98 protein-coding genes, 1 pseudogene and 1 riboswitch (2 of these 100 running past the window's edge) are annotated in these 115,343 nt (G+C 69.6%); of the genes and pseudogenes, 33 read left to right on the plus strand and 66 right to left on the minus strand.

Features of this window, described 5'->3' with window-relative positions; translation table 11 throughout:
• The 4 genes from OHA03_RS04330 to OHA03_RS04345 form a co-directional block, all read right to left on the minus strand.
• On the minus strand, positions 1–824 hold the 5' portion of the coding sequence (locus tag OHA03_RS04330) for a hypothetical protein (protein WP_267000903.1). Its footprint begins 172 nt before the window's first position; the window shows 824 of its 996 coding nt (coding positions 1–824); it begins with the start codon at positions 822–824; the stop codon falls past the left edge of the window.
• Positions 825–836: 12 nt separating this feature from the next.
• Positions 837–1,133, minus strand: coding sequence for a DUF4193 domain-containing protein (locus tag OHA03_RS04335; protein ID WP_003965732.1), 297 nt, complete (start codon positions 1,131–1,133; stop codon positions 837–839).
• Between the two features lie 406 nt (positions 1,134–1,539).
• Positions 1,540–2,775, minus strand: coding sequence for a HAMP domain-containing sensor histidine kinase (locus OHA03_RS04340; protein WP_267000905.1), 1,236 nt, complete (start codon positions 2,773–2,775; stop codon positions 1,540–1,542).
• A gap of 6 nt (positions 2,776–2,781) precedes the next feature.
• Entirely contained in the window at positions 2,782–3,435 is a 654-nt protein-coding gene (locus OHA03_RS04345; protein ID WP_030927249.1) for a response regulator transcription factor, read from the minus strand.
• A gap of 358 nt (positions 3,436–3,793) precedes the next feature.
• Between OHA03_RS04345 and OHA03_RS04350 the strand changes: the two genes are divergently transcribed.
• Positions 3,794–3,967: a hypothetical protein gene (locus tag OHA03_RS04350; protein ID WP_267000908.1), complete on the plus strand. Its 174-nt coding sequence runs from the start codon at positions 3,794–3,796 to the stop codon at positions 3,965–3,967.
• Between the two features lie 101 nt (positions 3,968–4,068).
• On the opposite strand, the gene OHA03_RS04355 is transcribed toward OHA03_RS04350, so the two are convergent.
• On the minus strand, positions 4,069–4,887 hold the full coding sequence (locus OHA03_RS04355) for an inositol monophosphatase family protein (RefSeq protein ID WP_267000910.1): 819 nt from the start codon (positions 4,885–4,887) through the stop codon (positions 4,069–4,071).
• A 33-nt stretch (positions 4,888–4,920) separates the two neighbouring features.
• A complete protein-coding gene (locus OHA03_RS04360) occupies positions 4,921–6,048 on the minus strand; it encodes a ferrochelatase (RefSeq protein ID WP_267000912.1) in 1,128 nt (375 codons plus the stop codon).
• A 164-nt stretch (positions 6,049–6,212) separates the two neighbouring features.
• Between OHA03_RS04360 and OHA03_RS04365 the strand changes: the two genes are divergently transcribed.
• Together OHA03_RS04365 and OHA03_RS04370 are read left to right on the plus strand one after the other, a co-directional pair.
• Positions 6,213–7,460 (plus strand): MFS transporter, encoded by a 1,248-nt coding sequence (locus OHA03_RS04365; protein ID WP_267000914.1) that lies wholly within the window; start codon positions 6,213–6,215, stop codon positions 7,458–7,460.
• Positions 7,417–8,739 carry a D-arabinono-1,4-lactone oxidase gene (locus tag OHA03_RS04370; RefSeq protein WP_267000916.1) on the plus strand — a complete coding sequence of 441 codons (1,323 nt, stop codon included), beginning with the start codon at positions 7,417–7,419 and terminating at the stop codon, positions 8,737–8,739. The genes OHA03_RS04365 and OHA03_RS04370 overlap by 44 nt, the downstream gene beginning before the upstream one ends.
• 16 nt (positions 8,740–8,755) lie before the next feature.
• Here the strand turns inward: OHA03_RS04370 and OHA03_RS04375 are convergent, their stop codons facing one another.
• Positions 8,756–9,709: a hypothetical protein gene (locus tag OHA03_RS04375; RefSeq protein ID WP_267000918.1), complete on the minus strand. Its 954-nt coding sequence runs from the start codon at positions 9,707–9,709 to the stop codon at positions 8,756–8,758.
• 496 nt (positions 9,710–10,205) lie between these two features.
• On the opposite strand from OHA03_RS04375, the gene sepH reads away from it, so the two are divergent.
• Positions 10,206–11,270 carry a septation protein SepH gene (gene sepH, locus OHA03_RS04380; RefSeq protein WP_267000920.1) on the plus strand — a complete coding sequence of 355 codons (1,065 nt, stop codon included), beginning with the start codon at positions 10,206–10,208 and terminating at the stop codon, positions 11,268–11,270.
• A gap of 118 nt (positions 11,271–11,388) precedes the next feature.
• Here sepH and OHA03_RS04385 read toward each other — a convergent pair whose 3' ends face one another.
• A complete protein-coding gene (locus OHA03_RS04385; protein WP_267000923.1) occupies positions 11,389–12,216 on the minus strand; it encodes a sulfurtransferase in 828 nt (275 codons plus the stop codon).
• Positions 12,217–12,449: 233 nt separating this feature from the next.
• Between OHA03_RS04385 and OHA03_RS04390 the strand changes: the two genes are divergently transcribed.
• The gene (locus OHA03_RS04390; RefSeq protein ID WP_267000925.1) at positions 12,450–13,226 is read left to right on the plus strand and encodes a VOC family protein; all 777 of its coding nucleotides are present in this window, start codon (positions 12,450–12,452) and stop codon (positions 13,224–13,226) included.
• A gap of 57 nt (positions 13,227–13,283) precedes the next feature.
• Here the strand turns inward: OHA03_RS04390 and OHA03_RS04395 are convergent, their stop codons facing one another.
• From OHA03_RS04395 to OHA03_RS04420, 6 genes are all read right to left on the minus strand, one after another.
• Positions 13,284–13,703 carry an SRPBCC domain-containing protein gene (locus OHA03_RS04395; protein ID WP_267000927.1) on the minus strand — a complete coding sequence of 140 codons (420 nt, stop codon included), beginning with the start codon at positions 13,701–13,703 and terminating at the stop codon, positions 13,284–13,286.
• Positions 13,700–14,023 carry a helix-turn-helix transcriptional regulator gene (locus tag OHA03_RS04400; RefSeq protein WP_199919233.1) on the minus strand — a complete coding sequence of 108 codons (324 nt, stop codon included), beginning with the start codon at positions 14,021–14,023 and terminating at the stop codon, positions 13,700–13,702. Before OHA03_RS04400 ends, OHA03_RS04395 begins: the two co-directional genes overlap by 4 nt.
• Positions 14,024–14,107: 84 nt before the next feature.
• A complete protein-coding gene (locus OHA03_RS04405) occupies positions 14,108–14,758 on the minus strand; it encodes a thymidine kinase (protein ID WP_267000932.1) in 651 nt (216 codons plus the stop codon).
• A gap of 56 nt (positions 14,759–14,814) precedes the next feature.
• Positions 14,815–16,002: an alkaline phosphatase family protein gene (locus tag OHA03_RS04410; RefSeq protein ID WP_267000934.1), complete on the minus strand. Its 1,188-nt coding sequence runs from the start codon at positions 16,000–16,002 to the stop codon at positions 14,815–14,817.
• On the minus strand, positions 16,002–16,610 hold the full coding sequence (locus tag OHA03_RS04415; RefSeq protein ID WP_030927223.1) for a DUF5998 family protein: 609 nt from the start codon (positions 16,608–16,610) through the stop codon (positions 16,002–16,004). The genes OHA03_RS04410 and OHA03_RS04415 overlap by 1 nt, the downstream gene beginning before the upstream one ends.
• Positions 16,611–16,686: 76 nt before the next feature.
• Positions 16,687–19,602, minus strand: coding sequence for a bifunctional GNAT family N-acetyltransferase/acetate--CoA ligase family protein (locus OHA03_RS04420; RefSeq protein WP_267000936.1), 2,916 nt, complete (start codon positions 19,600–19,602; stop codon positions 16,687–16,689).
• Between the two features lie 174 nt (positions 19,603–19,776).
• Between OHA03_RS04420 and OHA03_RS04425 the strand changes: the two genes are divergently transcribed.
• On the plus strand, positions 19,777–20,058 hold the full coding sequence (locus tag OHA03_RS04425; RefSeq protein ID WP_267000938.1) for an HPr family phosphocarrier protein: 282 nt from the start codon (positions 19,777–19,779) through the stop codon (positions 20,056–20,058).
• Positions 20,059–20,260: 202 nt separating this feature from the next.
• Here the strand turns inward: OHA03_RS04425 and OHA03_RS04430 are convergent, their stop codons facing one another.
• The 4 genes from OHA03_RS04430 to OHA03_RS04445 form a co-directional block, all read right to left on the minus strand.
• Positions 20,261–20,977, minus strand: coding sequence for a GntR family transcriptional regulator (locus OHA03_RS04430; protein WP_267000940.1), 717 nt, complete (start codon positions 20,975–20,977; stop codon positions 20,261–20,263).
• A 211-nt stretch (positions 20,978–21,188) separates the two neighbouring features.
• Entirely contained in the window at positions 21,189–22,007 is an 819-nt protein-coding gene (locus OHA03_RS04435) for a M23 family metallopeptidase (RefSeq protein ID WP_267000942.1), read from the minus strand.
• A 12-nt stretch (positions 22,008–22,019) separates the two neighbouring features.
• A riboswitch (cyclic di-AMP (ydaO/yuaA leader) is annotated at positions 22,020–22,190 on the minus strand.
• 207 nt (positions 22,191–22,397) lie between these two features.
• Positions 22,398–23,780: a pitrilysin family protein gene (locus tag OHA03_RS04440; RefSeq protein ID WP_267007926.1), complete on the minus strand. Its 1,383-nt coding sequence runs from the start codon at positions 23,778–23,780 to the stop codon at positions 22,398–22,400.
• Between the two features lie 26 nt (positions 23,781–23,806).
• Positions 23,807–25,186: a pitrilysin family protein gene (locus OHA03_RS04445; RefSeq protein ID WP_267000944.1), complete on the minus strand. Its 1,380-nt coding sequence runs from the start codon at positions 25,184–25,186 to the stop codon at positions 23,807–23,809.
• Between the two features lie 388 nt (positions 25,187–25,574).
• On the opposite strand from OHA03_RS04445, the gene OHA03_RS04450 reads away from it, so the two are divergent.
• Positions 25,575–28,025: a DNA topoisomerase (ATP-hydrolyzing) subunit A gene (locus OHA03_RS04450; protein ID WP_267000947.1), complete on the plus strand. Its 2,451-nt coding sequence runs from the start codon at positions 25,575–25,577 to the stop codon at positions 28,023–28,025.
• Positions 28,026–28,069: 44 nt separating this feature from the next.
• Here OHA03_RS04450 and OHA03_RS04455 read toward each other — a convergent pair whose 3' ends face one another.
• Both OHA03_RS04455 and OHA03_RS04460 read right to left on the minus strand, forming a co-directional pair.
• Positions 28,070–29,203 (minus strand): GTP-binding protein, encoded by a 1,134-nt coding sequence (locus OHA03_RS04455; protein ID WP_267000949.1) that lies wholly within the window; start codon positions 29,201–29,203, stop codon positions 28,070–28,072.
• Positions 29,204–29,226: 23 nt separating this feature from the next.
• A complete protein-coding gene (locus OHA03_RS04460; protein WP_267000951.1) occupies positions 29,227–30,378 on the minus strand; it encodes a citrate synthase/methylcitrate synthase in 1,152 nt (383 codons plus the stop codon).
• A 120-nt stretch (positions 30,379–30,498) separates the two neighbouring features.
• On the opposite strand from OHA03_RS04460, the gene OHA03_RS04465 reads away from it, so the two are divergent.
• Positions 30,499–31,818 carry a citrate synthase gene (locus OHA03_RS04465; protein ID WP_267000953.1) on the plus strand — a complete coding sequence of 440 codons (1,320 nt, stop codon included), beginning with the start codon at positions 30,499–30,501 and terminating at the stop codon, positions 31,816–31,818.
• A gap of 29 nt (positions 31,819–31,847) precedes the next feature.
• Here OHA03_RS04465 and OHA03_RS04470 read toward each other — a convergent pair whose 3' ends face one another.
• On the minus strand, positions 31,848–32,867 hold the full coding sequence (locus OHA03_RS04470) for a LacI family DNA-binding transcriptional regulator (RefSeq protein WP_267000955.1): 1,020 nt from the start codon (positions 32,865–32,867) through the stop codon (positions 31,848–31,850).
• A gap of 96 nt (positions 32,868–32,963) precedes the next feature.
• Here OHA03_RS04470 and OHA03_RS04475 point away from each other — a divergent pair, with 96 nt between their 5' ends.
• Both OHA03_RS04475 and OHA03_RS04480 read left to right on the plus strand, forming a co-directional pair.
• Positions 32,964–34,634: a sensor histidine kinase gene (locus tag OHA03_RS04475; RefSeq protein ID WP_267000957.1), complete on the plus strand. Its 1,671-nt coding sequence runs from the start codon at positions 32,964–32,966 to the stop codon at positions 34,632–34,634.
• Positions 34,631–35,308 (plus strand): response regulator, encoded by a 678-nt coding sequence (locus OHA03_RS04480; RefSeq protein ID WP_267000959.1) that lies wholly within the window; start codon positions 34,631–34,633, stop codon positions 35,306–35,308. Before OHA03_RS04475 ends, OHA03_RS04480 begins: the two co-directional genes overlap by 4 nt.
• A gap of 63 nt (positions 35,309–35,371) precedes the next feature.
• On the opposite strand, the gene OHA03_RS04485 is transcribed toward OHA03_RS04480, so the two are convergent.
• The 6 genes and pseudogenes from OHA03_RS04485 to OHA03_RS04510 all read right to left on the minus strand — a co-directional run bounded on the left by OHA03_RS04485 (position 35,372) and on the right by OHA03_RS04510 (position 42,820).
• The gene (locus tag OHA03_RS04485) at positions 35,372–36,964 is read right to left on the minus strand and encodes a cation acetate symporter (RefSeq protein ID WP_267000961.1); all 1,593 of its coding nucleotides are present in this window, start codon (positions 36,962–36,964) and stop codon (positions 35,372–35,374) included.
• The gene (locus OHA03_RS04490) at positions 36,961–37,404 is read right to left on the minus strand and encodes a DUF485 domain-containing protein (RefSeq protein WP_267007927.1); all 444 of its coding nucleotides are present in this window, start codon (positions 37,402–37,404) and stop codon (positions 36,961–36,963) included. The genes OHA03_RS04485 and OHA03_RS04490 overlap by 4 nt, the downstream gene beginning before the upstream one ends.
• Positions 37,405–37,535: 131 nt before the next feature.
• A complete protein-coding gene (locus OHA03_RS04495) occupies positions 37,536–38,177 on the minus strand; it encodes a response regulator transcription factor (protein WP_267000963.1) in 642 nt (213 codons plus the stop codon).
• Between the two features lie 43 nt (positions 38,178–38,220).
• Positions 38,221–39,849, minus strand: coding sequence for a transposase (locus OHA03_RS04500; RefSeq protein ID WP_267007928.1), 1,629 nt, complete (start codon positions 39,847–39,849; stop codon positions 38,221–38,223).
• Positions 39,850–40,059: 210 nt separating this feature from the next.
• A pseudogene (locus OHA03_RS04505) lies at positions 40,060–40,536 on the minus strand (histidine kinase); the annotation flags it as partial.
• 163 nt (positions 40,537–40,699) lie between these two features.
• On the minus strand, positions 40,700–42,820 hold the full coding sequence (locus OHA03_RS04510) for a type IIA DNA topoisomerase subunit B (RefSeq protein WP_267000965.1): 2,121 nt from the start codon (positions 42,818–42,820) through the stop codon (positions 40,700–40,702).
• Between the two features lie 439 nt (positions 42,821–43,259).
• Between OHA03_RS04510 and OHA03_RS04515 the strand changes: the two genes are divergently transcribed.
• Positions 43,260–43,493 carry a hypothetical protein gene (locus tag OHA03_RS04515; RefSeq protein ID WP_030927184.1) on the plus strand — a complete coding sequence of 78 codons (234 nt, stop codon included), beginning with the start codon at positions 43,260–43,262 and terminating at the stop codon, positions 43,491–43,493.
• Positions 43,494–43,599: 106 nt separating this feature from the next.
• On the opposite strand, the gene OHA03_RS04520 is transcribed toward OHA03_RS04515, so the two are convergent.
• The 6 genes from OHA03_RS04520 to OHA03_RS04545 form a co-directional block, all read right to left on the minus strand.
• Entirely contained in the window at positions 43,600–44,430 is an 831-nt protein-coding gene (locus OHA03_RS04520) for a trypsin-like serine protease (protein ID WP_267000968.1), read from the minus strand.
• A gap of 130 nt (positions 44,431–44,560) precedes the next feature.
• Entirely contained in the window at positions 44,561–46,111 is a 1,551-nt protein-coding gene (locus tag OHA03_RS04525; RefSeq protein WP_267000969.1) for an RNA polymerase sigma factor, read from the minus strand.
• A gap of 324 nt (positions 46,112–46,435) precedes the next feature.
• Positions 46,436–47,302, minus strand: coding sequence for a FadR/GntR family transcriptional regulator (locus OHA03_RS04530; RefSeq protein ID WP_323181325.1), 867 nt, complete (start codon positions 47,300–47,302; stop codon positions 46,436–46,438).
• A 181-nt stretch (positions 47,303–47,483) separates the two neighbouring features.
• Positions 47,484–49,253 (minus strand): ATP-binding cassette domain-containing protein, encoded by a 1,770-nt coding sequence (locus tag OHA03_RS04535; RefSeq protein WP_267000971.1) that lies wholly within the window; start codon positions 49,251–49,253, stop codon positions 47,484–47,486.
• 111 nt (positions 49,254–49,364) lie between these two features.
• A complete protein-coding gene (locus OHA03_RS04540) occupies positions 49,365–50,129 on the minus strand; it encodes an NUDIX domain-containing protein (protein ID WP_093777299.1) in 765 nt (254 codons plus the stop codon).
• Between the two features lie 138 nt (positions 50,130–50,267).
• Positions 50,268–51,575, minus strand: coding sequence for a DUF4192 domain-containing protein (locus OHA03_RS04545; RefSeq protein ID WP_267000972.1), 1,308 nt, complete (start codon positions 51,573–51,575; stop codon positions 50,268–50,270).
• Between the two features lie 110 nt (positions 51,576–51,685).
• Here OHA03_RS04545 and OHA03_RS04550 point away from each other — a divergent pair, with 110 nt between their 5' ends.
• Positions 51,686–53,857 (plus strand): RecQ family ATP-dependent DNA helicase, encoded by a 2,172-nt coding sequence (locus tag OHA03_RS04550; protein WP_267000973.1) that lies wholly within the window; start codon positions 51,686–51,688, stop codon positions 53,855–53,857.
• A 217-nt stretch (positions 53,858–54,074) separates the two neighbouring features.
• Positions 54,075–54,698 carry a hypothetical protein gene (locus OHA03_RS04555; protein WP_267000974.1) on the plus strand — a complete coding sequence of 208 codons (624 nt, stop codon included), beginning with the start codon at positions 54,075–54,077 and terminating at the stop codon, positions 54,696–54,698.
• Positions 54,699–54,764: 66 nt separating this feature from the next.
• Here the strand turns inward: OHA03_RS04555 and OHA03_RS04560 are convergent, their stop codons facing one another.
• The 3 genes from OHA03_RS04560 to OHA03_RS04570 all read right to left on the minus strand — a co-directional run bounded on the left by OHA03_RS04560 (position 54,765) and on the right by OHA03_RS04570 (position 56,899).
• Complete coding sequence (locus tag OHA03_RS04560; RefSeq protein WP_267000975.1) at positions 54,765–55,385, minus strand: hypothetical protein; 621 nt, start codon at positions 55,383–55,385, stop codon at positions 54,765–54,767.
• Between the two features lie 60 nt (positions 55,386–55,445).
• On the minus strand, positions 55,446–56,156 hold the full coding sequence (locus OHA03_RS04565) for a ribonuclease HII (RefSeq protein WP_267000976.1): 711 nt from the start codon (positions 56,154–56,156) through the stop codon (positions 55,446–55,448).
• A gap of 116 nt (positions 56,157–56,272) precedes the next feature.
• Positions 56,273–56,899: a TetR/AcrR family transcriptional regulator gene (locus tag OHA03_RS04570; protein WP_267000977.1), complete on the minus strand. Its 627-nt coding sequence runs from the start codon at positions 56,897–56,899 to the stop codon at positions 56,273–56,275.
• A 189-nt stretch (positions 56,900–57,088) separates the two neighbouring features.
• Between OHA03_RS04570 and OHA03_RS04575 the strand changes: the two genes are divergently transcribed.
• The gene (locus OHA03_RS04575; RefSeq protein WP_267000978.1) at positions 57,089–58,642 is read left to right on the plus strand and encodes an MFS transporter; all 1,554 of its coding nucleotides are present in this window, start codon (positions 57,089–57,091) and stop codon (positions 58,640–58,642) included.
• 177 nt (positions 58,643–58,819) lie between these two features.
• On the opposite strand, the gene OHA03_RS04580 is transcribed toward OHA03_RS04575, so the two are convergent.
• The 4 genes from OHA03_RS04580 to OHA03_RS04595 form a co-directional block, all read right to left on the minus strand.
• Positions 58,820–60,592: a DUF4153 domain-containing protein gene (locus OHA03_RS04580; protein WP_267000979.1), complete on the minus strand. Its 1,773-nt coding sequence runs from the start codon at positions 60,590–60,592 to the stop codon at positions 58,820–58,822.
• 183 nt (positions 60,593–60,775) lie between these two features.
• Positions 60,776–61,687: an ADP-ribosylglycohydrolase family protein gene (locus OHA03_RS04585; RefSeq protein ID WP_267000980.1), complete on the minus strand. Its 912-nt coding sequence runs from the start codon at positions 61,685–61,687 to the stop codon at positions 60,776–60,778.
• A 12-nt stretch (positions 61,688–61,699) separates the two neighbouring features.
• Positions 61,700–62,359 carry a histidine phosphatase family protein gene (locus OHA03_RS04590; protein WP_267000982.1) on the minus strand — a complete coding sequence of 220 codons (660 nt, stop codon included), beginning with the start codon at positions 62,357–62,359 and terminating at the stop codon, positions 61,700–61,702.
• 123 nt (positions 62,360–62,482) lie between these two features.
• Positions 62,483–63,088 carry a YdbC family protein gene (locus OHA03_RS04595; protein ID WP_267000984.1) on the minus strand — a complete coding sequence of 202 codons (606 nt, stop codon included), beginning with the start codon at positions 63,086–63,088 and terminating at the stop codon, positions 62,483–62,485.
• A gap of 89 nt (positions 63,089–63,177) precedes the next feature.
• On the opposite strand from OHA03_RS04595, the gene OHA03_RS04600 reads away from it, so the two are divergent.
• Both OHA03_RS04600 and OHA03_RS04605 read left to right on the plus strand, forming a co-directional pair.
• Positions 63,178–64,134 carry a DUF1152 domain-containing protein gene (locus tag OHA03_RS04600; protein ID WP_267000986.1) on the plus strand — a complete coding sequence of 319 codons (957 nt, stop codon included), beginning with the start codon at positions 63,178–63,180 and terminating at the stop codon, positions 64,132–64,134.
• Between the two features lie 128 nt (positions 64,135–64,262).
• The gene (locus OHA03_RS04605) at positions 64,263–64,799 is read left to right on the plus strand and encodes a TerD family protein (protein WP_267000988.1); all 537 of its coding nucleotides are present in this window, start codon (positions 64,263–64,265) and stop codon (positions 64,797–64,799) included.
• Positions 64,800–64,956: 157 nt separating this feature from the next.
• On the opposite strand, the gene OHA03_RS04610 is transcribed toward OHA03_RS04605, so the two are convergent.
• A complete protein-coding gene (locus tag OHA03_RS04610; protein ID WP_267000990.1) occupies positions 64,957–67,860 on the minus strand; it encodes a vitamin B12-dependent ribonucleotide reductase in 2,904 nt (967 codons plus the stop codon).
• A gap of 160 nt (positions 67,861–68,020) precedes the next feature.
• Positions 68,021–68,530, minus strand: coding sequence for a transcriptional regulator NrdR (gene nrdR / locus OHA03_RS04615; RefSeq protein ID WP_267000992.1), 510 nt, complete (start codon positions 68,528–68,530; stop codon positions 68,021–68,023).
• A 544-nt stretch (positions 68,531–69,074) separates the two neighbouring features.
• On the opposite strand from nrdR, the gene lexA reads away from it, so the two are divergent.
• Positions 69,075–69,869 carry a transcriptional repressor LexA gene (gene lexA / locus OHA03_RS04620; RefSeq protein ID WP_030927140.1) on the plus strand — a complete coding sequence of 265 codons (795 nt, stop codon included), beginning with the start codon at positions 69,075–69,077 and terminating at the stop codon, positions 69,867–69,869.
• A gap of 137 nt (positions 69,870–70,006) precedes the next feature.
• Here lexA and OHA03_RS04625 read toward each other — a convergent pair whose 3' ends face one another.
• From OHA03_RS04625 to OHA03_RS04645, 5 genes are read right to left on the minus strand one after another with little or no spacing between them, the layout of a single operon-like run.
• A complete protein-coding gene (locus tag OHA03_RS04625) occupies positions 70,007–71,977 on the minus strand; it encodes an ATP-dependent DNA helicase (RefSeq protein ID WP_267000995.1) in 1,971 nt (656 codons plus the stop codon).
• Between the two features lie 50 nt (positions 71,978–72,027).
• Complete coding sequence (locus OHA03_RS04630) at positions 72,028–73,887, minus strand: IucA/IucC family siderophore biosynthesis protein (RefSeq protein WP_267000997.1); 1,860 nt, start codon at positions 73,885–73,887, stop codon at positions 72,028–72,030.
• A 60-nt stretch (positions 73,888–73,947) separates the two neighbouring features.
• Complete coding sequence (locus tag OHA03_RS04635; protein ID WP_267000999.1) at positions 73,948–74,796, minus strand: GNAT family N-acetyltransferase; 849 nt, start codon at positions 74,794–74,796, stop codon at positions 73,948–73,950.
• Positions 74,797–74,841: 45 nt separating this feature from the next.
• Positions 74,842–76,737: an IucA/IucC family siderophore biosynthesis protein gene (locus tag OHA03_RS04640; protein WP_267001001.1), complete on the minus strand. Its 1,896-nt coding sequence runs from the start codon at positions 76,735–76,737 to the stop codon at positions 74,842–74,844.
• Positions 76,738–76,766: 29 nt separating this feature from the next.
• Positions 76,767–78,155: a diaminobutyrate--2-oxoglutarate transaminase family protein gene (locus OHA03_RS04645; RefSeq protein WP_267001003.1), complete on the minus strand. Its 1,389-nt coding sequence runs from the start codon at positions 78,153–78,155 to the stop codon at positions 76,767–76,769.
• 363 nt (positions 78,156–78,518) lie between these two features.
• Here OHA03_RS04645 and OHA03_RS04650 point away from each other — a divergent pair, with 363 nt between their 5' ends.
• Complete coding sequence (locus OHA03_RS04650; RefSeq protein ID WP_267001005.1) at positions 78,519–79,742, plus strand: serine protease; 1,224 nt, start codon at positions 78,519–78,521, stop codon at positions 79,740–79,742.
• Positions 79,743–80,002: 260 nt separating this feature from the next.
• Positions 80,003–81,166 (plus strand): serine protease, encoded by a 1,164-nt coding sequence (locus OHA03_RS04655; RefSeq protein WP_267001007.1) that lies wholly within the window; start codon positions 80,003–80,005, stop codon positions 81,164–81,166.
• A gap of 78 nt (positions 81,167–81,244) precedes the next feature.
• Here OHA03_RS04655 and hflX read toward each other — a convergent pair whose 3' ends face one another.
• From hflX to miaA, 6 genes are all read right to left on the minus strand, one after another.
• Positions 81,245–82,765 (minus strand): GTPase HflX, encoded by a 1,521-nt coding sequence (gene hflX, locus OHA03_RS04660; protein ID WP_267001009.1) that lies wholly within the window; start codon positions 82,763–82,765, stop codon positions 81,245–81,247.
• 144 nt (positions 82,766–82,909) lie between these two features.
• A complete protein-coding gene (locus OHA03_RS04665; RefSeq protein ID WP_267001011.1) occupies positions 82,910–84,361 on the minus strand; it encodes a M1 family metallopeptidase in 1,452 nt (483 codons plus the stop codon).
• A 102-nt stretch (positions 84,362–84,463) separates the two neighbouring features.
• Positions 84,464–86,629: a bifunctional (p)ppGpp synthetase/guanosine-3',5'-bis(diphosphate) 3'-pyrophosphohydrolase gene (locus OHA03_RS04670; RefSeq protein WP_267001013.1), complete on the minus strand. Its 2,166-nt coding sequence runs from the start codon at positions 86,627–86,629 to the stop codon at positions 84,464–84,466.
• A 142-nt stretch (positions 86,630–86,771) separates the two neighbouring features.
• Positions 86,772–87,644: a diaminopimelate epimerase gene (gene dapF, locus OHA03_RS04675; RefSeq protein ID WP_267001015.1), complete on the minus strand. Its 873-nt coding sequence runs from the start codon at positions 87,642–87,644 to the stop codon at positions 86,772–86,774.
• 125 nt (positions 87,645–87,769) lie between these two features.
• Positions 87,770–88,207, minus strand: a complete 438-nt coding sequence (locus tag OHA03_RS04680) for a hypothetical protein (protein WP_093777337.1) — start codon at positions 88,205–88,207, stop codon at positions 87,770–87,772.
• 107 nt (positions 88,208–88,314) lie between these two features.
• Positions 88,315–89,253, minus strand: coding sequence for a tRNA (adenosine(37)-N6)-dimethylallyltransferase MiaA (gene miaA / locus OHA03_RS04685; RefSeq protein ID WP_267001017.1), 939 nt, complete (start codon positions 89,251–89,253; stop codon positions 88,315–88,317).
• A gap of 278 nt (positions 89,254–89,531) precedes the next feature.
• Between miaA and OHA03_RS04690 the strand changes: the two genes are divergently transcribed.
• Positions 89,532–89,768, plus strand: coding sequence for an antitoxin (locus tag OHA03_RS04690; protein ID WP_323181149.1), 237 nt, complete (start codon positions 89,532–89,534; stop codon positions 89,766–89,768).
• Positions 89,769–89,854: 86 nt separating this feature from the next.
• Here OHA03_RS04690 and OHA03_RS04695 read toward each other — a convergent pair whose 3' ends face one another.
• Positions 89,855–90,574, minus strand: coding sequence for a class III extradiol dioxygenase subunit B-like domain-containing protein (locus tag OHA03_RS04695; RefSeq protein ID WP_267001021.1), 720 nt, complete (start codon positions 90,572–90,574; stop codon positions 89,855–89,857).
• Between the two features lie 123 nt (positions 90,575–90,697).
• Positions 90,698–92,200: a tRNA (N6-isopentenyl adenosine(37)-C2)-methylthiotransferase MiaB gene (miaB, locus tag OHA03_RS04700; protein ID WP_267001023.1), complete on the minus strand. Its 1,503-nt coding sequence runs from the start codon at positions 92,198–92,200 to the stop codon at positions 90,698–90,700.
• 98 nt (positions 92,201–92,298) lie between these two features.
• On the opposite strand from miaB, the gene OHA03_RS04705 reads away from it, so the two are divergent.
• Positions 92,299–93,297: a TAXI family TRAP transporter solute-binding subunit gene (locus OHA03_RS04705; RefSeq protein WP_267001025.1), complete on the plus strand. Its 999-nt coding sequence runs from the start codon at positions 92,299–92,301 to the stop codon at positions 93,295–93,297.
• Between the two features lie 136 nt (positions 93,298–93,433).
• Here the strand turns inward: OHA03_RS04705 and OHA03_RS04710 are convergent, their stop codons facing one another.
• Entirely contained in the window at positions 93,434–94,828 is a 1,395-nt protein-coding gene (locus OHA03_RS04710) for a HAMP domain-containing sensor histidine kinase (protein ID WP_267001027.1), read from the minus strand.
• A 15-nt stretch (positions 94,829–94,843) separates the two neighbouring features.
• Complete coding sequence (locus OHA03_RS04715) at positions 94,844–95,536, minus strand: response regulator transcription factor (RefSeq protein ID WP_267001029.1); 693 nt, start codon at positions 95,534–95,536, stop codon at positions 94,844–94,846.
• Positions 95,537–95,885: 349 nt separating this feature from the next.
• Between OHA03_RS04715 and OHA03_RS04720 the strand changes: the two genes are divergently transcribed.
• The 8 genes from OHA03_RS04720 (at position 95,886) to OHA03_RS04750 (ending at position 102,153) form a co-directional block, all read left to right on the plus strand.
• On the plus strand, positions 95,886–96,671 hold the full coding sequence (locus OHA03_RS04720) for an amino acid ABC transporter ATP-binding protein (protein ID WP_267001031.1): 786 nt from the start codon (positions 95,886–95,888) through the stop codon (positions 96,669–96,671).
• Between the two features lie 51 nt (positions 96,672–96,722).
• Positions 96,723–97,562 (plus strand): glutamate ABC transporter substrate-binding protein, encoded by an 840-nt coding sequence (locus OHA03_RS04725; RefSeq protein ID WP_267001033.1) that lies wholly within the window; start codon positions 96,723–96,725, stop codon positions 97,560–97,562.
• A gap of 75 nt (positions 97,563–97,637) precedes the next feature.
• Entirely contained in the window at positions 97,638–98,303 is a 666-nt protein-coding gene (locus tag OHA03_RS04730; RefSeq protein ID WP_267001035.1) for an amino acid ABC transporter permease, read from the plus strand.
• Positions 98,300–99,211 (plus strand): amino acid ABC transporter permease, encoded by a 912-nt coding sequence (locus OHA03_RS04735; protein WP_267001037.1) that lies wholly within the window; start codon positions 98,300–98,302, stop codon positions 99,209–99,211. The genes OHA03_RS04730 and OHA03_RS04735 overlap by 4 nt, the downstream gene beginning before the upstream one ends.
• 182 nt (positions 99,212–99,393) lie before the next feature.
• Positions 99,394–101,010, plus strand: coding sequence for an FAD-dependent monooxygenase (locus OHA03_RS04740; RefSeq protein ID WP_267001039.1), 1,617 nt, complete (start codon positions 99,394–99,396; stop codon positions 101,008–101,010).
• A gap of 72 nt (positions 101,011–101,082) precedes the next feature.
• Positions 101,083–101,130, plus strand: a complete 48-nt coding sequence (locus tag OHA03_RS47780) for a hypothetical protein (protein WP_309506048.1) — start codon at positions 101,083–101,085, stop codon at positions 101,128–101,130.
• Positions 101,131–101,203: 73 nt separating this feature from the next.
• A complete protein-coding gene (locus OHA03_RS04745; RefSeq protein WP_267001041.1) occupies positions 101,204–101,749 on the plus strand; it encodes a cysteine dioxygenase in 546 nt (181 codons plus the stop codon).
• On the plus strand, positions 101,746–102,153 hold the full coding sequence (locus OHA03_RS04750) for a rhodanese-like domain-containing protein (RefSeq protein WP_267001043.1): 408 nt from the start codon (positions 101,746–101,748) through the stop codon (positions 102,151–102,153). The genes OHA03_RS04745 and OHA03_RS04750 overlap by 4 nt, the downstream gene beginning before the upstream one ends.
• An 81-nt stretch (positions 102,154–102,234) precedes the next feature.
• Here OHA03_RS04750 and OHA03_RS04755 read toward each other — a convergent pair whose 3' ends face one another.
• Positions 102,235–104,760 carry an FtsX-like permease family protein gene (locus OHA03_RS04755; RefSeq protein WP_267001045.1) on the minus strand — a complete coding sequence of 842 codons (2,526 nt, stop codon included), beginning with the start codon at positions 104,758–104,760 and terminating at the stop codon, positions 102,235–102,237.
• A complete protein-coding gene (locus OHA03_RS04760; RefSeq protein WP_267001047.1) occupies positions 104,757–105,395 on the minus strand; it encodes a helix-turn-helix domain-containing protein in 639 nt (212 codons plus the stop codon). Before OHA03_RS04760 ends, OHA03_RS04755 begins: the two co-directional genes overlap by 4 nt.
• A 205-nt stretch (positions 105,396–105,600) precedes the next feature.
• Here OHA03_RS04760 and OHA03_RS04765 point away from each other — a divergent pair, with 205 nt between their 5' ends.
• The gene (locus tag OHA03_RS04765; protein ID WP_267001049.1) at positions 105,601–106,239 is read left to right on the plus strand and encodes a hypothetical protein; all 639 of its coding nucleotides are present in this window, start codon (positions 105,601–105,603) and stop codon (positions 106,237–106,239) included.
• Positions 106,240–106,326: 87 nt separating this feature from the next.
• Here OHA03_RS04765 and recX read toward each other — a convergent pair whose 3' ends face one another.
• Positions 106,327–107,004, minus strand: coding sequence for a recombination regulator RecX (gene recX, locus OHA03_RS04770; RefSeq protein ID WP_267001051.1), 678 nt, complete (start codon positions 107,002–107,004; stop codon positions 106,327–106,329).
• Positions 107,005–107,007: 3 nt separating this feature from the next.
• Entirely contained in the window at positions 107,008–108,141 is a 1,134-nt protein-coding gene (gene recA / locus OHA03_RS04775; protein WP_267001053.1) for a recombinase RecA, read from the minus strand.
• Positions 108,142–108,408: 267 nt separating this feature from the next.
• Between recA and OHA03_RS04780 the strand changes: the two genes are divergently transcribed.
• Positions 108,409–109,317 (plus strand): SDR family oxidoreductase, encoded by a 909-nt coding sequence (locus OHA03_RS04780; protein WP_267001055.1) that lies wholly within the window; start codon positions 108,409–108,411, stop codon positions 109,315–109,317.
• A 100-nt stretch (positions 109,318–109,417) separates the two neighbouring features.
• On the opposite strand, the gene OHA03_RS04785 is transcribed toward OHA03_RS04780, so the two are convergent.
• Together OHA03_RS04785 and OHA03_RS04790 are read right to left on the minus strand one after the other, a co-directional pair.
• Positions 109,418–110,590: an AI-2E family transporter gene (locus OHA03_RS04785; RefSeq protein ID WP_267007929.1), complete on the minus strand. Its 1,173-nt coding sequence runs from the start codon at positions 110,588–110,590 to the stop codon at positions 109,418–109,420.
• 183 nt (positions 110,591–110,773) lie between these two features.
• Entirely contained in the window at positions 110,774–110,968 is a 195-nt protein-coding gene (locus OHA03_RS04790; RefSeq protein ID WP_267001057.1) for a DUF3046 domain-containing protein, read from the minus strand.
• A 79-nt stretch (positions 110,969–111,047) separates the two neighbouring features.
• Here OHA03_RS04790 and OHA03_RS04795 point away from each other — a divergent pair, with 79 nt between their 5' ends.
• Complete coding sequence (locus tag OHA03_RS04795) at positions 111,048–111,962, plus strand: hypothetical protein (protein ID WP_267001059.1); 915 nt, start codon at positions 111,048–111,050, stop codon at positions 111,960–111,962.
• A 349-nt stretch (positions 111,963–112,311) separates the two neighbouring features.
• Here the strand turns inward: OHA03_RS04795 and OHA03_RS04800 are convergent, their stop codons facing one another.
• From OHA03_RS04800 to OHA03_RS04810, 3 genes are read right to left on the minus strand one after another with little or no spacing between them, the layout of a single operon-like run.
• Complete coding sequence (locus tag OHA03_RS04800) at positions 112,312–112,617, minus strand: AzlD domain-containing protein (RefSeq protein WP_267001061.1); 306 nt, start codon at positions 112,615–112,617, stop codon at positions 112,312–112,314.
• Positions 112,614–113,396: an AzlC family ABC transporter permease gene (locus tag OHA03_RS04805; protein WP_267001063.1), complete on the minus strand. Its 783-nt coding sequence runs from the start codon at positions 113,394–113,396 to the stop codon at positions 112,614–112,616. The genes OHA03_RS04800 and OHA03_RS04805 overlap by 4 nt, the downstream gene beginning before the upstream one ends.
• A 10-nt stretch (positions 113,397–113,406) precedes the next feature.
• Complete coding sequence (locus OHA03_RS04810) at positions 113,407–114,306, minus strand: AraC family transcriptional regulator (RefSeq protein WP_267001065.1); 900 nt, start codon at positions 114,304–114,306, stop codon at positions 113,407–113,409.
• 69 nt (positions 114,307–114,375) lie between these two features.
• On the opposite strand from OHA03_RS04810, the gene OHA03_RS04815 reads away from it, so the two are divergent.
• Positions 114,376–115,343, plus strand: the 5' portion of a protein-coding gene (locus OHA03_RS04815) for a DEAD/DEAH box helicase (RefSeq protein WP_267001067.1). Its footprint extends 3,724 nt past the window's final position; 968 of the gene's 4,692 nt are visible here — the first part of the coding sequence; its start codon is at positions 114,376–114,378; its stop codon lies beyond the right edge, outside the window.

A 115,343-nucleotide genomic window follows, 5' to 3' on the forward strand; every position in this document is an offset into this window, starting at 1 on the left:
ACCATGAACGGAATCAGGTTCGGCAGGTCGCGCGCCATGCGCTTCATGATCTGCTGGCGCAGCTCCCGCTTCATCTGGCCGCCCAGCGCCGCATTGATCGTCGTGGGGTGGCCGGCGTCGATGCCTCGCTCCTCCGTCCAGGAGGTGAGGTACGCGGTGCTGCGCTGGGCGAGGCCGCCCGGCGGCCGCTGACCGTAGACCTCGTGCAGTTCGGCCACGAGTTTCATCTCGATCGCGGCCACACCGGTGATCTCCGCGGCCAGCTCGGCGAGCATGGCCGGCGGTACGGGCATCATGGCCGCCGCGCCGATACCGGCGCCCACGGTGGCCGTGCCCTTGCTCGCGCCCGCGACGAGTTTGTCGGCGAGCTCCTCGGGACCGAGTCCCGGGAACTGCCTGCGCAGGGTCGCAAGGTCGCGCACAGGGACGCGGGGAGCCGTTTCGATGATCCGGTCGGCGATATGACCGATCGCCGCCCTGGCGCTCTCCCCGCTCTTGCGGACGCCCCGTTTCACTGATTGCAGACGGCCTGCCCCGGTCACGGGCTCCGTCCTGTCGACCTGCTGCTCGGCCCCATCGGCCGCGTCGACTGCTGGTGCTGCTACTCGTCCTGCTTGTGCCACCTCTGCCGCGATGGCGGCTTCAACTGCTTCGAGCGAGGCCCAGCGGCCCCGCTCGTCGTCAGACTCGCCCGGAGAGGGTGGCAGGGCGGACCGCTCGGCAGGCGCTGCTACGCCTTCCACCGGGCCTGTACCGCCCTGATACGCCTCCGACGACCTCTTACGCCACAAGCGCCGTTTCCGGAACGGTGTGTCGCCTGCCACGGCCGACCGAACCTAGTCGCAGTCGCGGCAGATCGGCTGGCCGTTCTTCTCGCGAGCCAGCTGACTCCGGTGGTGCACGAGGAAGCAGCTCATGCACGTGAACTCGTCGGCCTGCTTGGGCAGAACCCTTACAGCGAGCTCCTCATTGGACAGGTCTGCGCCGGGCAGCTCCAGTCCTTCGGCCGCGTCGAACTCGTCGACGTCGACGGCGGACGCCGTCTTGTCGCTCCGGCGTGCCTTGAGCTCTTCAAGACTGTCCTGGTCGACGTCGTCGTCGGTCTTGCGTGGGGTGTCGTAATCCGTTGCCATTTGTCGCACTCCCCCTCTGGGTGTCTGCGGTGTCTCAGCGCACGTAACGCGTGAGAGGCCGGACTTGTGCCCGACCCGAGGCGGAGATTTTGCCTCACATCAAGGTCTGTTACTCAATCGACACCCGAGCGGACCTCTCGAGAGCGATCGGCTTGGGTGGCGAAGGGGACCGTACACGGTCCGAACGCCGTGCTTCACGAGCGCCACCCCGTGTACTTCCCGTGATATCGACCCCCGAAAACCCCGACTTTTGCCGGATTTTTGGTGGGAGGCCTGATCACGGAGCGTGGATGGCCCGAAATTCGCTCCTGTGATCGATCACACACAGCCTTTCCGGGCACGGGTCCCGAAAATTCCGCTCAAAGCGAACAGGTCGATCTGGGTACGAATCGCTCGGACCAGCCTCTCAGACAGGCAGGGTGACGCGCATCACGAGACCACCACCCTCACGGGGCTCCGCGATGATACGGCCGCCATGAGCGCGCGCCACGGACCGCGCGATCGACAGGCCGAGCCCGACCCCCTTGTCGCTGCCCGTTCGCTCTGTACGGAGCCGTCTGAAGGGCTCGAAGAGGTTGTCGATCTCGTATGCCGGTACCACCGGGCCGGTGTTCGAGACCACCAGCACCGCCTGGCCCGGCTGCAGCTCGGTGGTGACCTCCACCCAGCCCTCCTCCGGGACGTTGTAGCGCACGGCGTTCTGCACGAGGTTCAGCGCGATCCGCTCCAGCAGCACACCGTTGCCCTGGACGACGGCGGGCACGATCTCGCCGCGGAACTCCACGCCCTTCTCCTCGGCCTCGCCGCGCGTCTGATCGAGCGCCCGGGAGGCGACCTCGGCCAGGTCGACCGGTTTGCGCTCGATGATCTGGTTGTCGCTCCGGGCGAGCAGCAGCAGGCCCTCGACCAGCTGCTCGCTGCGCTCGTTGGTGGCCAGCAGGGTCTTGCCCAGCTGCTGGAGCTCCGGCGGTGCCTGCGGGTCGGAGAGATGGACCTCCAGCAGCGTGCGATTGATCGCGAGCGGGGTGCGCAGCTCGTGCGAGGCGTTCCCGACGAACCGCTGCTGTGCGGTGAAGGCCCGTTCCAGCCGGTCGAGCATGTCGTCGAAGGTGTCGGCGAGCTCCTTGAGCTCGTCGTCCGGACCGTCCAGCTCGATCCGCCGGGACAGGTCCGTACCGGCGACCTGGCGGGCGGTCCTGGTGATCCGGCCCAGCGGGGAGAGCACCCGCCCCGCCATCGCGTAACCGAAGGCGAAGGCGATGACGCTCAGGCCGACGAGGGCCAGCAGCGAGCGGTTCAGGAGCGTGTCGAGCGCCTGCTGCCGCTGATGGTTGACGCACGAGTTCATGGCCGCGTTGACAGCGCTCGGCGACGATCCCTCACCGGACAGGTTGCACACGTCGCTGGACACCTGGCCGCTCACGATCTTGAACGGCAGCTCGCTGCCCACGTGCAGGGCCTGTGCGGCCAGCATGTAGATGATCGAGAGCAGCAGGATGCCGGCGATCAGGAACATCCCGCCATACAGGAGGGTGAGCCGTATCCGGATGGTCGGGCGCAGCCAGGGGTACGGGGGCTCCAGCTGTTTGGGGTCCCAGGTGGGCTTCGGGGGCGCCGTGGGTGGCGCCGGGGCGGCGGACACCGGCGGTCAGATCCGGTAGCCGGAGCCGGGCACGGTGACGATCACCGGCGGCTCCCCGAGTTTGCGGCGCAGCGTCATGACCGTCACCCGCACGACATTGGTGAACGGGTCGGTGTTCTCGTCCCAGGCCTTCTCCAGCAGCTGCTCCGCCGAGACGACCGCTCCCTCGCTGCGCATGAGCACCTCCAGCACGGCGAACTCCTTCGGCGCGAGCTGGATCTCGTGCTCGTCGCGGAAGACCTCGCGGCGGTTGGGGTCCAGCTTGATGCCGGCGCGCTCCAGGACGGGCGGCAGCGCGACCGTCGTACGGCGTCCGAGGGCCCGTACCCGCGCGGTCAGCTCGCTGAAGGCGAACGGCTTGGGCAGATAGTCGTCGGCGCCGAGCTCCAGTCCCTCCACACGGTCGCTGACGTCCCCGGATGCGGTGAGCATGAGCACCCGGGTCGGCATGCCGAGCTCGACGATGCGACGGCAGACGTCGTCGCCGTGCACCAGGGGGAGGTCCCGGTCCAGCACCACCACGTCGTAGTCGTTGACCTCGATGCGCTCCAGGGCGGCCGCACCGTCGTACACGACGTCGACGGCCATGGCCTCCCGGCGCAGTCCGGTGGCCACCGCATCGGCGAGCAGCTGCTCGTCCTCCACGACGAGTACGCGCACGGCGCTGTCCTTCCTTTGAAACTTCAGAACGTCCGAATGAGCGCACGGACCGTGATCCGGGCCGCTCAGCAGCACTGTCTGTGCGGCACCATCCTGCCCGCAACGCGTATAAACCGGCGGTAAGGCGGCACGGCACGACCTGCGGCTTCCGGGAATTCACCGGATTTCCGGGCCAGTTGAGGTTTCTCTGAGCCCGGGGCTGGGGAGGACGAATTCACACCCGCGATCACGCCATGTATGTGGCACTCCACGGCCGCTCCGTCCCCCGGAGAGTGCGTGATCACCCGCCCTACCGCCCTCGGCGGAGGGAAACCCGGGCACACCCCCGTGCCACCGACCCACGACGAGGGGGCGCACTATGGACGCTTTCACCGCCGGTCTGCTGCAACGAATCAGGACCACCGAGTCCGACCTCACCCGTGCTCGTGAGACGGGCGACGACTTCCTCGCGGACGTCGAGCAGGGAGAACTGGACGACCTGCATCGCCTGGCCGCCGAGCACGGCGTCGAAATCGGCGCCACGGCCGTCTGAGTCGACGGCACAGGGCCCCGGCGTCGCCAGCGACGCCGGGGCCCTGTGCCGTCCGTGAACGTCCGCCGCAGCCCCTACCAGGGGCTTTACCGGCGGTGCCGTCAGTCGTGCCAGGCGCCCAGCTCCTCCAGCAGTACCTGCAAGGGCTCGAAAACGCCCGGGGTGGCGGCCAGTGTCAGCTCGCCGTCGGCGGCCAGCCCTGGCCGCCCGCCGGTGCGAGCGCCCGCCTCCCGGGCGATCAGGTCACCGGCCGCGAGGTCCCAGGGGTGGAGCCCGCGCTCGTAGTAGCCGTCCAGCCGGCCGGCGGCGACGTCGCAGAGATCGATGGCGGCCGAGCCTCCGCGCCGGATGTCGCGCAGCTTCGGGATCAGCTGCTGGACGACATCCGCCTGGTGCCTACGGACGTCGGTGACGTAGTTGAAGCCGGTGGAGACCAGCGCCTGATCGAGCGGCGGCGCGGGCCGGCTGCGCAGCGCGGCACCCTCGCCGTACGCCCCGCCGTTTGCGTACGCACCGCCGCCGAGGACCGCGAAGTACGTCTCGCCGCGCATCGGGGCCTCCACCACGCCCACGACCCGCTCACCGTCCCGCTCGGCGGCGATCGAGACGGCCCATGTCGGCAGTCCGTAGAGGTAGTTCACCGTGCCGTCGAGCGGGTCGATGACCCAGCGGACGCCGCTGCTGCCCACGGAGCTGGCGCCCTCCTCACCGAGGAAGCCGTCCTGGGGACGGTGCTCCGCGAGGAAACCGGTGATCAGCTTCTCGGCGGCGATGTCCATCTCGGTGACGACATCGATGGGGCTGGACTTCGTCGCAGCCACGCCCAGATCGGCGGGGCGGCCGTCGCGCAGCAGCGCACCGGCGCGCCTGGCGGCCTCCTGTGCGAGGTCGAGCAGTTCGGACAGGACGGGGTCGGTCACAGAAGACACAGAGGTCACAGCGGTACAGCGCTCCTAGGCGTAGGGACTGTCGGCACCCGCGGCAGCGGGCTTCGGGGCACGGGCCGGGCAGCAGCCGACGGGACAGAGGTCGTGGCTCGGGCCGAGCGCCCCGAGCGCGCACCGCTCCACCGGGCGTCCCTGCTCGGTGGCGGCGCGCTCCAGCACCAGCTCGCGTACGGCCGCGGCGAACCGCGGGTCGGCGCCGACCGTCGCGGACCGGCGGACCGGCAGGCCGAGCTCGGCGGCCTTCGCGGTGGCCTCGGTGTCGAGGTCGTACAGGACTTCCATGTGGTCCGAGACGAAGCCGATGGGGGCCATCACCACGGCGGGCACGCCCTCCCCGTGGAGCGTCTCCAGGTGGTCGCAGATGTCGGGCTCCAGCCACGGGATGTGCGGGGCACCGCTGCGCGACTGGTAGACGAGCTGCCACGGGTGGTCGGTACCGGACTCCTCGCGGACCGCGTCGACGATCAGCCGTGCGACGTCGAGATGCTCGGCCACATAGGCGCCACCGTCACCGTGCGTCTCCTCGGGGCCGGAGGTGTCGGCGGCGGAGGTGGGGATGGAGTGCGTGGTGAAGGCGAGGTGGGCCCCGGTCCTGACGTCCTCGGGGAGATCGGCCAGCGACTTCAGGACGCCGTCCACCATGGGCCGTACGAAGCCGGGGTGGTTGAAGTAGTGCCGGAGCTTGTCGACGCGTGGCACCGGCAGCCCTTCGGCATCCAGGGCGGCGAGCGACTCGGCGAGGTTCTCGCGGTACTGACGGCACCCGGAGTACGAGGCGTAGGCACTGGTGGCGAGGACGGCAATGCGGCGGTGCCCGTCGGCGACCATCTCGCGCAGGGTGTCGGTGAGGTACGGGGCCCAGTTGCGGTTGCCCCAGTACACCGGCATATCGAGTCCGTGTTCCGCGAAGTCCTTGCGCAGGGCGTCCAGCAGGGCCCTGTTCTGGGCGTTGATCGGGCTGACGCCGCCGAACAGGAAGTAGTGCTTGCCGACCTCCTTGAGCCGCTCCTCGGGGATGCCGCGGCCGCGCGTCACGTTCGCCAGGAACGGGACCACGTCGTCCGGACCTTCGGGTCCGCCGAAGGAGAGCAGCAGCAGGGCGTCGTAGGGAGCGGGAGCGCACAGATCGGACATGGGAATGATCCTGCCACCCGCCTGTGACAGCGCGTCGACCGACGTCCACCGGCGCGCCCGTGGGGCACCCGTCGCGGTGTCCTGCACAGTTGGCCGCCCGTAAGCTGTAGCGGCCACCTTCACGCATTACACCCGCGCATGACCTCGCTGTACCGGAGCCCCGCTTGCCCAGTCCCTACCGCGCGATATTCGCCGCCCCCGGCACCAAGGGGTTCTCGGCGGCCGGCTTCTTCGGCCGGATGCCGCTGTCCATGATGGGCATCGGCGTGGTCACCATGGTGTCCCAGATCACCGGCCGATACGGGCTCGCGGGCGCGCTCTCCGCGACGCTGGCGATGTCGGCCGCGGTGCTCGGCCCGCAGGTCTCCCGGCTCGTCGACCGGCACGGGCAGCGGCGCGTCCTGCGCCCCGTCACCCTGGTCGCGATAGCGGCGGTGGCCGGTCTGCTCATCTGCGCACAGCAGCGGTTGCCGGACTGGACGCTCTTCGTCTTCGCGGCGGGCGCCGGCTGCGTCCCCAGTGTGGGTGCGATGACCCGGGCCCGCTGGGCGGAGATCTACCACGGTTCGCCGCAGCAGCTGCACACCGCGTACTCGTGGGAGTCGATCGTCGACGAGGTGTGCTTCATCTTCGGGCCGATCGTCTCGATCGGCCTGTCCACCGCCTGGTTCCCCGAGGCGGGTCCACTGCTGGCCGCCGGTTTCCTGCTCGTCGGTGTCTTCTGGCTGACTGCCCAGCGTGCCACGGAGCCGGTGCCGCACCCTCGCGAGCAGCACAGCAGCGGCTCGGCGCTGCGCTCCCCCGGTCTTCAGGTGCTCGTGGCCACCTTCGTGGCGATTGGCGCCATCTTCGGAGCGGTCGATGTGGTGACGGTGGCCTTCGCCGAGGACCACGGCCACAAGGCCGCGGCGAGCCTGGTGCTGGCCGTGTACGCGCTGGGGTCCTGCCTCGCCGGAGCCGTCTTCGGGCTGCTGAGCCTCAAGGGAGAGCCGGCCACCAGGTGGCTGGTGGGGGTGTGCGCGATGGCCGTGAGTATGATCCCCCTCCAACTGGCCGGGAACCTGCCGTTTCTGGCCGTGGCGCTCTTTGTCGCGGGCCTCGCCATCGCACCGACGATGGTGACCACCATGGCCCTCGTCGAGCAGCACGTACCACGCGCCAAGCTGACCGAGGGCATGACCTGGACCGGTACCGGGCTCGCCGTCGGTGTGGCGCTCGGCTCCTCGGCCGCAGGCTGGGTGGTCGACGCGTCCGGGGCTGCGGCGGGGTACACGGTGCCCGTCGTGGCGGGAGCGCTCGCGGCCGCGGTGGCGTTCCTGGGGTATCGCCGGCTGGCCGAGCCGGTTCCTACGGGGAGGCGCGGGGAAGATGACCGACACCTACGCACGGACGACGACGAGCGCGTGGCGTAACTGGGCAGGCAATGTCACCGCCCGTCCGGCACGGACCGCTTCCCCCGCATCCGTCGACGAGCTGGTTCAGGCACTGCGAAGGGCCTCCGAGGACGGTCTGAAGGTGAAGCCGGTCGGCACCGGCCACTCGTTCACCGCGACCGCGGCCACCGACGGCCTCCTGATCCGCCCCGATCTGCTCACCGGCATCCGGGAGATCGACCGCAAGGCGATGACGGTGACCGTCGAGGCAGGCACCCCGCTGAAGCGGCTGAACGCCGCGCTCGCCCGGGAGGGCCTGTCGCTCACCAACATGGGCGACATCATGGAGCAGACGGTCGCCGGGGCCACCTCGACCGGCACCCATGGCACCGGCCGCGACTCGGCGTCCATATCGGCCCAGATCCGCGCCCTGGAACTGGTCACGGCGGACGGCACGGTGCTGACCTGCTCCGAGAAGGAGAACGCCGACATCTTCGCCGTCGCCCGGATCGGGCTCGGCGCCCTCGGTGTCATCACGGCGATCACGTTCGGCGTGGAGCCGGTCTTCCTGCTGACGGCCCGTGAGGAGCCGATGGCCTTCGACCGGGCCACGACCGACTTCGATCAGCTGGTCGCCGAGAACGAGCACTTCGAGTTCTACTGGTTCCCGCACACCGGCAACTGCAACACCAAGCGCAACAACCGCAGCGCGGGCCCCGCCGCTCCGCCCGGCAAGGTCAGCGGCTGGATGGAGGACGAGCTCCTCTCCAACGGGATCTTCCAGGTGGCCTGTTCGCTCGGCCGGGCGGTCCCCGCAGCCATCCCGTCGATCGCCAAGCTCTCCAGCCGCGCCCTGTCGGCCCGTACGTACACCGACATCCCGTACAAGGTCTTCACCAGCCCGCGCCGGGTCCGCTTCGTGGAGATGGAGTACGCCCTTCCGCGCGAGGCCGCCGTCGAGGCGCTGCGCGAGCTGAAGGCGATGGTCGACCGTTCACCGCTGCGGATCAGCTTCCCGGTGGAGGTCCGCACGGCCCCCGCGGACGACATCGCGCTCTCCACGGCCTCGGGCCGGGAGACCGCGTACATCGCCGTCCATCTCTACAAGGGCACGCCCTACCAGGCGTACTTCACCGCGGTCGAGCGCATCATGACCGCCCATGGCGGCCGCCCGCACTGGGGCAAGGTCAACACCCGCGATGCCGAGTACCTGGCCGGGGTGTATCCGCGGTTCGGCGAGTTCACCGCTGTACGCGACCGGCTCGACCCGGACCGGCTGTTCGGCAACGACTATCTGCGCCGGGTGCTGGGCGACTGACCACGACAGCAGCCGGTCACCGACCGGTGTCCGTGCCGGTCGTGGCGGGGGCCTCCTGCCCCGGGGCGATGCCCGCGCCGGTGGGGTCCGGGGCAGCGCCGCTGCCGTCACCGCTCGCCGTCGGGGTGGGCGTGGGGGCCGGAGTCGTCCCGTCGCCACCACCTGGGCTGGACGGTGTGGGGGTGGGCGTCGGTTCAGCCGTGGGACTGTCCCCCTGTCCCGTGCCCGGGCTCCCGCTCTGCCCGTCCTGCGAGTCCGTGCCCGGCGTCCCACCGCGCTCCTGACCCGGCGTCCGCCCCTGACCCGGATCGCCGCTGACCGAAGGCGCCGGGTCGTCGTGCCCCGGGCCTTGGGGCCCACCGCGCACGACGGAGCCGACGGTCGTTCCCTGACCACCGCTCAGATCGTTGCCGGAGATCAGCTCGTACGTGGTGATGCCGGCCATCGAGACGGCGAAGACCGCCACCGCGCCGAGCGCGGGCCGCTTCCAGCCGCGGATCCGGGTGCCATGGGTGGTGGACGCGGTGAACTCCTCGTCCAGGGCTGCCGGACACGACGCGAGCGGCCGGATCCCGTTGTCGGTGAGCGGCTCCAGCAGTTGCGTACGGTCCGGGTCGGCCGTCACTGTACGGAGCACCGTCGTAACGTTCACGGATCCGTCGGACAACCGTGGCCCGCTCCCCGATCCATACGCCTCGCGCGCCCCACGGGTGTCCCGCGTCTCCCGCGTATATACCGTGACTTCGCGGATCTGCTCGCCCGTGCGGCGGAAGAAGTGCTGGAAGACGGAGCCGCCGCAGGTGGCGACGACGCTCATCACTCCGGCTCCGAGAATCGTTCCGTACACGCCCAGTTGCGAGGCTGCCACGGCTGCCGCGATCGCTGCCACGGCGCTCCCCGCCACCTGCGGCACGTTCAGATCTATACGCCTTTCCTTGGGTTCTATGTCAGTTTCCGGCTTCTGCACCATTCCCAGCCCTTGATTGACATCTCTCCCACCATGCAACAGGAAGGGACAATTGGGCGAAGTAAATGGTTCCACTTCAGGCGATTCTGTGAAGCAGGACACGCATCATGGGCATATCGCGGCCAAGTGGGTAGCTGAACTCCCGTGCTTGACGAGAACTTCGGCGGCGCGCCGGTCCACCCACATGGCCCGAATGGAGTACTGTGGCGAGCCCTGGGGCCGGACTCCCACGTGGTGTCCGGGATCTTCGGGAGGGGGCCGAAGGAGGCACTCGATCCGGCGGCGCCACGGCATCGCACGGAGGCCAGCTACGCAGGGTGACAAGTAGTCACTCAGCGTCGCACAAGAGGTCACCGTGTCATACCGGCGATCAAGGGCTCACGCCCGACACGCCGGGCAACACGGCAATGTTGTGGCAGGCTGCACCCGGGCAGGCCACACTCGACTAGCGGAAGCAGCGACGCACGTGACGTCGGCAGGCACCACCCGGGAGGTCCCCATGCCCGAACTGCGTGTCGTGGCCGTCTCCAACGACGGCACACGACTGGTGCTCAAGGCTGCGGACAGCACGGAGTACACGCTTCCGATCGACGAGCGGCTGCGCGCCGCCGTGCGCAACGACCGCGCGCGGCTCGGCCAGATCGAGATCGAGGTGGAGAGCCACCTCCGCCCCCGCGACATCCAGGCCCGCATACGAGCCGGTGCCTCCGCGGAGGAGGTCGCTCAGTTCGCCGGAATTCCGGTCGACCGTGTCCGACGCTTCGAGGGCCCCGTGCTCGCCGAACGCGCCTTCATGGCCGAGCGGGCCCGGAAGACTCCCGTGCGCCGTCCCGGCGAGAACACCGGCCCCCAGCTCGGCGAGGCGGTGCAGGAACGACTCCTGCTGCGCGGCGCCGACAAGGAAACCGTCCAGTGGGACTCGTGGCGTCGTGACGACGGCACCTGGGAAGTCCTGCTCGTGTACCGGGTCGCGGGCGAGCCGCACTCGGCGAGCTGGACGTACGACCCGCCGCGCCGGCTGGTGCAGGCCGTGGACGACGAGGCGCGTTCGCTGATCGGCGAGACCGACGATGTCGCCGCGCCGGAGCCGAGCTTCCCGTTCGTTCCGCGGATCGCCCGGCTGCCCCGCGACCGGCCGCTGGACCGTGCCCTCGACCGCCAGATGGAACGGCCCGCTCCGCCACCCCCGCCCGAGCCGGACGAGCGCATCGTCACCGCCTCGGCCAGTGAGCGTGACTCGCTGACCAGCCTGCTGGAGGCGGTACCGAGCTTCCGCGGCGACATGGTGGTGCCGGAGCGTCCCGCGCCGCCCGAGCCGCCGCCGACCACTTCTGCCGCGCAGGAGCCGGAGGCCGACGAGCCGCCGGCCGCGGCGGCCTCCGCCGGCGCCGGTTCCGCCTATGCGGATGTGCTGATGCCGCGAGCGGTGGCCGGCCACCGCGACCGGCTGACCGGCACGACGGACCGCCAGGCCGAGGCGGACGGCGTCCGTCCGGGCCGCCGGGCCGCGGTGCCGAGCTGGGACGAGATCGTCTTCGGCACCCGCCGCAAGAAGCAGGACTGACCGGGGTGACCGTGGCATGACGAGGGCCCGTACGCCGCTGCGTACGGGCCCTCGTGCTGTCCGCTCATCCGACCGGAACCTATTAGCGCAGTTCCGGTTACGGACAGGGCCGACGCCGCTACTGCGGATCGGGACCCTTGGCGACCGGCCGGGACTCATCGGCGGACCACTCGGACCAGGAGCCCGCATACAGCGCAGCGGGGATGCCGGCGACGGCCAGGGCCAGCACCTCGTGTGCGCCGGAGACGCCGGAGCCGCAGTAGACAGCGACCTCCGGCGCGCCGTCCGTGCCGAGATCCTTGAACCGGGCCGCCAGCACCTCTGCAGGCAGGAACCGCCCGTCGGCGCCGGTGTTCTCGGAGGTCGGGGCCGAGACCGCGCCCGGGATATGACCACCGACCCGGTCGATCGGCTCCACATCGCCCCGGTAGCGCTCCGCGGCCCGGGCGTCGAGCAGCAGGCCGGAGCGGGCCGTTGCCGCGGCGCCGTCGGCGTCGAGCAGGGGCAGTGCACCCGGTACGGGCCTGAAGTCGCCCTCGGCAGGGGTAGGCGTCTCGGTGGAGAGCTCGCCCTCCCATGCGGCGAGACCGCCGTCCAGCACGCGGACATCCGGGTGCCCCGTCCAGCGCAGCAACCACCAGGCGCGCGCGGCGGCCCAGCCCTGGCCGCCGTCGTAGACCACTACGGGAGTGTCCCGGCAGACGCCGGCGCGACGCATCGCTGCGCCGAATTTCTCCGGGTCCGGCAGCGGATGACGGCCGGCGCTGCCTGCAGGTCCGGCAAGTTCCGTGTCCAGATCGACAAAGACCGCGCCCGGGATGTGCCCGGCCTCGTAGTCGGGGAGGCCGTGCGGACCGCCGAGTTGCCAACGTACGTCCAGGAGCACCGGCGGACGCGGCCCCGCCGATTCGCTCACGCATTCGGATGCGGAGATGATGGGCTTCATGGGTGCCATCCTCGCGCAGGAGGCGGCCCACCCGTAACAGCATCGAATCGGACACATCGCAATAAACCGGGCTTCCTCTGTCGACATACCGGAAAATGCGGCGCGGCCGGGACGCTTCGTGCGCCGGGTGGTGCAAGCATCTGCACGGGGCGCACACCTCTCGCACCGCCGGTCGGCGCGTCGGCCCCGTTCCCCCCGTACGGCCACCACGATGGTCCGAGAAGAGAGTGACGATGACCGAGGCTGCCGCCCGGCGCACACCCGGAACACCTTGCTGGGTGAGCCTGATCGTGCACGGTCTGTGTACGACGCAGGAGTTCTACGCCGACCTGTTCGGCTGGGAGTTCGCGCCCGGCCCGGACCAGCTGGGCCCCTACGTCCGCGCGCTGATCGACGGGAAAGAGGTCGCGGGCATCGGGCAGCTGCCGCCCGACCGGCACCTGCCGGTCGCCTGGACGACATACCTGGCCACCGACGACGCCGACGTGACGGCGGAGACGATCCGCTCCTGCGGGGGGACGGTCGGCGTCGGGCCGCTCGACGCGGCCGAAGCAGGCCGGATGGCCATCGTCTCCGACCCGAGCGGGGCCGTCTTCGGGATCTGGCAGGCCGCAGCGCACATCGGTACGGCGCTCGCGGGGGCTCCCGGAACCCCGGTCTGGAACGAGCTGGTGACCAGCGAGACCTCGACGGTCGCCAAGTTCTACCAGGCGGTCTTCGGATTCGAGCCGGAAGCGGTCGTCTCGGCCGACTTCGACTACCAGACGCTTCATCTGGACGGCCGCCCGGTGGCCTCGCTGCACGGCGTCGGCCGCGCGCTGCCGCGCGACCGCGGTCCGCACTGGATGACGTACTTCGAGGTCGCCGACACCGACGAGGCCGCCGCGCGGGTGGTGGACCTCGGCGGGCATGTGCTGCAGCCACCGCGGGAGGGATCGAGCGGCCGCGTGGCGACGGTCGCGGACCCGGAGGGCGCGGTCTTCACGATCGTGCGGTCGGCGGATCGCTGATCCCCCAGCGCCGGTCGCCGCGCCACCCGAACCCCTTCCGTTCGTTCGTGCGGACCCTTACCGGTCCCCGGCGGCGAGCGCCGGTTCGATGCGCAGCAGGAGGCCCGGCCACCCCTCGCCCATGCCGTGGAACGCCGCTTTGCCCATAGGTGAGTCGAGGTCGAACCCGGCGTGTTCCAGGAACAGCCGGGTGCCCGTCCCCTCGGCCTGAAGCCGCCAGGTGATCGTGGTGTCCAGCGAATCGGGGGCAAAGCTGTAGCGCAGGAGGCGCTCGGGCTCGACAGCGAGCACCTCGCACGCCTGCTGCCCCCAGGGGCCCATGTCCAAGGTGAAGCGGTGCCCCACGACGGGCCGCACGTCACCGGCGGCCCACCACCGCGCGTGCAGTTCGGGTTCGGTCAGTGCCCGCCAGACCGCCGCCGGCGGATGGGCGATGAACTGGTCGCAATGAATGACGGACGGCTCTGCACCGGTCATCGGTTCTCCTCGTCGATCAGGTCGCTCAGCGCGCCCATCCGGGCCCGCCAGTAGCGTTCGAAGGGATGCAGCCACTCGACCGCCTCGGCCAGTGGGGCTGCTTCCAGGTGGTAGTAGCGGTACCGCCCCCGCGGTTCCTCACGCACCAGCCCCGCCCCTCTGAGCACCGCCAGGTGCTCGGAGACCGCGGGCCTGCTCAGCTCGAACGCGCCGGCGAGATCCCCCGCCGCGCGTGGGCCGTCGCGGAGAGCTTCCAGGAGCGTGCGCCGCACCGGGTTGGCCAGAGCGCTGAACACATCTGCTGCCGCCATGCCCACCATGATGCGTCGGAAAACTCCGACACGTCAAACGCGCGCAGACGAGGCAGGCAGCGGGTGGCGGCTCTGCGGTCGGCAGGAGGCGGATCAGCCCGGCGTGACCGGCAGAACGTCCGGCGACAGTGCGCCCGCGCGGGCCGTCGCGCTGGTCATCCTGCGCTGGTGGTGGCGCCTGCACAGCACCTCGTAACCCACCTCGCCCGCCAGCTGGTTGACATCCCCCACCACAACCTGGGCGCCTTCGACGACCATCTCGCCGCCCACCGTGCGAGCGTTGTGCGTGGCCCGTGCACCGCACCAGCAGAGCGCCTCGACCTGGAGGGTCTCGACCCGGTCGGCCAGCTCGATGAGGCGCTGGGACCCCGGGAACAACTTGGTCCGGAAGTCGGTGGTGATCCCGAACGCGAAAACGTCCAGGCCGAGGTCGTCGACGACCCGGGCGAGCTGGTCGATCTGTACAGGGGCGAGGAACTGGGCCTCGTCCACGATCACGTAGTCCGCCCGGCCGCCGCGGGTGACGTGGTCGACGAGGTGTGCGTACACATCCATGTCCTCATCGGCCTCGACGGCCTCCGTGACCAGCCCCAGCCGCGACGAGAGCTTGCCCTCCCCCGCCCGGTCGTCACGGGTGAAGATCACACCTTGCAGACCGCGGGCCGACCGGTTGTGGCCGATCTGCAGCGCCAGCGTGCTCTTTCCGCAGTCCATCGTTCCGGAGAAGAACACAAGCTCGGGCATGAGGGGTTGAGCACCTTTCGATTCGAATGGGGGGTGGGGCGAGCAGGAAGAGCAGGTCAGGAACGCACTTCGAGGAGCGGGACGAGCTGTTCGACGGGGGTCATCGAGCCGTGCATGCCGACCATCGCGGACTCGTGCGGCTCCTGGACGGAGGCGGTGACCACGACGTCGTCGTGGGCGGCCGCGACCACATCGCCGATCCGGCCGTACACCCGCTCGTCGACCTGCGGGCCGAACCAGCCGGCCGCGATCGCCTCGTCCCGGCTCGCCACCCAGAACTGTTCGCCGAGCACCTCCTGCCAGACGGTCAGCACGTCGGCCTCGGCGCCCGGGACGGCGTACACATGACGGGCCCGGCCCTCACCGCCGAGCAGGGCGACGCCCGCGCGCAGCTCCCAGTCCTCGTCGAAGTCGATCCGGGACTGTTCGTCGAACGGAATGTCGATCATGCCGTGGTCCGCGGTGATGTACAGGGCGGAGCGGGGCGGCAGTTGTTCGGCGAGGCGCTGCACCAGACCGTCCACATACATCAGCTGGCCGCGCCAGGCATCGGAGTCGATGCCGAAGCGGTGCCCCTTGCCGTCGATCTCGCTGTAGTACGTGTAGACGAGCGACCGGTCACCGGCGGCGAGCCGGTCCGCGGCCAGGTCCATCCGCTCCTCGCCGGTGAGCCTGCCGTGGAACGTGCCGCCGCTGAGCGCGATCTTGGTGAGCGGGGTGTGCTGGAAGGTCGGGGCGGAGACCTGCGCGGTCTGCACGCCCGCCTCGTCCGCGAGCCGGAAGACGGTGGGATACGGCTGCCAGACCTCCGGCGGGGTCCAGGGCTTCCAGCGGAGCTGGTTCATCAGCTCGCCGGTCTCCGGATTGCGGGCGGTGTAGCCGGGAAGACCGTGTGCGCCGGGCGGCAGCCCCGTACCGACCGAGGCGAGCGAGGTCGCCGTGGTCGCCGGGAAGCCCGCCGTGATCGGACGGCCGGTGCCGCCGCGCGAGGTGGGGAGCAGCGAGTGCAGATACGGGGCCTCGTCCGGGTGGGACTTGATCTGCTCCCAGCCGAGACCGTCTATCAGGAAGACGCAGTTCCGGTCGGCGGGGGTGAGCTCGGGGATCGCCGCCGTGAAACCGGGCACGCCCTGGCCGGCGACCAGCGTCGGCAGCAGATCGGCGAGCGAGCCACTGCCGTACTCGGGGACGGGCGCCGTGTCGAGGGGGAGCAGAACGGGGTCCTGCCAGGCCGGCTGGGCCATCAGCGGCCGGTCGCTGCGGTCGCGGTCGCAGCCGCGGCCGTCGCCTCGGAGAGCGACTGGGCGAAGGCGAGGGTCTGGCGCACCGTGTCGGGGCCGTCGCCGGCCTCGCTGACACGCAGGCTCAGATCGTCGGCGGTGGAGCTGCCGGTGTAGCCGTGGTCCGCCTCGCAGTTGGGGTCACCGCAGGCGGCGGGCTCCAGGTCGATCCGGGAGACCGCACCCCAGCCGATGGTGAGGACGACCTCGCGGGGCAGCGTCCCCGGCACATACTTCTCGGGGTTGGCCACGACACGGCTGACCACGACCGACGAGATCCGGTCGAGCTTGACCGACTCGGTGGAGGTGGTGGCGTACGGCGACGGGGAGCTGGTGTCGGCGTTCTGCTCGTCGGTGTGGCTGACGATGAAACGGTTGTCGGTCAGAACCAGGACCGTGACGTGCCTGCGCACCTCGTTGGAGTCGAAAGTGGTCTCCTGGTGCACCAGGTACGACGCGACCGGCTCACCGCCCACGGCGGCCTCCACCGCCTCGGCCACAAGGGCCGGGTAGTAGCCGCTGCGCTCGATCGCCGCGCGCAGCCCCTGGGTCGTCGTACCGGTCTTCGCCATACGCACCATCCTACGGGGGGTGGATGGCTGCCGGGGACGCTGCGCGAAAGGGCCAGGGGCGGGCCGGCCAGTGTCTTCAGTAGTTGGGGAGGCGGCGAGGGCCCAGGTCGGTGCGGGCGGGGGGCGGCGCCAGCCGGACGCTCGCACCGAGCACGGTCAGGCCCTGGGTGGCGACCACGACCGGTTCCAGTGCGACGGAGACCACCTCGGGGTGGTCGTCGACGAGCCGGGACACCCGCAGCAGCAGCTCTTCGAGCGCCGCCGTGTCGACCGGCGCCGAGCCGCGCCAGCCGAAGAGGACCGGGGCTGCCCGAATGGACCGGATGAGCTCGGCGGCGTCGCGGTCGGTGGCCGGTACGAGGCGGTGGGCGGTGTCGCCGAGGAGCTCGGAGGGCGCGCCGGCCAGCCCGAAGGAGAGGACGGCACCCGCGGCCGGGTCGATCGTGGCCCGTACGACGGTGTCCACGCCGCGCGGTGCCATGGACTGGACGACGGGCTGGAGCTCGGTGGGCTTGCCGAGCAGGTCGGTCAGCTCGCCGTAGGCCCGGCGCAGCGCGGTCTCGTTGGCAACGTCCAGCCGGACGCCGCCGAGGTCGGCGCGGTGACGCAGATGCGGTGCGGTGGTCTTGAGCGCGACCGGATAGCCGAGCCGAGCCGCCGCGGCGACGGCGGCGTCCGGGTCGGGGGCCGGGAGCGTCGGTCGTACGGTGATGCCGTAGCGGCCCAGCAGTTCGCACGCCTCGTCGTGACTGAGGGGGCGGCCGCGCGGGTCGGGGTCGGGCCCGAGGAGCGCGTCGATGCGCGCGGCGGCGCCGGCCTCGTCGATGGTGTCGTCGAGGAACTCGGGCACCTTCCCCGGCACGGCGGCCTGCCGCCGCCACTGGGCGTACTTCACGGCCTCGGCCAGAGCCCGCACGGCACGCTCGGCGGCGGGGTATGCGGGGATGCGGCCGAGGGTGGGGACGGCGGGGGTGTCGCCCGGGCCCGTGTCGGACCGCTGCTGCGTGAGCTGGTCGCCGGGCGCGGCCTGGGCGGTGGGCGGGACGGCTCGATCGGCCGGCGCAGCCGAAGCGTCCGGGGCAGCCGGCGCGGATACACGCACCACCCGTGGCACCGCGGCCGTGCTCGTGGCGGCGGCGAGCGCCTCGGCCAGGCCGCCGATCTCCACATGGACGACGGCCACCGGCTTGGCCGGGCCCGTGGCCGCGGCGGTGCGCAGGGCGGCTGCCAGGACCTCACCGTCACCCGATTCCGCTTCGCCGTTCTCCCCCACCCAGGGGATCGCCGTCACGACCACCGCGTCGCAGTTCCTGTCGGCGAGGGCCTCGGCCAGCGCGTCCCGGAAGTCCTGCGGGGTGGCCGCCGTGGTGAGGTCGCGGGGCGGGCGCGGGCGCAGCCCCTCGGCGAGGCAGGCGTCGTACGTGAGGAGGCCGAGGGACTCGGAGTTGCCGAGGATCGCGACCCGCGGGCCTTCCGGGAGGGGCTGGTCGGCGAGGAGCAGGCCCGCGTCGACCATCTCCGTCACCGTGTCGACGCGGATCACGCCCGCCTGCCGCATGAGTGCGGAGACCGTCGCGTCCGGGATCCGGCTGACCGGTACCGCATGGCCCGGTGGGGTGCTGCCGCTGTGCCGGGCGCCCTTCACCACGACCACAGGCTTCACCGCCGCGGTGCGTCGGGCGAGGCGGGTGAACTTGCGCGGGTTGCCGAGCGATTCGAGGTACAGCAGGGCGACGTCCGTGTCCGGGTCCTCGTACCAGTACTGGAGGAAGTCGTTGCCCGAGATGTCGGCGCGGTTGCCCGCGGAGATGAACGTGGACAGACCCGCGCCGCGCCGGTAGAGCCCGGAGAGCAGCGCGATGCCGATGGCGCCGGACTGCGTGAACAGGCCGATGCGTCCGGGCGCCGGCGATTCGGGGGCGAGGGAGGCGTTCAGCCGTACGGCGTCGGAGTTGTTGATGAGGCCGAAGGCGTTCGGGCCGATGATGCGCATGCCGTACGAGCGGGCCTGGCGCACCAGTTCGCGCTGTCGTTCCCTGCCCTCGGCCCCCCACTCGGCGTATCCGGCGGAGAGGACGACGAGGCCCTGGACGCCGTGCTCGCCGCAGTCGGTGACGGCCTCCGGGACCCGGTCGGCGGGCACGGCGACGACCGCGAGGTCGACCGGTTCGCTGATCTCGCCGATGGAGCGGTGGGCGGGGACACCGTCGATCGTGGCCTGGTCCGCGGCGAACGCGCTGTTCACCGCGTACGTGCGGCCGGTGAATCCGGCGGCGAGGAGGTTACGCAGGACCGTGCGGCCCACCCCGCCGGGGTTGCGGCCGGTGCCGACGACGGCGACGGAACCCGGCGCGATCAGCCGCTGCACCGACCGCGCCTCGGCCCGCTGCTCACGGGCGCGCTGGACGGCGAGGGACTCGGCGGTCGGTTCGAGGTCGAGGGTGAGGTGGACGGCGCCGTCCTCGAAGCTGCGCTGCTGGGTGTATCCGGCGTCCCGGAACACCTTGATCATCTTGTTGTTGGCGGGCAGCACCTCGGCGGCGAAGCGCCGGATGCCGCGCTCGCGGGCCACTGCGGCGATGTGTTCCAGCAGCGCCGACGCCACGCCGCGGCCCTGGTGGGCGTCCTGGACGAGGAAGGCGACCTCGGCCTCGTCGGCGGGGGCGGAGGCGGGCCGGCCGGTCGCGTCGATCCGGTCGTAGCGGACGGTGGCGATGAACTCGCCGCCGATCGTGACGGCGAGACCCACCCGGTCGACGTAGTCGTGATGGGTGAAGCGGTGCACGTCCTTGGCGGAGAGCCGCGGATAAGGGGCGAAGAACCGGTAGTACTTCGACTCGTCAGAAACCTGCTCGTAGAAGCTGACCAGTCGCTCGGCGTCGTCCGTGGTGATGGGCCTGATCCGGGCCGTCCCACCGTCGCGGAGCACCACGTCCGCTTCCCAGTGGTCGGGGTACGCGTGATGCGGACTCTGCTCCGGCGTGGGCTGCATGGGCAAAGCCTACGGCTCGGTCAGCGGTCGCGTACGGCTCGGGGCCGGGGCAGTCTGAGAGGGCCGATCGGCCTTGCGGCACGGGCTGCGGCACCGGGTCGCTGGTCGGCCGGAACATCGCGCACCACATGAGAGACTGGTCTAGACAACCATTGATTCGTGAAGGGCAGAACCATGGCTGAGCGCCGCGTCAATGTCGGTTGGACCGAGGGCCTGCACGCCCGCCCCGCTTCCATCTTCGTCCGTGCCGCCACGGCGTCGGGCGTCCCCGTGACGATCTCCAAGGCCGACGGCAGCCCGGTGAACGCCGCTTCCATGCTCGCGGTGCTCGGCCTCGGCGCGCAGGGCGGCGAGGAGATCGTGCTCTCGTCCGCGGCGGACGACTCCGAGGCGGCGCTCGACCGACTGGCGAGGCTGGTCGAGGAGGGGCTCGACGAGCTCCCGGAGACCGTCTGATTCCGGATTTCCCCGGCCCGTTCCAGCCGGACGTATTTCTGCGGCAGAGCCGCGGCGCCTTTGACCGGGGCCGCGGCTCTTTCGTTTTCGCGAACCATACCGATTCCAGGCCCACCCCAGTCAGCTTCCGCAGTTTCCGGAGTTATCGGGCAGCCGAAACAAAGCCCCTCCGAATTACATCTCTTTGTATACGGCGCATGTGTTAATGACGGCCGCTCGCGGTGTTTACGGCATGTTGCGAAGTTCTCACCCGGCCGGGCCGCGGCGGGGCGGACTCACGGCCCGGGGTGCGGTCCGCGCGCCGCAATCGGTGCGCGGCGGTGGCGCGCTCGGCGTGCTGCGCGGCCAGCGCTCTGGCCCGTTCCGCGTCACCACGCGCGACTGCGTCCACGATGGCCCCGTGCTCCGCCCAGGAATCGGTGGGGCGGGCCGGCTGCTCGACCGCGTACATCCAGGCGATCTTGTGCCGGAGCTGGGTGAGCAACGCGATGAGCCCGGGGCTGCCGGAGGCCTGGGCGAGCGTCTCGTGGAACCAGCCACCCAGCGAGCGCAGATCCTCGCCCTCGCCCCGCCTGGCCCGCTCCTGACCCAGCCTGACCAGACCGCGGAGGACTTTGAGGTGTGCCTCGGTGCGGCGCTGCGCGGCGCGGGCCGCACCCAGTGGCTCCAGCAGCATCCGGACCTCCAGCAGGTCGGCGGCCTCCTGCTCGGTGGGCTCGGCGACACAGGCTCCGGCGTGCCGGCGGGTGACCACGAAACCCTCGGACTCCAGGGTGCGCAGCGCTTCCCGTACCGGGACACGGGACACCCCGTAACGGCGTGCGAGCAGTTCCTCGGTGAGTCTGCTGCCGCGTTCGAAGACACCGGAGACGATGTCGTCACGGATTGCCGTGCATACCGAATGCGCCGGAATGCGCATGTCCGAACCTCCGCCTTAATCCCCGCGAAACGCGGCCGATCGACGCCTGTTCTGTGACTCTATTGCAATGCGGCTGCATTTCCGACGTCGAGTCGAAATCCATGAATATCTTTTGGTCCGAAGACGGTTCGGCAAGCGCCTCCGGCGGGGCCGGTCCGGGTACACCGAAGGCCCCGGCGGGAAGCCGGGGCCTTGGGGGGTGCTGCGTCGGTCAGACGTTGACGCCGTGGGCGCGCAGGTACGCGACGGGGTCCATGTCGGAGCCGTACGACGGCGTGGTCCTGGCCTCGAAGTGGAGGTGCGGTCCGGTGGAGTTGCCGGTCGAGCCGGAGAAACCGATGCGCTGGCCCGCGCCGACGCTCTGGCCGACCGACACGCCGATCGACGAGAGGTGGCCGTACTGGGTGTACGTGCCGTCCGTCATCCGGAGCACGATGTTGTTGCCGTACGCGCCGCCCCAGCCGGCCTCGACGACCGTGCCGGCGCCGACGGCGACGACGGAGCTGCCGGAGGGGGCGTGGAAGTCGATGCCCGAGTGGCGGCCGGAGGACCAGAGGGAGCCGCTGGACTTGTAGCCGGTGGTGACGTACGAACCGGCGATCGGGAGCTGGAAGGCGCCGAGGCGGGTGCGCTCGGCGGAACGGGCGGCGCGCGCCTTCGCCTCGCGGGCCGCCTTGTCGCGGGCTTCGGCCTTGGCCTCGGCTGCCGCCTTGGCGTTCGCTTCGGCCTTCGCCTTGGCAGCGGCCTTGGCCTTGGCGGCCGCCTTCGCCTTGGCGGCGACCTCGGCCTGGCGCTTCTGCACGTCGGCCTGGGTGGCCACCTGCTCGGCGAGGGTGCCCTCGATGGCGATGACCTGGTTCAGGCCGGTCTCGTTGACGGAGGGGGCTTCGGTACCGGCGGCGAGCGCCGGAGAGGCCAGCCCACCGATGACGCCGGTGGTGGCCAGAGCTGCGATGCCGGCTATCTGCGCGCTCTTGCGCGTCAGACGGTTCGGGGCACGGTGCTTCCCGGTGGGGCGGGTGAACGCCATGAGGTGGCTGGTCCTTTCCTTCCTTCTCGCCTACCGGGTTAGCTGACGGGTTCGGAGCAGGAAGGTCTCCTACGGATCCGCGAGCCCCACAAGAGGCGCGCAGGCATCCGATTCACCCCAGGGACTGCGTGGGTCCCCGGCTCCCCAGGCTCGCGCCTGACGGGGACTCGGCGATAGCTGTCCGGCGCCGCGGATGCGGCATACGGGTGACGGACAGCGCTGCCGACGCTAAGCGGGGGGACTTTCATTCACCAAACGGACAGGGCGTTTTGTAGCGCATCCCACAGGGCATACGCGCACCTATCTGACAAATCAGACAAAAGGGAAGACCCCGACGAGAAGCCACTCGCAGGGGTCCCCCTCTGTCCCGATATGCGGTTATTTGATACGTCAGCCCGTAACGACCGACACCTCTCCGATGCCCAGCGCCCGGACCGGCTCCTCGATCTGCGCGGCGTCGCCGACGAGGATCGTGACCAGACGGTCCACCGGGAAGGCGCTGACCACCGCCGCGGTCGCCTCGACCGTGCCGGTCTCGGCGAGGCGGGCGTACAGCTGCGCCTGGTAGTCATCCGGGAGGTGCTGCTCGACCTGGTCGGCGAGCGTGCCCGCGACAGAGGCCGCCGTCTCGAACTTCAGCGGGGCGACACCCACGAGGTTCTGCACGGCCGTCTCGCGCTCGGCATCGGTCAGGCCCTCGGCCGCCAGCGTCCGCAGGACCGTCCACAGGTCGCCGAGCGCCGGGCCGGTGGATTCCGTGTCCACCGAGCCGCTGATGGCCAGCATCGCGGCGCCCGTCGCCCCGGAGGCGGAGTCCGGCGCCGACGACCGCAGGACCTGCGCGAAGGCCCGTACGCCGTAGGTGTAGCCCTTCTCCTCGCGCAGCACCCGGTCCAGCCGGGAGGTGAGCGTGCCGCCCAGGCAGTACGTGCCGAGGACCTGGGCCGGCCACACGCTGTCGTGCCGGTCGGCTCCGATGCGGCCGATCAGCAACTGGGTCTGCACGGCTCCTGGACGGTCGACGATGACCACTCGGCCGGTGTCGTCGGCGGTGATCGGCGGGACCGGCCGGGGCTCGGCGCTGTTCCCGGACCAGTCGCCGACGGTGTCGGCGAGCAACGCCTCCAGGTCGATGCCCGTGAGGTCACCGACGACCACGGCGGTCGCGGTGGAAGGGCGGACATGGGCCTCGTAGAAGCTGCGGACGGCCGCGGAGTCGATCCGCTCCACCGTCTCCTCGGTGCCCTGGCGCGGGCGCGACATCCGCGCGGTGGCCGGGAAGAGCTCCTTGGAGAGCTGCTTGGCGGCGCGGCGGGCCGGGTTGGCCTGCTCGTGCGGGATCTCGTCGAGCCGGTTGCGTACCAGCCGCTCGACCTCGCTGTCGGAGAACGCCGGTGCCCGCAGCGCCTCGGCGACCAGACCGAGCGCCTTGGCCAGCCGGGAGGCCGGGACCTCGAGGGAGACCCGGACGCCGGGGTGGTCGGCGTGCGCGTCGAGGGTGGCCCCGCAGCGCTCCAGCTCGGCTGCGAACTCCTCCGCGGAGTGCTTGTCGGTGCCCTCGGACAGCGCCCGCGCCATGATCGTGGCCACGCCGTCGAGGCCCTCGGGCTCGGCGTCCAGCGGGGCGTCGAGGTAGATCTCGACCGCGACGACCTGCTGGCCGGGGCGGTGGCAGCGCAGCACCGTGAGCCCGTTGGGCAGGGCGCCGCGCTCGGGGGCAGGGAAGGCCCAGGGCCTGGCCGTGCCCGGGGTCGGCTGCGGGTGGTACTCCATCGATACTCCAGTCGCGGCAGCGTCGGTCACTTGTCCGCCCCTTCGTGCGCGTCGGTGTCGGCGTCCGTCTCGTCGGCGGCCGCCCCATCGGTGGACTCGGCCGGCTCGACCGGCTCGTAGACGAGCACCGCCCGGTTGTCGGGGTGAAGCTGGGCCCTGGCAGCCGCCTGGACCTCTTCCGCGGTGACGTCGAGCACCCGCTGGACGGCGGTCAGGGCGAGCTGCGGGTCACCGAACAGCACGGCGAACCGGCACAGTTCGTCGGCGCGGCCCGCCACAGTACCGAGCCGGTCCAGCCACTCGCGCTCCAACTGGGCCTGGGCGCGCTCCATTTCCTCGGGCGTCGGGCCCTCGGCCGCGAACCGGGCCAGCTCCTCGTCGACCGCGGTCTCGATCTGCGCCACCTCGACCCCGCCGGACGTCTTCACGTCCAGCCAGCCGAGCGAGGGCGCACCGGCGAGCCGCAGCAGCCCGAATCCGGCCGCCACGGCCGTCCGGTCGCGGCGGACCAGGCGGTTGTGCAGCCGGGAGGACTCGCCACCGCCCAGCACGGTCAGCGCGAGGTCGGCGGCGTCGCACTCCCGGGTGCCGTCGTGCGGCAGCCGGTAGGCGGCCATCAGCGCCCGCGCCGGGACCTCCTCACGGACCTCTTCACGCAGTTGCTCGCCGATGGTCTCGGGGAGCGCGCCGTCGCGCGGCGGCTGCTTGCCGTCGTGGGACGGGATGGAGCCGAAGTACTTCTCGATCCAGGCGAGCGTCTGCTCGGAGTCGATGTCGCCGACCACGGACAGCACCGCGTTGTTGGGCGCGTAGTACGTACGGAAGAAGGTGCGTGCGTCCTCGAGCGTCGCTGCGTCCAGGTCGGCCATCGAGCCGATCGGGGTGTGGTGGTACGGGTGGCCCTCCGGGTAGACGAGGGCGGTCAGCTTCTCGAACGCCGTGCCGTACGGCACGTTGTCGTAGCGCTGACGGCGCTCGTTCTTGACGACGTCCCGCTGGTTCTCCATGGACTCGTCGTCGAGCGCGGCGAGCAGTGAGCCCATCCGGTCGGCCTCGAGCCACAGGGCCAGCTCCAGCTGGTGCGTGGGCATCGTCTCGAAGTAGTTGGTCCGTTCGAAGCTGGTGGTCCCGTTGAGGGAGCCGCCCGCCCCCTGCACCAGTTCGAAGTGTCCGTTCCCCTTGACCTGTCCGGAGCCCTGGAACATCAGGTGCTCGAAGAGGTGCGCCAGACCCGTGCGCCCCTTGACCTCGTGGCGCGAACCGACGTCGTACCAGAGGCACACCGCGGCGACCGGGGTCAGATGGTCCTCGGAGAGCACCACGCGCAGGCCGTTGGCCAGACGGTGCTCGGTCGCTGTCAAGCCGCCGGAGCCGGCCTGGGCTGTGGCCGTGTGACCCATGGGCATGTACGTCCCTTCGATCGCGATACTGGATTTCCTGCGAGACCTGCCACTGTAAGCAAGCGGACGGACACCTGGCGAAGTTCCCGTGCCGTGGAAGTTCGCGGGAAAGAGCGCCGGATGGCCCCTGAGGGCTGTCCCGTAATCCCTGGCGGCCGCACGACGACAGCTGAGGCACCTCGCCACGTTGCCGGAACGCCCGAATACGACCGGTATGAGGACACCCCTCCGCCTTCCGATGCACCGCATCCGACGCCGCGCACTGATCCACCAGGGATTACGGGACAGCCCTTAGAGACGGGTCGAGGTCGGGGTTGTCAGTGCGGCGGTCCACAATGGTCCGCGTCAGAACCAGAGGTTGCCCGAACAGATCTGTGAAGGAGTCGCAGCAGCGATGGCCCGCCGCAGTACGAAGACCCCGCCGCCGGACGACTTCGAGGAGAAGATCCTCGACATCGACGTCGTCGACGAAATGCAGGGCTCCTTCCTCGAGTACGCCTACTCGGTGATCTACTCACGGGCCCTGCCGGACGCCCGCGACGGCATGAAGCCGGTGCACCGCCGCATCGTGTACCAGATGAACGAGATGGGGCTGCGACCCGACCGCGGCTATGTGAAGTGTGCCCGCGTCGTCGGCGAGGTCATGGGCAAGTTGCACCCGCACGGCGACGCGTCGATCTACGACGCGCTGGTGCGGATGGCCCAGCCGTTCTCGATGCGGCTCCCCCTCGTCGACGGACACGGCAACTTCGGCTCGCTCGGAAACGACGACCCGCCGGCCGCCATGCGGTACACCGAGTGCCGGATGGCCGACGCCACGTCGCTGATGACGGAGTCGATCGACGAGGACACCGTCGGATTTCAGTCGAACTACGACGGTCAGGAGCAGGAGCCGCTTGTCCTCCCGGCCGCGTATCCGAACCTCCTGGTCAACGGCTCGTCCGGGATCGCGGTCGGCATGGCGACCAATATGCCGCCGCACAACCTGGGCGAGGTCATCGCCGCCGCCCGCCATCTCATCAAGCATCCGGGTGCGGACCTGGAGACCCTGATGCGGTTCGTTCCCGGTCCGGACCTGCCGACCGGGGGCCGGATCGTGGGCCTCGGCGGCATCAAGGACGCGTACGCGGCCGGCCGCGGCACGTTCAAGATCCGTGCGACCGTCTCCGTGGAGAATGCCACGGCGCGCCGCAAGGGTCTGGTCGTCACCGAACTGCCGTTCACCGTCGGCCCGGAGAAGGTGATCGCCAAGATCAAGGACCTGGTCTCGGCGAAGAAGCTCCAGGGCATCGCCGACGTCAAGGACCTCACCGACCGCGAGCACGGCCTGCGCCTGGTCATCGAGGTCAAGAACGGCTTCGTGCCCGAGGCCGTACTGGAGCAGCTCTACAAGCTGACGCCGATGGAGGAGTCCTTCGGCATCAACAATGTGGCGCTGGTCGACGGGCAGCCGCTCACGCTGGGCCTCAAGGAGCTCCTCGAGGTCTATCTCGACCACCGCTTCGACGTGGTGCGCCGCCGCAGCGAGTTCCGCCGGACCAAGCGTCGCGACCGGCTCCATCTGGTCGAGGGCCTGCTCGTCGCGCTGATCGACATCGACGAGGTCATCCGGCTCATCCGGTCCAGTGACAATTCGGCGCAGGCGAAGGAGCGGCTCATCGAGCACTTCTCGCTGAGCGCGATCCAGACGCAGTACATCCTGGACACCCCGCTGCGCCGGCTGACCCGGTTCGACCGGATCGAGCTGGAGAGCGAGCGGGACCGGCTCAACACCGAGATCGACGAGCTGACCGCGATCCTCGAATCGGACACCGAGCTGCGCAAGCTGGTCTCCACCGAACTGGCCGCGGTCGCCAAGAAGTTCGGCACCGACCGGCGTACGGTGCTGCTGGAGTCGGCCGGTGCCCAGGTCGCTGCGGTGCCGCTGGAGGTCGCGGACGACCCGTGCCGGGTGCTGCTCTCCTCGACCGGTCTGCTGGCCCGTACGGCCACCGGCGACCCGATCGCGTTCGACGAGGACGCCAAGCGGGCCAAGCACGATGTGATCGTGTCGGCCGTGCCGGCGACGGCGCGCGGCGACGTGGGTGTGGTGACGTCCACCGGGCGGTTGCTGCGGCTCGCGGTGATCGACCTGCCGCAGCTCCCGGACACGCACGCGGCGCCCAATCTCTCGGGCGGGGCGATGGTTTCGGAGTTCCTCACGCTGGACAACGACGAGGAAGTCATCTGCCTCACCACGCTCGACGAGTCCTCCCCCGGCCTGGCGATCGGCACCCTGCAGGGGGTCGTCAAGCGGGTGGTGCCGGACTACCCGGCCAACAAGGACGAGTTGGAGGTCATCACTCTCAAGGAGGGTGACCGGATCGTCGGCGCCGCCGAACTGCGTACCGGCGAGGAGGACCTGGTCTTCATCACGTCCGACGCGCAGCTGCTGCGCTACCCGGCGGCGCAGGTGCGGCCGCAGGGCCGGCAGGCCGGCGGCATGGCGGGGGTGAAGCTGGCGACGGGCGCCGAGGTGCTCTCGTTCGGCGCGGTGGATCCGGCGGTGGACGCGATGGTGTTCACGGTGGCGGGCTCGCACGGCACGCTGGACGACTCGGTGCTGACGGCGAAACTCACACCGTTCGACCAGTATCCGCGCAAGGGCCGGGCCACCGGTGGGGTGCGCTGTCAGCGGTTCCTCAAGGGTGAGGACGTCCTGGTGTTCGCCTGGGCGGGCGCGTTGCCGGCGCGGGCGGCGCAGACGAACGGCACGCCGACGGAGCTGCCGGAGCCGGATCCGCGGCGCGACGGTTCGGGTACGCCGCTGGCCAAGCCGGTCGCGGTGATCGCCGGACCGGTGTAGCCGGCCGCCCGGCCCCGGCGGCCGGGCGGTGCCAGGCCGATGGGCTACGCGTCGTCGACCGGCTGTTGTACGTACCGCAGGACGCCCCACATGCTCTGCTCATGTGCGGCGTCCTGCGGCGTGTCCGGGGACATTGCCTCGTGCGGGGCGGTGTCCGGCGCAGCAGGTGCGGAGTTCTCGCAGCAGTCGGTCAGTTCCTTGTGCAGGGTCTCCGGGTCGATGCCGGAGCCGATCAGCACGAGCTGGGTGAGACGCGGTTCGTCGCGCTTCCAGGGCCTGGGGCCGAACCGCAGGAATCTGCCGACGGCATGCAGCGCATACGTGTTGCCGCGGTCGCCCGCGCCGAAGTCGACGAACCCCTTGATCCGGTAGAGGCCCTCGGGCCGGGAGTCGAGAAACTCCATCAGTCGGCGGGGGTTCATGGGCACGTCGGAGGTGAAGGAGACACTCTCGTACGCGGCGTGCAGATGCCCCGCGTGTGCCTCGGCGTCCCCTTCCGCCCCCTCCTCCAGCAGGAGGTCCTCGAAGGTGAGCTGACGCATCCTCTCCTCACCGTCCGGCCGCAGCGCCGGGTCGAAGAGCAGCTCCGGGTCGATGCGCCCGTACGTGGCGGAGATGACGGCCGCCCCGCTGCCGGTCGCCGCGACGGCCTTGCGGATGCGGCTCTGTTCCTCGTCCTCGATCCGGTCGGTCTTGTTCAGCACGACCAGATCGGCGACGCCGAGATGGCGCTCGATCTCCGGATGGCGCCCCCGGGTGGCATCGAATTCGGCGGCGTCGACGACCTCGATCAGTCCCCCGTACACGATGTGCGGGTTGTCGCTGGCCAGCAGCATCCTTACGAGCTCCTGGGGTTCGGCGAGTCCGCTCGCCTCGATGACGATCACATCGAGGCGGGCGGCGGGCCGGGTGAGCGTCTCCAGGAAGGTGTCGAGTTCGCTCGCGTCGACGGCACAGCACAGGCAGCCGTTGCCCAGTGAGACGGTCGAGCCGACCTGGCCCGAGACCGTCATGGCATCGATCTCGATGGAGCCGAAATCGTTGACGATCACGCCGATCCTGTTCCCCGCACGGTGGCGCAGGAGGTGGTTGAGCAGAGTCGTCTTGCCGGATCCCAGGAACCCGGCCAGGACGATGACCGGGATCTGCTGCTTACGGGGCGGGGACGACGGGTTCAACGGGGGCCTTCCTAAGGGAAACGTCAGGGCGCCGGGACCGGCTGGGGAGGCGTCGGACCGATGTAGCGGGCCGCCGGACGGATGATCTTGGAGTCCTCCGCCTGCTCCAGGATATTGGCGCTCCAGCCGACCACCCGCGCCGCGCAGAAGGTCGGCGTGAACATCTCGCGCGGCAGCCCGCACAGCTCCATGACGACCCCGGCGTAGAACTCCACGTTGGTGTGCAGCTCACGCCCGGGCTTGAGCTCGGCGAGGATCGCCTCGACCTGGCGCTCGACCTCGACGGCGAAGTCGACGAGCGGGCAGCCGAAGCCCTGGGCGATCCCGCGCAGCATGCGTGAGCGCGGGTCCTCGGTTCGGTACACGGGGTGGCCGAAGCCCATGATCCGCTCGCCCGCGAGCACGCGCTCGCGGATCCAGCTGTCGATGCGGTCGGGGGTGCCGATCGCGTCCAGGGTGTCGAGCGCGCGGCTGGGAGCTCCGCCGTGCAGCGGGCCGGAGAGCGCGCCGACGGCCGCCACCAGGCAGGCGGCGATGTCCGCGCCGGTGGAGGCGACGACCCGGCCGGTGAAGGTCGAGGCGTTGAAGCCGTGATCGACGGTGGAGATCAGATACTGCTCGACGGCCCTCACACGGGCGGTGTCCGCCTCGGAACCGGTGAGCATGTAGAGGTAGTTGGCGGCGTACGGCAGATCGTCGCGCGGCTCGACCGGTTCGAGGCCCTGGCCGAGCCGGTACAGGGCGGTCAGCACGGTGGGGACGGCCGCGCAGGCAGCCAGCGCGTCGCTGCGGCGCCGGTCGGCGTCGATGTCGTACACCGGGCGGAAGCCGGCCGAGGCGCCGAGCAGCGACAGTGCGGTGCGCAGCCCCGCGAGCGGGCCGGAGACCGCGCCCGCACGGGCTATCGCCGGCAGGGCACCTCGCACCTCCGGGGGCAGTCGGCGCATGGCAGCGGTGCGCGAGGCAAAGTCGGCGCCGGCGGCCGGACCGGGCAGCTCGCCGTGGAACATCAGGTACCAGACGTCCTCGAAGCTGCGGGTCTGTGCGAGCTCGATCGCCGAGTACTGCCGGTAGTGGTAGAAGCCCTCGCGTCCCCGGACGTCTCCGAGAGCGGTGTCCGTGACGACGACGCCCGCGAGGCCTCGGGGTACGGCGAGCGGGGTTCCGTTGGTCATGGTCGGCATTTCTTCCTCCGCGAGCTTCACTGTGCAGGACCATCAATATTGATTCGACTGTCTATGCTTGACTTCAATCCTGTCAATGTTGATTGAATCAATATGGATACGGTGAGCACCATGAGGGATCAAGCAGCACCCGACGACCGCGCCGACGCGCGTGCGGAGCAGCTCACGACGCGCGAGACGGCCGAGCGCCTGGGCGTGAAGCCCGAGACGGTGTACGCGTATGTCAGCCGGGGTCAGCTGAGCAGCAGACGCGCCCCCGGTGGCCGCGGCAGTACGTTCGACGCCGCGGAGGTCGATGCACTGGTACGGCGTACGGGACGGAGAGAACCCTCCACCGCCGGCGGTGACCTGGTGTTCCGTACCGGCATCACGCTGATCGAGACCGACCGGTACTACTTCCGGGGTGTCGACGCGACCGAGCTGACCACGCACTACTCCTACGAGGAGATCGCCGAATGGCTGTGGACCGGCGACCTCCGGCCCGGCATCCGCTTCACCGCGCCTGCCGAGGCCCTGGCCGCGGCACGCCGGACCGTCGGTGCGCTGCCCGCGCACAGCGGGTCGACGGACCGGCTGCGGGTGGCCGTGGTCGCCGCGGCGGCGGCCGATCCGCTGCGCTTCGACCTCTCGCGCGAGGCCGTGCTCGGCAGCGCACGGAGCCTGATCCCGACCCTGGTCGACGCGCTACCGACCGCTGTCGGTGCACCTGCGACGGCCGACAGCGAGGCGGCTTCGCACCCACCCGGGCTGGCGCACCGTCTCTGGCCGAAACTCACCGCCCGACCGGCCGACGCGCCTTCACTTGCCGCACTGGACACGGCTCTCGGCCTGCTGATCGACCACGATCTGGCCGCCTCGACACTGGCCGCGCGGGTCGCCGCATCCGCCCGCGCCCATCCGTACGCGGTGGTCTCCGCGGGCCTCGGTGTCCTGGAGGGCCCCCTGCACGGCGCCGCCAGCAGCCTGGCCCACAGGATGCTGACCGAGGTCCTGGAGCGGGGCAGTGCGACCCCGGTGGTCGCGGACCATCTCCGTACCGGGCGTCAGGTGCCAGGACTCGGACACCGGCTCTACACCGCCGAGGATCCGCGCGCACGGACGCTGTTCGCCAGGCTCGCGGAGGTCCCGCAGGCGGCGCCCGCGCTGGCCGCGGCGCGCGACGTGGTCACGACGACCGCGCGCCACACCCCCCTGCACGCCAACGTCGACCTGGCGCTGGCCGTGCTCTCCGTCGCCTCCGGCATGTCGGCGGAGGCGGGTGAGACGGTGTTCGCGGTGTCCCGTACTGCGGGCTGGATCGCCCATGCGCTGGAGGAGTACGGGGAACGTCCGCTGCGGATGCGGCCCAGCGGCCAGTACGGAGGCCCCCGCCCACCGCAGTCACTGCCCGCCCCGGGATCGGTCGCCACGGACGGAGATCATCCGCAATAGGCGGACCAAGGGGCGTAAAATATCGACAATCAGCCGGAAATGTCCCGCGGGGGCTGCGCGGTGGACCCCCGCACCACCAGTTCCGGTTCGAAGAGCAGCTCGTCCGACGGCACGGTACGGCCCCCGATCTGAAGGGCGAGCAGCTCGACGGCGGCGCGCCCCATGGCCTCGATCGGCTGACGGACCGTGGTCAGCGGCGGCTCGGTGCAGTTCATGAAGGCGGAGTCGTCGTACCCCACGACCGAGACGTCGGCGGGCACGGAGAGACCGCGGCGGCGGGCCGCACGCACCGCCCCGAGAGCGAGCGGGTCGCTCGCGCAGATGATGCCGGTGACGCCCCGGTCCAGCAGGCGCATGGCGGCGGCCTGTCCGCCCTCCAGCGAGAACATGGCCCGTGCCACCCACTCGTCCGGCACGGTGGTGCCGGCCTCCTCCGCCAGCGCCCGGGCGGCGGCCAGCTTGCGCTGCGAGGGCACATGGTCGGCGGGGCCGAGCACCAGGCCGATGCGCTCGTGACCGAGCGAGACGAGATGGCGCCAGGCCTGCTCGACGGCGACGGAGTCGTCGCAGGAGACACCGGGGAAGCCGAGGTGGGCAATGGCCGCGTTGATCAGCACCACCGGGATCTTGCGGTCGGCCAGCACCCTGTAGTGATCGTGTGCGGCGTCGGCCTGATGGTAGAGCCCGCCCGCGAAGACCACTCCGGACACCTGCTGCTGCAGAAGCAGCTCCACATAGTCGGCCTCGGAGACGCCGCCCTTGGTCTGGGTGCACAGCACAGGAGTCAGACCCTGCTGTGCCAGCGCACCGCCGACGACTTCGGCGAAGGCCGGGAAGATCGGGTTCTGCAGCTCGGGCAGGACCAGACCGACCAGCCTTGCCCGCTCGCCCCGCAGCTGGGTCGGACGCTCGTAACCGAGGACGTCGAGCGCGGAGAGCACGGCCTTCCGGGTGGCATCGGAGACGCCGGGCTTACCGTTGAGCACCCGGCTGACCGTGGCCTCGCTGACTCCCACCTTCTGTGCCACTTGAGCAAGTCGTCGCGTCATACACGCAAGATTAGCGCAAGAAACGCAAGCGGGTTGCGTGGAGTTGGAAACAACAAAAATTTCGGAAAGCGCCGGTATGCCCTTTACCTTCGTACGATGAGCGCCCCACCGCCCACCCCCCGGAGGCCGCGACGGCTCGGCTGGCCGCAGCGGGTCTTCTCCCAGGTGCTGCTGATACAACTCGCCATTGCCACCGGCGTCACCGTACTCGCCACCGGCCTCTTTCTGGCACCCCTCAGCGCACAGCTCGACGACGAGGCGATGCACCGTGCGCTCGCCATCGCGCAGAGCACGGCGGCCCAGCCGCAGATCACCGAGTCGCTGCTCACGACGGCCCCGGCCCCCGGTGGGCCCGTGCAGTCGGCGGCCGAGCGGATCCGGCGGTCCACCGGCGCCGAGTACGTCGTCGTCATGGACCGGCGCGGGGTTCGCTGGTCGCACACCGACGCCGACCGGATCGGCAAGGTCGTCTCCACCGACCCCAGTGAAGCGCTCGCGGGCGACCAGGTCATGGAGATCGACAGCGGCACGCTCGGCCGCTCGGCCCGTGGCAAGGTGCCGCTCCGCGACGAGTCCGGCCACATCGTCGGGGCGGTCTCGGTCGGTATCGCGTACGACAGTGTCCGCGCCCGCCTCCTGGCGGCGATCCCCGGGCTGCTCGCCTACGCCGGCGGGGCGCTGGCCGTCGGGGCGCTCGCCTCCTATCTGATCTCCCGTCGTATCCAGCGGCAGACCCAGGACCTTGCCTTCTCCGATATCTCCGCGCTGCTGGCCGAACGCGAGGCAATGCTGCACAGCATCCGGGAAGGGGTGGTCGCGCTCGACCGGACAGGACGCATCCGACTGCTGAACGACGAGGCGCAGCGGCTGCTCGGGCTCGGCCCCGGTGCCGCGGGCCGCCCGCTCGACGAGGTGCTCGGCCGCGGGCGGACGGCCGATGTGCTGGCCGGCCGGGTGGTCGGCGACGATCTGCTGACCGTACGGGGCAACCGGGTGCTGCTCGCCAACCGGATGCCGACCGACGACGGGGGCGCGGTCGCCACCCTCCGCGACCGCACCGAACTCGAGCATCTCGGCCGAGAACTCGACTCCACCCGCGGTCTCATCGACGCCCTGCGCGCGCAGGACCACGAACACGCCAACCGGCTGCACACGCTCCTGGGACTGCTGGAGCTGGAGATGCACGAGGACGCGATGGAGTTCGTCACGGAGGTCGTCGGCGGCCACCGGGCCACTGCCGAGCAGGTCACCGAGAAGGTTCACGACCCGCTGCTGGCGGCCCTGCTGGTCGGCAAGGCGACGGTCGCGGCGGAGCGCGGCGTCTCCCTGCGGATGGCGCCCGGCACTCTGCTCCCGGACCGTCTGGTGGATTCGCGCGGGCTCGTCACCGCCGTCGGCAATCTCGTCGACAACGCCCTGGACGCGGCGGCCGGGTCGGACGGTGCCGTGATCGAGGTGGGGCTGCGGACGGACGGCCGTACGGTGGTGCTGCAGGTCCGCGACAGCGGAAAGGGCGTCCCTCCCGAGCAGCATGAATCGATCTTTACTGAGGGCTGGTCGACCAAGGAGCTCCCGGCGCACGGGAAACGCGGTCTGGGTCTCGCACTGGTACGGCGGCTGGCCGAACGACAGGGCGGCAGCGCCACCGTCGGCTCGGCGCCGGGGGGCGGCGCCGAGTTCACCGTCGTACTGCCGGAGGCCCTCACCGAACCGGGGCTGACGGCGACAGCCGTTCCGGAGCCGAGCACCGCAGGAGAAGATCAGTGATCGAGGTCCTGGTCGTCGACGACGACATCCGGGTTACGCAGGTCAACGCAGCCTATGTCTCCAGAGTGCCCGGATTCCGGGTGGCTGCGCAGGCGCACAGCGCCGCCGCGGCCCTCGCAGCGGTCGAGTCACAGCACGTGGACCTCGTCCTGCTGGACCACTACATGCCCGACCGGAACGGCCTGACGGTGGTACGGGAGCTGCGCAGGCTCGGCCACCGCACCGACGTGATCATGGTTACGGCGGCGCGCGACGTCGCGACCGTCCAGGAGGCCATGCGCCACGGTGCGCTCCAGTACCTGGTGAAGCCGTTCACGTACGCGGGGCTGCGTACCAAGCTGGAGGCGTACGCGGCGCTCCACCACACCCTGGAGGGCGGCGGCGAGGCCGAACAGGGTGACGTGGACCGGCTCTTCGGCGCCCTGTGGGCCGCGGGCGAACCCGGTCTGCCCAAGGGGCACTCGCCGACGACGGCGGAGCTGGTCCGCCAGGCGCTCCGGGGCGCCGACGGGCCGCTCTCCGCGCAGGAGATCGCGGAGAGTGCCGGGATGAGCCGGCAGACGGCGCAGCGCTATCTGAAGCTGCTGGAGCGAACGGGCAGGGTGCGGCTGACGCTGCGGTACGGCGAGACGGGCCGCCCGGAGCACCGCTACACCTGGGCCACCGGCTCCTGAGGGGCCGCCCGGCTCTGGAAGCACGTCCGGCCCACACCGCACCGGTTCCTGAGACACCTACGGCTACACGGCACCGGCTCCGGTCAGCGCCCGGACCTCGGTCTCCGCGTACTTGGCGGCATCCGGTGGCTCGACCGAGGTGACCGTGCCGATCCAGCCGGCCAGGAAACCGAGCGGGATGGAGACCAGGCCGGGGTTCTCCAACGGGAAGAGCTGGAAATCCACTCCGGGGAAGAGCGAGGTGGGGCTGCCGGAGACGACCGGGGAGAGCAGTACGAGCAGCACCGCGGGGATCAGCCCTCCGTAGACCGACCAGACCGCCCCTCGCGTGGTGAAGTTCCGCCAGAACAGCGAGTACAGCAGCACCGGCAGATTGGCCGAAGCGGCGACGGCGAAGGCGAGCGCCACCAGGAACGCCACGTTCAGATTCTGCGCGACCAGACCGAGCGCAATGGCGGCCACCCCGATCCCGGCAGCTGCGACCCGGGCCACGGTGACCTCACTGTGCTGCTTCCAGCCCGGACGCCTGAGCGAGGCATAGAGGTCGTGGGCCACGGAGGCCGACGAGGCGAGCGTGATCCCGGCGACGACGGCGAGGATGGTCGCGAAGGCCACGGCGGCGACCACGGCGAACAGAATCGTTCCCCCGGTGGAGCCTTCGCCGCCGCCGAGCACCAGCGCCAGCAGCGGAACGGCCGTGTTCCCGGAGGGGTTCGATGCCCGGACATCCGCCGAACCGACCAACGCCGCCGCGCCGAACCCGAGCACGATCGTCATCAGGTAGAAGCTTCCGATGAGGCCGATCGACCAGACGACCGAGCGGCGGGCCGCGCGGGCGGTGGGCACCGTGTAGAAACGCGACAGGATGTGCGGCAGCCCCGCCGTGCCCAGCACCAGGGCAAGGCCCAGGCTGATGAAGTCGAAGCGCGCGGTCCAGCTCCCGCCGTACTTGAGGCCGGGCGAGAGGAACTCCAGCCCGTGGCCGCTCCGTTCGGCGGCGGAATTGAGCAGCGTGTTGACATTGCCGTGGAAGTGGACCAGCACGAGCACGGTCAGCACGCTCGCGCCCACCATCAGCAGAACGGCCTTGACGATCTGGATCCAGGTCGTGGCGCGCATCCCGCCGAGGGACACATAGATCACCATGAGCGCTCCGACCCCGATGACGGTCCAGGAGCGGGCGGCACCACCGGTGCCGCCGAGAAGCAGAGCGACCAGGCTGCCCGCACCCACCATCTGCGCCACCAGGTAGAGCACGGAGACGGTGACGGAGGAGGTACCCGCCGCGATCCGGACCGGACGTTCCGCCATCCTGGCCGCCACCACATCGGCCAGGGTGAACCGGCCGCAGTTGCGGACAAGTTCGGCGACGAGCAGCAGGACGACGAGCCAGGCGACGAGGAATCCGACCGAGTAGAGCATGCCGTCGTAACCGAACAGGGCGATCAGGCCGGAGATGCCGAGGAAGGACGCGGCGGACATGTAGTCGCCGGCGATGGCAAAACCGTTCTCCATGGGGGAGAACAGTCGGCCGCCCGCATAGAACTCCTCCGCCGATCCGTGCCGGTTGCGGCTCACCCAGGTGGTGATGGCGAGCGTCACTGCAACGAACGCGCTGAACAGCAGCAGCGCCAGGGTCTGGTGGTTCCCGATCAACGCCCGATCCCCCGCGTCATTTCCTGAGTGTCCCAGCGCAGATCGAGCGCGGCCCGGTCCCTGCGCAGCCGCGCATGACGTGCGTACGCCCCGGTGAGCAGGAACGTCGTGAGGAACTGTCCGAGCCCCGCGACCATCGCCACATTGACCGCGCCGGCCACCGGACGGGCCATCAGCCCGGGTGCGGTGATCGCTGTGACGACGTAGGCGAGGTACCAGACGAGGAAGGCGAGGGTGGCGGGGACGACGAACCGCCGGTACCTGCGACGTACTTCCTGGAAGGCCTCGCTGCGCTGCACCTCCAGATAGATGTCGGCCGCGCTGTGGCCACGTTGTGGCGGCACGGAACCGGGTGGCCCGGCCGGCACGAAGCCGCCCGTGCCGTCCAGCTCGCCCCAACCGGAAGCCAGCGCGTCGTACCACGGGTCGTCGAGTCGCATCGCTGCGGCCTCGCTCCCTGCTTCCTTCTCCACCGAACAACTCCCCTGGTCCACGGACCACTTCGGCCGCGTACCCAAGAATGGACAGATCGGGAAGTTCCCGGGCACGTCATTTGCCGCACTTCACCTCATCAGGTGAAGGATGTCCCGGGCGGGCGTGCGAGTCCGCGAACATACGCATAGCGCACGGCCTGTGCCCTGTCGCGCACTCCGGCCTTGGCGAAGAGATTGTTGATGTGGCTCTTCACGGTGGCCTGCGAGATGTGCAGCTTGCGGGCGATCTCCGGGTTGGACAGTCCCTCGGCGATCAGGACGAGCACTTCCGCCTCGCGGGGCGTGAGGCCGTCGGGCAGTTGTTGCTCGGCGGCCGGCGGACCGGCCGGCGCGGGTGCCGTGGTGACCCGCTCCAACAACCGCCGCTGCACCGCGGGCGAGAGTCCGGCCTCGCCCGACAGCACAGCCTGGATGGCCCGCACGATCTCGTCGCCCCCGGCGTCCTTGGTGAGATATCCGCGAGCCCCCGCCTGCAGTGCGGGGAAGAGCGAGTCGTCGTCCGCGAACGTCGTGAGCACCACCACCTGAGTGTTCGGGTACTCCTTGCGGATACGCCGCGTCGCCTCCACCCCGTCGCAACGCGGCATGCGGAGGTCCATCAGAACCACATCCGGAGCCTGCTCCGCGACGAGCGCGACGGACTCTTCCCCCGTCCCTCGCCTATACCACCACCTCGACCCCTGGCGCCCCAGCAGCATCACGAATCCCTCACGCACCACCGACTGGTCGTCGTCGCGAGCGCAGTCTCACCACGAACCGTTCCTAACCAGTGCGCGTAAGCGGGCCGTGGACCCGCTGATGCGTGCTGGGCGCATCCCGAACGGTGTTGGATGCACTGGTCCCCCGCTTTCTCTTCCCGCTCGGCGCCGGCCCTCCAGGGGGCCGGTCCGTTGCGGGTGGGCGGGTTCCCTCACGCCCTCGGGTACCTGGTCCGGCCTGGGCGGTCCGATGCCCCGCACGATCGCTCTGGTCGTGCGGGGGTGGTGCCGTCCGTCGCCGGACCGGGTGTCCGAGGGCGCGTCTCCCGATCGCGATACCGGCGGCATCGTGACGGGACATCTTTCGACGTGGGGTGGCCAGGGGTTTCTGCCAGTGCTGGGCACCCCACATGCTGGTGTAGGCCGGATCGACCGCGACGATCGCAAGACCCTGTTCGGCGGCCATCGACACCAGCCGGGCTTTGAGCTTGCCGGTGGGCATGCCGGAGATGAGCTGCCGGAACCGTTTGCGGCGGCCGTGCTTCTCGCGGGTCTTCTCGGCGGTGAAGTCCAGATCCTCGATGGCTATGGCCTTCGCGCCGGCCTGCTGGGTCCAGTGCAGCAGACGCGTGAGAGCGTGGCGGACCTGTGCGTCGCGGTGGCCGGCCGAACCGGACAGGTCGTAGAAGAACCGCCGGGGCCCGCCGATGGGGTTGCCGTGCCGGTCGAGCCGGTAGGCGGCGAAGTGATCCGCGTTAGTGTCCACGCCGATCACGCCCCGGGCGCGGGCTGTCTCCAGCGGGATGGTCTGGACGACGGGGCGCTGCCAGGATGTGGTCAGGTACCAGCGTCCACGCGCCACGTCGAGGTGGATGCGGTAGGCGACGGCCCGGTTCGCGGTGATGCGGTCGGCCCACTCCGCACCCCGGTGCGCGAACGCGATACGGGCGGCGAGGACGTACCGGCCGTGCCGGGCATTGGCCAGGTGCGCGAGAGGGGCAGGCAGCTTGACCGACACTTCGCCGTCCGGGGTGACACGGATCGTCTCGTTCCCAAACCGCTTCCCCGACTCACCATCAGCAGCAAGAAACCAGCGCTCCGCCTCCCACCGCTCCCGCCACTGCCCCTCCGTGAGCCGGGCCTGGGCGAGGTTGTGGCGGGTGTTGAGGAGACGTCTACCACCCCGCACCACCCGGACCCGCCCGGCCTGCCACTCGGCGACAGCAGCAGTGTGCCGGTCTTCGAGTGCCGCGAGGCGGCGGGACTTGCGGAACCACTCGCCCTTCGACCGGTAACCGCCCGCAGCCCGCTTGGTTCCCTTCTCCCCGATCGGGAGGGAAAGGCGGTGCCGCAACGTCTTGATCCCGGCATCCAACTTCCGGATATGCGCGGCCTGGCAGCGGCGGGCCAGCGCCCACTGATCATGCGTGGCCTTCGTGATCGCACCCGCGATCCGCGACGACGACACCCCAGTCAGCTCCCGCTTACGCGCCGCCCACGTATCGGTGCTGTGATCGTGTCCGTCCGTACAGCGAGTCTTGAGATCACGGGAAGCCAGCGCACCCTGGTACTCACCGACCGCACGCAGCACCCTCTCGTCCTCGACAGTCAGGTGCTTGAGACGGTCCCGGACCGCCACCCCGCAAGGCCCAGGCACCACGAAGGAGGCCGTCAGCTCCCGCAAGCCAACCACCACATCACCCCCTCCCTCAGGGCCGGACACCAGCCACCCAGCCCAACGAGAAACAGCCGCCAAAGTCACCCATTCGACCCCAGAACCCCCGTTCCCACCCCCGCGAACCCACCGACAGATCGCACTCCTGCACGCCACCACTCACTTCAGCTCAGCTCAGCAAACCGGCCGTCAGCGCCCGCTGCTCCCCGCCGCCGGCACCTCGCCCGGCTCCGCCGCGGCCACCAGCTGTCGCAGGTAGTCCTCCACCGGGGAGACCTCCCCCGCAGGGCGGAGAGCGCCTGCAGGTCTTGGCTATCCCGTCGCGCGCCATCGAGCGGGCCGCCACCACGCGCTCCAGCATCTGGTCCCGGAACTCCGTCGTAGGTCCTCTCTCGGTGAGCAAACCGTGCCGCCTCCAGGTACACCGACTGCGCGGAGAGGCTGTGCGCGAGCACATCGTGGATCTCGCGGGCGATCCGGGAGCGCTCGTCCAGCGCCGCCGATTCGGCTTCGGCCACCCTGGCAGCCCGCTCCTGCTCGAGGAGCTGCTGGGCGGCTACCGCGGGCCTCGGCGTCCAGTCGAAGCACGTATTTGACGGCGGCGTAGGCGGCCAGCGCGACGGCCGTGGCGGGGACTCCCGCCGAGAGCGGCAGCCGCTCCAGAGCCGTGACAGCGCAGCCGCACCACAGGATCACGGCCGGCACACTGGCACCGGGCATTGACACGCCCGGACATGGCGGCCTCCGAAGTGCGGGATGGGTCATCGCCTTCGACGCTACGGAAAGGCCCAGGTCAGGGGATCGGCTCAGGGGTTGATCGTGGGTGGAGCCGCAGTCTCCACCCACGGGTGGAGACTGCGGCTGCCGGTCATGCGTCGATACGGGAGCGGTCCAGCGTGGCTGCCGAGCTGGAGATGAACTCCTTGCGGGGCGCGACCTCGTTGCCCATCAGCAGATCGAAGACCTGCTCGGACGACTCCAGGTCGCCGATGTTGATCCGCCGCAGCGTGCGGTGACGCGGGTCCATCGTCGTCTCCGCCAGCTGATCGGCGTCCATCTCGCCAAGACCCTTGTACCGCTGGATCGAGTCCTTGTACCGCACGTTCTTCCGCTGCAGCTCCAGGAGCGTCTCCCGCAGCTCACGGTCCGAGTACGTGTAGATGTACTTGTCCTGGCCCTTCTTCGGCTGACTGAGCTCGATCCGGTGCAGCGGCGGCACCGCCGCGAAGACCCGGCCCGCCTCGACCATGGGCCGCATGTATCGCTGGAAGAGAGTGAGCAGCAGAATGCGGATGTGCGCGCCGTCGACATCGGCGTCGACGAGAAGAATGATCTTCCCGTAGCGAGCCGCGTCGATGTCGAAGGTCCGGCCCGACCCCGCTCCTATGACCTGGATGATCGCGCCGCACTCGGCGTTCTTGAGCATGTCCGTGACGGACGCCTTCTGGACGTTGAGAATCTTGCCGCGGATCGGCAGCAGCGCCTGGAACTCGGAGTTCCGGGCGAGCTTGGCGGTACCCAGCGCCGAGTCGCCCTCGACGATGAACAGCTCACTGCGCTCCACGTCGTCACTGCGGCAGTCGGCGAGCTTGGCCGGCAGCGAGGAGGACTCCAGGGCCGTCTTCCGGCGCTGCGCGTCCTTGTGCTGACGGGCCGCGATGCGGGTCCGCGCGGCGGCCACCGCCTTGTCCAGGACCGCCCTGGCCTGCGCCTTGGCATCACGCTTGGTGGAGGTCAGGAACGCCTTGAGTTCCTTGGCCACGACATTGGCGACGATCCGGTTGGCCGCCGAGGTGCCGAGCACCTCCTTGGTCTGGCCCTCGAACTGCGGTTCCGCGAGCCGTACGGTGACGACCGCGGTGAGGCCCTCCAGGGCGTCGTCCTTGACGATGTCGTCCTCGGCGACACGCAGCACCTTCGCGGAGCGGAGCACCTCGTTGACCGTCTTGGTCACGGAGCGTTCGAAGCCGGTCACATGGGTGCCGCCCTTGGGGGTGGCGATGATGTTGACGAAGGACTTGAGGTTGGTGTCGTACCCGGTGCCCCAGCGCATGGCGATGTCGACGACGAGCTCACGGGTGACCTCGGTCGCCGTCATGTGCCCACGCTCGTCCAGGACCGGCACGGTCTCCTTGAAGGTGCCCTGCCCGGTCAGCCGCAGAACGTCGCAGACGGCCTTGTCCTGCGCGAGGTACTCGCAGAATTCGCTGATCCCGCCGTCGAAGCGGAACGTCTCCTCGGTCTTGCCCTCACCGTCGAGACCGCGCTCGTCGCGCACGACGATCGTGAGGCCGGGGACGAGGAAGGCCGTCTGCCGCGCCCGCTGGTGGAGCGTCTCCAGGTTGAGCTTGGCGTCCTTGAGGAAGATCTGCCGGTCCGCCCAGTAGCGCACCCTGGTGCCGGTGCGCGTCTTCGGCACCCGCTTCCCCTTGCGGAGGCCGCTGGCCGGGTCGAACGGGCTGTCCGACCCCTGCTCGGTGAAGATGCCCGGAACGCCGCGCCGGAAGCTGATCGAGTGGGTCGCGCTGTTGCGGTCGACCTCGACGTCGAGCCGGGCCGAGAGCGCGTTGACGACGGAGGCGCCGACGCCGTGCAGACCGCCCGACGCGGCGTACGAACCGCCACCGAACTTGCCGCCGGCATGCAGCTTGGTCATCACCACTTCGATACCGGACAGGCCGGTCTTGGGCTCCACGTCGACCGGGATGCCTCGGCCGTTGTCCCGGACCTCGACAGAGTTGTCGTCGTGAAGGATGACCTCGATGTGATCGCAGTAGCCACCGAGAGCCTCGTCGACCGAGTTGTCGATGATCTCCCAGAGGCAGTGCATGAGGCCGCGGCTGTCAGTCGACCCGATGTACATCCCGGGGCGCTTACGCACCGCTTCGAGCCCCTCGAGTACGAGAAGGTGCCGCGCGGTGTAGTTGGAGCCGTCTTGGTCTGCTCCGGTCAGCAGCGCAGTGGACGGCACGGACGTATCGGCGGTCACGCGGTTCGCTCCTCGCTGAATTTCATTTGGGGCCCGAGTGGGTATCGGGCTCGGCTTCGGTAGCCGCTGAGAGCGTACCGAGGCCTGGTAGAGCGGTTGTAACGCCACCCTCGGGGAATGCTCACAGTAGTCCAGCCTCGCATACGCGTTCGATCCCTCGTTCGAGTGACGCGCACATCACGTTCCCTTCGAGGCATGAACCATTTAGGCTCCGGGCACGTCCTCATGAACAAACCGGCAAGCCGGCCGGACGGACGGACCGACCAAGACAAGCAACGCGAAACCGTAGCGCTACGCAATACGGCACATTCGCCGCCAACCGGCAACAGACAGCCATTTTGAGAAGAAGTTTCGAAGAAAAGCCACGAGCGGGAACGTTTTCGGCCTGGTTGGATGTTGACCCTGGTACGACAGCTCGTCGAGCTAGAGAAGAGGCGACGTGACTACTGTTCTGACCCCCGCGAGCCCGCTGACCGCAGCAGACCGCTGTGACCGTTGCGGCGCCCAGGCATATCTGCGCGTCGTCCTTATCAGCGGCGGTGAACTGCTCTTCTGCGCCCACCACGGTCGCAAGTTCGAGCCGGAACTCAAGAAGATCGCCGCGGAAATACAGGATGAGACGGACCGGCTGACGGCCGTGCAGGCCAATGCCGCCGAAGAGGAACAACACTGACACCTCGCATCCACGACGAGCCAGGGTCCGGTTCCTTACCGGCCGACGGGCGGCTCCCCCCTCGCGGGGGGAGCCGCCCGTTCTCATGCCCACGGAGCGGCGCCGGTCAGCTACTGCCTGCCATCCACCCGATGGTGGCGGAGATCCGCGTGTAGACGCCGGGAGTGCCCGGGAGCCCGCAACCGTTCCCCCAGGAGACCAGTCCGACGAGTCGCCCGCGGGCGACCAGCGGTCCTCCGCTGTCTCCCTGGCACGCGTCGTGCCCGCCCAGCGTTTCGCCCGCGCAGAGCATCGCCGAGGCCTTGTACTTCCCTGCTCTGCCCCCCGGGTAGGCCCGTTCGCACGTGCTGTCCGGAAGGATGCTCACCTGGGTGGAGCGGAGCGACAGCGAAAAGTCACCGCGCCCTGTCGTGTCTCCCCATCCATAGACCACGGCGCCGGGAGCCGGCTCATAGGCCTGGTCGCCTGCCGGGGCCATCGAGATCACGCTCTGCTGAGGTAGCGCTTCGGCCAGGGTGAGCACCGCCAGATCACCGATATTGGTCGTGGGGTCGTATCCCGGGTTGATCCATGTCCCCTTCACCGCGATCTCATGGCCTCCGGTCCCGTTCAGCTCGTCCCGCCCGGCGATGATCCGCAGATCGCTCGCCTGACTCATATCGGTGCCGAGCTCCTCCTGGTTCAGGCAGTGCGCGGCAGTCAGCGCCTTCGTCGGAGCCACCATCACGGCGCCGCAGAACTGGCCCGCGCGGGTACTTCCGAAATGGCTACGGCTGGACAGCGCGACGACCCAGGGACTGTCCTTGACGTGCGCGGGCTGCCCGCCGAGGACAATGCTGTCCGCAGCCGCCGGAACCGGGGAGCCGAGCGCTATCACGGCCGCGGCGGCAGTCAGGGCAAGTGCCCCGGTCATGGCGCAGGCGACGGTGCGGAACATGCGAACTCCTGACTCTGTGATGGATCATGCCCACTCAGAGTCATTCAGCGCGTCGACGACCGCACCTGCACATAGGCCGAAGGCCCGGTTCCCATCGGAACCGGGCCTTCGGTCTGAGTACTCCTGCGACCTAGTCGAGGTAGTCGCGCAGCACCTGCGAACGCGACGGGTGGCGCAGCTTCGACATGGTCTTCGACTCGATCTGGCGGATGCGCTCACGCGTCACGCCGTAGACCTTGCCGATCTCGTCGAGGGTCTTCGGCTGACCATCGGTAAGACCGAAGCGCATGGAGACCACGCCCGCCTCACGCTCGGAGAGCGTGTCGAGCACCGAGTGCAACTGCTCCTGGAGGAGCGTGAAGCTGACCGCGTCGGCCGGGACGACCGCCTCGGAGTCCTCGATCAGGTCACCGAACTCGCTGTCCCCGTCCTCACCCAGCGGGGTGTGGAGGGAGATCGGCTCACGACCGTACTTCTGGACCTCGATGACCTTCTCGGGGGTCATGTCGAGTTCCTTGGCCAGCTCCTCCGGGGTGGGCTCGCGGCCCAGGTCCTGGAGCATCTGGCGCTGCACGCGCGCGAGCTTGTTGATGACCTCGACCATGTGCACCGGGATACGAATGGTGCGGGCCTGGTCGGCCATGGCGCGGGTGATCGCCTGACGGATCCACCAGGTGGCGTACGTGGAGAACTTGTAGCCCTTGGTGTAGTCGAACTTCTCGACCGCACGGATCAGACCGAGGTTGCCCTCCTGGATCAGGTCCAGGAAGAGCATGCCGCGGCCGGTGTAGCGCTTCGCCAGCGAGACCACGAGACGGAGGTTGGCCTCCAGCAGGTGGTTCTTGGCGCGACGGCCGTCCTCGGCGATGATCTCCAGCTCGCGCTTGAGCTTCGGTGCGAGCTTGTCGGAGTTCGCCAGCTTGTCCTCGGCGAACAGACCCGCCTCGATGCGCTTGGCGAGCTCGACCTCCTGCTCGGCGTTGAGGAGAGGAACCTTGCCGATCTGCTTCAGGTAGTCCTTGACCGGGTCGGCCGTGGCACCGGCGACGGCGACCTGCTGCGCAGGCGCGTCGTCCTCGTCGTCGTCGGAGAGGACGAAGCCCTTGGTCTCGCCCTCGCCCTCCTCTTCGTCGCCCTTGCCTACCTGTACTTCCTCGGCCGCCTCGTCGCCGTCGAGCAGCTCGTCGGCGTCCTTCTTGCCGGACTTCTTCGTTGCTGTCTTCTTGGCCGCCGTCTTCTTCACGGCGGTCTTCTTGGCAGCCGTCTTCTTGGCTGCCGCCTTCTTCGCAGGGCTGGCCGCGGCGGCGTCGTCGGCCACCACGTCCACGGTCTCGGCCGACGGGGCGGCGGTGGCCGCGACGGTCCTCGTCACGGTCGTCTTGGCCGCGACAGTCTTGGTGGCGGTGCGCTTGACCGGGCTCTTCGCTGCGACGCTCTTGCGGGCGCGTTTCGGCGACTCCGCGGCACTGACCATCAGCGTCACACCCTCTTCCTCGAGGATCTGGTTGAGGCTGCGCAGAACATTCTTCCACTGGGTTGGCGGAATCTGGTCAGCCTCGAAGGCCCGACGCACGTCATCGCCGGCGATCTGCCCATCAGCCTTTCCCCGCTCGATGAGCGCCATCACAGACTCTGACTCGGCGATCTCCGGCGGGAGCGTACGGGATGTGCTGGCCGACACGAACAACCTCTCGGAACGATGGATACGGCTTCCGGCCCGGCCCTGGAGAGGGCTGGAACCGACGACCGTCGGGCTGGGAATATACCGACGGCGCGGGCTTGGCCTCAGAACTGCACAGCGCGCCCAATGGCTGCTGTATTCCTTCCGCGGCGGTCACCTCTTAAGTCATCGCACTGTCTCGAGGAGTGTTACGCCCAATCCGCGTGGCCCGAGTCACACCTCATTTGCGACGAACATGACCAGGAACGACATCTCTCCACAATTGTGCCGCCGGACCGCGAGGGTCCGGCGACACGTGGTCCGTAACCCCTGGCCGCGTTGCGCTCAGTGCTCGCGCGGCGCCGGCACCACTCGCTCCACCTCCGGGTGGACGACAAGAAGTTGTCGCATGGCCGCCTCAGCACCCGTCGCGTCGCCGGTGGCGAGGGCCTCGACGATCCGGGCGTGGTGGCCGAGGGACGCCTCGCCGGGACGGTCGCAGGCCGTGATCGGACCCCCCGAGACCTGCAGGGCGGCGGAAACGATGCCGGAGAGGTGTTCAAGCATGCGATTGCCGGCGGCCTGGATGAGCAGGGAGTGGAACTCGGCATCGGCCCGGGAGCAGGTGATCCCGTCACCCTGGGCAACCGCGTGTCCCATGATCTCGACCATGTCACCGAGGCGCTGCTGGATGTCCTCGCGACCGTGACCGGCGGCCAGGCGAGCAGCGAGCGGCTCGATCGTCCATCGGAGCTCACCCAGCTCACGGCGCTGGTCGTCACGCTGCGGACCGAAGGCTCGCCACTCGATGATGTCGGGGTCCAGCAGATTCCAGTCACTGACCGGGCGCACCCGGGTACCCACGTTCGGCCGGGCACTGACCAGGCCTTTGGCCTCAAGAACGCGCAGTGACTCGCGTACGACAGTGCGGGAGACCTCGAAACGCTGGCCGATCTCCTCCGGCACGAGCGGGCGGTCGGCGCCCAGATCGCCGGAGACGATCATCTGACCCAGCTGCTGAACGAGTTGGCCGTGGAGGCCGCGGCCGCGGCTCGCCGAGCCCCGTCGGCCCACCCGGCCCAGCTCGGCGTCGGCGCCGTCCCAGGAACGAGCGGCTGCATGCTCGCCGGCCGGCGCCTCCGTATAGGGGTAGCGATCGAGATCACCCGAGCCGGCGAGGCCGGAGTCGACGGAGCGGGCGGCGGTCATCATGGTGTGCGCAAGGGTACTCACGCATCCTTTGTCGGCGCGGCCCAGCCACCCCTTGAGGTCTTTGGTGAAAAGCACACGAAAGGGTGATCGGCGCCAGCCCCCCAATTGACGCCTTATCCGTACAAAACAGGCACTTTTCAGGGAATTTCGCACCCCTCGGCAGTCCGGGCACGTTCCGCGATCACCAACGAACCCTGCCGCGAAGACTGGTGAACAAATAAGCGCAGATCAGGACCGAGAGCGACAACGACAGCGCCACCCCCACGGGGTGCGTCACCACGCGCACGACAGTCACCATCCATCGGTCCACCACGTGCGGCCACTGCACCCAGGCCAGTTCGCGGAGCCTGGCCGGAAGTCCGAGCATCGAATGTGCGGTCGACCCCGTCGGCACCTTCTTCATGAGCGGAACGACGAGCACGGGAACGGCGAGTACCGCGGAAATTCCGGCGGCCGTCACCCTGAAGATTCCGGCGGCCAGCAGACCGGCCCAGGCGCAGCCGACGTTCAGGCCCGCCCAACTCACTGCGAGATAGGTCGCATTCGACGGGACCCGGATCAAGTCGCCTCCGTACAAGAGATGGAGGGCTTCCTCGGATGCCAGAACGGTCAGCAGCGCGAGCAGCACCGCGACGCCCGCCGAAACGAGCAGCTTGGCCAGCAGCAAGCCGATGCGGCGGGGAACGGTGCCTCGCCCCGCCGCGAGCGCGGGGTAGCGGAACTCGTCACCGAACGAGAGCGCTCCGAGCAGCCCGGCGCCGAATGCGACGGGTGGCAGCGGCAGCGTCGGCGGCCAGGCGGCGAGCACATCGGGGAGCCGGGCATGGCCGCCGCGGGCGAGCAGGACCGAGAGACCCACCGAGACGACCAGAACGGCAGCCATGATCACCGCCGTTGTTCTGACACCGAAGAGTCGGCGCAGTTCATAACGCAGCGGTTGGAGCGGGCCACGGGCCGGACGCCGTCGGACCGGCGGCGGCAGCTCCGACGCGGATGCGGGTGACGCGGACCCCGGATCGGTGACCGGCGACTCCGGACGAGGCGCAGCCCCTGGCCCGGAAGGGCCGGCGGTGACCGGGCCGGTGCCACCGATCTCGTCGGCCAGTTGATGAACGGGTACGCCGTGACGGAATGCCGTGTCCCCGATCTCCGCACAGCTGCTGCCGTACACCGACAGACGGCTGCTCGCTTCGGCGACCACCTCGACGGATCGCTGCGCCGCTCGCGCCTCACTGCTGACGATCGTGGCGAGCCGGGCAGCGTGCGGGGTACGGACAACGACACGGGGGCGCAGCCGGGTACGGGAGAAGGCGGCGCTGCCCTGGTCGGCGACGAGACGTCCGGAGTCGACCGTGACCACGCGGTCGGCCGTCCGTGCGGCCTCCTTGGGGTCGCGGGTGGTGTAGAGAACCGTCCCGCCTCGGGCGGCATGGGCGCGCAGCAGCCCGTGCAGCCAGCTCTTCTCGTGCGGGGAGAGCCCCTCTCCGGGGTCGTCGAGGATCAGCGCATGAGGGTCGCCGAGCAGCGCCGCGGCGAGGCCGAGCCTGCGGTCCATACCGACCGACATCGCGCCGATGCACTGCTCACGGAGCGCGGCGAGGCCGACGGTCTCGAGCAGCTCGTCGGCCCGGGAGGCGGGCACCCCTGCGGCGGCGCAGAGCATACGGAGCTGGCCACGGGCGGTACGAGCGGGGTGACCGGGTACGTCTCCGAGGAGCACTCCCACCTCACGGGCGGGGTGCGGGATGCGGTGCAGCGGTCTGCCGCGGAAGTAGGTGACCCCCCGCCCCGATTCGATGTCGAGCATCAGACGAAGGGCCATGGTCTTGCCGGAGCCGGGGGCACCGAGGAGCGCGGTGACGGCGCCCGGCCCGGCTTCGAAAGTGAGGTCGTCGACGGCGGGCGGAAGCCCGCGGTGGGGAGCGCTGGTGAGTCCGATGGCCTGGAGCATCGCTTCTCTCGCGGAAGGTGAGACCGCTCGGCGGCAGGGTGATTACCGCAGCAAGATAACGCGACATTTAGGACTTTTAGTGCAGCACCGGACTCGCGGGCGTTCCGCAGGTCAGACTTCGGGCCTCAGCATCGGCGGATTGAGCACCGTGGCCGCACCGGCCCGGAAAAGCTGGGCCGGACGCCCGCCCTGGCGGGTGGTGGTTCCACCCGCAGGCACCAGGAATCCGGGCGTGCCCGTCACCTTGCGGTGGAAGTTCCGCGGATCGAGGACCACGCCCCACACCGCCTCGTACACCCGACGGAGCTCGCCGACCGTAAACGCCGGCGGGCAGAAAGCGGTGGCCAACGAGGAGTACTCGATCTTGGAACGGGCCCGCTCGACACCGTCGGCGAGGATCTGCGCATGGTCGAAGGCCAGCGGGGCCTGCTGCTCACCCTCGCGACCGTAGCCGCCCTCTGGTCCGAGCAGGTCGTCGACGGGCGCCCACCGCGCGCTGTTCGCATCACCGCCCGCGCGGGGGGCGGGCAGGTCGGGTGCCAGTGCCAGGTGGGCGACGCTGACAACCCGCATCCGCGGGTCCCGCTTGGGGTCGCCGTAGGTGGCGAGCTGTTCGAGATGGGCACCGTTGCCGACGGCCGGGGCTGCCGGGTCGTGGGCGCACAACCCGGTTTCCTCGGCCAGCTCGCGTGCCGCCGCGGCCCCGAGGTCCTCATCAGCCTTGACGAAGCCGCCGGGCAGCGCCCACCGGCCCTGGAACGGCGACTCACCACGGCGAACCACCAGCGCACACAACGCATGGCGGCGCACGGTGAGCACAACGAGGTCGACGGTGACAGCGAAGGGCGGGAAGGTCGACGGGTCGTAGGGCGGCATGCCGTGATCATAGTCGTCTGCCTGACGATAAACACTCCCTTCGTCATGCTCTTCATCCGTCCCGGACCAAGTGCCCTTCGCTGCCCGCTCCCTCCACTCACCTTGATCCTGACGTCGGGCGCCACATCGCGCACCCGGTCACGGCTGTCGGCCGCTCTTGGTCCCGCCCCGGCCGTCCGCCCGCGACTCCCGGGCACGCCTTCGGGCAACCGCCGTTCCGGGACGGACGGAGCCGGGCTGCGCCCTCTTCCGCCTCACGGCCGGCGGGCGCACCGCGCGGGGCACTGCACTCCGCTCCGTACGGTGACTGCTTCGGCCCGTCCGGTCACTGCGCTCCCCGCGCAGACAACGACGCAGGGTTTCCGGGTCGAGTCCTTGGTTGCACGCCTGGTGGAGAAGTTGAGCAAAGGTGTACTCGGGGTCCGCCCGCAGAGCCAGGCCCAGAGCGACCCGTGCACCCGGTTCGTCGCCGGTGGACCACGAGACCCAGCCCGCCAGGGTGAGCGGCGCCGCGGCATGCTCCCCGTACGGTCCGACGCAGCGACGCGAGAGCGCCCGCCACAACCGCAACGCGGATTCCGCTTCCGGCCCCTCCATCCATTCGGCGGCCTTGTCCCGGGTCTCCCGGTCCTGCAGGCCGAGGATCACCGCGGCGGCCTCGTCATGGCTGATCAGGGAGTCGTCCTGGATGTCCGCAGCGGAGGGCGCCGTCGTCGGCGCCTCCCTGAGGCGTTTCATCAGCGCACGGGCGAGCACCAGCGTCTCGCGGGCCACCTCCTTGCGTCCCTCCTCGTCGAGGATCCTCGGCACCAGTGCGGCGCCCGCCGAGTCCAGAGCCTGTGGCTGATCCGCCACGGACGGGGTCTTCAGGGGAGTGAGCCTGGCTTCCATCTCCCGCAGAGATCCCCGCACTTGAATGCCCGCATAGGTGGCGGCGGCCGCCATCACCGAGGTGCCGGGGAGGGAGAGCGAGTTCCCGTCGGCCGGACAGCAGCGCGGGTCGGGGCAGCAGTAGGACCAGTACCGGCCGCCGGAGATGCAGAGCGCTTCGAGTACGGGTACGTCGAGAGCTCCACAGGCCGTGCGCAGACGTTGGGCCAGCGGCCGCAGCCGCTCCATCACCTGGCCCGGGGCCTCCCCGTCGGCCGGATCCTGACAGAGAAAGATGACGATCGCCTCGGGACGCTCCCCACGCCGCTCGCTGCCCTTGACCAGACACTCGGCGAGCTGCTCAGCGGTGGAGGGCCATTCTTGCGGTGACTGCGGAATTCCGAGCCTGAGCCGCCCGCCGAACCGGCCGCGGCCGCCGTGCAGGGCGACCATGACCACACTGTCGTTCGGATAGAACCCCATGAGATACGGGAGGGCATCGGCGAGTTCGGCGGGCCCGCGCAGAGTGATCTGCTGCTCGTCGGCCGGCCCGGTGGATTCGTGGTGCTTGTTCATGGCACGACCGTCCCGCGAGCGGCAGAATTCCGCGACCCCCTGTGGATAAGTTGTCCACAGGTCCGCGGGGTCGTTCGCGGTTTGTCACACCCATCGGGTTGCATGGGGGCATGACCAACGCAGACCGCGCAGAGCTCAGGGCTTCGGCCGATTCCGTACTGGCCCGACTCGTCGGGGACGCCACCGACACTGCCCGGCTGCGCGAGGACCAGTGGCGGGCCATCGAGGCGCTGGTCGCGGACAGGCGCAGAGCGCTGGTCGTCCAGCGGACCGGCTGGGGCAAGTCCGCCGTGTATTTCGTCGCGACCTCGCTGCTGCGGGCGCAGGGCAGCGGCCCGACGGTGATCGTCTCGCCGTTGCTCGCACTGATGCGCAACCAGGTAGCGGCCGCGGCCCGGGCCGGGATCACCGCCCGCACGATCAACTCGTCCAATACCGAGGAGTGGGACACCGTCCAGGCCGAGGTGGCAGCAGGGGAAGTGGATGTACTGCTCGTCAGCCCCGAGCGGCTCAACAACCCCGACTTCCGGGACCAGGTCCTGCCCCGGCTGGCTGCCGCGACAGGGCTGCTCGTGGTCGACGAGGCGCACTGCATCTCCGACTGGGGCCACGACTTCCGGCCGGATTACCGCCGGCTGCGGACCATGCTCGCCGATCTACCGGCGGGCGTACCCGTGCTCGCGACGACCGCCACTGCGAACGCGCGGGTGACCGCGGATGTCGCCGAGCAGCTCGGTACGGGCGCGGGCACGGATGCGCTGGTGCTGCGTGGGCCTCTCGACCGCGAGAGTCTCAGCCTCGGCGTGCTCCAACTGCCGAACGCCGCACACCGGCTGGCCTGGCTGGGTGATCATCTCAAGGAGCTCCCGGGCTCCGGGATCATCTACACGCTCACCGTCGCGGCCGCTGAGGAGATCACGGCGTATCTGCGCCAGTGCGGGCATACCGTGGCCTCCTACACCGGCCGCACCGAGAACGCAGACCGGCAGCAGGCGGAGGACGATCTCCTGGCCAACCGGGTCAAGGCCCTGGTCGCAACGTCCGCGCTCGGTATGGGATTCGACAAGCCCGACCTCGGTTTCGTCGTGCACCTCGGCTCCCCCTCCTCCCCCATCGCCTACTACCAGCAGGTGGGCCGCGCAGGCCGAGGCGTCGAACATGCCGAGGTGCTGCTGCTCCCGGGCAAGGAGGACGAGGCGATCTGGCAGTACTTCGCATCGGTTGCCTTCCCCCCGGAGGAGCAGGTCCGGCGGACGATCGATGCGCTCGCCCAGGCCGGGCGGCCACTCTCGCTGCCTGCTCTGGAGCCGCTGGTCGAGCTGCGGCGCACCCGCCTGGAGACCATGCTCAAGGTCCTCGACGTCGACGGTGCGGTCAAGCGGGTGAAGGGCGGCTGGATCGCCACGGGAGAGCCCTGGGTCTACGACTCCGAGCGCTATGCCTGGGTGGCTCGCCAACGGTCCGCCGAGCAGCAGGCGATGCGCGACTACGCAACGACGACCGGCTGCCGGATGGAGTTCCTCCGTAGCCAGCTGGACGACGAGGAAGCGGCGGCGTGCGGACGCTGCGACAACTGCGCGGGCGCGCGCTTCGACGACCAGGTGTCGACGGCGGCTCTGGACACCGCCCGGGGCGAGCTCGGCCGGCCGGGCGTGGAGGTGGAGCCCCGCAAGATGTGGCCGACCGGTCTTGCCGCGGTCGGCGTCGACCTCAAGGGCCGTATCCCGACGGGCGAACTGTCCTTCTCGGGGCGCGCCCTCGGCCGGCTCTCCGACATCGGCTGGGGCAACCGGCTGCGTCCGATGCTGGCGGCGCAGACGCAGGACGCCCCGGTACCGGACGATGTGGCGAACGCGGTGGTGACAGTGCTGGTCGACTGGGCCAAGGGACCGGGTGGCTGGGCATCCGGCAACGCCGATGCCGCGCCCCGGCCCGTCGGCGTCGTCACGGTCGCCTCGCACAGCAGACCGCAGCTCATCCAGTCGCTCGGCAGCCGTATCGCCGAGGTCGGCCGGATGCCACTGCTCGGCAGCGTCACTTACGCGCCAGGAGCGGCCGAGGTGCGGATCTCCCGGACCAACAGCGCGCAGCGGGTGCGGGCTCTGCACGAGGCGCTCGTCGTGGAGCCGGAACTGGCCGAGGCGTTGGCGTCGGCGGGGGGCCCGGTGTTGCTCGTGGATGATCTCTCGGACACGGGCTGGACGCTTGCCGTGGCATCCCGGCTGCTGCGCCGGGCCGGGGCGGAGGGAGTGTTTCCGCTGGTCCTCGCTGTTCAGGCGTGACACGGGGAGTCATCCGTCCACGATCTGGGCAGGGATATCCGTGTCATTCCGGCTGATTCCCGTCAGCCTTGCCAATTGCTCGTTGCCGCCTGCCGATACGCCAGGGAGAATTGAACTCGCTCCCCGCACGGTCCTTTCGCGGCCCGGAAGGGCTGTGCCGCGGTGCGCCCCCACCCGACCCTGCCCGCACCGTGGGCGCGTATGCGAAGGGAGGACCGTGACCTTCGGATTCGCTCCGTCCGCAGCCACTTCGGTGTCCGCCGACTCCGCCAACCGCCTTGCCCGAATGCTCGAACCGGCCGAGTGGGCGGCTGCAGGCATACCGTTGCTGCGCAGCCCGCGCGAGGTCGTGAGCGGACTGCACGCCCGGCACCGGCCGACTCCGGCAACTGCCGTCGTCGCCGTGCTCGACCACGAGGAACGCCTCACGGCCAGCGCATCGTTCGCCCGCCGCCCCGTAGCCGCGGACGGCTGGGAGTTCCGTAACGCGCTGCTGGCGCATCTGCGCCGGGTCATCCCGCACGATCTGCGACGCCGCACGCCCGTGCGGACTGCGGTACTGCTCTACTGCCGCGAGGGGGACGAGCGATGGACGGAGGAGGACGGGGCGTGGATGTGGGGTCTGCGAGACGCCTGCACCCTGCACGGCCTTCGGTGCGGTGCGTACATCACGCTGACCCATGGCGGGTGGCAGGTGCTGGGCGAGGGCCGCGGTGGCCGTCGGCCCAACTCCACGTCAGCGCCTTCGTCTCTCGCCGACACGGTGGGCGAGCACGACCCGTTTCCGCTGCGCACCGGCGGCGGGGCGACGGAGGCACTGCGCCGTACCGCGGCCCGCTGACACGAGCCGTCGGCCCGGCCGCCCCGTCGGGCAGCCGGGTCACCACGGTCGTACGTGCCGTACGGCTCAGACGCCGACGCCGAGCACGGTGTTGATCTGCTGCGGGTCACCGCAGACGATCAACAGCGCCCCGGCGCGCTTCTGCGCGAGGAGCAGCGCACCGGCAGCGGCGTCATCGGCCGCTCCGTTGACCGCGACGATCACCACGGGACGCGCCTGCACCCGGTCCGCGCCCGCGGCACCGGCGAAGAAGACATCGTCACCGGCCTCGTGCTGGGCCCAGTAGGCGGCCTCTCCGAAGGAGAGCTCGTGCGCGGCCCACGGGTGATGTTCACCGGTGGTGAGCACCAGGATGTCGCCCGGTGCGCGTCCGGAGTCGAGCAGCAGATCGACTGCCTCGTCGGCGGCGTCGAGCGCGCCGCCGGCCGGGGCCGGGATCAGCTGGATCTGCGGCACGGAACGGTTCTCCGAGCGGTCCGCCTGAGACTGAACGGCGGTGGGGTGCGGGCGCTGCGCGGGGGGCGCGGGCCTCGCGGGACCGGGACCCGGACGACCGGGGCGCGGCATGGCCGCGGAACGCGGACCGGGTACGGGACGGGGGGTCGGCGCGGTACGGCCTGCGGCCGGAGTGACGCGGGGACCCTGGGCGCTCTCGTGAATCTGAGGCTCCTCGGGGATGAGAGGCATGGGTGGTTGTCTATCAAACGCCGACGCAATGAGCATCAGCGGGTGGGCACAAATGCGCGATCAGAAGTCGAAGCCGAGCTGGCCCCCGCTTTCCAGTGCAGCCGCCTCGGCGGAGAAGCGGACCTTCTTCACGTGCTGCCACTTGGGCAGCGCGTCGAGGTAGGACCACGACAGGCGGTGGTGAGGCGTAGGCCCCAGCGCCTCCAGAGCGGCCCTGTGCACGGGGGACGGGTAGCCGGCATTGGCACCGAAGGCGAAGGCGGCGTACTCCCCCGATTCCGCTCCCAGCTCGGCCATCATCGCGTCCCTGTGGACCTTCGCGATCACCGAGGCGGCCGCGACTGCGACACAGGACTGGTCGCCCTTGATGACGGTTCGGACCGTCCAGGGCTCGCCCAGGTAGTCGTGCTTGCCGTCGAGTATCACCGCGTCGGGGCGCACCGGCAGCGCTTCGAGGGCGCGGACAGCGGCGAGGCGCAGGGCCGCGGTCATCCCGAGGTCGTCGATCTCCTGCGGCGAGGCGTCTCCGAGACCGTAGGCGGTGACCCAGCCCTCGAGCAGCGGCGCCAGCTCGGCGCGGCGCTTGGGGCTGATCAGCTTGGAGTCGGTGAGTCCGGCAGGAGGCTTGCGGAGGCCGGTGACGGCCGCACACACGGTGACCGGTCCCGCCCACGCTCCGCGTCCGACCTCGTCGACACCGGCGACGGTCTTGGCACCAGTGGTAGCGCGCAGTGAGCGCTCGACGGTGTGCGTGGGTGGTTCGTACGGCATGGCGCCAGCCAGCGTACGCCGACGAGAACGCCGAGAACACCCCGGGGCGCCGGACCGTTCTGCCGCCCGTACCGCCGTCACCGCGATGCTCACGGCCCGGCCGCTGGCCGTCGCGTTCAGTTGCCGGAGGAGCGGAACAACGGCACCACGACCTGATCGATCATTTCGGCGAGCTCCCCGTCCGTCCATTCGCTGCCGCACACCTTGCTGCGGTACATCATCATTGCGGGGATCACTTCGAAGGACAGCTCGCTCGTGGCATCGGAGCGGACGTCGCCACGCGCGATCCCACGGCCGACCACCTCCCGGAGGAGCTCGGTCGACGGCTGGATCACCCCTTTGAGGATCACCGACTGGAACCGCTCGGCGGAGCTTGCGTCGCACTCGTGAAGTACGGAACGCAGCGCGCATCCGGGCTTGGAAAGCATGGCGTCGCGCAGCCGCCGACAGAGCTGGTAGAGATCTTCGCGAACGCTGCCGAAGTCGGGCGCCTCACCGAGCGCCGGCAGTGCCGTCTGCAGCGCGTCGGCCACCAGGTCCTCCTTCGAGGGCCATCGCCGGTAGACCGCCGCCTTCCCTGTCTGGGCCCCGGCGGCGACACCCTCCATCGTCAGCCCGTTCCAGCCCACGGTGCTCAGCTGTTCCAGCGCGGCATCGAGGATCGCGCGTTCGAGTACGGGCCCGCGGCGACGCGGCGACGCCATCGGCGGCCGAGCGGCGGCCGCCGAGCGCGAAGTAACCATCAGCTCTTCTCCATCGAAACAGGTCGGACGGTAAGGCGGGATCAGGACGTGGAGGCGGACTGAGCAATTCCGCCGGCGTCCCGGCAACAGCAGGATTCAGTGAACGCTTGCGTTCACTGAAGGGGACTCACTACCGTTGACGAGACAGTGAACGCTTCCGTTCACTAATTCACTTGTGGGGGATCCATAGTGACAACCTCTCAGTTAGAAGCACAGAGTCCGCCGGGCGCGGCCCGACGGCAGGGGCGACGGGGGATCGCCCTCACGGTCATCGCCGCATGTCAGTTGATGGTTGTGCTCGATGCCACGATCGTCAACATCGCGCTTCCGCACATCCAGGACGCGCTCAGCTTCTCCACCACCGATCTGTCCTGGGTCCTCAGCGCCTACACGCTCACTTTCGGTGGACTGCTGCTCCTCGGCGGCAGGGCCGGTGACATTCTCGGCCGCCGCCGGGTCTTCATAGCCGGAATCCTGGTCTTCACCCTTGCTTCCCTGCTGGGCGGACTGGCCCAGGAACCTTGGCAATTGCTCGCGGCCCGGGCCCTCCAGGGCGTCGGCGGAGCCATCGCCTCACCGACGTCACTCGCCCTGATCACCACCACGTTTCCCGAAGGCCCCGAGCGGAACCGCGCGTTCGGAGTCTTTGCCGCAGTTTCGGCGGGTGGCGGCGCGATCGGCCTGCTGGCCGGCGGAATGCTCACCGAATGGCTCGACTGGCGTTGGGTCTTCTTCGTCAACGTACCGATCGGTGTGCTGATCGCGGTCCTGGCACCCATGTACATCAGCGAGTCCGAGAAGCATCCCGGCCGCTTCGACGTCTCGGGCGCCCTGACCTCGACCCTCGGCATGGCCTCGCTGGTGTACGGATTCATCCGGGCATCCGAGGAGGGCTGGCGGGACTCCTTGACCGTGGGGTCCTTCGGCGCCGCGGTGGTACTCCTCGCCGCATTCGTACTCATCGAGATGCGGGCGAAGGAACCGATCACCCCACTGCGGATGTTCGCCGACCGCAACCGGTCGGGGACGTACCTCATCATGCTCAGCCTGGCCGCCGCCATGGTCGGCATGTTCTTCTTCATCGTCCTGTTCGTGCAGAACGTGCTGAGCTACAGCCCCATCGAGTCGGGTCTGGCCTTCCTGCCCGTGACAGTCGCCATCGTCGCGGGCGCAGGCCTGTCGCAGCGGCTGCTGCCGGTGCTCGGCCCCAAGCCGTTCATGATCACCGGTTCGACACTCACCGGAATCGGCCTCTTCTGGCAGACATTCGTCTCGTCCGACAGCTCCTACGCGAGCGGGGTGCTGGGGCCGATGTTCCTGTTCGGCTTCGGTATGGGCCTCAACTTCGTCACGCTGACCCTGACCGCTGTCTCCGGGGTCGCGCAGAACGAGGCCGGTGCGGCGTCCGGACTGCTCAATGCCAGTCAGCAGGTGGGTGGTTCGCTGGGGCTGTCCATCCTGGTGACAGTCTTCGGCACGGCGAGCCGCAACGAGGCGGAGAAGCAACTTCCGTCGTTCATGGCGCAGGCGACGCCGGAGCAGAAGGCGAAATTCGCCGAGACACACGAGTTGCCCGCGCCTTGGGGACACGAGGTGCTCACGCAGGGCATTTCGACGGCGTTCACGGCAGCGGTGGCGATGGCGGCACTCGCCCTGCTGACTGCGGTGTTGGTGATCCGGGTACGCAGGAGCGATCTGGATGCGCTGAGCGGCAAGGCGTCCGCGGGTGGCCCTGGAGCCTAGCGTCGCACGCCGGTGCGGGCACCGGTACGCCGGGCGGCGCGCAGGCACAGGCACGTGCACCGGCGCAGGTGCAGGCCGTCCATGGGGATGCGGCCTGCACCTGCCCGGATCGCCGGGTACCGCTCAGCGATCCGGATCAGCACGGGTCGTAGGGTGCGTCATCCGTAGGCGACGTCATCAGTACGGGTCGTACGTATCGTCTTCGTAACCGCCCCGATCACCGCCGTCCTCACCGCTTCCAAGCCCCGCGCAGTCCGTCACGAGAGCGTTCGCGCTCCGGTTCTCCAGAATGTCGCGTGCCCGCGCCTCGCCCCAGCTGGTGGCGTACCAAGGAGTGTCGGACACGCGCAGCGTGCGCTGGATCTCGCCGAGGGCACAGGACCGCAGCGGTTCGGGCAGTGTGTCGAGGGCCGGTACGGCGTCGGCCGAGAGGCCCCGGAGGTAGTCGATGTCGATCGCGTGATTGTTGCGGTAGCGCTGAACGTTCTGTTCCGCGATCAGCCCGTCGGGCGAGACCAGACCGAACACGAGCACACCGACGGCCGCGCTCGCAGCCACGGCGCGCGGCAGCAGCCGGGCGCCGAACACACCCGCCGCCATGATCAGGATCAGCACCACGCCCAGCCACAGCTCCACCGCGGCCACGGATATGCGCAGCCGGGTCAGACCGTACGCATCGACGTACAGCTCCATGCGTCGCAGCGCGGAGGCCACCACCACAAGGGTGAGCAGGCACAGCGTGCCGAGGACGATCCGCACGAGAGTCCGGTCGCGCGCTTCACCACGAGGGGCCCAGCGCAGAGCGAGCGCGATCACGAGGAGGGTGAGCAGTGTTGCCCACAACAACTGCCAGAAGCCCTGGCGGGCGTATGCGGAGTAGCTGAGATCGGTCTCGGCCATCACCTTGTCGTATCCGCCGAGCAACACGGTGAGCTGGATGGCGATGAAGACGGCGAAGAGCAGATTCAGCACGATGAGCGGAAGCGCCCACTCCAGCCGGCCGCGGGCCTTGCCTGCCCGCACGGTGATGCGGTCCCAGCGGATGGGGGCAGCAGCGGTGTAGGCGGCTGTGAGCGCACCGACCAGACCGACCACGCAGAGGAAGAACCTCCAGGGGCTGTCGCCCAACGACACATCGGGGATCAAATTGCCGAGCACATCGGCGAACGCGGCATCCGCGCTCGCGAACAGTCCTCCGAAGACGATGAGCAGGACAACGGCCACCGCGGTGGACCGGAAGGCGACACCCCATCGACCGCGAGAACCTGCCATCCGGTCGCGAATGCCCAACGCGCCCCATCTCACTCCCTCGACGGCGGAGGAGAACAGGCCCACCGAACCGAGGAACACCCCGAGCCAGCTGCGGCTGCCGTGCAGGGTGAGCGAGCCCAGCGCGACGGCTGACACCACAGCGAGGAAGGTGGGCCAGCCCGCGTCCCGGAGTGCCGGGACGATGAGCAGTGACAGACCGCCCAGCGCCCAGACAGCGGACCAGGGCCGGAGCCGTCGACCCGCGGCCTCTGCGGCGAAGAAGGCCGCGAGCGCGGCGGGAACCGCGACGATCAGCAGGTTCACGCCGAGGCCGTCCCCCAGCAACAGGCCACTGAGGAGCGCGGTGGCCACGACCGACCAGAGTGTGGCGTTGCGGATGGCGACCGGCGGGGCCGGGCGCAGCCGCGCAACCGTGCCGGCCTGCTGCCGGCGGCTCTGCCAGGGGTTGGGCGGCGGATGCGGTTGCCATCCTTGCTGCGCGTACGCCGGACCCTTCGGCGGTTCCGGGACGGCGTCGCCGGAATCGGGCACGCTCGGCGCTGCGGAGCTGCCGGGCGACTCGGAGGCCACCGACGGCTCCGGCGACTTCGAAGACTCCGGCGCCGCCGACGGCTCCCGCGGGCGGGACGACTCGGGCGCCTCTGGCTTCCGGGACGACTCTGACGTGTGATCGGACATGGGACCCCCTCCCACCGAGTTCCGCTCGCTCAGCTGCTGAGCAGCGCGAGCACCTCGGCTCTCATTCGGCGCACGACCGTCACGATGATCATTGACGGCGGCGTGGCCGAAAGGGTAGCCCTCCAGTACCGCTCTCAGACGTGCGCGGCAGGGATGTGGCAGTACCGTGACAGTCGAGACGTGTCAGCTACGACCCGGCCGGGGAAGCCAGCCCGGCAGCTCTTCCGTCTGTGCCGACCAGGCGGCCGGCGGAGCCCCCGCCTTGCTTGCCGCGATGACCCCGCCGACGATTGCGCAGGTCGTGTCGACATCGCCACCGGCCTGAGCGGTCACCCAGAAGGCCTGCTCGAAGTCGCCGAGGCTCCGTGCCGCCGACCAGAGAGCGAACGGCACTGTGTCATGTGCACTTGTACGACGGCCGTTGCCGAGAACCGCCGCGACGGTCCCGGCATCGTTGTAGTCGAGCATGTCGCGCGCCCGGCGCAGCCCGGCGCCGACCGCACTGCGCGGCACGAGGGCGATGACCCCGTCGAGGAGATCGGTCGGCGTCGGCGGCCCGCCGGGTGCGGCGGCGAGCGAGGCGGCAGCCGCGACAGCCATCGCCCCCACGACGGCCTCGCGGTGCTGATGCGTGGTGTACGAGGAGATCTCGGCCTGGTGCGTGGCCTGCTCGGGGTCGTCCGCGTACCAGGCGCCGAGGGGCGCGATACGCATGGCCGAACCATTGCCCCAGGACCCCTGTCCCTGGAAGAGCGCGGACGCCAGCTCGCGCCAGTCGCCGCCCTCCCGGACCAGCCGCAGCAGCCGGTTCACAGCAGGGCCGTATCCCCGGTCGAAGTCGTGGTGGTCGGCGAACGAGTGGGCCAGCGCGTCCTGGTCGATGCGGTTGTGCCCGGCGAGCACGGCCAGGACGGAGCAGGCCATCTCCGTGTCATCGGTCCATTGCCAGGGACCGAGCGGCAATGCGCACTGCTTCAGCAGCGGATAGTTGGCGGGCACAAAGAACTGGGAGCCCAGAGCGTCCCCCACGGACAGCCCCCGCAGGCTGGCCAGGGCGCGTTCGAAGCGTTGGGCGGAAGCGGAGTCAACGGTCATCGCCTCTCCACTCTATCCGGTGATGCCGTACGGCTCAGGGGTACGCCACCGCTCGAACGGCCGGTCAAGCGTGTACCGCCCGTCCTCGCCGAGCATGAGCATTCGCGTCTCTCCGTTGCCGGGATTGGACAGTGACTCGAATTCGGCCACCGACCAGTGGAACCACCGCATGCAGAACAACCGCATCGTCAGTCCATGAGTGACCAGCAGAACGTTGGGCGGATGGTCGGGGTCCTCGAAGCTCCGGTGCAGGCTCTCCAGAAATGCCCCGACCCGGTCGTACACATCGGCGCCGGACTCCCCCTGCGCGAAGCGGTAGAAGAAGTGTCCGTACGCGTCCCGGTAGGCCTTCTGCAGTCTCACGTCGTCCCGGTCCTGCCAGTTGCCCCAGTCCTGTTCGCGCAGCCGCGGCTCCTCGCGCACCCGCACCCGCTCCAGGTCGAGCCCGAGGGACCTGAAGGTCTCGTGCGTGCGGCGGTAGGGCGAGACGTACACGCTGACCCGCTCGCCGCCGAAGAGGTCGCGCAGCCGTGCCCCCGTCTCCCTGGCCTGCCGCAATCCCGTCGCGGTGAGCCTCAATGCATGGTCGGGCTCACGTTCGTACACCGTGTCATCGGCATTGCCCTCGGACTCGCCGTGCCGGACGAGGACAATGCGTTGCGGTCGTGCCATGTGAAGACCCTAGATCGAGTCCGGCCCATTCGAGCAGTTGTCCGGAATCCGTCCGACGCATGTTGCCGGCGAAGCAGGGCCCCAGGACATCCGGCACACCCCTGCCCGCCTGGGCCCCGCGGATCACACCGTCCAGGACGGGTCGAGCTGCACGACGTCCCCCGCCAGCGCCGCCACATCGTCCTCGGTGCCTGCCCGCTGCGAGAGCCTTTCGACGCTCCCCGGCCGGTACTTGCCGCGCTCGGCACTCGACTGCCACATCGACAGCACCAAGAACTCGTACCCCGGCGCTTCGCCGAACACCCCGCGCAGCATGCCGGGTGAGCCGGCCATCGCCGGATTCCACACCCTCTCCTGCATCAGGGCGAAGTGTTCGACCCGGTCCTCGTGCACCCGACTGTGCGCCACTCTGACCACATCCGCATCGGTGAAGCGCGGCTCGAAGCCGGTCTTCACATCGAAGCGGTAGTCGAACAGTTTGACCTGGATGTCGCTGTACGTTCCGGACTGCGCGGCAGCCAGCCGGTCGTGCGCACGCGCCATGAACGAGTCGTAGAAGACCCGGTTCTCCCAGAACGCGAACACATGGGCAACCTCCGGTCGCCCCCGGCTCCAGCCACCCCCCTGTCCCCTGAACCCCGGCTCACCGAGCAACCCCGCCCACTTTCGCTGCCCCCGCTCGAAACCACGACGGTCCATCACGGTGCAGCGAATCCACTTGACCAGCACCGCGCCATCGTACGGCGCCGAACGTGGCGCGGGTCACGCTCTGACGGAGTACGTCCGAACCAGGCGCTGCGAATCGCAGATTGATCTCCATGACGCCCCCGCCCGCCAACCCCCTGTTCGCCCGCCTCGACTCCGCGGAACGCATCCTCGTCGCCGGGGCGGGCGGCGGCTTCGACATCTACGCGGGACTTCCGGTCGCACTCTCCCTGCTGCATCAGGGCAAGGACGTCCGGCTCGCCAATCTCTCGTTCAGCGCTCTCGAAGGGCTTCCCGTCGATGCCTGGCTCGCGCCCGATGTCGCGGTCATTACCCCCGAAACCTCCTTACACCAGCCGTACTTCCCGGAACGCACGCTCGCCCAGTGGCTCGAACTGCACCACTACCCGTGCACCGTGCACGCCTTCGCCCGGGTGGGAGTGCAGCCGCTGCGGGCCGCCTACCGAGCGCTGATCGAGCGGTACGACATCGACGCGGTCGTCCTCGTCGACGGCGGTACGGACATCCTGATGCGTGGCGACGAATCCGGGCTCGGCACCCCGGAGGAGGATCTCACCAGCGTCGCGGCGCTCGCCGGAATCGACCTACCGGAGCGCCTCGTTGTCTCCATCGGCTTCGGAATCGACGCGTATCACGGGGTGAGCCACGGACTCGTCCTGGAGAACATCGCAGCCCTGGAGCGCGATGGCGCCTGCCTGGGCGCCTTCTCCGTCTCCCGTACGACCCGCGAGGGCGCTCTCTTCGTCGACGCGGTCGCCCATGCCCAGAAGCACACCCCCGACCACCCGAGCATCGTCAACGGATCAATCGCCGCGGCAGTCCAGGGAGCCTTCGGGGACGTCCAGTTCACCTCGCGCACCCGGGGCAGCGAGCTGTTCATCAATCCGTTGATGACGCTCTGCTTCGCCTTCGAACTGGAGGGGCTGGCCCGCAACTGTCTGTATCTCGACCGCATCGAGCACACCCACCTGATGCGCCAGGTCAGCAGCGCGATCGAGCTCTTCCGCGAGGAGATCAGGCAGCGTCCGCCGCGCCGTATCCCGCACTGAACTGTGCGGGAATCGATATTGGCCCGATTCCGCCGCCCGATACCAAGCCGGTTGGTTCCACGGACAGTTACGGACATGATCGAGTGGTACGACCGGTCCGACGGCCCAGCGGCAAGGAGGGAAGTCCGATGAGTACGCCCAACAAGGACCTCGCAAAGGTCGAAGTCAGGCTCAAATGGGACCCAAGTCCTCCGGGTGCTCCCGCCCACGACCTCGACATCATCGCCGCGACCTACCCGGCGGACGAGCCGTACGGCAGCCCCTCGTACCTCGTGCACTTCGACAGCCGTTCGCCGGACGGCACCATCATGCTGAACCGCGACAGCAGGACCGGCCAGGGGTTCGGCTTCGACGAGGTGATGACTCTGGAACTGAACCGGCTGTCGGCCGCGTACGCCCGGGTCGTCGTCGGGGTCGCCATTCAGCAGCGGGACGGCCGAAGGACCTTCGACGACATAGCGAGCACCGGCGTGCAGATTCGTGAGGGCTACACAAATCTGGCGGAGGACGACTTCTCCTCGGTCGGCGGCGCCACCGCGGCGACGGTCGCCGAGTTCGTCCGGGGCGGCTCTGGCGGCTGGGAGTTCCACGAGACGATCCGGGGCTTCGACGGCGACCCCGGTTCATTCGCAGCGACGATGGGGAGCCGCACGCCCGGAACGTGACGCCTCGGCACGCAACAGGGGCGGGGATCCCACTCGAAGGACCGCCGACCCGGTGCACGGTGCCTGCCCTGGATCAAGAAATGCCGAGGGCGGTGGAGCCTGAATATCAGCTCCACCGCCCTGACCAGCTAGTTCATGCCCAGCAGGTGCCCGAAAATCAGCTGCAACCGCTGGTCGAGCCGCAGCCCTCGCAGATGTAGCAGGATCCGGCGCGCTGCATCTTCGTGCCACAGGAGAAGCAGAGCGGCGCATCCGCGCTGATACCCAACTGCATCTCGACGAGCTCCGCCGAGGTGTGCGCCGTCCTCGGGGCGGGCATCTCCGCCTCCTTCGGAGGGGCGACCGCCTTCAGCGGCTCGGTCCGGATCGGAGCGGACTGGGCCAGGCCCTCGACGTCCAGCTCGTCGTCCTCGAGCGACGGCTCGTACGAACCGGTGTCGAGGTGACGCTGACGCTCCTCGGCCGAGTGGATGCCGAGCGCCGAGCGGGTCTCGAAGGGCAGGAAGTCCAGCGCCAGGCGGCGGAAGATGTAGTCGACGATCGACTGCGCCATCCGCACGTCCGGGTCGTCCGTCATACCGGCCGGCTCGAAGCGCATGTTGGTGAACTTCGAGACGTACGTCTCCAGCGGGACGCCGTACTGCAGACCGACCGAGACGGCGATGGAGAAGGCGTCCATCATGCCCGCGAGGGTGGAGCCCTGCTTGGACATCTTCAGGAAGACCTCACCGAGACCGTCGTCCGGGTAGGAGTTGGCGGTCATGTAGCCCTCGGCGCCACCCACCGTGAACGAGGTGGTGATGCCGGGACGGCCCTTGGGAAGACGCTTGCGGACCGGGCGGTACTCGACGACCTTCTCGACCGCGGCACGGATGGTGCCTTCGGCCTTGGCGGTGACCTCGACCTTCTCCTTCTCCTTGGTCTTGGCGGAGAGGGGCTGGCCGACCTTGCAGTTGTCGCGGTAGATGGCGAGCGCCTTGACGCCCATCTTCCACGCCTCGAAGTAGACCTCTTCGACGTCCTCGACGGTGGCCGTCTCCGGCAGGTTCACCGTCTTGGAGAGTGCACCGGAGATCCACGGCTGGATGGCCGCCATCATGCGGACGTGGCCCATCGCGGAGATGGAGCGCTCGCCCATCGCGCAGTCGAAGACCTCGTAGTGCTCGGCCTTCAGACCGGGGGCGTCGATCACATTGCCGTGCTCGGCGATGTGGGCGACGATCGCCTCGATCTGCTCCTCCTGGTAACCCAGGCGGCGCAGGGCCTGCGGGACGGTGCCGTTGACGATCTGCATCGAGCCGCCGCCGACCAGCTTCTTGAACTTGACCAGGGCGAGGTCGGGCTCGAGGCCGGTGGTGTCGCAGGACATCGCGAGACCGATGGTGCCGGTGGGCGCGATGACCGAGGCCTGCGCGTTGCGGAAACCGTTCTTCGCGCCGAGACGGATGACGTCCTGCCAGGCCTCCGTGGCGGCGGCCCAGATCGGGTTGTCCAGGTCGTCCATGTGGACGGCCGCGGCGTTGGCGTCGGCGTGCTGCTTCATGACGCGCTGGTGCGGCTCGGCGTTGCGGGCATAGCCGTCGTACGGGCCGACGACCGCGGCGAGCTCGGCGGAGCGCTTGTACGAGGTGCCCGTCATCAGCGACGTGATGGCACCGGCGAGGGCGCGGCCGCCCTCGCTGTCGTACGCGTGGCCGGTCGCCATCAGCAGGGCGCCGAGGTTGGCGTAACCGATGCCGAGCTGACGGAAGGCGCGGGTGTTCTCGCCGATCTTCTCGGTCGGGAAGTCGGCGAAGCAGATGGAGATGTCCATCGCGGTGATGACCAGCTCGACGACCTTGGCGAAGCGCTCGGACTCGAAGGACTGGTTGCCCTTGCCGTCGTCCTTGAGGAACTTCATCAGGTTCAGCGAGGCCAGGTTGCACGACGTGTTGTCCAGGTGCATGTACTCGCTGCACGGGTTCGAGCCGTTGATCCGGCCGGACTCGGGGCAGGTGTGCCACTGGTTGATCGTGTCGTCGTACTGGATGCCGGGGTCGGCACAGGCCCAGGCGGCCTCGGCCATCTTGCGGAAGAGGGACTTGGCCTCGACCTCTTCGATGACGTCACCGGTCATCCGGGCGCGCAGCCCGAACTTGCCGCCGGACTCCACGGCCTTCATGAACTCGTCGTTCACACGGACCGAGTTGTTGGCGTTCTGGTACTGGACGGACGTGATGTCGTCGCCGCCCAGGTCCATGTCGAAGCCCGCGTCGCGCAGGGCGCGGATCTTCTCCTCCTCCTTGACCTTGGTCTCGATGAAGTTCTCGATGTCGGGGTGGTCGACATCGAGAATGACCATCTTGGCCGCGCGACGGGTGGCGCCACCGGACTTGATCGTTCCGGCGGACGCGTCCGCGCCGCGCATGAAGGAGACAGGGCCGGAGGCGTTGCCACCGGAGGACAGCAGCTCCTTGGAGGAGCGGATACGGGAGAGGTTCAGGCCGGCGCCGGAACCGCCCTTGAAGATCATGCCCTCTTCCTTGTACCAGTCGAGGATCGACTCCATGGAGTCGTCGACGGCCAGGATGAAGCAGGCGGAGACCTGCTGCGGCTGGGGCGTGCCGACGTTGAACCAGACCGGCGAGTTGAAGCTGAAGATCTGGTGCAGGAGGGCATACGCCAGCTCGTGCTCGAAGATCTCGGCGTCGGCCGGGGAGGCGAAGTAGTTGTAGTCCTCGCCCGCCTTCCGGTACGTCTTCACGATCCGGTCGATCAGCTGTCGCAGACCGGTCTCGCGCTGCGGCGTGCCGACAGCTCCGCGGAAGTACTTGCTGGTGACGATGTTGACCGCGTTCACCGACCAGAAGTCGGGGAACTCGACGCCACGCTGCTCGAAGTTGATCGAGCCGTCGCGCCAGTTGGTCATGACGACGTCACGGCGCTCCCACGCCACCTCGTCGTACGGATGCACGCCGGGGGTGGTGTGGATGCGCTCGATACGCAGGCCCTGCTTGGTCGCAGTCGACTTGGATCCCTTGGCTCGGGAACCTCGTGCCGGGCCGCTCGCCGTCTCTGTCATGCCGCCTCCCATATGTGGGCAAAAACGCCCTGAAGTGCCCAGAACTTCCCGGGGCACAATGTGTGTCTGATGCTTCGGACGCCGCGCACAGCACCCGGAGCAAATCTCTGTAGCCGCCCTGCCGCTGATCGATACGCTTGTGTCGATCAGCCGGTGTCGCTCAGTCGGCGGCGGCGGGAACGGGGACCGCCAGGGTCTCGCCGGTCCCGCATCCCTCCACGGGAGGCCGCCGCTCGCGAAGTTCCACGATGGCGGCCTCGAAGTCTTCGAGTGTGTCGAACGCCCGGTACACGGACGCGAAGCGCAGGTATGCGACGAGGTCGAGTTCCTGCAGGGGGCCGAGTATGGCCAGACCCACGTCGTGGGTGGTCAGCTCGGCACTTCCGGTGGCGCGCACCGCCTCCTCGACCCGCTGGCCGAGTTTGGCGAGAGCGTCCTCGGTGACGGGTCGCCCCTGGCATGCCTTGCGGACGCCGGAAATGACCTTGGTGCGACTGAAGGGTTCGGTGACTCCGCTGCGCTTCACCACCATCAGCGAGCAGGTCTCCACCGTCGTGAAACGGCGGGAGCACTCGGGGCACTGACGGCGACGGCGGATCGACGTGCCGTCATCGGTGGTGCGACTGTCGACGACCCGGCTGTCGGGGTGTCTGCAGAAGGGGCAGTGCATGGCTCCCAACCCTCCTTCACAGCACGACTGAATAGCCTCTTCAGGCCCCGTCAGGGACCCTCGAAGCAGCCATAAGCATAGGCGATGGTCACGGACTCAATCGACCAGGGACCACAACTTCTGGGTAGCTGGAACAATCCAACCACTAGATCTTGGGTTTGGTCGCACATTCGGCCCTAGCGCGTGTCGCGCGTTCCGGGCGGCCCACAGGGGGCGTACGACCGACCATGAGGTTACGGGACACGCCCGACCGCCCGGATCGCGGGGCGCCCGACGACGGACCGGAACAGCGGCCGGGAGACCACCCCGCATGGCGGCGCCGCAGCCGCGAACGCTAGCGTAATGATCCGAATTGCCGGTCGCGCATGGCACGCGTCGAACCCACCCGGCGCCGGGCGGGAATCCGACCCGCGGGTCGCTCATACACCCGGCAATGAGCACGGCACAGACTTTTATTCGTTTTTCACTCGAACGTGTGTTTGGCGCAACCTTTCGAAAGCTACTACCGTTGTGCAGCTAGGGAGACCATTCGAGAGGGGCCGACGTGACCACCACCGCAGACAGTGCCACCATCACTGCCCAGGACCGCTCCCAGAGCCGACTCGAGCCGGTGCATGCCATGAATGACTCAGTCAGGAACACGGAGGGGCCGGAGCCGGCGCGCCCAGCGCGCTCGCTCCCCGGCCGACCTCCAGGAATCCGAGCGGACAGCTCGGGGCTCACGGACCGGCAGCGGCGAGTGATCGAGGTCATCCGCGACTCGGTGCAGCGACGGGGATACCCACCCTCGATGCGGGAGATCGGTCAGGCGGTGGGGCTGTCCAGCACATCCTCCGTCGCCCATCAACTGATGGCTCTGGAACGCAAGGGCTTCCTCCGCCGCGACCCTCATCGCCCCCGGGCGTACGAGGTCCGCGGTTCGGACCAGCCCAGCACGCAGCCGACCGACACGACCGGCAAGCCCGCCGCTTCGTACGTACCGCTGGTCGGCCGGATCGCAGCCGGCGGACCGATCCTCGCCGAGGAATCGGTCGAGGACGTGTTTCCGCTCCCCCGCCAGCTGGTCGGGGACGGCGAGCTGTTCGTTTTGAAGGTCGTCGGTGACTCGATGATCGAGGCGGCGATCTGTGACGGCGACTGGGTCACCGTGCGCCGTCAGCCCGTCGCGGAGAACGGCGACATCGTGGCCGCCATGCTCGACGGCGAGGCGACGGTCAAGCGCTTCAAGCGGGAGGACGGTCATGTATGGCTGCTCCCGCACAACTCCGCGTACCAGCCGATCCCTGGCGACGAGGCGACCATCCTCGGCAAGGTCGTGGCGGTGCTGCGGCGGGTGTGAAGCTCGCCGGTTCCGACCGGACCCCGGGATCCACTGCGCCGATCCCGGGGTCCTGCCTGTGCGTCTGGGCCGTCGAAACGCCTTCCGGAGCAGTGGTGGTCACCAAGGACGAGCAGGGACCCCCGGCGCGTTCGGGATCACTGCTCGTTCGCCTTGGCGGCGGCGTCGATCGCCGCGAGTGAGCGACGCGCCTGGTTGCCGTCCGTCGTGTACCAGAAGTCGGGCAGCGAGGCCCGGAGGTAGCTCCCATACCGGGCATTGGCCAGCCTCGGGTCGAGCACCGCGACCACTCCCTTGTCGCCCATGGCCCGCACGAGACGGCCGGCGCCCTGGGCCATCAGCAGCGCGGCGTGAGTCGCCGCGACAGCCATGAACCCGTTGCCGCCCGCCTGCTCGACCGCCTGCTGCCGCGCGCTCATCAACGGGTCGTCGGGGCGGGGGAACGGGATCCGGTCCATGATCACCAGCTGGCAGCTCGCCCCGGGGACATCGACGCCCTGCCAGAGCGAGAGTGTGCCGAAGAGGCAGGTCTCAGGGTCGGCGGCGAAGTTCTTGATCAGCTCGCCGAGTGTCTCCTCGCCCTGCAGCAGGATCGGCTTGTCGAGCCGGCCACGCAGCTCCTCGGCGGCCGCCTGCGCCGCCCGCATGGAGGAGAAGAGCCCGAGGGTGCGCCCGCCGGCGGCCTCCACCAGTTCGGACAGTTCGTCCAGCATGTCGGTACGGGAACTCTCCCGACCGGGCGTGGCCAGGTGCCTGGCGACGTACAGGATGCCCTGCCTCGGGTAGTCGAAGGGCGATCCGACGTCGAGACCCTTCCACTGCGGGATGTCGTCGCCCGCAGTGCCCTCGGGCGCCAGTCCCAGGGAGGCTCCCACCCCGTTGAAGTCCCCGCCCAGCTTGAGCGTGGCCGAGGTGAGCACGACCGAGCGGTCGGCGAAGAGCTTCTCGCGCAGCAGGCCGGAAACAGAGAGCGGGGCAACGCGGACGGATGCGCCGAAGCGGTCGTGGCGCTCGTACCAGACGACGTCGTACTCGGACCCCTGAGTGATCCGCTCGGCAACACCGTGGATCGTCTCCACCGATGCCAGGGCCTGCTTGCGGACGGCGTCCTCGTCCTGGACGGACTTGTCCCGGGTCGAACCCAGCGCCGAGATCACCGTACGAGCGGCGTCCCGGAGCGCCAACAGCGCGTAGCCGAGGTCCTCGGGGACCTCTTCCAGGCGGCCGGGGAGCGCCAGCTCCATCACCCGCTCGAACCCCTCCGACGCGGTCTGCAGGGCGTCGGCAGCCTTCTCGTTGACCAGCTTCGCCGCGCGGCGCACCGCCCGGTTCACCTGGCCGGGGGTGAGCTCTCCGGTGGCCACTCCGGTGACCCTGGAGACCAGCTCATGGGCCTCGTCGACGATCAGCACCTCGTGCTGCGGGAGCACCGGAGCGCCCTCGATCGCGTCGATGGCGAGCAGGGCGTGATTCGTGACGACGACATCGGCGAGCTTTGCGCGCTCGCGGGCCATCTCCGCAAAGCACTCCGCACCGTACGCGCACTTGCTGGCGCCCAGGCATTCCCTGGAGGAGACGGAGACCTGCGCCCAGGCCCGGTCGGAGACACCCGGGGTGAGGTCGTCGCGGTCGCCGCTCTCGGTCTCGTCCGACCAGTCCCGCAGCCGCAGCAGATCCTGGCCGAGCTTGCTCGACGGAGCCGCAGCTTCGAACTGGTCGAAGAGCCCTTCTTCCTCTTCCTGCGGCACGCCTTCGTGGAGCCGGTGCAGACAGAGATAGTTCGAGCGCCCCTTGAGCATCGCGAACTGGGGTCGGCGGCGCAGCAGGGGATGCAGTGCGTCGACCGTGCGCGGAAGGTCACGCTCCACGAGCTGGCGCTGCAGCGCCAGGGTCGCCGTGGCGACCACGACCCGCTCGCCGTGTGCCAGGGCCGGCACCAGGTAGCCGAGGGACTTGCCCGTGCCTGTGCCGGCCTGGACGAGCAGATGGGAATTGTCGTCGACGGCCTCGGCGACTGCCTCGGCCATGGCGGCCTGGCCAGGCCGCTCCGTACCGCCGACGGCGGTCACGGCGGCGTGCAGGAGCTCGGAGAGGGATGGCTTCGTCATAGCGTGACCAGCCTACGGGGCACCACTGACAACGGGGATCACTCCCGGACTCATGCGGAGGGGTGAAGCGGGTTCGGAACGGTGCCGTGGACGGCGGCGTGCGGGCGCTCGGAGCGGTCACGGTAACCGTCCCGATACAGACGGTTGCGGTTCAGGCACAGGCGCTCGATGCGTGGCGTCAGCATGTCGAACATCTCGAACCTCTCCTTCAGCTCGGGAAAGCGGGCGTGATGCCGCAGGATCTCGGCCCGCACAAGTGACCAGAATTCGGCCTCCGGGACCCCTAGCTGTTCCTCGCAGAGACGGGACAGGAAGCGGAAGACACCGATGAAGAGCCCCGAGTGGATGAACTGGGTGAGGAAGCCGGGCTCCTCGGTGAGCAGGACGGCGCGCACGTCCTCCGGCATCGTGGCGTGCTCGGGCAGCGGCCGGGCGCTGATGTTCACATCGTCGACGAAGTCCTTGATCGCCAGCCGCACGGGCACGTCCTGGTCGTCGAAGACGACGATGGCGTTCTCGCCGTGCGGGGAGAAGACCGTTCCGTACTGGTAGAGGAAGTGCAGCAGGGGCGGGAGCAGCGCTGCGAAGAGCCGGGTCAGCCATGCGGTGGGGGTCAGGCCCGAGCGGGTCACGAGCTCGGCGGTGAAGGCGCGGCCCTGCGGATCCATGTGGAGCAGCGACGCGAGGGTACGGGCGCGCTCGCCGGGCATGAGCCGGGGATGGAGCGGCTCGCGCCAGATCGCGCCGAGGATCTCCTTGAACTGGTACGGCGCCTCGGGGAGATGGTCGTAGAGCGGATGCTCGACGGTCACCGAGGCCACCTCGCCGAGCAGAATGACACGGCAGGTGTCGCGCAGAAACGGGTCACGGTCGCGCAGGCTCTGGACCCAGGCGGTGACGGCGGGGGCCGCGAGCGTGCGCTCGGTCGGGAGGCCTCGCCAGACCAGCGTGTTGAGGATCGACAGAGGCAGTTTGACGGTGTGCCGGTCGGGGCGCCCCAGATTGGTGAACGTACGGATGGACTGCTGCGGCAGCCGGAGATCGTCGTCGGCGTGCAACGGGACGATGTCACCGGCGGCGATGGCCGGTGCGAACAGCGGAACGATCCACTCGTCCCACTGCCAGGGGTGCACGGGAAGAAAGAGGTAGGTGCCGGGGTCGAGATCGCGGGCGCGGAGCTCGGCGACGAAGGATGTGCGTACCGAGGCGTCCAGTTCCTGCGCGTAGAGCTGCTCGGGGGTGGCGAGGCCGGTCACGCCCCGGTAGCCGCCGATCCGGGTGCTGACAGCGATCCACGGCAGCTTGACCGGTCTGCGGGCTTCCGGGGTGAAGCGGGAGGCGTCGACGGCGGAGAACCCGAGGCGTCCCTTGTTGGCGACGAGCCAGGGGTGGCCGGTCTGGTGTCCTTCGAGCTCCGCGTAGTCGAGCTCGGCGAGTCGGGCGGCGGTGAAGGTGGTGTGATCCAGCCGGGCATCGGCGGCGAGCGTGGTGGTGATCTCTCGGATGAGGTGGCCGAGGGTGGGTCCGTCGAGGTGGAGCAGGCGCCGGGCGCGTGCGAGGAACTGCAGCGGATCACGGAAGGGCACGGTCCGGGTGCCGCCGTCCGTGCCGGTCCCGGCAGGAGCGTTCCGATCGCTTGCGCGCATCGAGTCGGCGGCGACGTGCCAGCTGCCGTAGACGCCTCGTCCGGCTCGGAAGCTCAGCGTTGCGCCGTCGTCCAGCGCGAGGGTGTATGTGTCGCCCCCACCGGGCTGAAGGGCCGGCTCGATGACTTCCTCGTACGCGAACTCGCCGAGCATTTTCGCGAGCAGCCGGGTGGCGACTCGGTCCCAGACCGTCCGGTTCAGCTCTGGAGTGCTGAGCAGCTCGGGCGACTCCGCTGACTCATGGTTCGCAGGATATTGCGGCACGGGGACTCCTCGGGACGGAACCGATGGGGTTCGAGCGGTGTAAGTAATGCAGCAGGTCGGTCACAGCTGGGCTCGGTGGGCTCGGTCGCGGATCATCAGAGCAGCTTGCTTGTCGGGGAGTTCGACTTCCGCGGAGAACCGGAAGCCGGCACTCAGAAAAGCCGAGACAGAGGGGGTGTTGCGCAGGTCGGGTTCCGCCACGACGCGCGCGCACTGCGGACGGTTGTCGAGTACGAGGTCGGAGACGGCCCGGAGCAGGGTGGTGCCGATGCCGCGCCCGCGGTTGGTCACGCCACCGATGAGGAGGTGGACTCCGGTGTCATTCGGTCGGGCAGGGTAGTGACGCGCCAGCGGATCGAGGTCCGCGCGGTAGATCTCCCAGTAGCTCATGGGGATGCCGGACAGCACGCCCAGACAGGGGACGCTGCGTCCGTCACCGTCGAGTTGGGGGCGCAGATGGGCGGCAGTGACGTCCTCTTCCCCGGCCAGTTCCCAGAACGCGGCGACTGCGGGATCGTTCATCCAGCGGCTGATCACCGCGAGATCGCGTTCCAGCCGTACGGGGACCAGTTGAAACACTCCGGCCGGCGTGGTGACCGGTCTCCACTCGGCCGGGTTGCCGAGCAGATCGGAAGACTCCAGCCTGCTCGTGACACCACGCGTGACCGTGCCTGTGCTCACGTTCTCCCCCTCGGTCGACGTGGATCCGGCCCGGGCCAGGGACTCCTCCAGGGACAGGGGTCCGTCGAGCGGCGAAGCGGGGGTCGGCGTTTCCCTTGCCGGTTTGTCTTCCCCGAACAGGGCGAGGAATTCGTCGGGGAGCTGCAGGTCCAGGGTGTCCTCGGCGCCCTTACCGGCTTGGGAGGCAGGGCCTGTTCCGGCGCCGGTGTGCGCATCGGCGGGAGGCACGGTGATGCCTCTCCTCTCAGCAGTTCAGGCGGGGGTCGTGTTCCTTCAGGCGAAGAGGGGGTTGGCGATGGTGACGTAGACGGACTGGGTGTCGACCGGACCGACGAGTTCGTCGAGGCCGTGCAGCCGGGTCAGCAGGTTGGCCTTGCACCGTAGGTTCGGGTTCTCCAGCAGTTGCGCGGGAAGCGGGGTGCCGAGGCCGGTGACTCCGCCGAGGAAGCGGCGGAGCGCGGCGATCAGCACCTGCTCATCGGCGAGGCGCTGGGAACCGAAGGCTCCGATGAGACCGAAGAGGTTGTTGATGCCGAGGTAGTAGGCGAAGCGTTCATCGGTGACCGAGTCGGAGACGAAGGTGTCGCTGGCGGCTCCGATGCCCGGGAGCCTGTGCTCGAGGGCCGCGCGATGGGACTCGCGGAAGTAGTAGCCCTGGTTGTCCCGGTAGCGGCCGCCGACCGGCCAGCCGTCGGCGTCGAGCAGCACCAGCGTGTTCTGCTGGTGGGCTTCGAGGGCGACGCCTGCTGTGGCGTCGAGCCAGAGCACGGGGCGTACGACGCGGTCGAGGTAGCGCAGGAACCACTCGGCGGCAACGGCTCCCTTGCTTCTGCCGGTGGCCGCGGCGAGGCGGACGACGACATCGGCGAGGCGCGAGTGCACGCCTGGCCGGTCGGGCCAGGGGCGCGGCGCCGTGAGGCCGGCGATGCACACCGCATCGTCGAGCGGGTGGAACGGGTTGTGGCGCAGCATGACATCGAGCCCGGGGACGGGCTCGCCGTCCGGCGTGTCGACGGCGAGCCATGCGGGGTCGCGGACGATGTCGAAGCCGGGGTGGACGGCGTGCCACTGCGTGGCGAGTCCGCTGCGGAGCAGCCGGTGGACCTCCACCCCTCGGTGGAGTTCCTTGCGGAGGTTCTCACGACGGGAGTTGGTGATGCGTACGCCGAGGGAGAGCTTGAGCATGACGTCGGCACCGGGCTGGTGGACGGTCCGAACGGAGGATGTGGGGTACCAGCGCTTGCCGTGCGGTCCCAGGTCGTGGAGCAGCTTCGCATCGAGCAGCGCTGCCACTTCGGGCCGGTGGCTCAGTTCGCGGGCCTGCCAGGGGTGGAGCGGAATCGGTGCGGTGTTCTGGGGTAGATGCAGTCCCTCCGCGTGCTGGGCGACCAGGTCCTCGGCCGCTACGGGGCGGCCCCCCTCCGTCCAGGAGGACTCGGTGGCCAGCACCGAGCGGTCCACAGCCATCCAGTGCAGCGGGAAGGAGCCGTGCAACTCGGGTGAGTAGAGGCGGGATTCGGCCTCGGAGAGGCCTTCGCGGCTCTTGGGGCTGGGGTGCAGGGGGTGTCCGAGCAGAAGTGACTGCTCGGCGGTGAGGAAGAGGTCGGCGTCGGCGGGAGCCGTGGGTGTACGGCGCCGCTCGGCGATGAATCCGGCCGTGCGGCGTACCGAGTCGGCGACTCTGGCCACCATGTCGGCGCCCTCGTTCTGGTCCGCCTCGCGGCCCAGGAGGGCCGCGACCGTGACGGCATCGGTGGTCGGCGCGCCGTCGGGTGCGTCCTCCAGGGCGGGCTGGCCGAAGCGGTGCCATCCCGTGGCGGACCAGTAGAGAACAGGGACGAGCAGAGCGGTCCCGCTGGCGGGCAGCGGGATGCGCAGGGTGTCCCGGTCCGGTCGGGGCAGGTCGTTCTCCCGGACCCAGCAGCGCAGCAGATTCTCGACGCCTGCTGTGTCTGCGGCCATGAGCGGGTCCGGGTGGTCGAGCAGATCGGCCGTTCCTGCGCCGGTCGGTGGTACCGGTGCCTGTGGGGTGCGCCAACCGCCGTGAGGCACGGCCTTCTGGCGGGGCACGATCGTCTGCTCGACTGCGAGTCGGCCGACGAGCCCGGCCTGTCCTCGCTGCTGGCCGGCGGGAAGGCCGTCGGCCTCGGGCGCGGGGGTGGGGTTCACGGCGGTCTTCCTTGTGAGGGTGTCCGGGGTCAGCGAGCCGACCCGGTCATGGTTCGGCGGTTCGACGAACGCTCGGCGGCTGCCAGGGCATCGGCGAGGCGGTCGAGGACCGCGGTTGCCTGTTCGTCGGTGAGCGTCAGGGGCGGGAGCAGGCGTACGACGGCGGAGTGGCGTCCGCCGAGTTCGACGATGAGACCGCGGCGCAGGCATTCCTGCTGCACTGCGGAGGCGAGGACCGGGTCGGGCGGTGCCTCGGGGCCGCCGGTACCCCCGGTGGGCATCTCTGCCTCGGGGTCGACGAGCTCCACTCCGATCATCAGGCCCCGTCCGCGGACGTCTCCGATGCACGGGTGGTCGATGGCCAGTGCCTGGAGGCGGGCGAGCATGCGGGCGCCCAGCGTCGCGGCGCGCTCGGCGAGCCCGTTCTCGCGAACGTAGGTGAGGGTGGCCGTACCGGCGGCCATCGCGAGTTGGTTGCCGCGGAAGGTGCCGGCGTGGGCGCCTGGCTGCCAGGTGTCGAGTTCGGAGCGGTAGACGATCACCGCGAGCGGGAGGGAGCCGCCGATGGCCTTGGACAGCACCATCACGTCGGGGATGATCCCGCTGTGCTGGACTGCCCAGAAGGCGCCGGTCCGGCCGACGCCCGTCTGCACCTCGTCGGCGATCAGGGGGATGGACCGGGCTGCGGTGATCTCGCGCATCCGGCGCATCCAGCCGTCGGGGGCGGGGTTCACGCCGCCCTCGCCCTGTACCGGTTCGAGGATCATTCCGGCCGGCGCCGGCGCACCGCCCTTGGGATCGTCCAGGAGACTCTCGGTCCACCGCGCGGCGACCTCGGCCCCCCGTTCTCCGCCGATGCCGAAGGGGCAGCGGTAGTCCTGCGGAAAAGGAAGCCGGGTGACCCGGACGTCCTCGGCGCCGCCCGAGGCCGCGAGGGCTCCCGCCGTCATCCCGTGGTAGGCACCGGTGAAGGCCAGAAGCCCGCTGCGCCCGGTCGCGGCACGGACCAGTTTGAAGGCCGCTTCGACCGCGTCCGTACCGGCCGGCCCGCAGAACTGGATCCGGGCGTTGTCGGCGAACTCCGGTGGGAGTGTGGCGAACAGTTCCGTGGTGAAAGCGTCCTTGACCGGGGTTGCCAGGTCGAGGACGTGCAGGGGCGCACCCGAGTCGATGACGTTCTTGATCGCTTCCAGAACGACCGGATGGTTGTGCCCGAGGGCCAGCGTGCCCGCTCCGGAGAGACAGTCGAGATAGCGTCGTCCGTCCGCGCCTTCGATGGTCAGCCCGCGGGCCCGTACCGGCACGATCGGCAGTGACCGCGCATAGGTACGGGCGGCCGACTCACGCAGCGACTGTCGGCGCAGGATCCCCTCGTGCACCGAGGGCGTTGCCAACGGTGCAGGTTCGGTCACGGCCACGGCTGTTGGTCCTCCCGCTGTAACAGTTGCGTTGCACGTCAGTACGTTTCCGCAAGGACGGACTGCTGAGCTGAACGCTGTCCACAAGCCCCGCGTACGTACCAACGACGCCGGACGCAGGGGATCACGGGTAAATCGGAAGATCCTGGCGGAGACGGAACCGTGGCCCTGCCGCGTTCCGTCCCCACCGGCACCGGCATAGTGGGGGACCGTGCCGAGGCTTCGGGCAACTTCTCGCAGTCCCCAACGCGTTGGCAGCGATGCGTTCGGAGCAGTGTCGGAGCAGTGTCCGAGTCAGCGTCTCGGTGCAGTCCGAGTGCAGTACAGAAGTGTTGAGTTACGAAGTCCCAGGGGGATCACCACATGCGACTCATTCGACCAGTTCTCACGGCACGTCAGGGGTGGATAGCACGTCGCGCGCCCTCCTCCTTGCTCGCCGTGGCCGCGGCCACGGCCGTTCTCGCACTCACCGCCACCGCCTGCGGGCCGAGCGAGGAGAAGGCGAGTACCGAGCCAAGCAGTTCCGCCGACCAGTCCTCCGACGACAAGATCGCCATTCCGGACGATCTGAAGGACCGGCTCAAGGAGCACGGGATCGACCTCGACCAGTGGAGGGACGGCGAGTGGAAGAACTGGGACAAGGACAAGTGGCTGCGTGAGGCCAAGGACTTCGTCAACCCGATCATCGAGGACCTCTGGGACCCGGAGCGCATGCGGGATGCCGACAAGGCGCCCGAGCGGCCGGTCGACAACGACATCTCGCGCGACGCCGGTGTGACGGATCCGACGCCGGCACCGGTGCAGGCCACGAATGCGCAGACTCCGTACCACGACAGCGCCGCGGAGTCCGGGAAGCTCTTCTTCGACGGCCCCGAGGGCTCCATGGTCTGCTCCGCGACCGTGGTGAAGGACCCTGCGCACCCCGGAAAGTCCAACATGGTGTGGACGGCCGGGCACTGTGTACACGCGGGCAAGAAGGGCGGCTGGTACCGCAACATCGCCTTCGTGCCGTCCTACAACAACAGCGGCCTGTCGATCGCCGAGCTGCAGAACGCGCCCAAGGAGCAGATCGCCCCCTACGGCGTGTGGTGGGGCCAGTGGGCGCAGACGTCCGAGCAGTGGATCGCCGACGGCGGCCCGACCGGCGGCCAGGGCGCTCCGTACGACTTCGCGGTGCTGCATGTCGCCCCGGAGAAGGGGGCGACCGGAAAGTCTCTGGAGGAGACGGTCGGTGCGGCGCTGCCCGTCGACTTCAACGCTCCGGCCGTGCCCAGGATCGACAGCATGACGGCAACCGGCTTCCCGGCCGCGCCGCCGTACGACGGTCAGAAGCTGCTGCAGTGCAAGGACAAGCCGGGCCGGCTCTCTCTCACGAAGGAGGACCCGACGATGTACCGCGTCGGGTGCACCATGACCGGCGGCTCCTCCGGTGGCGGCTGGGTCGCAGCGGGCCAGGACGGCAAGCCCGCCCTCGTATCGAACACGTCCATCGGCCCGGTGACGGCCGGTTGGCTTGCCGGGCCGCGCCTCGGCAAGGAAGCGAAGGGCGTCTACGACGCGGTCAGCAGGAAGTACGCCGGGCAGTGACCTGTACGAACTGGCGCCCGCTGACTTGTGGGTGACGGTCACCCAGGGGCCCTCGGCGCGACAACAGTCCGCCGGAGGCCCCTGTGGACCGGGCGGTCGTCCGGCCCGCAGGGGACCCTGGCATCCGGTACCCCGGTGGCAAAAGCCGTACCCCGGAAGGTCATAGGGTGTCCCTGCACATTCGGTGGTCGCGGATCCGACCACCCCTTTACATGACAAGTTCATGGCAATTCTCAGAGATTTCAGGGGGAATCTTTTCCATGCGATCCATACGTCCGCTGCTCGCCGCGACCGGCCTCGTCGCCGCGCTCGCGCTGTCGGCCACAGCCTGTGGTCCAAGCGAGGACGAGGCCGCCGACAAGCCGGCCGCCGCCGAATCCGCCAGTGGCAGCGGCGGCATCCCCGGCGATCTGGCCAAGACGCTGAAGAAGCACGGCGTCGACCCGGAGAAGTGGAAGAACGGCGAGTGGAAGAACTGGGACAAGGACAAGTGGCTGCGTGAGGCCAAGGACTTCGTCAACCCGGTGATCGACGGGCTGTGGAAGCCCGAGCGGATGAAGTCCGCCAAGGACCCGGCGAAAACGATGGCGGCCGGCGACCTCTCCGGTGACCAGGGCGTCACCGACCCGGAGCCCGCGCCGGTCAAGGCGCGGCCCGAGGACCTTCCGTACCACGACCACGCGGCCCCGGTCGGCAAGGTGTTCTTCGACTCCCCCGAGGGCTCCATGGTCTGCTCGGGCACTGTCGTCAAGGACCCGAAGAACCCGGGCAGGTCCAACCTGGTGTGGACGGCCGGACACTGTGTCCACGCCGGCGCCAAGGGCGGCTGGTACCGCAACATCGTCTTCGTGCCCGCGTACAACGACAAGGGCAAGTCCGCCGCCGCACTGGAGAACGCCCGGCCGGAGGAGATCGCCCCGTACGGCGCGTTCTGGGCCGACTGGGCCACGTCCTCCGGTGAGTGGATCACCCGTGGCGGTCCCACCGGCGGTGAGGGTGCTCCGTACGACTACGCGGTGCTGCACGTGAAGCCGGAGAACGGCACGAAGTCCCTGGAGGAGACCGTGGGCAACGCCCTGCCGGTCAACTTCGACGCCCCCGAGATCTCGCAGATCAGCGCCATGGGCGCCTGGGGCTACCCGGCCGCTGCCCCGTTCGACGGTCTGATCATGCACAAGTGCGTCGACCGTCCCGGCCGGCTCTCCATCAGCCCCAGCACCCCGACGATGTACCGCATCGGCTGCACCATGACAGGCGGTTCCTCCGGCGGCGGCTGGTTCAGCGAGGGCGCCGACGGAAAGCCGGCCCTGGTGTCCAACACCTCCATCGGCCCGGTGACTTCGGGCTGGCTCGCAGGACCCCACCTGGGTCGGGGCGCGCAGGAGATCTTCACGATGATGAGCGACAAGTTCGCCGGTCAGTAGCAAGAGCCCCGTTCATGCCCGAAGGCCCGCTCCCTCATCGCGAGGGAGCGGGCCTTCGGTCCGTACGGTGTCGTGCTGTCAGTGCGCCGCAAGCGCGAACGACGCGAGGTCCGCGGCCAGTTGCTCATGCACCCGCGCCTTGAGCAGCGTGCCCTCCGAGGTGTGCTCCTCGGAGATCACTTCGCCGTCGGCGTGCACCCGGGAGACAAGTCCACCGTGGGTGTACGGCACGAGCGCCTCGATCTCGACCGACGGCCGCGGCAGTTCGGTGTCGATGAGCGCGAGCAGCTCCGCCATGCCGGCACCGGTGCGCGCCGAGACGGCGATGGCACGCTTCTCGATCCGCAGCAGGCGCTGCAGGACCAGCGGGTCGGCCGCATCAGCCTTGTTGATCACTACGATCTCGGGAACGTCCAGCGCACCCACATCGCGGATCACTTCGCGCACCGCGGCGAGCTGCTCCTCCGGCACCGGGTGGGAGCCGTCCACCACATGCAGGATCAGGTCGGATTCGCCGACCTCCTCCATGGTGGAGCGGAACGCCTCGACGAGGTGGTGCGGCAGATGCCGTACGAACCCGACCGTGTCGGCCAGGGTGTAGGTCCGGCCGGTCGGCGTCTCGGCCCGGCGGACGGTCGGATCCAGCGTGGCGAACAGTGCATTCTCCACAAGGACGCCCGCACCGGTCAGCCGGTTGAGCAGCGAGGACTTGCCCGCGTTGGTGTAGCCGGCGATCGCGACCGAGGGCACCTTGTTGCGCTTGCGCTCCTGCCGCTTGATCTCGCGGCCGGTCTTCATCTCCGCGATCTCCCGGCGCATCTTCGCCATCTTCTCGCGGATCCGACGCCGGTCCGTCTCGATCTTGGTCTCACCGGGACCACGGGTCGCCATGCCGCCACCGCCGCTGGACCCGCCACCGCCCATCTGCCGGGAGAGCGACTGACCCCAACCGCGCAATCGCGGCAGCATGTACTGCATCTGTGCGAGCGAGACCTGCGCCTTGCCCTCTCGGGACTTGGCGTGCTGGGCGAAGATGTCGAGGATCAGGGCGGTCCGGTCGACCACCTTGACCTTGACGACGTCCTCGAGATGGATCAGCTGGCCGGGGCTGAGCTCACCGTCGCAGACGACGGTGTCGGCCCCTGATTCGAGGACGATGTCACGCAGCTCCAGCGCCTTGCCGGAGCCGATGTACGTAGCCGGGTCGGGCTTGTCACGGCGCTGGAAGACGGCGTCGAGCACCTGGGCGCCCGCCGTCTCCGCGAGCGCGGCAAGCTCCGCGAGCGAATTCTCCGCGTCCTGCACGGTCCCCGTGGTCCAGACGCCGACCAGCACCACGCGCTCCAGGCGCAGCTGTCGGTACTCGACCTCGGTGACGTCCTCGAGCTCGGTGGAGAGGCCCGCCACACGCCGCAGCGCGGCACGCTCGGAACGGTCGAGCTGCTCGCCGTCCCGCTCTCCGTCGATCTCGTGGCTCCAGGCGACGTCCTCTTCCATCAGGGCGTCGGCCCGAAGGCTCTCGGTGAGGCTCTCGGTGACGTTCTCCGTGGCGCTCTGCGCATTCTGCGCGTCCTGGGGAAGGGAAGAAGAGGAGGTCATTGGATCCTTACGTCGATAGAAGTCCGTTACGTCAGTCACAACGTGTGACCTTCCTGGATGATTCCCTCCGGGGAGAATCTCCGGTCCGGCCGCCGCGGCGACCCGTCGATAGTGGCATGGCCCCGCTGGGCCCGTCACCCGGGTTTACCCCTGTCCGGTGGGCTGTGTGCTGTGCCAGTCCGGGTGCCCCGGCATCGGCGGGGTCTTCGCCCGGTACAGCCAGCCGTCGAAGAACGCGGTCAGGTCGCGCCCGGCAATCTGCGACGCCAGCCGGACGAAGTCCTTCGTGGTCGCGGTGGAATCGCGATGGGTCCTGACCCAACTGCGTTCCAGCTGGTCGAAGGCGGGCTCGCCGATCTCCTGGCGCAGCGCGTAGAGGACCAGTGCGCTGCCGTCGTACACGGCCGGCCGGAAGATGCTGATCTTCTCGCCGGGCGACGGGGCGACGGGGCGGGCGGGCGGGCCTCCGGCGGCGCGCCAGCTGTCGGACCTGGTGTACGCGTCGCGCATCCGGCGTTCCAGCGACCGCTTGGCGTGTTCCGCGGCATAGCGGGCCTCGTACCAGCTGGCGTGTCCTTCATTGAGCCAGAGATCGGACCAGGCCTGCGGGGAGACGCTGTTGCCGAACCACTGGTGCGCCAGCTCATGCACCATGATCGAGTCGACATACCACTCGGGGTAGATGCCGGTGGTGAACACGGACCGTTCGAAGAGCGTGAGCGTCTGGGTCTCCAGCTCGAAGCCGGTCTTCGTGTCGGCGACCAGCAGTCCGTACGTCTCGAAGGGGTAGCGGCCGACCTGCCGCTCCATCCACTCCAGCTGCCCCGGCGTCTTCTTCAGCCACCGTTCGAGGTCCTTGGCATCGGCGGCCGGCACCACGTCGCGAACCGGCAGCCCGTGGGGGCCGGTCCGCTCAAGGACGGTGGAGCGCCCGATGGAGACCTGGGCCAGCTCGGTGGCCATGGGGTGTGCGGTCCGGTACGTCCAGGTGGTCGAGGAGCCCTGCCGGACCTTGCCTGCGGGCAGGCCGTTGGCGACCACCGTCAGTTCCTCGGGCGCGGTGACCCGGAAGGTGAAGTACGCCTTGTCGGCCGGATGGTCGTTGCTGGGGAAGACCCGGTGCGCGGCGTCGGCCTGGTTGGCCATCGCGAGGCCGTCGGAGGTGCGCAGCCAGCCGCCGCTGTTCTGGTCGCCGCTCGGGTCGCTGGTGTGCCGGACGGTGATGTGCAGCGGCACTCCGGCCGGAAGCCTGCCGGGGGCCTCGACGACCAGGTCCTCGTCCGCAGCGGCGAAGTCGGCCCGCAGGCCGTTGATGTCGACCGAACGGACAGAGCCGCGGGCGAAGTCGAGGTTGATCCGGTCGAGCGGTTCAGTGGTCCGCGCGTCGATCGTGGTGACGGCGTCCAGTGGCTTGTTGTTGCCGTGATAGGTGAACCCGATGTCGTACGAGAGGACGTCGTAGCCCGGGTTGCCGAGGTGAGGGAAGAGCGAGTCTCCGATGCCGAGCGGCACGGGTGCGGGCAGGGTGGCGGCAACGAGGGTGGCCGAGGCAGTGGCAAGCAGGGCGGCCCGCAGGCGGCGGGGGATGAACGGCATGGACTACGGCTATCAGCGACGACCGCCGGGTCCGGGTGCGGCGCGCGCCGCGCCACTCGAACGAGGGGCCGGTGCGGCAGCCGGGCGCTGCGAGGCGGTGGCTCAGACGGCGGCGGCCGGGTGTTGGGCACGGCTCACGTCGTACACCCCCGGCACGTCGCGCATCGCGCGCATCAGCGCGGGCAGTCCGGCGGCGTCCGGGAGCTGGAGGGTGTAGGTGTGCCGGACGCGCTGCTCGCTGGGTGGTTCGACGGTGGCGGCGATGATCGCGGCGTCCGCTGCCGCGATGGCCTCGGTGAGATCGGCGAGCAGCCGCGGGCGTCCGAAGGACTCGGCGACGAGAGTGACCCGGCAGGCCGCCGCATCGCCCCAGCCGACCGCGACGGGCGTCCGGCCGGCGGCCTGCATCCGGGCCACCGCGGGACACTCCTGCCGGTGCACGGTGACGGCTCCGCCGCGCACGGTGAATCCGGTGACGGCGTCGGGCGGTACGGGTGTGCAGCAGCCCGCGAGACGTACGGTGGCGTCCGGCCGGCCCACGACGACGGTCGCCGCACGGTCGGCGGACCGGTCGCTTCCGGAAGATGCCGGAGCCATCGGCTGCGGTTCGGGCCTGCGGCCTGCGGGCCGGCTGCCGTAGGAACCCTGGGGGTCCTGCGGGTGGGCGCCGAGCCAGCCGGTGATCGCGATGCGTGCGGCAGGCGTACGGGCGTGGTCGAGCCAGTCGGGTGAGGGACCGGACGTCGCGTCCTCGGCCAGCAGCAGCTGCACGGTGTCGCCGTCGCTGAGCACGGTGGAGAGCCTGGCGAGCCGGCCGTTGACCCGCGCTCCGATGCAGCTGTGCGCCTCGTCGCCGTACTGCGCGTAGGCGGCGTCGACGCAACTGGCCCCGGCGGGGAGGCCGAGGGTGCCGCCGTCGGTGCGGAAAACCGTGATCTCGCGGTCCTCGGCGAGGTCGGCGCGGAGTGTGGTCCAGAAGGTGTCCGGGTCGGGGGCGGACTGCTGCCATGCGAGGAGTCGGGAGAGCCAGCCGGGCCGGGTCGGGTCGGCGCGCTCGCCGTCCGCGGGTTCGGCCGTCTGCGGCGCGGAGGTGCTGTCCGCGGTGTACGGGTTGCCGAGCGCGATCACGCCCGCTTCGGCGACCTTGTGCATCCGATGCGTACGGATGAGGACTTCGGCGACCGCGCCGCCCGGGCCGACGACAGCGGTGTGCAGCGACTGGTACAGGTTGAACTTGGGGGCCGCGATGAAGTCCTTGAACTCCGAGATCACCGGGGTGAAACAGGTGTGGAGCTCGCCGAGGACGCCGTAGCAGTCGGCGTCCTCGCCGACCAGCACCAGCAGGCGGCCGAAGTCGGTGCCGCGCAGTTCGCCGCGTTTGATCCGGACGCGGTGCACGGAGACGTAATGGCGTGGCCTGATGAGAACTTCGGCGGGAATGCCGGCGTCCCGCAGTACGGCTCTGACGTTCTCGGCGATGGTGGAGAGAGGGTCGTCGGTGGCGGTGTCGCCCGCTTCACCCGAGGCGGCCGACCCTGGTGACGCTGCGGCGATCAGTGCCCGGGTGTGTTCGTACTCCTCGGGGTGGAGGATCGCGAAGACAAGGTCCTCGAGCTCGGTCTTGAGTGCCTGTACCCCGAGCCGTTCGGCGAGCGGGATCAGCACGTCGCGGGTGACCTTGGCGATCCTCGCCTGTTTCTCGGGGCGCATCACCCCGAGGGTGCGCATATTGTGCAACCGGTCGGCCAGCTTGATCGACATCACACGGACGTCGTCCCCGGTGGCGACGAGCATCTTGCGGAACGTCTCGGGCTCGGCCGCCGCACCGTAGTCGACCTTTTCGAGTTTGGTGACGCCGTCGACGAGGTAGCAGACCTCTTCGCCGAACTGCTCCCGCACCTGATCGAGGGTTACCTCGGTGTCCTCGACGGTGTCATGGAGGAGGGACGCGGTGAGCGTCGTCGTCTCGGCACCGAGTTCGGCGAGGATCAGCGTGACCGCGAGCGGGTGCGTGATGTATGGCTCACCGCTCTTGCGCATCTGCCCCCGGTGGGAGGACTCTGCCAGGACGTAGGCCTTGTGCAGAACAGTCAGGTCGGCGTCCGGATGATGGGCCCGGTGGGCCTCGGCGACATGGCCGATCGCATCGGGCAGCCGGTCGCGGGAGACGGGTCCGAGCAGGGCGACCCGGCCGAGCCTGCGAAGATCGATTCGGGGACGGCCTCGTCTGCGGACGGGAGCACCTGGGTCGGTGGCCTCTGCGCTCATGGGGGCACCTCCGGCAAACGTCGACCGGCGGTGGGGAGGTGCGGACGCGCCTCCGGGCCGGTGCTTGATGCTACCGACCCCACCACGTGGCGGAGTCCGGCTCTCGCTCAGCGTGAAACGGATCACCCATTCGAGCGAAGCTTTAGCCGGTCACCGTTTCGAGCCAGGCCGGATCGATCATGCCTTCGGCGACGATGACAGCGGCCCCGGTCATCTCGATCTCGCCGTCCGGCTGCTCGGTGATCACCAGGGTGCCGCCGGGCAGATCGACCGTGTAGGTGACCGGAGTGCCCGTCTGTGTGGGGTCGACGCCGTCCCTGCGGGCAGCGGCGACGGCCACCGCGCAGGCGCCGGTGCCGCAGGAGCGGGTCTCGCCGGAACCGCGCTCGTGAACCCTCATCGCGACGTGGCGCGGTCCGCGGTCCACGACGAACTCGATGTTGACGCCGTCGGGGTAGACGGCGGCGGGGGTGAACGGCGGCACGGAGCGCAGCTCACCGGCGTGCGCCAGGTCGTCGACGAAGGCGACCGCGTGGGGGTTGCCCATATTGACGTTCCGGGCGTCCCAGCTGCGGCCGTCCACCGTGACGGTGACGCCCGCGCCGGGGAGCAGGGCGCGCCCCATGGAGACCGTGATGTCGCCGCCCTTGGCGATGTGCACGTTCTTCACGCCGCCCCGGGTCGCGACCGCGAGGTCGCCCTCCTCGACGAGCCCGGCGCGTTGCAGATAGTGGGCGAAGACCCGTACACCGTTGCCGCACATCTCGGCGACGGAGCCGTCGGCATTGCGGTAGTCCATGAACCACTCGGCCTCGCCCGCCATGGCTCGCGCCTCGGGGTGCGCGGCAGACCGCACGACGTGCAGCAGCCCGTCACCTCCGATACCGGCCCGGCGGTCGCAGAGCCGGGCGACGACGGATGCGGGCAGGTCGACGGCGTTGTCCGGGTCGGGAACGATCACGAAGTCGTTCTCGGTGCCGTGGCCCTTGAGGAAGGCGATCTGCGAGGTGCTCACAGGGCAACTGTACGAGGCCGCACCGACAGCGGGCGCAGGCGGGCCGCGCAGTCACGGGCAGGACGGAGGCAGGACGGCAGTGGCAAGAAGGGCCGGCAGGTGAGGCGGCCGCCCCGGGAGCCGCGTCAGCGCAGTCGGGCCACGCGCCACACGGCCAGTGCCACCAGCACCCCGCACACGGCCACGTACAGCGCGATCACGCGCCAGTCGGGGCGCTCACCCATGCCCCTGGCGGGCAGGCCCGGCCAGGTGTGCCCGACCCGGCGGGCGGCCATCATGCCCCAGCCGGCGGCGCAGCAGCTGATCAGCAGTCCCAGCATGGCGACGACCGCACCGCCGTCGCCGAACTCGAAGGCGAGCGGGAAGGCGAACATCAGCGAGCCGACCGCCGCGAGCATGACGATCGGGGCGAGCTGCCAGATCCGCAGACGGCGCGCGGGCCGCAGCTCGACCTCCACCTCGGGGGTCACCTCGAGCTCGTCGGGCCCGTCAGGGCTCAGACGTCCCGCCTCGTGCTGCGTGTCCGGTGCGTCTTGTTCTGTGTCGCGAGGGCCGGCCTCCATCGCCACGCGCCCTCCCAACTCGGACTCCACTGGTCGATCGATGCTCGATGATGGCACGCTCCCGGTCACCGAAATGACGGGCAGGGCTTCCCGATGCCATCACGTGATCAGGCTGTAACCGCTCGTTCGACCAACGCCAGCGCCTCCTGCGGGAGTTCCCGGCGGTGGTCGGCGGCACCATTCAGCCACTGGACACGCGGGTCGCGGCGGAACCAGGAGTCCTGACGGCGCGCGAAGCGTTTGGTGGCGCGTACCGTCTCGGCGCGCGCCTCGTCCTCGGTGCACTCCTGCGCCAGCGCGGCAAGCACCTGCTGATAGCCGAGCGCGCGGGAGGCGGTTCGCCCTTCGCGCAGCCCCTGCGCGTCCAGGGCGCGCACCTCGTCCACGAGCCCGGCCTCCCACATCCGGTCGACCCGGAGGGTGATGCGTTCGTCGAGTTCCGGCCGGGCCACGTCGACCCCGATCTGAACGGCGTCGTAGACCGCTTCGCCACCCGGAAGATTGGCGGTGAAGGGCTTGCCGGTGATCTCGATGACTTCGAGGGCGCGGACGATGCGCCGCCCGTTGCTCGGCAGGATGGCGCGGCCCGCCTCGGGGTCCGCGGCGGCGAGCCGGTCGTGCAGCGCACCGGAGCCGTGCTCCGCCAGTTCCTGCTCCAGCCCGGCGCGTACGCCGGGGTCCGTACCGGGGAACTCCAGGGCGTCGATGGCGCCCTTCACGTACAACCCGGAGCCGCCGACCAGGACGGGGGTGCGGCCCTCGGCGAGCAGCCGGTCGATCTCGAGGCGGGCCAGTCGCTGGTACTCGGCGACGCTGGCGGTCTCGGTGACGTCCCAGATGTCCAGCAGCCGGTGGGGTACGGATCCGCGCTCGGCGAGCGTCAGCTTGGCCGTGCCGATATCCATCCCCCGGTAGAGCTGCATGGAGTCGGCGTTGACCACTTCGCCACCGAGCTGCTGGGCAAGAAATACCCCCAGATCGGACTTTCCGGCTGCGGTGGGACCGACGACGGCAATGACCCGCGGTGCGGGAGATGGACTTCTCACCGCCCCAGTCTCGCAAACCTCCGGACCCCTTCCTGAATCAGCTACGTGCCGGCTTTCCGAGCCGGCTACGTGACGGCGCGAAGCCGGAGTCGTTCGCCCCCGACGCGCACACGAGCCGCGAGTGGCGCAACGAGGTTCCCGGTCGGCGCGGGATTTCGCCCGCACGGGTAAAATATTGAGCAGATATGGGCGTTATTTCACAGTTCCGTCGGTCGTCCTCCAGAACCGACGAGCGGAGTGGATGCCCGCACTCGGTCCCCCAGCAGAGAAGGTGTCCGATGGGCCTCATGGACAGTCTGAAGGCCAAGCTCAGCCCGGCAAGAGACAAGGTCGGCGATTTCGCGCAGCAGCATGGGGACAAGATCGACCAAGGACTCGACAAGGCTGCTCGGACGGTCGATCAAAAGACCAAGGGCAAGTACACCGACAAGATCGAGTCCGGCACACGAAAGGCCAAAGGTGCGGTCGAACGGCTGTCCCACAAGAGTGAGGGCGGTATGCCGCCCGCTCCCTGACCTCGACACCCTTACGTCAGACGTCCGTGGAGCTGCATCGCTTCACGGGCGTCGGGCACGCAACACCGGCTCCGGGTGACGCGCTCTCAGAACCAGGTGGCGACCATGTATCCCACACCGTACGGGGCGTCCTCGTAGAGCAGCCGACCGCTCAGGCCGGCCCCCTCCGCGGCGCCCGCCAGCACCTGCCAGGGCGCCCGGCCCGCCACCTTCAGTTCGTACGCCAGCGACTCGTCCAGCGCGTTCAGCGTGGCGAGATCCGCGGCGCCGAGAGCCCTGGACGCTTCCGTGTCGAACGACACGGCGCGCTCGTCCAGGTAGCCGGGCGCCTTGAGCGTGCGGCAGGCGCTGCCGTCGCCCATGACCAGCAGAGCCACCCGGCCTGCCCTGGCCGCCAGCTCCCGTCCGGCGTTCGCGCAGCGCTCGGCTTCGAGCGTCTCCTCCACCCCGAGACCCTCGACCGGGGCGTCGGCCCAGTCCGCACGGGCAAGCAGCCACGCACCGACGGCGAGGGACGGTGGAAGCGGACGCTCCGCCGAAGCGCCGGAGTCTCCCCCGATCCCCAGCCGTACATCGAGGTCGACGCCGAACCCCTTGAAGGAGCCCTGGCTCCCCTCGGGATGCGGACCGCGCCCGTCGACATCCGCGGGCCCGATCACGATCAGCAGGTCGGGGCGGGCCGCGGCGAGCACGCCCAGGGCGTCGATGCAGGCGGTCCTCGCGGCGTCGAGCTCGGACGCGGCACCAGCGGCGACCTCGGGTACCAGCAGGGGCGGACAGGGGCAGACTGCTGCGGCGACAAGCATGCTGCGCAGCGTACTGCGTCGACTGTTTCCCCTGGTCATACGGCCTGAGGATTCCTGCCGCCCTGCGGACTACCGTCGCCCGCGAGCTCCTGCAGCCCGCGGGTCACCGCCTTCTGCTGCCGGTCAGTCGCACCCGCAGCCGGGAGCCGACGCGGCCGGCAGCGGCGCCGGGGCGCCGATGCCGGGCAGGCCCAGCATCACCCCGGCCGGCTTGGCGGCCTCGGTGGCGTTGCGCTTCTCCCACGCGTCCCCGGAACGGGTGCGCCGTACGCTCAGCGGCGCACCCTCGGCGAGCAGGTGGTGCGGAGCGGCGTAGGTGACCTCGACGGTCACCACATCGCCCGGCCGCACGTCCTCGTCCGGCTTGGTGAAGTGGACCAGACGGTTGTCGGGAGCGCGGCCGGAGAGCCGGTGGGTGGCGCCGTCCTTGCGGCCCTCGCCCTCCGCGACCATGACCTCCAGGGTCCGGCCGACCTGCTTCTTGTTCTCGTCCCAGGAGATCTCCTCCTGGAGGGCGGACAGGCGCATGTACCGCTCCTGGACGACCTCCTTCGGGATCTGCCCCTCCATCTCGGCGGCCGGGGTTCCGGGTCGCTTGGAGTACTGGAAGGTGAAGGCGTTCGCGAAGCGCGCCTGGCGGACCGCGTGCATGGTCTGCTCGAAGTCCTCCTCGGTCTCGCCGGGGAAGCCCACGATGATGTCGGTGGAGATGGCGGCGTCCGGCATCGCGGCGCGCACCTTCTCGATGATGCCGAGGAACCGCTCCTGTCGGTACGAGCGGCGCATCGCCTTCAGGATCGTGTCCGAGCCCGACTGCATCGGCATGTGCAGCTGCGGCATCACATTCGGTGTCTCGGCCATCGCCGCGATCACGTCGTCCGTGAAGTCGCGGGGGTGCGGCGAGGTGAAGCGGACCCGCTCCAGTCCCTCGATCTTCCCGCAGGCCCGCAGCAGCTTGGAGAAGGCCTCGCGGTCCCCGATGTCGGAGCCGTACGCATTCACGTTCTGTCCGAGCAGGGTGATCTCGGAGACACCCTCGGCGACCAGCGCCTCGATCTCGGCCAGGATGTCACCGGTCCGGCGGTCCTTCTCCTTGCCGCGCAGCGCCGGGACGATGCAGAAGGTGCAGGTGTTGTTACAGCCGACGGAGATGGAGACCCACGCGGCGTAGGCGGACTCGCGGCGGGTGGGGAGGGTGGAGGGGAACGCCTCCAGGGACTCGGCGATCTCGATCTGCGCCTCCTCCTGGATACGGGCGCGCTCCAGGAGCACCGGCAGCTTGCCGATGTTGTGCGTGCCGAAGACGACGTCGACCCACGGGGCCCGCTGGACGATCGTGTCGCGGTCCTTCTGCGCGAGACAGCCGCCGACCGCGATCTGCATCCCGGGCCGCTTCGTCTTCATCGGGGCGAGCCGGCCGAGATTGCCGTAGAGCTTGTTGTCGGCGTTCTCCCGCACCGCGCAGGTGTTGAAGACAACGACATCGGCGTCACCGTCGGCGCCCTCGGGCGCACGTACGTAGCCAGCGCCCTCCAGCAGCCCCGACAGCCGCTCGGAGTCGTGGACGTTCATCTGGCACCCGTAGGTGCGCACCTCGTACGTTTTCAAACCCTCTACCTCGCTCATCTCGTCCACCAGGGTACGAGGTCGCACGGCCCTCCCGCCGCCCCCTTCCACAGGCCCGGCTCTGGCCATCGCGCTCAGTGACCTGGCAGGATCGCGCCATGCTCGATGCACTGTCCCGTACCGGCCGGCGGCGAGCCCTCCAGGGGGGCGCCGCGACTGTCGTCGTTCTCGGGCTGCTGCTGTGGTGGGTGCTGCCTCTCGGGGAGCCCACCCCGAGCGGGTCACTGACCTTCAGCACCGGGGTGCGCAGCGGGGTCTACCAACGCTACGGCGAGCGGCTCAAGGGAGCGCTCGCCACGGACATGCCAGAGGTGTCGATACGCCTGCAGACCTCGGAGGGCTCCCAGCAGAACATCGAGCGGGTGGCCACGGGGAAGGCCGACTTCACCATCGCCACGGCCGACGCCCTGGCCACGTATCTGCGGGACGACAAGCCCGGTGCCAAACGACTGCGCGGCTGCGTGCGGCTGTACGACGACTACATCCAACTGGTCGTGCCCCGGGACTCCGACGTGGAGCAGGTCTCGGATCTCATGGGCAAGCAGGTCGGGGTGGGGCAGCCGGGTTCGGGCGTGCGGCTGGTCGCCGACCGTCTGATGACGGCTGCGGGCCTTGATCCGACACATGACATCACTCCGGTTCCGGCCGGTATCGACACGATGCCGAAGCGGCTGGAGAACGGCCTTCTCGACGCGTTCTTCTGGTCCGGCGGGCTGCCGACCACCGCGGTGCAGGAGTTGTCGGACCGGTTCTCGATCAGGCTGGTGCCCTTGGAGGACCCGCTGATCAAGCAACTTCAGGCCGGAGGCGGGTCGACCCGCTACTACCGCTCGGCCGTGATGCCAGCCGACGCCTATCGCAACGCGCAGCAGGGGCAGGCCGTGCCGACGGTGGCGGTCGCCAATGTGGTGGTCACCACAGACCGTACGGATGACGCGATGACCGAGGCGTTCACCCGGACCGTGATCGACAGCCGGGACCGCATCGGGCGCGAGGTACACGCGGCGCAGCTGGTGGACCTGCGGACGGCGATCTACACGAATCCGCTGCAGCTGCACGACGGGGCGAGGCGCTACTACCGCTCGGTCAAACCCTGACACAGGGGAGGTGACGTCCCGCGCGCACCTCCGCCCGGTCGAGAGCCACTCGGTACGGAGGTGGCGCCCTCGTAACCCCCCGCGCTCTCCGCTCGGCCGCACGAAGGCGGGCCCCGCGCCGGTACCGCGCGCGTCGTCAGCCGTGCGGGCCGTTGCGCGGAACCGTCACCGTCACCCGCAGTCCGTGGGGCTCGTGCGGTGCGTACGTGAGGGAGCCGCCGCCCGCAGCGAGCAGGGCGCGCGAGATGGAGAGCCCGAGGCCGGATCCCCGCACGTTCTGATGCCGGGTGCTGCGCCAGAAACGGTCACCGATCCGCTCCAGTTCCTGGTCGGTCAGGCCCGGTCCGCGGTCGGCGACGACCACCGTGACGTCCTCCCGGCCGGAGGCGACCGTCACACGGACCTCCTCACCGGCTGGGGTGAACTTGCACGCGTTGTCGATGACGGCGTCGAGGGCGCTCGACAGCGCGATGGGGTCCGCCCAGGCGGTCACGGCGGATGCCCCGTCCGCTGTCAGTCGTACACCGTTCTCCTCCGCGAACGGACGCCACGAGGCGACCCGTTCGGCGGTGAGCGCGCCGATGTCCGTGAGCTGGAGATCAGCCGCGGCGTGCTCGGCCAGCGCCAGGTCCAACAGGTCGTCCAGAACCTGGCCCAGCCGCTTGCCCTCCGTACGGACGGAGGCGATCTCCTCGTTCCCTTCAGGAAGTTCGAGCGCGAGGAGCTCGATGCGCAGCAGTAGCGCGGCGAGGGGGTTGCGCAGCTGGTGGGAGGCGTCGGCGACGAAGGCGCGCTGCTGCTCCAGCACTTCTTCGACGTTGTCCGCCATCTCGTTGAACGACCGGGCCAGGCGCCTGAGTTCCGGCGGTCCTCCGGAGGCCACCACCCGGGATCTCATCCGGCCGCTGGCGATGTCGTGCGCCGCCGCGTCCAGGGTCTGCACGGGCAGCAGGACCCAGCCGGTGAGCCGGATCGCGGCACCGACGGCCACCAGCATCGCGACCACTTCGCCGATCGCGATCAGCAGCCAGCCACGTATCGTCCGGGAGCGCATTTCGCTGGTGGGCGAGTCGAGAACCACGACGGCGACCACATCGCCGTCCCGCACGACGGGCGAGGCGACGACGACCCGGCCGCGCTGCCAGGGCCAGACCTGTGGCGGATCGTGGCTGCGGCGCCCGAGGAGCGCCTCGCTGAACGCCTCGCGCCCCTCCCCCTCGACCGGGAGCCGCCAGGTTGCCGGAGCCACCGCCATGGCGCTGCCGTCGCGATAGAAGACGCCGGCCCGGATCCCGTACACCGAGTCGTACGTCTCGAGTTCGTCCTGGAGCGTGCGACGCCGTTCATCGGTGCCGCTCGTCTGTTCCGCGACGAACTGGGCCAGCGCGGCGAAGCGTGCCGTGTCGTCGATGCGATCGATCACGACGCGCTGCTGCTGAGCGGCGGCCACGCTGACGGCCAGCGGGAAGCCGAGGGCGAGCAGCACGCCCGCCATGAGGACGATGAGCAGGGGAAGGAGACGGTTACGCACCTGGGACGTACGCCCTTACGCGGACGGGGCGACGAGCCGGTAGCCGACCCCGCGCACGGTCTCGATCAGTGCGGGCAGCCGCAGTTTGGAACGCAGGGACGCGACATGCACTTCGAGCGTACGGCCCGTTCCCTCCCAGCTGGTGCGCCACACCTCGCTGATGATCTGCTCGCGGCGGAACACCACACCCGGTCGCTGGGCGAGCAGCGCGAGCAGATCGAACTCCTTGCGGGTGAGCTGGACTTCGGTGCCGTCGACGCTGACCCGGCGGGTCGGGAGCTCGATGTGGACATGGCCGAGCTGCAGGGCGGCGACGGGCGTCGGCACCGGGTCCTCGCCGGCCGACTTGCGCCTGCTGACCGCGTGGATGCGGGCGAGCAGTTCGCCGGTGTCGTACGGCTTGACAACGTAGTCGTCCGCTCCGAGGTTGAGGCCGTGGATCCGCGACCGGACATCGGCCCGCGCGGTGACCATGATCACCGGCGTGGAGGTGCGTTTGCGGATCTTCCCGCACACCTCGTAGCCGTCCTGGTCGGGCAGTCCGAGGTCGAGGAGCACGACCCCGAAGGGTTCCTTGTCCGCGGGCAGAAGGGCCTTCAGGGCCTCCTCGCCACTGCGCGCGTGCACGACCTGAAAGCCGTGCCTGGCGAGCACCGCGGACAGGGCGGCCGCCACATGGTTGTCGTCCTCGACGAGCAGGAGTCTCATGGCCCCCCTTCCTCTCCGCGATGCGGTCTCTCTCCCGCGGCGCTGTCTTCAAGCGCTTCCGTGCGCTTGTCCATACTTCCCGGTACTTCCCCGTACCGGGGTGTTTCACGTCATGGTCTATCAGGGCATCCACGCCGATGACCGGTACGTCAGTCAAGAGCCCGCCCATTACATCGAGGTTTCCGTTATGCACCCGGTACGCCCCAGCCACCTCTTCCACCGTCCCGTTCACGCGGTGTGTCCGGTTGCCGCCGGATCGTTATGCTCAATTTCCGCTCAGATGTAATGACGGTGGTCGCACTGCGTCATTAGGGTCCTTCCCAACCGAGGAGGACGGAGCAAGAAGCCGATGAGCGGAGTTTCAGTGACCAAGGCCGCCGAGGATGCCGTACCTGCGGCGAACGACCTTGTCGTACTGAGCAACGTCAACAAGCACTTCGGCGCGCTGCATGTGCTCCAGGACATCGACCTGACCATCGCCCGGGGCGAGGTCGTGGTCGTCATCGGGCCTTCCGGGTCCGGGAAGTCCACACTGTGCCGCACGATCAACCGCTTGGAGACGATCGACTCGGGCGCGATCTCTATCGACGGCAAGCCGCTGCCCCAGGAGGGCAAGGAGCTGGCCAGGCTGCGTGCCGATGTCGGCATGGTGTTCCAGTCGTTCAATCTCTTCGCGCACAAGACGGTGCTCGAGAACGTGATGCTGGGGCAGCTCAAGGTCCGCAAGGCGGACAAGAAGGCTGCCGAGGACAAGGCTCGTTCACTGCTCGACCGGGTGGGCGTGGCGACGCAGGCCGACAAGTACCCCGCCCAGCTCTCCGGCGGCCAGCAGCAACGGGTGGCCATCGCACGGGCGTTGGCGATGAACCCCAAGGTCATGCTCTTCGACGAGCCGACCTCCGCCCTCGACCCGGAGATGATCAACGAGGTGCTGGAGGTCATGCAGCAGCTCGCCCGGGACGGCATGACCATGGTCGTCGTCACCCACGAAATGGGCTTCGCACGCTCGGCGGCCAATCGTGTCGTCTTCATGGCGGACGGGAAGATCGTCGAAGAGGCAACGCCCGACCAGTTCTTCAGCAACCCGCGCAGTGACCGTGCCAAGGACTTCCTTTCGAAGATCCTTCACCACTGATTTCCGGATCAGCTGTTCACTCACATCGCGTCAACTCTAGGGAAGTTCACCATGCAGCTTCGTAAGGTCACCGCCGCATCGGCCACCGTGCTCGCGCTCGCTCTCACCGCCACCGCCTGTGGCTCCTCCGACGACGAGGGCGGCGACTCGGCGGGCGGCAAGAAGATCACGATCGGCATCAAGATCGACCAGCCCGGTATCGGTCTGAAGACGCCCGACGGCAAGTTCACCGGTTTCGACGTCGATGTCGCCACGTACATCGCCAAGGAACTCGGTTACGACGCCAAGGACATCACCTTCAAGGAGACCAAGAGCGCCGACCGCGAGACGGCGATCGAGCGCGGTGATGTCAAGTTCATCGCCGCCTCCTACTCGATCAACGACGAGCGTCTGCAGAAGGTCGACTTCGCGGGCCCGTACCTGCTGGCGCACCAGGACATCCTCGTCCGTGCCGACGACAACTCGATCAAGTCCACGGGCGACCTGAACAGCAAGAAGCTGTGTTCGGTCACCGGCTCGACCTCGGCGCAGAACGTCAAGGAGAAGCTGGCGCCCAAGGCCCAGCTGCAGGAGTACGGCGGCTACTCCGAGTGCCTCACCGGCCTGGAGAACAAGGCCGTCGACGCACTGACCACCGACGACAGCATCCTGGCCGGTTTCGCCTCGCAGAAGGACTTCCAGGGGAAGTTCAAGCTGGCCGGCTTCCAGATGAGCAACGAGAACTACGGCATCGGCCTGAAGAAGGGCGACGCCGACCTCAAGAAGAAGATCAACGACGCGCTCACCAAGATGGTCTCGGACGGTTCCTGGGACAAGGCGGTGAAGGCCAACTTCGGTCCGGCGAACTACAAGAACGAGCCCGCCCCGAAGATCGGCAACATCGTCAAGTGAAGCAGGGCTGACCCGGCGCGCCGTCCATGAACGGCGGCGCGCCATGCCCTCCTACACGCGGAAGCGCGGGAGATCGTGTTCGACTTTCTTGAAGGTTACGACCTGCTGGGGGCTTTCTGGGTGACGGTGCAGCTCACCGTCTACTCCGCCCTCGGCTCCCTCATATGGGGAACGCTGCTGGCCGGCATGAAGGTCAGCCCGGTCCCCCTGATGCGCGGTTTCGCCACCGCCTACGTGAACGTCGTCCGGAACATTCCTCTGACCGTCATCATCGTCTTCTCGTCCCTGGGTCTCTTCCAGACGCTCAACATCAGCCTCGGAGCGAGCGACTTCAAGGACATCAACTTCCGGCTCGCGGTCCTCGCGCTGATCGCATACACCTCGGCCTTCGTCTGTGAGGCGCTGCGTTCGGGCATCAACACCGTGCCGGTCGGCCAGGCGGAGGCGGCGCGTGCGCTCGGACTCAGCTTCACGCAGGTACTGCGCCTGATCGTCCTCCCGCAGGCCTTCCGCTCGGTCGTCAACCCGCTGGCCAATGTGCTGATCGCGCTGACGAAGAACACCACGGTCGCCGCCGCGATCGGCGTGGCCGAAGCCGCATACCTGATGAAGGGCATGATCGAGGCCGAGGCGCAGCTGATCCTGATCGCTGCCGTCTTCGCGTTCGGCTTCATCGTTCTGACCCTCCCGACCGGCCTGATTCTCGGCTGGGTGAGCAAGAAGGTGGCGGTGAAGCGATGACTTCCGTCCTCTACGACGCCCAGGGGCCGCGCGCCAAGCAGCGCAACATCCTGTACACGGTCCTGTTCGTGATCGTCGCCGCCGCCGTCTTGTGGTGGGTGTACGACAGCCTGGCCTCCAAGCACCAGCTCGACTGGATCAAGTGGAAGCCGTTCTTCACCAGCTCCCTGCCCTGGGGGACGTACATCTGGCCAGGCCTCCAGAACACGCTCAAGGCGGCGTTCTTCGCCCTCATCATCGCCTTGCCGCTCGGCGCCCTGTTCGGGATCGGCAGGCTCTCGGACCACCGGTGGGTGCGGATGCCGGCCGGCGTCGTCGTGGAATTCTTCCGCGCCATCCCGGTGCTGATCCTGATGATCACCGCGAACGCGGCGTACTCCGAGTACACGACCATCAGCAGCGAATCCCGCCCCCTGTACGCCGTGGTCACTGGTCTCGTGCTCTACAACGCCTCGGTGCTCGCCGAGATCGTACGGGCCGGAATCCAGTCCCTTCCCAACGGACAGACGGACGCGGCCAAGGCGATCGGTATGCGCAAGGGCCAGACCATGCTCTACGTGCTGCTGCCGCAGTCCGTGACGGCCATGCTGCCCGCGATCGTCAGCCAGCTCGTCGTCATCGTGAAGGACACCGCCCTCGGTGGCGCGGTGCTGACCTTCCCCGAGCTGCTGGCGTCGGTCCGCCCCATGAGTGCGAACTACGGCGCGAACACCATCGCGTGCTTCACGGTCGTCGCTCTGATCTACATCGTGGTGAACTTCGCGCTCACCTCGTTCGCGAGCTGGCTGGAAGGCCGGCTGCGGCGCAGGAAGAAGAGCACGGGTGCCGTGGTCGGTGCCGGACTCGCCGGAGGTCTGGAGACCATCGGTCCGCCGACGCTCATCGTCGATGACGGACACGCCGCCTGACGGTCCGTCGACAATCCCCCTGCAGGGGCGCCGGTGCATGCACCGGCGCCCCTCGCCGCGTTCCGGTGTCACTTGACGCAAGCACCGGCAGTGGGTTGCATACGTTCTGTGATCGCCGACCGAACGCTCGCTTCCACATCCGCCACCACCCTTACGACCGCACGGGCCCAGGGAGTCGCGCCGTGGACCCGGTGATCGTCGTCGGTGCCGGGCCTGTCGGCCTGGTGCTGTCGCTCGCCCTCGCCGCGCAGGGCGTCCCTTGCGTACTTCTCGACGAGGATGCGGGGAAGGACGAGACGCGTCCCGCCCGGACGGTGGTGCTGCGTGAGGACACCGCAGCGCTGGTGGAACGGCTCGGGTGCACGACGCTCCGGGACGAGGGCGTCCGGTGGTCCGGCTGGCGGTCCATGCGGCGCAAGCAGCTGGTGAGCGAACTGCCGCTCGGCGAGGACGCCCCGTACGGTGATCGGCTGCCGGCCCCGGTCCATCTGCCGCAGCATGCACTGATGCGCGGACTGCGGGACGCGATCGCCCGGCAGGAACTGGTGCAGATGGCACCGTTCAGCCGGATCGACACACTGGAGCAGGACCCGGCCGGTGTCACGGTACACACCAGGGAGCCCGACTCGACGTGGTGGCGTGGGAGTTATCTGGTCGGCTGCGACGGCGCCAGGTCAACCGTGCGCAAGCTCCTGGACATCAGGTTCTCGGGGCGTACGGCGGTGGAGCGGCATGCCGTCGCCGCGCTGCGCACCGAGCTGCCCTGGCCCGGCCAGGCCGTGCTGCACCGGCTGCCGCCGTGGCGCAGCGGCGGCGCAGAGGTGACCGCCCGGCCGCTGCCGGACGGCGCGTGGCGGCTGGACTGGCTGCTTCCGCCGCGCGGCGAGCTCGTCACGCCCGACGCCCTGATCACCCGGGTGCGGGACACCCTCGCCGGCTGGTGCGGCGGAGAGACCCCGCCGTACGAACTGCTGGACACGGGCGTGTACACGCTGCATCACCGGCTGGCCCGGCGCTGGCGCGTCCGGCGGGCCTTCCTCGCCGGGGACGCCGCACATCTGCTGGGCGCCCTGGGTACACAGGGGCTCGACGAGGGGCTGCGGGACGCCGAGAACCTGGCCTGGAAGCTGGCACAGGCCTGGCATCACGGCGCCTCGGACGTGCTGCTCGACAGCTACCAGGCGGAGCGCCGGGCCGCAGTCGCCTCGCGGCTGCGCGCCGCGGACCAGTCGTTGCCGATACTGCGTGGTGGCGGAGGTCTGCGGACGTTGGTTCCGGGGAGCGCACGCGGGCACGATTCGCTGCTCGCCGACGGTCATCTGGGCTGCGGCCCGCTCGGTGCGCCCCCCTCGTACACGCACTCCCCCCTTGCGCCTCCACGCGCCGAGGCGCACACAACGGTCGGCACGCCCCCCGGTGCGCCGGTTGCCGATGTGCGGGTGACGGCGCCCGACGGCACGACCGTACGGCTGCGCGAGCGGCTGGGGCAGGGGCATCTGCTGGTGGTGCTGGTCGCTCCGGGGACCGGGGTGTGGGACCGGCGGCACTGGCTGATGGCAGGCGTGATGCCCCGGCTGGTCGAGGCGGTCGACGCCTTGCCGGTGAGGGGCGAGCTCCTGGTGACCGAGGCTTACCCGGGGGCATCGGCCCACACTGTGCTGCTGGTCCGCCCGGACGGGCACCTGGTGGCGTCGTTCTGCGGGGTCCGGCCGAGGGAACTTTTCGCGGCGGCGGACGCTGCGCGCGGCGGTGAGCCACGTGCGTCCGTACGCGCCGACCAGACCGCAGACATCAATTGACCCCCGCAGCCAGCACGTGTTCTACTCCGAAACGTGACCGACACTGATGTGCGCCTGTGGCGGAGGGTCCATATGGACCTCGTCCGCTATGCGGGCTGCGTGTGTCGTCCGTCCTGCTGAATCGCCTCTTCCTGCTGTGGCGCGCGCTCTGTCGTACGCCGGGCATCACACGCGAACTCTCAGGACGGTCCCTGTGTCTGCCTCTCCTTCGCCCTCCCTGCGCACGCCTGTCTCCGGTGCCGGACCCGGCCCGACAGCCGCGGAACTGCTCGAATTCGTCCGCCGCACTGCGGCGGACACCGCTCTCATCGCCGCGCTCCCCCTCGATCCCGAAGGCCGTACCTGGATCCGGCTCGACGGGCCCGGTGGCAGTGAGGCCTGGCTGATCGGCTGGCCGCCGGGCACCGGCACCGGCTGGCACGACCATGCCGACTCGCTCGGCGCCTTCAGCACGGCGGCCGGCACCCTGAAGGAGCAGTCGCTCGCGGTGCGGCTGCCCACCGACGGCTGGAAGACGCTTGAGCTGGCCGAAGGCGTCGATCGGTCCCGGCAGCTGTCGACCGGTCAGGGCAGGGCGTTCGGCCGGCACCATGTGCACGAGGTGCTGAACGAGTCCGATACCGAACACGCCGTCTCGGTCCATGCGTACTATCCGCCGCTGCCGCGGATCCGGCGCTACAGCCGCACGGGCGCGGTACTCCGTCTTGAGCACGTCGAGCACCCGGAGGACTGGCAGTGAGCGGCGCCCTGAACAGCGGTACGGAGCGGGTGGGAATCGACGAGTTGCTGGAGCGGGTCCGGGCCGGGTTCGACCGGATCGGTCCGCACGAGGCGGCGGCCGCCGCCGCGGACGGGGCCCTGGTGGTGGATATCCGCTATGCGGCGCTCCGCGACCGGGACGGACTGATTCCGGGGGCGCTGGTCGTCGAGCGCAATGAGCTGGAGTGGCGGCTGGACCCGCAGGGCAGCCATCGCGCACCGGAGGCGGTCAGCCATGACCTGCAGGTGGTGGTGGTGTGCAACGAGGGCTACGCGTCGAGTCTCGCGGTCGCATCCCTGCAGCAGTTGGGGCTGCACCGGGCGACCGATCTGATCGGCGGGTTCCAGGCGTGGCGGGCGGCGGGGCTGCCGGTCCGAGCCTGACCCGAGGCGGGTGACGCCTGACAGGTGACAGTTGCGGCCGGTGCCCGCTCGGGGCACCGGCCGCACTGCACCTCCGGCGTGTCACTGCTGGGAAGCAGCCACCTCCACCGGGCGGGCCTTCAGTGCCACCCGGCCGGGGAGCGCGGAGGCAACCAGCACCAGCAGCGCGGCTGCGCCCACCACCGTCGCGTACACCACCGGCATGACGGTGGGCGCCGCGCCGCCGGTCATGCCGATGCTGAAGGCGGTGAGTACGGCGAGTGCGATGCCGGTGCCGAGGACGGCGGCGATCAGCAGGACCGACAGGGCCTCGATACGGAGCATCCGCAGGACCTGGCGCCGGGTGGCACCGGCCAGGCGGAGCATGGCGAACTCCTTGATCCGTTCGGACACCGACATGGCAAGGGTGTTGACGACCGCGATCGCGGTGAAGGCCAGGATCAGACCCATGGCGAGATAGTTGACCTCGGCGTTCTCCTGCTGCCGGTCCGCCTGGAGCCGGTCGGCAGTGGCTGGGGCGAGCACGGCGATGCCGGGGAACTTCTTCAGCGCTGCAGCGAGTCGGTCGCGGTCGCTGTCCCCGGCGACCAGGACCGTGGCAGCGAGGGGGTTGTCCATATGACGGGCGACCAGGTCGTGGGGCAGGGTCAGGTCGCCGAAGCCCAGGCCGCGGGCGTAGACGGCGGCGACGGTGAGGGTGGCGGGCGTCCCGTCGCCGAGGTGCAGTTTCAGTGTGCTGCCGGGGTGCAGTCCCAGCCGTTCTGCGGCGAGTTCACTGACTGCGGCGGCGCCGGGATCCGCCGCGAAGTCCGCGAGCGAACCGCCGGTCACCTCAGGATCCCAGGTGCGGCTCAGACCGGCCTGCGTGACGCCCTGGGCCTGGTACTTGTCGAGTCCGACCCGGACGGTGGTCCGTACGACCTCGGTGGCGGCCGTGACGCCCTGGGTCGTGCGGACTGTCTCAGTGGCGACGGACGGGATTCCGGGGCCCTGCGCGGCCAGGACCCAGGTGGCACGGGTACCTTCTCGGGCCTGGGTGCGGGCGGCACCGCCGAGGGTCGGCTGGACGAAGAGAACCGTGCAGGTCATCCCGATGAGCAGGGTGAGCGGGGTGACGACGGCGGCCATCCGGGTTGAGTTTCCGCGGATATTCGCGGTGGCGAGAGTGCCGCCGAAACCAGCCAGTCGGAGCGGTCCCGCGAGCAGCGCCGACGCCATCCTGATGAGGAGCGGGCCGAGCAGCGACACTGCCGTGGCCAGCACCACGACGGCCAGGAAGGTGACGGGGGTCGAGGCCGCCTCGGTATGGAGACCGCTGAGTACGGCGACGAGGGCTCCGCCGCCCGCGAGCAGCACCAGACCTGCGGCGATCCGGCCCCGGGCCGGCCGGTCGCGCTCGACCGCGGACTCGGCCATGGCTTCGGCGGGGCGGATACGGGCGATCCGGCGGCCGGAGAACCTGGCAGCTGCCCAGGCTCCGAGGAGGGTGACGGCGGCGAAGGCCGGGAAGATGCCCGCGGTGCGTTCCAGGTTCGCGGGGATCGCCCCCATGTCGATGAATCGGCTGTGCAGCCAGGTGGCGAGCGGCAGTCCGGCCAGCGAGCCCAGTACACCGGCCGCCGCTCCGACGATCAGCGCCTCACGGCCGAGGAGACGGCGTATCTGGCGCGATGTGGCGGCGATGGCGCGCAGCAGTGCCAGTTCTCGGTGGCGCTGCTGGATGGAGAGCGCAAAGGTGCCTACGACCACGAGGATCGCGACGAGGAGTGAGGTACCGCCCATCGCGCCACCCATCGAAACGAGCTTGGTACGGGCGCCCGCGGCGTCCAGGAACTCGACCGGACCGCGGTCGTCACCCGTGGCCACCTGTGCGGTGGTGCCCTTGAGTGCTCGCTCAACACGCCGCTTCAGCTCGGCGAGGTCCGTGCCGGGCGCGGGCAGCACGCCGAGGGCGGTGACCTGGCCGGGGCGGGCGGCGAGCCGCTCGGCCTCGGCGGCGAAGAAGAACAGGGAGGTCTGCTGCTGGAGCTCACCGCTGTCGGCCGGGGCCGCGATGCCGCTGATGCGGTACGGCCGGGGAGCACCGGTGGACTGCACAGTGAGCCGGTCCCCTGGCTTCAGGCCGGCCCGCTCGGCGAACCCTCGGTCGATCACGATGTCGTCTGCGGCGGCGGGAGCTCGGCCTGTGGTGAGCGTGAACGGGGTGAGGGAGGCAGACGCCCAGGAGTGTCCGTACGAAGGCCGGTCAACGGGCTCGGCAAGGAAGGTCAGCTCGGGAATCACCTTGCGTACGCCTGCCAGGGGCCGGATCCGGTCGGCGGTGGCCGCGGGGAGCCAGGCGCGCTCGGCGACGGGCTTCGCCTTGTGCTTGGCCTTCGTCTCTCCGTTGCCCTTGTGCTTGACGGTGGTCCGGTGGACGTTCTGGTCGGCGGAGACGACGAGCGGAGCCGCGGCATAGCGCTCGGTGGCGATCCGTCCGCGCAGTCCGGTCTCCAGCAGGGTGCCGCAGGCGGTGATGAGGGCGGCGGCGCACATCAGCGCCAGCAGGGCGCCCAGAAACCCGCCCTTGCGGTCCCGGATCGTCCGCAGGGCATAGCGCAGCATCATGATGCGTCCGTCTCTCTTCTGTTGTCGTCCGCGTCGTCGTTCGCAGGGGACTGGAGCGGGGCCGGGATGGCAAGCAGCCGGGTGTGGACCGTGCGGGCGCCCGGCGGGATGTCGGCGTCGGGCCGCTTGTAGCGGTTCATGAGGGCGATGAACTCCTCGAAGAACGCGCGGAGTTCGGGGAGCGTGAGCCGGATGGAACCCCGCGAGTACGGGAACGCATCGGCCCACTCGCCCAGTTCGCCACCCGACTCGCCACTGTCGCGCTGGAGCCGCTCGAATAGGGCGAGGTCGGCGGCGTATGCATGGCGATTCAGCTCGTCCATGACGAGCCGCACCTCGGGGCTCTGGCGGGAACGGGGAGGGAAGCGCCGGTCGCCGGGAACGGCCCGCCACCACCTCGCCCGCCGACCGCCCGGTTCCTCGGCCGCGGCGTCCTCCACGAAGCCGTACCTGGCGAGCTCACGCAGGTGATAGCTGGTGGCCCCGGTGTTCAGCGCCAGGGCGCGGGCAAGGATCGCGGATGTCGCCGGGCCGTGCAGGGTGAGGTGCTGAAGGATCTGCTGGCGTCGCGGCTGAGCGAGGGCCTTGAGAGCGGCCAGCTCTGTGATTTCGGTACCGCCGGGCTTCTCTGCCATGCGTCACACACTGCTCTGTGCACAGATGCCTGTGCACTGGAGCATGCCCGCGTCTTCGTGCGGGGGCTATCCCCCTCTCGGCGGCTCCCATGTCCCCCGAATCCACCCCGACACACCCGAACGCCTCACCCCAGTGGAGCAAATTCATCATAAGGCGGACATTTGCCCCAATACCTAGGACCGACATGACGGAGCCGTCGCACCGATGCCGACCACCACCCTCACCCCCGACCAGCTCGACCGCCAGGCCGCACGCCTCCACGACACGGAGGCCTGGCAGCAGATCGTCGCGGGCTGGGACATCACCACCCCCGAACCCGTGCGTCCCATCTCACCCGACAGCGCGCCGCACCCCCCGGACCGGCATCCGGCCGACTGGCGCCATCTGCTGTCCGTGCCGGTCGACCAGCTGATCGCCGACTCGATGCGCGCCCTGCCCCCGGCCCCGCCGCGCGAGCGCCCACTCCCCGGACGACTCGGCGCGATCCTCCCGGACCGGCTCCACACCTGGCGCCGCCTCGGGCAGCCCGAACTGCGGCCTTCCACCCACCTCGCCTACGCACGGCAGATCCTGACCGAGTGGGGCTGGCAGAACACCCCGTACCGACTGCGGAACGCCCGCGGCGCCCGCTGCATCTGCGGCGCCCTCCTCACCGCGCACCGCCTGGGCTACGGCTCCCTCGACACCGTGGACCGGGCCGGCGCCTGGCTCATCGCCGAACTCCGCTCGCAGGGCTGGACCGACCTCATCGGCCCCTGGAACCGCCGCCCCGGCCGCACCGCATCGGATGCCCTGGCCCTGCTGGACGCCACCATCCGCCGCGCCTCGTGCGCCGGACACTGACTCCTACGCGACACCCACCGCGCGCAACGGCCCGCCTCCCGCGCCCGGCTTCGCTCCCCCCGCCGCGCGCCCCCGATGCGCCCACCGTCAGAACGGCTCTTCGAGACCTTCCGTGTCCTCGCCCTCTTCCTCGAGTGCCTGACGCACCACGCGCAGGGCCATCCCCTCCCCGTACCCCTTGCGCGCGAGCATGCCCGCCAGGCGGCGCAGACGCCTGTCGCGGTCCAGGCCTCGGGTGGAGCGCAGCTTGCGCGAGACGAGCTCCCGGGCGGTCTCTTCCTCCTGCTCGGAGTCGAGCTGCCCGATCGCCTCGTCGATCACCGCCGAGTCCACCCCCTTGGTGCGCAGTTCCCGCACAAGAGCACGGCGGGCCAGGCCCCGGCCGTGGTGCCGGGATTCCACCCAGGCATCCGCGAACGCCGCGTCGTCGATCAGCCCGACGTCCTCGAAGCGCGACAGCACCTCTTCGGCTGCCTCATCCGGGATCTCCCGCTTGCGCAGTGCGTCCGCGAGTTGCTTGCGGGTGCGCGGGGTCCCGGTGAGCAAACGCAGACAGATGTTGCGCGCCTGCTCGACCGGGTCTCGCGGCTCCCCCTTCTCGGCCCTCGACGAGGAAGGGGAGCCGCTGCTCCTGGAGCGGGAGCGGGCCCGACGGCCCGCGCCCTCGCCGAACCCTCCGCCCGAGCCGGTGCCGTAATCGGGACCGGCGCCGGGGTCGGGGGCGGGCTCGGCGTCGCTGCCCGGCCACTCCGTACGACGTGTCACGGTCTAGCTCTTGGCCGCCGCAGTCTTGGCCGGCTTTGCCTTGCCGGCCGCAGCGGGCACCGACTTCGCCGCACTGTCGGCCGCAGCCGCCGTGCCGCCCGCCGCGTCCGCCCCGGGCTCGGCGGGCAGAGCCGCCTCCGGCCTGACACCGATGCCCAGCTTCTCGAGGATCTTCTTCTCGATCTCGTTGGCGAGATCGGGGTTGTCCTTGAGGAAGTTGCGGGCGTTCTCCTTGCCCTGGCCGAGCTGGTCGCCCTCGTACGTGTACCAGGCGCCCGCCTTGCGTACGAAGCCGTGCTCCACACCCATGTCGATCAGACCGCCCTCGCGGCTGATGCCCTGGCCGTAGAGGATGTCGAACTCGGCCTGCTTGAAGGGCGGCGCGACCTTGTTCTTGACGACCTTGACGCGGGTGCGGTTGCCGACGGCGTCGGTGCCGTCCTTCAGCGTCTCGATACGACGGATGTCGAGGCGCACCGATGCGTAGAACTTCAGCGCCCGGCCACCGGTCGTGGTCTCCGGGGAGCCGAACATCACACCGATCTTCTCGCGGAGCTGGTTGATGAAGATCGCGGTGGTCTTGGACTGGTTGAGCGCGCTGGTGATCTTGCGGAGTGCCTGGCTCATCAGTCGGGCCTGCAGACCCACGTGCGAGTCGCCCATCTCACCCTCGATCTCCGCACGGGGCACGAGTGCCGCGACGGAGTCGATGACGATCAGGTCGAGAGCGCCCGAGCGGACCAGCATGTCCACGATCTCGAGCGCCTGCTCACCGTTGTCCGGCTGGGACAGGATGAGGTTGTCGATGTCGACACCGAGCTTCTTCGCGTACTCGGGGTCGAGGGCGTGCTCCGCGTCGATGAAGGCCACCGAGCCGCCGAGCCGCTGTGCATTCGCCACCGCGTGCAGCGTCAGCGTCGTCTTACCGGAGGACTCCGGCCCGTACACCTCCACCACGCGGCCGCGCGGCAGTCCGCCGACGCCGAGGGCGACGTCGAGTGCGGTCGACCCGGTGGGGATCACCTCGATGGGCTCGTTCGGCCGCTCGCCGAGGCGCATCACCGCACCCTTGCCGAATTGCCGTTCAATCTGTGCGAGTGCGGCGTCCAACGCCTTCTCGCGGTCGGTTCCTGCCATGGGTTCCACCCGATTTGCTTGAGTCGATCGCTTCACGTCAAAGACGCTAACCCCTGCCACTGACAATGGGCCTCGACGTCCTCCCGGCCTGTGGACAACTCCACGGTCGGGCCCGGGAAAACCCGGCCGGAATCCCATGAGAATGGATGTTCGATTTCGGTGTCAAGCACACCACGCCGGACCGACCCGCCCCCAGAGTAGCGCCCTAGCACTCTGCATTTGGAGAGTCAAGATCAAGTGGTCAAGATCATGCTAGATTCCGGCCGTATGGGGACATCACTGGCAGGAAAAGTGGCCCTGGTCGCCGGTGCCACACGAGGCGCGGGCCGCGGGATCGCCGTTCAACTGGGAGCGGCCGGAGCAACCGTCTATGTCACCGGGCGGACGACCACGACCCAGCGGTCGGAGATGAACCGTCCGGAGACCATCGAGGAGACAGCAGCTCTCGTGGACGAGGCGGGCGGACACGGGATCCCGATCCGGGTGGACCACCTCGTGCCCTCGGAAGTCAGCGCGCTCGTGACGCGCATCCGGCGCGACCAGGGCCGCCTGCACGTCCTCGTGAACGACATCTGGGGGGCCGAGATTGAGTGGGGCAAGTCGGTCTGGGAATCCTCCCTGGAGACGGGTCTGCACACCCTGCGTCTGGCCGTCGACACACACGCCATCACCAGCCATTACGCCCTTCCGCTCCTCATCGAGCAGCCAGGGGGCCTGGTCGTCGAGGTGACCGACGGCACCGATGAGTACAACGCCTCCCACTACCGGGTCTCCTTCTTCTATGACCTGGCCAAGGCATCGGTGAACCGGATGGCGTTCGCCCTCGCGCACGAACTGGAGCCCCACGGCGCGACCGCGGTGTCACTCACACCCGGCTGGCTGCGGTCCGAGGCGATGCTGGACGCCCATGGTGTCACCGAAGCGAACTGGCGCGACGCGATCGCCCACGCACCCCACTTCGCGATCTCCGAGAGTCCGGCCTTCGTCGGCCGCGCCGTGGCCGCGCTCGCGCAGGACCCCGGGGCGGCGCGCTGGAACGGGCAGTCGCTGTCCAGCGGGCAACTGGCGCGGGTCTACGGCTTCACCGATCTGGACGGCAGCCGCCCCGATGCCTGGAGGTACGTCCCCGAAGTCCAGGACACGGGCCGGCCGGCCGACGTGACGGGCTATCGCTGAGCGCGGCCGCACCCCTGCGAGGCCTCCCGCGCCGCACCCGGCCGCGCGCACCCCGCCGACGCTCCCGTACCGCGCCGGAACTCCCGCGTTCCGCCGTCGCTCAGACCCGCGGCCGCGGACCCGGTGCTTCCCTTCGCTCCGCATCCTCTTCGTCGTTGTTCCCGGGAGCCCGGGTCGCGCCACGCAGCCGCGAGAACACCGACTCACCCCGCCGCCGCTGGTGACGGCCGTGCACCCGTGGGTCGTCCGTCACGTCGTAGCGCTTCACATAGGCACCCAGGAACGCCTGCAGCGTCGCAACGGCCGGGATTGCGATCAGCGCGCCCACGGCGCCCATCAGCGCCGTACCGGCGATGACCGAACCGAAGGCGACCGCCGGATGGATGTCGACGGTCTTGGAGGTGAGCTTGGGCTGCAGCACATAGTTCTCGAACTGCTGGTAGATCACCACGAATCCGAGCACCCACAGGGCGTACCAGGGGTCGATGGTGAACGCGATCAGCATCGGCAGGGCGCCCGCCAGATAGGTACCGATCGTGGGGATGAACTGCGAGACAAGACCGACCCAGACCGCGAGGGCCGGCGCGTACGGCACACCGAGGAACACCAGCAGGATGTAGTGCGCGATCCCGGAGATGAGTGCCATCAGCCCGCGCGAGTAGAGATAGCCACCGGTCTTGTCGACCGCGATCTCCCAGGCCCGCAGGACCTCGGCCTGCCGAGCGGGCGGCAGTACGGAGCACAGACCGCGGCGCAGCCGGGGGCCGTCGGCCGCGAAGTAGAACGAGAACAGGGAGATCGTCAGCAGTCGGAACAGCCCGCCGAGCACAGTGGTGGAGACATCGAGCACACCGGTCGCACTGTTCTGGACGTACTTCTGCAACCAGTCGGAGTGCAGCAGACTGTCCTGCACCTCGACCCGCGAGAGGTCCGTGTGGAAGTTCTGGTTGACCCAGTTGATCACCGAGTCCAAGTACTTGGGGAACTCCTCGACCATCTCGACGATCTGGCCCGCAAGCATCGATCCGAGCAGTACGACGAACCCGGCCCCGGCGATCAGGATCACCAGGAAGACCAGGAAGGTCGCCAGGCCGCGACGCATGCCGCGCGCGGACATCCGGCCCACCGCGGGTTCTATGGCGAGCGCCAGGAAGAAGGCGATCAGCACATTGATCAACAGCCCGATGAGCTGGTCGAACGCCCAGCTGCCGAGCCGGAAGCAGGCGTAGAGCGCCAGGGCGAGGACCATGGCGCGCGGCAGCCATGCAGGCATTCGGGCCGACCCGGCGCCGGACGGCTGGGTCGGTGGCGCGGTCGGCGGGACGGGCGGAGTGGGGGCGGGCTGGGGCTGGGCGGTCTCGTCTGTCAGTGCCACGGACCCAGTCTCGCCCACGGCTGTGACAGCCGGCCGCCCGCCCCGGAGAGCGGGTGCGGTCCCGCGGGGACGAGCAGTTCGTCAGCGCTTGTCGGCGGCGATGCCGACCGCCGTGCAGACGCCGCGCCAGACGTCCTTCGCCTCCCAGCCCGCGGCCAGCGCCTGGTGCACCGTCCGCCCGCCGAGCTCGGCCATCACATGGTCGTGCGCAAAGGAGTCGGCGTACCCCGCGCCGAAGTGGTCTTCCATCCGTTCCCAGAAAATCGTCAACCGCATGACTTCAGTATCCCGCTCCTGAGAGTGCAGCCGTGCCGCTACGACATCTCGAGAGCGCTTACCGGCCTACCGTCGGTCCATGGCTGGAACAGGAGCAAGCCCCCTCAACCGCGCCGAGCAGTTCATCTGGCTCACGGCCCGTGTCCTCGAACAGCGGCGGTTCGCCCACCACTTCCTGGCAGGAAGCGCCGATGCCGTGGAGACCGCGCTCACCGCCTATCTCAACGAGGACGGCGGATACGGTCACGCACTCGAACCCGATCTGCGGGGCCCGGTCAGCCAGCCGCTGCACACGGCCCATGCGCTGAACGTTCTCGACTCCATCGGGCGCTGCAGCGGTCTGCGGGTGGAACGGATCTGCCGCTTCCTGACCGATGTGTCGACCAAGGAGGGTGCGCTGCCCGCCCTCCTGCCCTCGCAGCGAGGCTATCCGGCCGCGCCGTTCATCCAGCTCGTCGACGACCCGCCGGCGGAGCTGCTCGCCACCGGTCCTGTCGTCGGGCTGCTGCACCGTAATGCGGTCTGGCACGCCTGGCTCTTCCGGGCCACCGACTTCTGCTGGGCGGCGGTCGACGCGCTGGAGCACTCGCATCCGTACGAGATCGAGGCTGCGGTCGCCTTCCTGGACGGTGCACCGGACCGGGCGCGGGCGGAGGCTGCGGCGGACCGCCTCGGACGGCTGGTGCGCGAGCAGCGGCTCGCCGTGCTGGATCCGGAGCAGCGCGCGCAGTACCCGGTGGCGGCCGGATGTGCGCCGGGCGAGCAGCACTTCCCGTACGACTACGCCCGCACACCCGATTCGCTCGCCCGTCGCTGGTTCACCGACGAGGAGCTGGAACGCTCCCTCGACCATCTGGCGTCGGAGCAGCAGGCGGACGGCGGCTGGCCGCTGAACTGGCGGCAGTGGGCACCGGGCACAGCTCTGGAGGGCCGGCCGCTGGTGACGCTCAAGGCGCTGCTGACGCTGCGGGCCCACGGCCGCAGCCTCGGCTGAGCACCGGGGCGGACATCCACCGCCAACCGTCCGTGAGCGGGCCCACGGACGGCCGCGACCACGCCGCCCGGCGCGGGCCTTCGGTCGTCGGCCGGACGGCTGCCGCCCCGTCGCTCATCCTGCGCCGTGTGTGCCGTCGTCCCGTGGCCGCTGTCGTGCAGCAGCAGGGCCGCGGCGACCCGGACGTCGGCGCCGCAGGCACGGATCAGCCGTCGGGCCAGATCGCCGGGTGGTTGGCACTCCTGCGGTACGACGGGACGGCCTGCGCCCGCGTCGAACAGGAAGAGCAGCTCCGTACCGAATGTCTGCTCCACTGTGCGGACGGCCCTGTCCTGCTCCGCACGGACCTCTATCCGAGCGCCCGCACCCCTGCCGTGACGACCACGGCAGCGCCCACGACGACCAGGAAGGGCGCGCGCAGGACCAGGGCCAGCGCCGCGGCGGCCAGTCCCGCGCCCCTGGCGTCCAGCACCAGCTGCTGTCCGTCTCCGAACGTCTGCTGCGCTGTGAGGGCCGCCAGGAGCGCCACCGGCAGGAGTGCGGAAAGGCGCTGGACGAGCGGGCGTTCCAGTGCGTCGGCGGGCACCAGCAGTCCCAGCAGCTTCGCGAGATAGCAGCCGACGGCAGTGAGTGCGATCGCTGTCCAGACGTTCATCGACCGTCCTCCGTCGGGGTCGCCGCCATGGCGGGGGTGTCACCGGGCGAACCGTTCCTGCGTCCCATCAGGAAGAGAACGGCAGGCGCGGCCAGCGCGGAGAGCAGCACCGGTACACCCGCGGGCAGCACGGGCAGCAGACCGAGGGCGAGCAGGACGGCCAGCGCGGCGGTGACGCGCTCCGTCGTGCTCCTCAGCATGGGTGCGAGCAGGGCGAGAAAGACGGCGGGGCTGGCGGCGTCCAGTCCCCAGCTGTCGGTGTCGCCGAGCGCCTCCGCGCCCAGGGCTCCCAGCAGTGTGGTCAGGTTCCACAGCATGTACAGGGTGATTCCGGTGACGGTGAAGCCGATCCGTGCGGCCCGTCGGGTGGGCTGGGACAGCGTCACAGCGGTCGTCTCGTCGATCACCCACTGCGCGGCGAGCGGCCGCAGCGCGCGCGGGAGCGCGAGCAGCTGCGACAGCCGCAGACCGTAGAACGCGTTACGTACGCCGAGGAAGAACGCCCCGGCAGCCGCTGTGTACGGATTGCCGCCCGCCGCCAGCGCACCCACCAGCGCGAACTGCGAGGCGCCTGTGAAGACGAGGAGGCTGAGCACGCAGGTCTGGAGCACGCTGAGGCCCGAGCCCGCCGAGGTGACTCCGAAGGCGAAGCCGGACAGCCCCACGGCGATACCGACGCCGAGGGCGTCGCGCACGACGGCCGCATCGGACTTCACCTCACCGGCGGCTGTCTCGGCCGGCTCACCGGTTATCTCTGGGGATGTTGTCTGTTCTGGCACAGACGGAACGCTACGGGGACAGACCGGGACCGGTCTTGTACGTTCTTGCGCGTTCGCGCTGGTAGGCGCCGGGCGGCACTCCCACTATCCGGGTGAAATGGCGGTTCAGGTGCGGCTGATCGGTGAAGCCGACCTCGATCGCGGCGGCCGAGGGCGCCACCCCCGCATCCAGCATCCGCCGCGCCCGCCTCACCCGGGCATCGGTGAGCCAGGTGTGCGGCGGCATCCCGTACTGCTTCTTGAACGCCCTCAGCAAGGCGAACGGGCTGGTGCCGAGTTCGACGGCCAGTGCCTCCAGAGTCGGTGGCTCGGTCATCCTGCTCTCCAGCACCGCACGCGCCCGCGCCGCGTCCCGGGCACCCGCCGACCGGGGAGAGCGGGTGGGCAGCACGCTGCCATGGCTGCTGAGCAGCCGCGCGACCAGGATCCGCAGGACGCTGTCGGCGGCGAGCGCGTTGCCCTCCTCGGCCGCCCGGTGCACCTCGCCGATCAACCGGGCCGATTCCGGGTCGACGACGCTGGTCTCGGCGAAACCGACAGTGCCGCGCAGACGCGTCGTGTCGGCGGCAATGTCGTTGATCACCTGTGCGGACGGGTACAGCGTGGCGTACACCCAGCCCTCGGGGACACCGGCCCGCGCGGTGTGCGGCACCTCCGGATTGATCATGACGACGACGCCAGGGCCTGCGTGTACGGTGCCGCCGGGCAGTCCGACGTCCTCGATCCCCCGCGTGATGGTGCCGAAGACGTAGCCCTCGTGGCTGTGGCGCGGGAAGGTGTGGCGCACGTACCGGGCACGCAGCAGGTCGAGGTCGGGCAGTTCCGCGTACTGCCAGTACCTCGCCCACTCTCCCGAAGCCGAGGCCGAGCCGAAGCCCGAACCCGAGCGCGAGCCCGATCCTGCCGCCATTCCCGAATTCTCGCAGGTACCGGCCACTGCCACCGTCCGTTGTCAGTGGTCGGGTGCACGATGGGGGGCATGGCCGGCTCTGCGCTCGACTCTTTCTCCCCCGCCACCCGCGGCTGGTTCTCGGGTGCCTTCAGCGCGCCGACGTCCGCGCAGGAGGGTGCCTGGCGCGCGATCGGCGAGGGTTCGGACGTGCTGGTCGTCGCGCCCACCGGATCGGGCAAGACGCTCGCCGCGTTCCTCGCCGCGCTGGACCGGCTGGCCGCAGTCCCGCCGCCCGCCGAGGCGAAGAAGCGCTGCCGCGTGCTGTACGTATCGCCCCTGAAGGCCCTCGCGGTCGACGTGGAGCGTAATCTGCGCTCACCGCTGACCGGGATCCGCCAGGAATCGGTGCGGCTCGGGCTGCCCGAGCCCGAGGTGCGGGTGGGCATCCGCTCGGGTGACACCCCGCCCGCCGAGCGCCGCTCGATGGCGACCCGGCCGCCGGACATCCTGATCACCACCCCCGAGTCGCTGTTCCTGATGCTGACCTCCTCGGCTCGGGAGGCTCTGTCGGGGATCGAGACGGTGATTCTCGACGAGGTGCACGCAGTGGCCGGTACGAAGCGGGGCGCCCATCTCGCCGTGTCGCTGGAGCGCCTCGACGAGCTGCTGCCGCGTCCGGCGCGGCGGATCGGCCTGTCGGCGACGGTCCGTCCGGTCGACGAAGTGGCGCGGTTCCTCTCGCCGCAGCGGAAGGTGGAGATCGTCCAGCCGCCGTCCACCAAGCGGTTCGATCTGTCGGTGGTCGTGCCGGTGGAGGATCTGGGCGAGCTCGGCGGTTCGCCCGCCACCGACCCGGATCAGGCGGGCCAGGCGGAGAAGCCGTCGATCTGGCCGCATGTCGAGGAGCGGATCACCGACCTCGTCCAGGCGCACCGCTCCACCATCGTCTTCGCCAACTCCCGCCGTCTCGCGGAGAGACTGTGCAACCGGCTCAACGAGATCGCGTACGAGCGGGCCACCGGTGAGACCCTGCCGGAGGCCCACTCCCCCGCCGA

Source organism: Streptomyces sp. NBC_00154 (assembly GCF_026342835.1).
Taxonomy (GTDB): Bacteria; Actinomycetota; Actinomycetes; order Streptomycetales; family Streptomycetaceae; genus Streptomyces.

What these genes read in the sequence shown, in the direction of transcription:
- OHA03_RS04415 (WP_030927223.1), bottom strand. Translation starts at nt 16,610, where the DNA reads ATGGCGAAGACCGGTACGACGACCCAGGGGCTGCGCGCGGCGATCGAG.
- OHA03_RS04570 (WP_267000977.1), bottom strand. Translation starts at nt 56,899, where the DNA reads ATGGTTACTTCGCGCTCGGCGGCCGCCGCTCGGCCGCCGATGGCGTCG.
- OHA03_RS04715 (WP_267001029.1), bottom strand. Translation starts at nt 95,536, where the DNA reads ATGAGACTCCTGCTCGTCGAGGACGACAACCATGTGGCGGCCGCCCTG.
- OHA03_RS04550 (WP_267000973.1), top strand. Translation starts at nt 51,686, where the DNA reads ATGACCAACGCAGACCGCGCAGAGCTCAGGGCTTCGGCCGATTCCGTA.
- OHA03_RS04475 (WP_267000957.1), top strand. Translation starts at nt 32,964, where the DNA reads ATGAGCGCCCCACCGCCCACCCCCCGGAGGCCGCGACGGCTCGGCTGG.
- OHA03_RS04580 (WP_267000979.1), bottom strand. Translation starts at nt 60,592, where the DNA reads ATGTCCGATCACACGTCAGAGTCGTCCCGGAAGCCAGAGGCGCCCGAG.
- OHA03_RS04470 (WP_267000955.1), bottom strand. Translation starts at nt 32,867, where the DNA reads ATGACGCGACGACTTGCTCAAGTGGCACAGAAGGTGGGAGTCAGCGAG.
- OHA03_RS04435 (WP_267000942.1), bottom strand. Translation starts at nt 22,007, where the DNA reads ATGGCGTTCACCCGCCCCACCGGGAAGCACCGTGCCCCGAACCGTCTG.
- OHA03_RS04540 (WP_093777299.1), bottom strand. Translation starts at nt 50,129, where the DNA reads ATGCCGCCCTACGACCCGTCGACCTTCCCGCCCTTCGCTGTCACCGTC.
- OHA03_RS04735 (WP_267001037.1), top strand. Translation starts at nt 98,300, where the DNA reads ATGACTTCCGTCCTCTACGACGCCCAGGGGCCGCGCGCCAAGCAGCGC.
- OHA03_RS04605 (WP_267000988.1), top strand. Translation starts at nt 64,263, where the DNA reads ATGAGTACGCCCAACAAGGACCTCGCAAAGGTCGAAGTCAGGCTCAAA.
- sepH (WP_267000920.1), top strand. Translation starts at nt 10,206, where the DNA reads ATGCCCGAACTGCGTGTCGTGGCCGTCTCCAACGACGGCACACGACTG.
- OHA03_RS04665 (WP_267001011.1), bottom strand. Translation starts at nt 84,361, where the DNA reads ATGCCGTTCATCCCCCGCCGCCTGCGGGCCGCCCTGCTTGCCACTGCC.
- OHA03_RS04780 (WP_267001055.1), top strand. Translation starts at nt 108,409, where the DNA reads ATGGGGACATCACTGGCAGGAAAAGTGGCCCTGGTCGCCGGTGCCACA.
- OHA03_RS04460 (WP_267000951.1), bottom strand. Translation starts at nt 30,378, where the DNA reads ATGACCAACGGAACCCCGCTCGCCGTACCCCGAGGCCTCGCGGGCGTC.
- OHA03_RS04390 (WP_267000925.1), top strand. Translation starts at nt 12,450, where the DNA reads ATGACCGAGGCTGCCGCCCGGCGCACACCCGGAACACCTTGCTGGGTG.
- OHA03_RS04405 (WP_267000932.1), bottom strand. Translation starts at nt 14,758, where the DNA reads ATGCCCGAGCTTGTGTTCTTCTCCGGAACGATGGACTGCGGAAAGAGC.
- nrdR (WP_267000992.1), bottom strand. Translation starts at nt 68,530, where the DNA reads ATGCACTGCCCCTTCTGCAGACACCCCGACAGCCGGGTCGTCGACAGT.
- OHA03_RS04585 (WP_267000980.1), bottom strand. Translation starts at nt 61,687, where the DNA reads ATGACCGTTGACTCCGCTTCCGCCCAACGCTTCGAACGCGCCCTGGCC.
- OHA03_RS04560 (WP_267000975.1), bottom strand. Translation starts at nt 55,385, where the DNA reads ATGCCTCTCATCCCCGAGGAGCCTCAGATTCACGAGAGCGCCCAGGGT.
- miaB (WP_267001023.1), bottom strand. Translation starts at nt 92,200, where the DNA reads ATGAGCGAGGTAGAGGGTTTGAAAACGTACGAGGTGCGCACCTACGGG.
- OHA03_RS04680 (WP_093777337.1), bottom strand. Translation starts at nt 88,207, where the DNA reads ATGGAGGCCGGCCCTCGCGACACAGAACAAGACGCACCGGACACGCAG.
- OHA03_RS04760 (WP_267001047.1), bottom strand. Translation starts at nt 105,395, where the DNA reads ATGGCAGAGAAGCCCGGCGGTACCGAAATCACAGAGCTGGCCGCTCTC.
- OHA03_RS04400 (WP_199919233.1), bottom strand. Translation starts at nt 14,023, where the DNA reads ATGGTGGGCATGGCGGCAGCAGATGTGTTCAGCGCTCTGGCCAACCCG.
- OHA03_RS04590 (WP_267000982.1), bottom strand. Translation starts at nt 62,359, where the DNA reads ATGGCACGACCGCAACGCATTGTCCTCGTCCGGCACGGCGAGTCCGAG.
- OHA03_RS04600 (WP_267000986.1), top strand. Translation starts at nt 63,178, where the DNA reads ATGACGCCCCCGCCCGCCAACCCCCTGTTCGCCCGCCTCGACTCCGCG.
- OHA03_RS04535 (WP_267000971.1), bottom strand. Translation starts at nt 49,253, where the DNA reads ATGCTCCAGGCCATCGGACTCACCAGCGCTCCCCACCGCGGGCTTCCG.
- OHA03_RS04810 (WP_267001065.1), bottom strand. Translation starts at nt 114,306, where the DNA reads ATGGCGGCAGGATCGGGCTCGCGCTCGGGTTCGGGCTTCGGCTCGGCC.
- OHA03_RS04335 (WP_003965732.1), bottom strand. Translation starts at nt 1,133, where the DNA reads ATGGCAACGGATTACGACACCCCACGCAAGACCGACGACGACGTCGAC.
- OHA03_RS04785 (WP_267007929.1), bottom strand. Translation starts at nt 110,590, where the DNA reads ATGCCTGCATGGCTGCCGCGCGCCATGGTCCTCGCCCTGGCGCTCTAC.
- OHA03_RS04670 (WP_267001013.1), bottom strand. Translation starts at nt 86,629, where the DNA reads ATGAGCGCAGAGGCCACCGACCCAGGTGCTCCCGTCCGCAGACGAGGC.
- OHA03_RS04655 (WP_267001007.1), top strand. Translation starts at nt 80,003, where the DNA reads ATGCGATCCATACGTCCGCTGCTCGCCGCGACCGGCCTCGTCGCCGCG.
- OHA03_RS04360 (WP_267000912.1), bottom strand. Translation starts at nt 6,048, where the DNA reads ATGTCCGATCTGTGCGCTCCCGCTCCCTACGACGCCCTGCTGCTGCTC.
- OHA03_RS04705 (WP_267001025.1), top strand. Translation starts at nt 92,299, where the DNA reads ATGCTCGATGCACTGTCCCGTACCGGCCGGCGGCGAGCCCTCCAGGGG.
- OHA03_RS04370 (WP_267000916.1), top strand. Translation starts at nt 7,417, where the DNA reads ATGACCGACACCTACGCACGGACGACGACGAGCGCGTGGCGTAACTGG.
- OHA03_RS04790 (WP_267001057.1), bottom strand. Translation starts at nt 110,968, where the DNA reads ATGCGGTTGACGATTTTCTGGGAACGGATGGAAGACCACTTCGGCGCG.
- OHA03_RS04725 (WP_267001033.1), top strand. Translation starts at nt 96,723, where the DNA reads ATGCAGCTTCGTAAGGTCACCGCCGCATCGGCCACCGTGCTCGCGCTC.
- OHA03_RS04385 (WP_267000923.1), bottom strand. Translation starts at nt 12,216, where the DNA reads ATGAAGCCCATCATCTCCGCATCCGAATGCGTGAGCGAATCGGCGGGG.
- OHA03_RS04625 (WP_267000995.1), bottom strand. Translation starts at nt 71,977, where the DNA reads ATGACGAAGCCATCCCTCTCCGAGCTCCTGCACGCCGCCGTGACCGCC.
- OHA03_RS04795 (WP_267001059.1), top strand. Translation starts at nt 111,048, where the DNA reads ATGGCTGGAACAGGAGCAAGCCCCCTCAACCGCGCCGAGCAGTTCATC.
- OHA03_RS04720 (WP_267001031.1), top strand. Translation starts at nt 95,886, where the DNA reads ATGAGCGGAGTTTCAGTGACCAAGGCCGCCGAGGATGCCGTACCTGCG.
- OHA03_RS04695 (WP_267001021.1), bottom strand. Translation starts at nt 90,574, where the DNA reads ATGCTTGTCGCCGCAGCAGTCTGCCCCTGTCCGCCCCTGCTGGTACCC.
- OHA03_RS04765 (WP_267001049.1), top strand. Translation starts at nt 105,601, where the DNA reads ATGCCGACCACCACCCTCACCCCCGACCAGCTCGACCGCCAGGCCGCA.
- OHA03_RS04350 (WP_267000908.1), top strand. Translation starts at nt 3,794, where the DNA reads ATGGACGCTTTCACCGCCGGTCTGCTGCAACGAATCAGGACCACCGAG.
- OHA03_RS04465 (WP_267000953.1), top strand. Translation starts at nt 30,499, where the DNA reads ATGAGGGATCAAGCAGCACCCGACGACCGCGCCGACGCGCGTGCGGAG.
- OHA03_RS04410 (WP_267000934.1), bottom strand. Translation starts at nt 16,002, where the DNA reads ATGGCCCAGCCGGCCTGGCAGGACCCCGTTCTGCTCCCCCTCGACACG.
- OHA03_RS04800 (WP_267001061.1), bottom strand. Translation starts at nt 112,617, where the DNA reads ATGAACGTCTGGACAGCGATCGCACTCACTGCCGTCGGCTGCTATCTC.
- OHA03_RS04420 (WP_267000936.1), bottom strand. Translation starts at nt 19,602, where the DNA reads ATGCAGCCCACGCCGGAGCAGAGTCCGCATCACGCGTACCCCGACCAC.
- OHA03_RS04530 (WP_323181325.1), bottom strand. Translation starts at nt 47,302, where the DNA reads ATGATGACCGCCGCCCGCTCCGTCGACTCCGGCCTCGCCGGCTCGGGT.
- OHA03_RS04425 (WP_267000938.1), top strand. Translation starts at nt 19,777, where the DNA reads ATGGCTGAGCGCCGCGTCAATGTCGGTTGGACCGAGGGCCTGCACGCC.
- OHA03_RS04450 (WP_267000947.1), top strand. Translation starts at nt 25,575, where the DNA reads ATGGCCCGCCGCAGTACGAAGACCCCGCCGCCGGACGACTTCGAGGAG.
- OHA03_RS04375 (WP_267000918.1), bottom strand. Translation starts at nt 9,709, where the DNA reads ATGGTGCAGAAGCCGGAAACTGACATAGAACCCAAGGAAAGGCGTATA.
- OHA03_RS04545 (WP_267000972.1), bottom strand. Translation starts at nt 51,575, where the DNA reads ATGAACAAGCACCACGAATCCACCGGGCCGGCCGACGAGCAGCAGATC.
- OHA03_RS04565 (WP_267000976.1), bottom strand. Translation starts at nt 56,156, where the DNA reads ATGCCGTACGAACCACCCACGCACACCGTCGAGCGCTCACTGCGCGCT.
- OHA03_RS04445 (WP_267000944.1), bottom strand. Translation starts at nt 25,186, where the DNA reads ATGCCCATGGGTCACACGGCCACAGCCCAGGCCGGCTCCGGCGGCTTG.
- hflX (WP_267001009.1), bottom strand. Translation starts at nt 82,765, where the DNA reads ATGACCTCCTCTTCTTCCCTTCCCCAGGACGCGCAGAATGCGCAGAGC.
- OHA03_RS04610 (WP_267000990.1), bottom strand. Translation starts at nt 67,860, where the DNA reads ATGACAGAGACGGCGAGCGGCCCGGCACGAGGTTCCCGAGCCAAGGGA.
- OHA03_RS04440 (WP_267007926.1), bottom strand. Translation starts at nt 23,780, where the DNA reads ATGGAGTACCACCCGCAGCCGACCCCGGGCACGGCCAGGCCCTGGGCC.
- OHA03_RS04690 (WP_323181149.1), top strand. Translation starts at nt 89,532, where the DNA reads ATGGGCCTCATGGACAGTCTGAAGGCCAAGCTCAGCCCGGCAAGAGAC.
- OHA03_RS04395 (WP_267000927.1), bottom strand. Translation starts at nt 13,703, where the DNA reads ATGACCGGTGCAGAGCCGTCCGTCATTCATTGCGACCAGTTCATCGCC.
- recA (WP_267001053.1), bottom strand. Translation starts at nt 108,141, where the DNA reads ATGGCAGGAACCGACCGCGAGAAGGCGTTGGACGCCGCACTCGCACAG.
- OHA03_RS04430 (WP_267000940.1), bottom strand. Translation starts at nt 20,977, where the DNA reads ATGCGCATTCCGGCGCATTCGGTATGCACGGCAATCCGTGACGACATC.
- OHA03_RS04755 (WP_267001045.1), bottom strand. Translation starts at nt 104,760, where the DNA reads ATGATGCTGCGCTATGCCCTGCGGACGATCCGGGACCGCAAGGGCGGG.
- OHA03_RS04490 (WP_267007927.1), bottom strand. Translation starts at nt 37,404, where the DNA reads ATGCGACTCGACGACCCGTGGTACGACGCGCTGGCTTCCGGTTGGGGC.
- OHA03_RS04520 (WP_267000968.1), bottom strand. Translation starts at nt 44,430, where the DNA reads ATGTTCCGCACCGTCGCCTGCGCCATGACCGGGGCACTTGCCCTGACT.
- OHA03_RS04650 (WP_267001005.1), top strand. Translation starts at nt 78,519, where the DNA reads ATGCGACTCATTCGACCAGTTCTCACGGCACGTCAGGGGTGGATAGCA.